General features: G+C 63.6%; 103 protein-coding genes, 2 tRNA genes and 3 rRNA genes (2 of these 108 cut by a window edge). 47 read left to right on the top strand and 61 right to left on the bottom strand.

All coding sequences use genetic code 11. The annotated features are described in order from the left end of the window. On the top strand, positions 1–354 hold the final stretch of the coding sequence (locus HG549_RS20055) for a molybdopterin-dependent oxidoreductase (RefSeq protein WP_170031929.1). It extends 1,755 nt beyond the left edge of the window; 354 of the gene's 2,109 nt are visible here — the last part of the coding sequence; its start codon lies beyond the left edge, outside the window; its stop codon occupies positions 352–354. A gap of 91 nt (positions 355–445) precedes the next feature. Then, entirely contained in the window at positions 446–781 is a 336-nt protein-coding gene (grxD, locus tag HG549_RS20050; protein WP_003254949.1) for a Grx4 family monothiol glutaredoxin, read from the top strand. 57 nt (positions 782–838) lie between these two features. Here grxD and bfr read toward each other — a convergent pair whose 3' ends face one another. Together bfr and HG549_RS20040 are read right to left on the bottom strand one after the other, a co-directional pair. After that, complete coding sequence (bfr, locus tag HG549_RS20045; RefSeq protein ID WP_170031926.1) at positions 839–1,312, bottom strand: bacterioferritin; 474 nt, start codon at positions 1,310–1,312, stop codon at positions 839–841. A 200-nt stretch (positions 1,313–1,512) separates the two neighbouring features. After that, positions 1,513–1,731 (bottom strand): bacterioferritin-associated ferredoxin, encoded by a 219-nt coding sequence (locus tag HG549_RS20040; protein ID WP_003254947.1) that lies wholly within the window; start codon positions 1,729–1,731, stop codon positions 1,513–1,515. Between the two features lie 223 nt (positions 1,732–1,954). On the opposite strand from HG549_RS20040, the gene HG549_RS20035 reads away from it, so the two are divergent. Then, complete coding sequence (locus HG549_RS20035; RefSeq protein ID WP_003254945.1) at positions 1,955–2,557, top strand: peroxiredoxin; 603 nt, start codon at positions 1,955–1,957, stop codon at positions 2,555–2,557. A gap of 226 nt (positions 2,558–2,783) precedes the next feature. On the opposite strand, the gene rnt is transcribed toward HG549_RS20035, so the two are convergent. Together rnt and pyrC are read right to left on the bottom strand one after the other, a co-directional pair. Then, a complete protein-coding gene (rnt, locus tag HG549_RS20030) occupies positions 2,784–3,395 on the bottom strand; it encodes a ribonuclease T (RefSeq protein ID WP_225932836.1) in 612 nt (203 codons plus the stop codon). 59 nt (positions 3,396–3,454) lie between these two features. Continuing rightward, positions 3,455–4,501: a dihydroorotase gene (gene pyrC / locus HG549_RS20025; protein WP_170031920.1), complete on the bottom strand. Its 1,047-nt coding sequence runs from the start codon at positions 4,499–4,501 to the stop codon at positions 3,455–3,457. A 130-nt stretch (positions 4,502–4,631) separates the two neighbouring features. Here pyrC and HG549_RS20020 point away from each other — a divergent pair, with 130 nt between their 5' ends. Both HG549_RS20020 and HG549_RS20015 read left to right on the top strand, forming a co-directional pair. After that, positions 4,632–5,606 carry an OmpA family protein gene (locus HG549_RS20020; protein WP_170031917.1) on the top strand — a complete coding sequence of 325 codons (975 nt, stop codon included), beginning with the start codon at positions 4,632–4,634 and terminating at the stop codon, positions 5,604–5,606. A gap of 136 nt (positions 5,607–5,742) precedes the next feature. Then, positions 5,743–6,960 (top strand): argininosuccinate synthase, encoded by a 1,218-nt coding sequence (locus HG549_RS20015; protein ID WP_013973956.1) that lies wholly within the window; start codon positions 5,743–5,745, stop codon positions 6,958–6,960. Positions 6,961–7,029: 69 nt separating this feature from the next. Here HG549_RS20015 and HG549_RS20010 read toward each other — a convergent pair whose 3' ends face one another. Then, complete coding sequence (locus tag HG549_RS20010; RefSeq protein WP_170031914.1) at positions 7,030–7,512, bottom strand: hypothetical protein; 483 nt, start codon at positions 7,510–7,512, stop codon at positions 7,030–7,032. 361 nt (positions 7,513–7,873) lie between these two features. On the opposite strand from HG549_RS20010, the gene HG549_RS20005 reads away from it, so the two are divergent. Further along, complete coding sequence (locus HG549_RS20005) at positions 7,874–8,497, top strand: response regulator transcription factor (protein ID WP_170031911.1); 624 nt, start codon at positions 7,874–7,876, stop codon at positions 8,495–8,497. Positions 8,498–8,554: 57 nt separating this feature from the next. On the opposite strand, the gene HG549_RS20000 is transcribed toward HG549_RS20005, so the two are convergent. The 7 genes from HG549_RS20000 to metG form a co-directional block, all read right to left on the bottom strand. Beyond that, on the bottom strand, positions 8,555–8,731 hold the full coding sequence (locus tag HG549_RS20000) for a PA3496 family putative envelope integrity protein (RefSeq protein ID WP_170031908.1): 177 nt from the start codon (positions 8,729–8,731) through the stop codon (positions 8,555–8,557). Positions 8,732–8,835: 104 nt separating this feature from the next. Continuing rightward, positions 8,836–9,474, bottom strand: coding sequence for an endonuclease III (nth, locus tag HG549_RS19995; RefSeq protein WP_170031905.1), 639 nt, complete (start codon positions 9,472–9,474; stop codon positions 8,836–8,838). Positions 9,475–9,478: 4 nt separating this feature from the next. Continuing rightward, positions 9,479–10,003 carry an NADH:quinone oxidoreductase gene (locus HG549_RS19990; protein ID WP_170031902.1) on the bottom strand — a complete coding sequence of 175 codons (525 nt, stop codon included), beginning with the start codon at positions 10,001–10,003 and terminating at the stop codon, positions 9,479–9,481. Continuing rightward, positions 9,996–10,598 (bottom strand): RnfABCDGE type electron transport complex subunit G, encoded by a 603-nt coding sequence (locus tag HG549_RS19985; protein ID WP_170031899.1) that lies wholly within the window; start codon positions 10,596–10,598, stop codon positions 9,996–9,998. The genes HG549_RS19990 and HG549_RS19985 overlap by 8 nt, the downstream gene beginning before the upstream one ends. Next, on the bottom strand, positions 10,595–11,569 hold the full coding sequence (locus tag HG549_RS19980; protein ID WP_170031897.1) for an RnfABCDGE type electron transport complex subunit D: 975 nt from the start codon (positions 11,567–11,569) through the stop codon (positions 10,595–10,597). The genes HG549_RS19985 and HG549_RS19980 overlap by 4 nt, the downstream gene beginning before the upstream one ends. Further along, positions 11,566–12,099 (bottom strand): Rnf-Nqr domain containing protein, encoded by a 534-nt coding sequence (locus HG549_RS19975; protein WP_170031894.1) that lies wholly within the window; start codon positions 12,097–12,099, stop codon positions 11,566–11,568. The genes HG549_RS19980 and HG549_RS19975 overlap by 4 nt, the downstream gene beginning before the upstream one ends. Before the next feature lie 164 nt (positions 12,100–12,263). Then, on the bottom strand, positions 12,264–14,303 hold the full coding sequence (gene metG / locus HG549_RS19970; RefSeq protein WP_170031891.1) for a methionine--tRNA ligase: 2,040 nt from the start codon (positions 14,301–14,303) through the stop codon (positions 12,264–12,266). A 158-nt stretch (positions 14,304–14,461) separates the two neighbouring features. Between metG and apbC the strand changes: the two genes are divergently transcribed. After that, positions 14,462–15,556, top strand: coding sequence for an iron-sulfur cluster carrier protein ApbC (gene apbC / locus HG549_RS19965; RefSeq protein ID WP_170031888.1), 1,095 nt, complete (start codon positions 14,462–14,464; stop codon positions 15,554–15,556). Between the two features lie 147 nt (positions 15,557–15,703). On the opposite strand, the gene HG549_RS19960 is transcribed toward apbC, so the two are convergent. Continuing rightward, a complete protein-coding gene (locus tag HG549_RS19960) occupies positions 15,704–15,913 on the bottom strand; it encodes a cold-shock protein (RefSeq protein ID WP_003254922.1) in 210 nt (69 codons plus the stop codon). Between the two features lie 328 nt (positions 15,914–16,241). Here HG549_RS19960 and dcd point away from each other — a divergent pair, with 328 nt between their 5' ends. Together dcd and HG549_RS19950 are read left to right on the top strand one after the other, a co-directional pair. Then, positions 16,242–16,808: a dCTP deaminase gene (dcd, locus tag HG549_RS19955; RefSeq protein ID WP_003254920.1), complete on the top strand. Its 567-nt coding sequence runs from the start codon at positions 16,242–16,244 to the stop codon at positions 16,806–16,808. 93 nt (positions 16,809–16,901) lie between these two features. After that, positions 16,902–17,129, top strand: coding sequence for a hypothetical protein (locus HG549_RS19950; RefSeq protein WP_170031885.1), 228 nt, complete (start codon positions 16,902–16,904; stop codon positions 17,127–17,129). A gap of 4 nt (positions 17,130–17,133) precedes the next feature. Here HG549_RS19950 and pdeM read toward each other — a convergent pair whose 3' ends face one another. From pdeM to HG549_RS19910, 8 genes are all read right to left on the bottom strand, one after another. Next, positions 17,134–17,787 (bottom strand): ligase-associated DNA damage response endonuclease PdeM, encoded by a 654-nt coding sequence (pdeM, locus tag HG549_RS19945; protein ID WP_170031882.1) that lies wholly within the window; start codon positions 17,785–17,787, stop codon positions 17,134–17,136. After that, positions 17,784–20,237: a ligase-associated DNA damage response DEXH box helicase gene (locus HG549_RS19940; RefSeq protein ID WP_170031879.1), complete on the bottom strand. Its 2,454-nt coding sequence runs from the start codon at positions 20,235–20,237 to the stop codon at positions 17,784–17,786. Before HG549_RS19940 ends, pdeM begins: the two co-directional genes overlap by 4 nt. 67 nt (positions 20,238–20,304) lie before the next feature. Further along, entirely contained in the window at positions 20,305–21,420 is a 1,116-nt protein-coding gene (locus tag HG549_RS19935) for a succinylglutamate desuccinylase/aspartoacylase family protein (protein ID WP_170031876.1), read from the bottom strand. Between the two features lie 133 nt (positions 21,421–21,553). After that, positions 21,554–23,212, bottom strand: a complete 1,659-nt coding sequence (locus HG549_RS19930; protein WP_170031873.1) for an ATP-dependent DNA ligase — start codon at positions 23,210–23,212, stop codon at positions 21,554–21,556. Next, on the bottom strand, positions 23,209–24,225 hold the full coding sequence (locus tag HG549_RS19925) for a ligase-associated DNA damage response exonuclease (protein WP_170031870.1): 1,017 nt from the start codon (positions 24,223–24,225) through the stop codon (positions 23,209–23,211). Before HG549_RS19925 ends, HG549_RS19930 begins: the two co-directional genes overlap by 4 nt. Positions 24,226–24,324: 99 nt before the next feature. Then, complete coding sequence (locus tag HG549_RS19920; RefSeq protein ID WP_170031867.1) at positions 24,325–24,666, bottom strand: hypothetical protein; 342 nt, start codon at positions 24,664–24,666, stop codon at positions 24,325–24,327. Positions 24,667–24,770: 104 nt separating this feature from the next. Then, positions 24,771–27,212, bottom strand: a complete 2,442-nt coding sequence (locus tag HG549_RS19915) for a penicillin acylase family protein (protein WP_170031865.1) — start codon at positions 27,210–27,212, stop codon at positions 24,771–24,773. Between the two features lie 85 nt (positions 27,213–27,297). Next, entirely contained in the window at positions 27,298–28,671 is a 1,374-nt protein-coding gene (locus HG549_RS19910) for a PLP-dependent aminotransferase family protein (protein ID WP_170031863.1), read from the bottom strand. Positions 28,672–28,826: 155 nt separating this feature from the next. Here HG549_RS19910 and HG549_RS19905 point away from each other — a divergent pair, with 155 nt between their 5' ends. Then, positions 28,827–30,047, top strand: coding sequence for an MFS transporter (locus HG549_RS19905; protein ID WP_256665970.1), 1,221 nt, complete (start codon positions 28,827–28,829; stop codon positions 30,045–30,047). Here HG549_RS19905 and HG549_RS19900 read toward each other — a convergent pair. From HG549_RS19900 to HG549_RS19885, 4 genes are read right to left on the bottom strand one after another with little or no spacing between them, the layout of a single operon-like run. Then, on the bottom strand, positions 30,025–30,222 hold the full coding sequence (locus tag HG549_RS19900) for an SEC-C metal-binding domain-containing protein (RefSeq protein WP_003258907.1): 198 nt from the start codon (positions 30,220–30,222) through the stop codon (positions 30,025–30,027). The genes HG549_RS19905 and HG549_RS19900 overlap by 23 nt on opposite strands. Positions 30,223–30,229: 7 nt before the next feature. Next, positions 30,230–30,712, bottom strand: a complete 483-nt coding sequence (locus HG549_RS19895) for an LEA type 2 family protein (RefSeq protein ID WP_170031861.1) — start codon at positions 30,710–30,712, stop codon at positions 30,230–30,232. A gap of 1 nt (position 30,713) precedes the next feature. Further along, positions 30,714–31,190, bottom strand: coding sequence for a YchJ family protein (locus tag HG549_RS19890; protein WP_170031859.1), 477 nt, complete (start codon positions 31,188–31,190; stop codon positions 30,714–30,716). Positions 31,191–31,192: 2 nt separating this feature from the next. After that, a complete protein-coding gene (locus tag HG549_RS19885; RefSeq protein ID WP_170031857.1) occupies positions 31,193–31,687 on the bottom strand; it encodes a DUF6231 family protein in 495 nt (164 codons plus the stop codon). A 158-nt stretch (positions 31,688–31,845) separates the two neighbouring features. Between HG549_RS19885 and HG549_RS19880 the strand changes: the two genes are divergently transcribed. From HG549_RS19880 to HG549_RS19870, 3 genes are all read left to right on the top strand, one after another. Then, positions 31,846–32,538 carry an OmpA family protein gene (locus tag HG549_RS19880; protein WP_170031855.1) on the top strand — a complete coding sequence of 231 codons (693 nt, stop codon included), beginning with the start codon at positions 31,846–31,848 and terminating at the stop codon, positions 32,536–32,538. Positions 32,539–32,756: 218 nt separating this feature from the next. Next, complete coding sequence (locus HG549_RS19875; protein ID WP_170031852.1) at positions 32,757–33,032, top strand: DUF1145 domain-containing protein; 276 nt, start codon at positions 32,757–32,759, stop codon at positions 33,030–33,032. After that, positions 33,025–33,783, top strand: a complete 759-nt coding sequence (locus HG549_RS19870; protein WP_170031849.1) for a collagen-like protein — start codon at positions 33,025–33,027, stop codon at positions 33,781–33,783. The genes HG549_RS19875 and HG549_RS19870 overlap by 8 nt, the downstream gene beginning before the upstream one ends. Before the next feature lie 147 nt (positions 33,784–33,930). Here HG549_RS19870 and HG549_RS19865 read toward each other — a convergent pair whose 3' ends face one another. Then, complete coding sequence (locus tag HG549_RS19865; RefSeq protein ID WP_170031846.1) at positions 33,931–34,395, bottom strand: CopD family protein; 465 nt, start codon at positions 34,393–34,395, stop codon at positions 33,931–33,933. Between the two features lie 98 nt (positions 34,396–34,493). Here HG549_RS19865 and dinG point away from each other — a divergent pair, with 98 nt between their 5' ends. From dinG to pdxH, 5 genes are all read left to right on the top strand, one after another. Continuing rightward, a complete protein-coding gene (gene dinG / locus HG549_RS19860; RefSeq protein ID WP_170031843.1) occupies positions 34,494–36,638 on the top strand; it encodes an ATP-dependent DNA helicase DinG in 2,145 nt (714 codons plus the stop codon). 79 nt (positions 36,639–36,717) lie between these two features. Further along, positions 36,718–38,952, top strand: coding sequence for a beta-galactosidase (locus HG549_RS19855; RefSeq protein ID WP_170034263.1), 2,235 nt, complete (start codon positions 36,718–36,720; stop codon positions 38,950–38,952). Between the two features lie 256 nt (positions 38,953–39,208). Next, a complete protein-coding gene (locus tag HG549_RS19850) occupies positions 39,209–40,354 on the top strand; it encodes a serine hydrolase domain-containing protein (RefSeq protein ID WP_186690485.1) in 1,146 nt (381 codons plus the stop codon). Between the two features lie 99 nt (positions 40,355–40,453). Then, positions 40,454–41,431, top strand: coding sequence for an OmpA family protein (locus HG549_RS19845; RefSeq protein ID WP_170031837.1), 978 nt, complete (start codon positions 40,454–40,456; stop codon positions 41,429–41,431). Between the two features lie 18 nt (positions 41,432–41,449). Then, a complete protein-coding gene (gene pdxH / locus HG549_RS19840; RefSeq protein WP_170031834.1) occupies positions 41,450–42,097 on the top strand; it encodes a pyridoxamine 5'-phosphate oxidase in 648 nt (215 codons plus the stop codon). Positions 42,098–42,214: 117 nt separating this feature from the next. Here pdxH and HG549_RS19835 read toward each other — a convergent pair whose 3' ends face one another. Beyond that, on the bottom strand, positions 42,215–42,448 hold the full coding sequence (locus HG549_RS19835; RefSeq protein ID WP_170031831.1) for a hypothetical protein: 234 nt from the start codon (positions 42,446–42,448) through the stop codon (positions 42,215–42,217). Between the two features lie 146 nt (positions 42,449–42,594). Here HG549_RS19835 and HG549_RS19830 point away from each other — a divergent pair, with 146 nt between their 5' ends. Next, on the top strand, positions 42,595–43,059 hold the full coding sequence (locus HG549_RS19830; protein WP_009684613.1) for a glycine zipper 2TM domain-containing protein: 465 nt from the start codon (positions 42,595–42,597) through the stop codon (positions 43,057–43,059). A 70-nt stretch (positions 43,060–43,129) separates the two neighbouring features. Here the strand turns inward: HG549_RS19830 and nhaA are convergent, their stop codons facing one another. The 8 genes from nhaA to HG549_RS19790 all read right to left on the bottom strand — a co-directional run bounded on the left by nhaA (position 43,130) and on the right by HG549_RS19790 (position 52,040). Further along, on the bottom strand, positions 43,130–44,305 hold the full coding sequence (gene nhaA / locus HG549_RS19825; protein WP_170031828.1) for a Na+/H+ antiporter NhaA: 1,176 nt from the start codon (positions 44,303–44,305) through the stop codon (positions 43,130–43,132). Between the two features lie 250 nt (positions 44,306–44,555). Then, the gene (locus tag HG549_RS19820) at positions 44,556–46,163 is read right to left on the bottom strand and encodes an NAD(P)/FAD-dependent oxidoreductase (protein WP_170031825.1); all 1,608 of its coding nucleotides are present in this window, start codon (positions 46,161–46,163) and stop codon (positions 44,556–44,558) included. 103 nt (positions 46,164–46,266) lie between these two features. Then, positions 46,267–46,941: a COG3650 family protein gene (locus tag HG549_RS19815; protein ID WP_170031822.1), complete on the bottom strand. Its 675-nt coding sequence runs from the start codon at positions 46,939–46,941 to the stop codon at positions 46,267–46,269. Between the two features lie 155 nt (positions 46,942–47,096). Beyond that, positions 47,097–47,798, bottom strand: coding sequence for an ABC transporter ATP-binding protein (locus HG549_RS19810; protein WP_013973921.1), 702 nt, complete (start codon positions 47,796–47,798; stop codon positions 47,097–47,099). Then, positions 47,799–48,566 carry a high-affinity branched-chain amino acid ABC transporter ATP-binding protein LivG gene (gene livG, locus HG549_RS19805; protein WP_170031819.1) on the bottom strand — a complete coding sequence of 256 codons (768 nt, stop codon included), beginning with the start codon at positions 48,564–48,566 and terminating at the stop codon, positions 47,799–47,801. Then, positions 48,563–49,819: a high-affinity branched-chain amino acid ABC transporter permease LivM gene (locus tag HG549_RS19800; protein WP_170031816.1), complete on the bottom strand. Its 1,257-nt coding sequence runs from the start codon at positions 49,817–49,819 to the stop codon at positions 48,563–48,565. The genes livG and HG549_RS19800 overlap by 4 nt, the downstream gene beginning before the upstream one ends. Further along, a complete protein-coding gene (gene livH, locus HG549_RS19795; RefSeq protein ID WP_023379080.1) occupies positions 49,816–50,739 on the bottom strand; it encodes a high-affinity branched-chain amino acid ABC transporter permease LivH in 924 nt (307 codons plus the stop codon). Before livH ends, HG549_RS19800 begins: the two co-directional genes overlap by 4 nt. 185 nt (positions 50,740–50,924) lie before the next feature. Further along, positions 50,925–52,040: a branched-chain amino acid ABC transporter substrate-binding protein gene (locus HG549_RS19790; protein ID WP_114169629.1), complete on the bottom strand. Its 1,116-nt coding sequence runs from the start codon at positions 52,038–52,040 to the stop codon at positions 50,925–50,927. A gap of 359 nt (positions 52,041–52,399) precedes the next feature. Between HG549_RS19790 and HG549_RS19785 the strand changes: the two genes are divergently transcribed. Further along, positions 52,400–52,711 carry a DUF2288 domain-containing protein gene (locus tag HG549_RS19785; RefSeq protein WP_170031813.1) on the top strand — a complete coding sequence of 104 codons (312 nt, stop codon included), beginning with the start codon at positions 52,400–52,402 and terminating at the stop codon, positions 52,709–52,711. Between the two features lie 179 nt (positions 52,712–52,890). Next, positions 52,891–53,778, top strand: a complete 888-nt coding sequence (locus HG549_RS19780; protein WP_170031810.1) for an NAD(P)-dependent oxidoreductase — start codon at positions 52,891–52,893, stop codon at positions 53,776–53,778. Between the two features lie 70 nt (positions 53,779–53,848). Here HG549_RS19780 and rapA read toward each other — a convergent pair whose 3' ends face one another. Further along, positions 53,849–56,695, bottom strand: coding sequence for an RNA polymerase-associated protein RapA (gene rapA, locus HG549_RS19775; RefSeq protein WP_170031807.1), 2,847 nt, complete (start codon positions 56,693–56,695; stop codon positions 53,849–53,851). Positions 56,696–56,871: 176 nt separating this feature from the next. Between rapA and HG549_RS19770 the strand changes: the two genes are divergently transcribed. The 7 genes from HG549_RS19770 (at position 56,872) to HG549_RS19745 (ending at position 61,731) form a co-directional block, all read left to right on the top strand. After that, positions 56,872–57,567: a M949_RS01915 family surface polysaccharide biosynthesis protein gene (locus tag HG549_RS19770; protein ID WP_170031804.1), complete on the top strand. Its 696-nt coding sequence runs from the start codon at positions 56,872–56,874 to the stop codon at positions 57,565–57,567. 62 nt (positions 57,568–57,629) lie between these two features. After that, positions 57,630–57,956 (top strand): aspartate-semialdehyde dehydrogenase, encoded by a 327-nt coding sequence (locus HG549_RS19765; RefSeq protein ID WP_170031801.1) that lies wholly within the window; start codon positions 57,630–57,632, stop codon positions 57,954–57,956. Positions 57,957–58,023: 67 nt separating this feature from the next. After that, positions 58,024–58,185: a hypothetical protein gene (locus HG549_RS19760; protein ID WP_170031798.1), complete on the top strand. Its 162-nt coding sequence runs from the start codon at positions 58,024–58,026 to the stop codon at positions 58,183–58,185. A gap of 135 nt (positions 58,186–58,320) precedes the next feature. Continuing rightward, positions 58,321–58,437 (top strand): cytochrome c oxidase subunit CcoM, encoded by a 117-nt coding sequence (gene ccoM / locus HG549_RS26150; RefSeq protein WP_027918924.1) that lies wholly within the window; start codon positions 58,321–58,323, stop codon positions 58,435–58,437. 236 nt (positions 58,438–58,673) lie between these two features. Then, positions 58,674–60,662 (top strand): FUSC family protein, encoded by a 1,989-nt coding sequence (locus tag HG549_RS19755; RefSeq protein WP_170031795.1) that lies wholly within the window; start codon positions 58,674–58,676, stop codon positions 60,660–60,662. Next, positions 60,649–60,855: a DUF1656 domain-containing protein gene (locus HG549_RS19750; RefSeq protein ID WP_170031792.1), complete on the top strand. Its 207-nt coding sequence runs from the start codon at positions 60,649–60,651 to the stop codon at positions 60,853–60,855. Before HG549_RS19755 ends, HG549_RS19750 begins: the two co-directional genes overlap by 14 nt. 12 nt (positions 60,856–60,867) lie before the next feature. Further along, a complete protein-coding gene (locus tag HG549_RS19745; RefSeq protein ID WP_170031789.1) occupies positions 60,868–61,731 on the top strand; it encodes an HlyD family secretion protein in 864 nt (287 codons plus the stop codon). A gap of 86 nt (positions 61,732–61,817) precedes the next feature. On the opposite strand, the gene HG549_RS19740 is transcribed toward HG549_RS19745, so the two are convergent. Beyond that, entirely contained in the window at positions 61,818–62,576 is a 759-nt protein-coding gene (locus tag HG549_RS19740; protein WP_170031786.1) for an SDR family NAD(P)-dependent oxidoreductase, read from the bottom strand. Between the two features lie 112 nt (positions 62,577–62,688). On the opposite strand from HG549_RS19740, the gene HG549_RS19735 reads away from it, so the two are divergent. Next, the gene (locus tag HG549_RS19735) at positions 62,689–63,597 is read left to right on the top strand and encodes a LysR family transcriptional regulator (protein ID WP_170031783.1); all 909 of its coding nucleotides are present in this window, start codon (positions 62,689–62,691) and stop codon (positions 63,595–63,597) included. A 119-nt stretch (positions 63,598–63,716) separates the two neighbouring features. After that, positions 63,717–64,046, top strand: coding sequence for a DUF2025 family protein (locus HG549_RS19730; RefSeq protein WP_170031780.1), 330 nt, complete (start codon positions 63,717–63,719; stop codon positions 64,044–64,046). Positions 64,047–64,048: 2 nt separating this feature from the next. Here HG549_RS19730 and HG549_RS19725 read toward each other — a convergent pair whose 3' ends face one another. Together HG549_RS19725 and HG549_RS19720 are read right to left on the bottom strand one after the other, a co-directional pair. Continuing rightward, a complete protein-coding gene (locus tag HG549_RS19725) occupies positions 64,049–66,634 on the bottom strand; it encodes an EAL domain-containing protein (RefSeq protein ID WP_170031778.1) in 2,586 nt (861 codons plus the stop codon). A gap of 135 nt (positions 66,635–66,769) precedes the next feature. Continuing rightward, positions 66,770–67,666, bottom strand: coding sequence for a formate/nitrite transporter family protein (locus HG549_RS19720; protein WP_170031776.1), 897 nt, complete (start codon positions 67,664–67,666; stop codon positions 66,770–66,772). A 457-nt stretch (positions 67,667–68,123) separates the two neighbouring features. Here HG549_RS19720 and HG549_RS19715 point away from each other — a divergent pair. From HG549_RS19715 to HG549_RS19650, 14 genes are all read left to right on the top strand, one after another. Next, positions 68,124–69,660 (top strand): 16S ribosomal RNA (locus tag HG549_RS19715). Between the two features lie 85 nt (positions 69,661–69,745). Next, a tRNA-Ile gene (locus HG549_RS19710) sits at positions 69,746–69,822 on the top strand. Between the two features lie 26 nt (positions 69,823–69,848). Further along, positions 69,849–69,924: transfer RNA gene (locus tag HG549_RS19705), tRNA-Ala, on the top strand. Between the two features lie 245 nt (positions 69,925–70,169). Further along, positions 70,170–73,061, top strand: a 23S ribosomal RNA gene (locus tag HG549_RS19700). A gap of 134 nt (positions 73,062–73,195) precedes the next feature. Next, positions 73,196–73,311: ribosomal RNA gene (gene rrf, locus HG549_RS19695) — 5S ribosomal RNA — on the top strand. Together the 16S, 23S and 5S rRNA genes with 2 tRNA genes alongside form the textbook arrangement of a ribosomal RNA operon. A gap of 344 nt (positions 73,312–73,655) precedes the next feature. Beyond that, positions 73,656–75,299 carry an acetolactate synthase large subunit gene (locus tag HG549_RS19690; protein ID WP_170031773.1) on the top strand — a complete coding sequence of 548 codons (1,644 nt, stop codon included), beginning with the start codon at positions 73,656–73,658 and terminating at the stop codon, positions 75,297–75,299. A 144-nt stretch (positions 75,300–75,443) separates the two neighbouring features. Beyond that, positions 75,444–77,390, top strand: a complete 1,947-nt coding sequence (locus HG549_RS19685; RefSeq protein WP_170031770.1) for an FAD-dependent oxidoreductase — start codon at positions 75,444–75,446, stop codon at positions 77,388–77,390. Between the two features lie 137 nt (positions 77,391–77,527). After that, a complete protein-coding gene (locus HG549_RS19680; RefSeq protein WP_170031767.1) occupies positions 77,528–78,424 on the top strand; it encodes a nitrilase family protein in 897 nt (298 codons plus the stop codon). Positions 78,425–78,435: 11 nt separating this feature from the next. Beyond that, complete coding sequence (locus HG549_RS19675; protein ID WP_170031764.1) at positions 78,436–79,590, top strand: hypothetical protein; 1,155 nt, start codon at positions 78,436–78,438, stop codon at positions 79,588–79,590. Continuing rightward, positions 79,587–80,576 carry an asparaginase gene (locus HG549_RS19670; protein ID WP_170031761.1) on the top strand — a complete coding sequence of 330 codons (990 nt, stop codon included), beginning with the start codon at positions 79,587–79,589 and terminating at the stop codon, positions 80,574–80,576. The genes HG549_RS19675 and HG549_RS19670 overlap by 4 nt, the downstream gene beginning before the upstream one ends. Before the next feature lie 90 nt (positions 80,577–80,666). Further along, positions 80,667–81,215, top strand: a complete 549-nt coding sequence (locus tag HG549_RS19665; RefSeq protein ID WP_170031757.1) for a UPF0149 family protein — start codon at positions 80,667–80,669, stop codon at positions 81,213–81,215. Positions 81,216–81,389: 174 nt separating this feature from the next. Beyond that, the gene (locus tag HG549_RS19660) at positions 81,390–82,019 is read left to right on the top strand and encodes a glutathione S-transferase family protein (protein ID WP_170031754.1); all 630 of its coding nucleotides are present in this window, start codon (positions 81,390–81,392) and stop codon (positions 82,017–82,019) included. Positions 82,020–82,046: 27 nt separating this feature from the next. After that, entirely contained in the window at positions 82,047–84,083 is a 2,037-nt protein-coding gene (locus HG549_RS19655; RefSeq protein WP_170031751.1) for a pyridoxamine 5'-phosphate oxidase family protein, read from the top strand. A 111-nt stretch (positions 84,084–84,194) separates the two neighbouring features. After that, positions 84,195–85,091, top strand: a complete 897-nt coding sequence (locus tag HG549_RS19650) for a LysR family transcriptional regulator (RefSeq protein WP_170031748.1) — start codon at positions 84,195–84,197, stop codon at positions 85,089–85,091. 13 nt (positions 85,092–85,104) lie between these two features. On the opposite strand, the gene HG549_RS19645 is transcribed toward HG549_RS19650, so the two are convergent. The 22 genes from HG549_RS19645 to tssA all read right to left on the bottom strand — a co-directional run bounded on the left by HG549_RS19645 (position 85,105) and on the right by tssA (position 111,117). Next, a complete protein-coding gene (locus HG549_RS19645) occupies positions 85,105–85,974 on the bottom strand; it encodes an aldose 1-epimerase (protein WP_170031745.1) in 870 nt (289 codons plus the stop codon). Positions 85,975–85,999: 25 nt separating this feature from the next. Then, a complete protein-coding gene (locus HG549_RS19640; protein WP_170031742.1) occupies positions 86,000–87,280 on the bottom strand; it encodes a TRAP transporter large permease in 1,281 nt (426 codons plus the stop codon). Continuing rightward, positions 87,281–87,808, bottom strand: coding sequence for a TRAP transporter small permease (locus HG549_RS19635; protein WP_170031738.1), 528 nt, complete (start codon positions 87,806–87,808; stop codon positions 87,281–87,283). Positions 87,809–87,872: 64 nt separating this feature from the next. Continuing rightward, a complete protein-coding gene (locus tag HG549_RS19630) occupies positions 87,873–88,844 on the bottom strand; it encodes a TRAP transporter substrate-binding protein (RefSeq protein ID WP_170031735.1) in 972 nt (323 codons plus the stop codon). A 63-nt stretch (positions 88,845–88,907) separates the two neighbouring features. Beyond that, positions 88,908–89,789, bottom strand: a complete 882-nt coding sequence (locus HG549_RS19625; protein ID WP_170031732.1) for an SMP-30/gluconolactonase/LRE family protein — start codon at positions 89,787–89,789, stop codon at positions 88,908–88,910. A gap of 26 nt (positions 89,790–89,815) precedes the next feature. Next, on the bottom strand, positions 89,816–90,622 hold the full coding sequence (locus HG549_RS19620) for an NAD(P)-dependent oxidoreductase (protein ID WP_170031729.1): 807 nt from the start codon (positions 90,620–90,622) through the stop codon (positions 89,816–89,818). A gap of 82 nt (positions 90,623–90,704) precedes the next feature. Beyond that, a complete protein-coding gene (locus HG549_RS19615; protein ID WP_170031726.1) occupies positions 90,705–91,943 on the bottom strand; it encodes an OprD family porin in 1,239 nt (412 codons plus the stop codon). Between the two features lie 283 nt (positions 91,944–92,226). Then, positions 92,227–92,829 carry a hypothetical protein gene (locus HG549_RS19610; protein WP_170031723.1) on the bottom strand — a complete coding sequence of 201 codons (603 nt, stop codon included), beginning with the start codon at positions 92,827–92,829 and terminating at the stop codon, positions 92,227–92,229. Positions 92,830–92,885: 56 nt separating this feature from the next. Beyond that, positions 92,886–93,548 (bottom strand): hypothetical protein, encoded by a 663-nt coding sequence (locus HG549_RS19605; RefSeq protein WP_170031720.1) that lies wholly within the window; start codon positions 93,546–93,548, stop codon positions 92,886–92,888. Between the two features lie 2 nt (positions 93,549–93,550). Beyond that, positions 93,551–97,909: an RHS repeat-associated core domain-containing protein gene (locus HG549_RS19600; RefSeq protein WP_170031717.1), complete on the bottom strand. Its 4,359-nt coding sequence runs from the start codon at positions 97,907–97,909 to the stop codon at positions 93,551–93,553. 9 nt (positions 97,910–97,918) lie between these two features. Continuing rightward, positions 97,919–98,353 carry a DcrB-related protein gene (locus HG549_RS19595; protein ID WP_170031714.1) on the bottom strand — a complete coding sequence of 145 codons (435 nt, stop codon included), beginning with the start codon at positions 98,351–98,353 and terminating at the stop codon, positions 97,919–97,921. Positions 98,354–98,364: 11 nt separating this feature from the next. After that, positions 98,365–100,302, bottom strand: coding sequence for a type VI secretion system tip protein VgrG (locus HG549_RS19590; RefSeq protein WP_170031711.1), 1,938 nt, complete (start codon positions 100,300–100,302; stop codon positions 98,365–98,367). Positions 100,303–100,313: 11 nt separating this feature from the next. Beyond that, on the bottom strand, positions 100,314–102,989 hold the full coding sequence (gene tssH / locus HG549_RS19585; RefSeq protein ID WP_170031708.1) for a type VI secretion system ATPase TssH: 2,676 nt from the start codon (positions 102,987–102,989) through the stop codon (positions 100,314–100,316). Then, a complete protein-coding gene (gene tssG, locus HG549_RS19580; protein ID WP_170031705.1) occupies positions 102,982–103,998 on the bottom strand; it encodes a type VI secretion system baseplate subunit TssG in 1,017 nt (338 codons plus the stop codon). The genes tssH and tssG overlap by 8 nt, the downstream gene beginning before the upstream one ends. Next, positions 103,995–105,857 (bottom strand): type VI secretion system baseplate subunit TssF, encoded by a 1,863-nt coding sequence (gene tssF / locus HG549_RS19575; protein ID WP_170031702.1) that lies wholly within the window; start codon positions 105,855–105,857, stop codon positions 103,995–103,997. Before tssF ends, tssG begins: the two co-directional genes overlap by 4 nt. After that, complete coding sequence (tssE, locus tag HG549_RS19570; protein WP_170031699.1) at positions 105,854–106,369, bottom strand: type VI secretion system baseplate subunit TssE; 516 nt, start codon at positions 106,367–106,369, stop codon at positions 105,854–105,856. Before tssE ends, tssF begins: the two co-directional genes overlap by 4 nt. Beyond that, positions 106,363–106,803 (bottom strand): hypothetical protein, encoded by a 441-nt coding sequence (locus tag HG549_RS19565; RefSeq protein ID WP_170031696.1) that lies wholly within the window; start codon positions 106,801–106,803, stop codon positions 106,363–106,365. Before HG549_RS19565 ends, tssE begins: the two co-directional genes overlap by 7 nt. Next, positions 106,800–107,240, bottom strand: a complete 441-nt coding sequence (locus HG549_RS19560; RefSeq protein WP_170031693.1) for a type VI secretion system amidase effector protein Tae4 — start codon at positions 107,238–107,240, stop codon at positions 106,800–106,802. Before HG549_RS19560 ends, HG549_RS19565 begins: the two co-directional genes overlap by 4 nt. Before the next feature lie 71 nt (positions 107,241–107,311). Then, a complete protein-coding gene (locus HG549_RS19555) occupies positions 107,312–107,800 on the bottom strand; it encodes a type VI secretion system tube protein Hcp (protein ID WP_170031691.1) in 489 nt (162 codons plus the stop codon). A gap of 183 nt (positions 107,801–107,983) precedes the next feature. Beyond that, positions 107,984–109,480: a type VI secretion system contractile sheath large subunit gene (gene tssC / locus HG549_RS19550; RefSeq protein ID WP_170031687.1), complete on the bottom strand. Its 1,497-nt coding sequence runs from the start codon at positions 109,478–109,480 to the stop codon at positions 107,984–107,986. Between the two features lie 11 nt (positions 109,481–109,491). Then, positions 109,492–110,007, bottom strand: coding sequence for a type VI secretion system contractile sheath small subunit (tssB, locus tag HG549_RS19545; RefSeq protein WP_170031684.1), 516 nt, complete (start codon positions 110,005–110,007; stop codon positions 109,492–109,494). A gap of 72 nt (positions 110,008–110,079) precedes the next feature. After that, positions 110,080–111,117 (bottom strand): type VI secretion system protein TssA, encoded by a 1,038-nt coding sequence (tssA, locus tag HG549_RS19540; protein ID WP_170031681.1) that lies wholly within the window; start codon positions 111,115–111,117, stop codon positions 110,080–110,082. Between the two features lie 395 nt (positions 111,118–111,512). Here tssA and tagH point away from each other — a divergent pair, with 395 nt between their 5' ends. The 3 genes in view from tagH to tssK are tightly spaced (at most 39 nt apart) and all read left to right on the top strand, a layout consistent with a single transcriptional unit that may run on beyond the window. Further along, positions 111,513–112,928 (top strand): type VI secretion system-associated FHA domain protein TagH, encoded by a 1,416-nt coding sequence (gene tagH, locus HG549_RS19535; protein WP_170031678.1) that lies wholly within the window; start codon positions 111,513–111,515, stop codon positions 112,926–112,928. Between the two features lie 39 nt (positions 112,929–112,967). Further along, positions 112,968–113,465, top strand: a complete 498-nt coding sequence (gene tssJ / locus HG549_RS19530) for a type VI secretion system lipoprotein TssJ (RefSeq protein WP_170031675.1) — start codon at positions 112,968–112,970, stop codon at positions 113,463–113,465. Between the two features lie 15 nt (positions 113,466–113,480). Beyond that, positions 113,481–113,542: the start of a type VI secretion system baseplate subunit TssK gene (tssK, locus tag HG549_RS19525; RefSeq protein WP_170031672.1), read on the top strand. It continues 1,273 nt past the right edge of the window; 62 of the gene's 1,335 nt are visible here — the first part of the coding sequence; its start codon is at positions 113,481–113,483; the stop codon falls past the right edge of the window.

Genomic DNA, 113,542 nt, shown 5'->3' with positions numbered 1-113,542 from the left:
AGCAACAACTCGTGGATGCACAACTTCCACCGCCTGGTAAAGGGCAAGCCGCGCCATCAGTTGCTGATGCATCCACAAGACCTGCAGCAGCGGCAACTGCAGGACGGCCAGCGCGTGCGCATACGTTCGCGCACCGGCACGCTGGAGGTCGAAGTGCAGGCATGTGACGACATCATGCCGGGTGTAGTCAGCCTGCCCCATGGTTTTGGCCATGCGCGGCATGGGGTACGCCTGCAGGTAGCCCGGGCGCAACCAGGCGTAAGTGCCAACGACCTCACCGACGAGCGCCTGCGTGACCCTGTTTCCGGCAATGCAGTGCTCAATGGCGTACCCGTGCAGATCGAGGCCGTGTAGGGAACGGTAAGGCCGAGCATGCTGCTCGGCTTTCCGTTACAATGCCTCACCGTGCCGACGATCGCGTCGGAAAGTTCAGCCGAGGTGCTACATGGATATCATCGAAACGATCAAAGAGCAGATTGCCAACAACACCATTCTGCTTTACATGAAAGGCTCGCCGAATGCCCCGCAGTGTGGCTTCTCTGCGCGTGCATCGCAGGCCGTGATGGGTTGTGGCGAGAAGTTCGCCTACGTCGACATCCTGCAGAACCCGGAAATTCGCGCCAACCTGCCAAAATATGCCAACTGGCCGACTTTCCCGCAGCTGTGGGTAGCCGGTGAGCTGGTTGGCGGTAGCGACATCATGCTGGAAATGTTCGAGAAGGGTGAGCTGCAGACCCTGATCAAGGAAGCGGCTGCCAAGGCCAAGGCTTCCGAAGCCTGATTTTTCGGCAAGCATGAAAAAACCCGCTGAGTGCGGGTTTTTTCATGCGCCGGATATTTACTCTTCGCCCATCTGCGACTGCAGGTAGTTTTCGATACCGACCTTGTCGATGAGCCCCAGCTGGGTTTCCAGCCAGTCGATGTGTTCTTCCTCGGCTTCGAGGATGTCTTCGAGGATGTCGCGCGAGCCGAAGTCGCCAGCGGTCTCGCAGTGGGCGATGGCTGCCTTGAGGTCGACCAGGCCTTTCTGTTCGATCTTCAGGTCGCATTCGAGCATTTCTTTGGTGTGCTCGCCGATCAGCAGCTTGCCCAGGTCCTGGACGTTGGGGATGCCTTCGAGGAACAGAATACGCTTGATCAGTTTGTCAGCGTGCTTCATCTCATCGATGGATTCCTTGTACTCGTGCTTGCCGAGCTTGTTCAGGCCCCAATCTTCGTACATGCGCGCGTGCAGGAAGTACTGGTTGATTGCGACCAGCTCGTTTCCGAGGATCTTGTTGAGATGCTGGATGACGCTTACGTCGCCTTTCATGTCGGGTTCCTGCCCTGTAGAAGTGTGCCAATACCCCGAAGTTTGAGCCCGATACCTAGGTGTGTCAAACCTAAGTTATTGAATAATAAATGAAAATTAATAGGAATAAGAATGTTTGTGAACCGCGTTGGAACGCTAACTTATTGAATTCTGGGCATAAAAAAACCGGACGCAAGGTCCGGTTCTTGGAATTCTGGCTTTCAGGCGGCGGTAAATTCTACCGGGTAGGGCAGGGCTGCCTGGCTGACCTGAAGCTCGGTCAGGGTCTCGCGGACCACCTGCTTGGCCACGCAGGCGCATTTGCCACACTGGCTGGCGACGTTGGTCGCGGCGCGCACTTCCTTGTAACTGCAGCATCCTTCATAGATCGCATCGCGGATCTGTCCGTCGGTAACGCCGACACAAAGACACACATACATAGAGGCTGACCATCGTTGCTAGGCTCGATGGGGTGGAGCTTAATGTTAATGAGAATGCTTGTCAAAGGACTTTCTGGAAGGGCCGTGCTTGAGCGACCGGCGGTTGCTTCGTCGTTGGAGTCGGCCTGTCACCAGAAGCCGTGTATGATGGTTGGCCTTTGTTGGATGTCGGGCAGCCTGTCTGGCCCGGCAAACGGTTCTTCACCCTCATCAGGAGATTACAATGAGCGTACTCGTTGGTAAGAAAGCCCCCGATTTCACCGTTCCAGCCGTGCTGGGCAATGGCGAGATCGTCGACAGCTTCAACCTGGCTTCGGCCATCAAGGGCAAGTACGGCCTGGTGTTCTTCTACCCGCTGGACTTCACCTTCGTCTGCCCGTCCGAGCTGATCGCCCTGGACAACCGCATCCCTGACTTCCAGGCCCGCAACGTTGAAGTGATCGGTGTGTCGATCGACTCGCACTTCACCCACAACGCCTGGCGTAACACCCCGGTCAACAACGGCGGTATCGGCCAGGTCAAGTACACCCTGGCTGCCGACATGACCCACGAAATCTGCAAGGCCTACGACGTCGAGTCCGAAGGCGGCGTGGCTTTCCGTGGTGCCTTCCTGATCGACACCAACGGTGTGGTTCGTTCGCAGATCGTCAACGACCTGCCACTGGGCCGTAACATGGACGAGCTGCTGCGCCTGGTCGACGCCCTGCAGTTCCACGAAGAGCACGGCGAAGTCTGCCCTGCCAACTGGAAGAAAGGCGACAAAGGCATGAACGCTTCGCCAGAAGGCGTTGCTGCCTACCTGAGCGAAAACGCTGGCAAGCTGTAATTGCCGCGCGCATGAAAAAACCGGCCCTTTCGGCCGGTTTTTTTGTGTCTGGCTTCTGCGAGCGCTTTACGCGCCTATCGCGACACAAGGCCGCTCCTGCAGGTTTTATGCGAACCGAGCTGCGCCCAAGGTGGTGGGCAGGTATCCAGCATCTGGAGCGCAGCTCAAACTCCTGTAGGGGCGGCCTTGTGTCGCGATGGGCCGCAAAGCGGCCCCGGATTTCAGATCAGTCGTTGAAATCGCGCCAGCCGCCCATCTCTTTCCAACGGTTGACGATGCCGCAGAACAGCTCGGCAGTCTTCTCGGTGTCGTAACGGGCCGAGTGCGCTTCCCGCCCGTCAAAGTCGATGTCGGCGCTCTGGCAGGCCCGCGCCAGTACGGTCTGGCCATAGGCCAGGCCCGCCAGGGTAGCGGTGTCGAAGCTGGAGAACGGGTGGAACGGGTTGCGCTTGAGGTCGTTGCGCATCACCGCTGCATTGAGGAAGCCAAGGTCGAAGCTGCTGTTGTGGCCTACCAGAATCGCCCGCTTGCAACCATTGGCCTTGAGCGCCTTGCGTACGCCACGGAAGATGTCGGTCAGCGCGCTTTCCTCACTCACCGCCATGCGCAGCGGGTGATCCAGCTTGATGCCGGTAAACTCCAGTGCGGCCGGCTCGATGTTGGCGCCTTCGAAGGGCTCAACCCGGTGGAAGTAGGTGTGCTCGGGGAACAGGAAACCCTTTTCGTCCATGCCGATGGTGACTGCGGCAATTTCCAGCAGGGCGTCGGTGGCGCTGTTGAAGCCACCGGTTTCAACGTCCACCACGACTGGCAGGTAGCCACGGAAGCGTTCGGCCATCGGGTGACGCGAACCGCTGCTGCCCTGGGTGTCGAGGTCGTCTTCGTAGAGGTCTTCGCTCACGCGTTTTCCTCCAGCAGGCGCCAGCGCAGTTTTTCGCCGGCGCGCAGCGGGACTACGGTCTGCTCGCCAAACGGCAGGCTGTCCGGGGCGGTCCATTCTTCGCGAACCAGGGTAATGGTGTCGGTGTTCGCCGGCAGGCCATAGAAGGCCGGGCCGTGCAGGCTGGCGAAGCCTTCCAGCTTGTCCAGCGCGTTACGCTGCTCGAACGCTTCGGCGTACATCTCGATGGCTGCGTAGGCGGTGTAGCACCCGGCGCAGCCGCAGGCAGCTTCCTTGGCGTGGCGGGCGTGCGGGGCCGAGTCGGTGCCCAGGAAGAACTTCGGGTTGCCGCTGGTAGCGGCGTCCAGCAGTGCCACCTGGTGGGTGTTGCGCTTGAGGATCGGCAGGCAGTAGAAGTGCGGGCGAATGCCGCCCACCAGCATGTGGTTGCGGTTGTACAGCAAATGCTGGGCGGTAATGGTCGCGCCGACGTTGGCCGGGGCCTCGCTGACGAACTGGGCGGCATCGCTGGTGGTGATGTGCTCGAACACCACTTTCAGCGTCGGGAAGCGCTCGACCACACGGCGCAGGTGCTCATCGATGAAACGCTTCTCGCGGTCGAACACGTCGATCTCGCTGCGCGTCACTTCGCCGTGCACCAACAGTGGCATGCCGACTTCTGCCAGCGCCTCGATGGCCGGGAAGATATTGTCGATGCTGGTCACGCCCGAGTCGGAGTTGGTGGTGGCTCCGGCCGGGTACAGCTTGGCGGCATGCACGAAGCCGCTGGCCTTGGCCGCGCGGATGTCCTCGGGGCTGGTGCGGTCGGTGAGGTACAGCACCATCAGCGGCTCGAAGCGGCTGCCGGCCGGCCGGGCGGCGAGGATGCGCTCACGGTAGGCGCCGGCCTCGGCGGCATTGCGAACCGGTGGAACCAGGTTGGGCATGATGATGGCACGGGCGAAGGTACGCGCCACGTCGCCAACGGTGTGGGGCAGGACGGCACCATCGCGCAGATGGATGTGCCAGTCGTCGGGACGCAGGAGGGTCAGGCGATCGGACATTGGGGATTCCAGGCGGGTCGAACTCAAGCCCCAATGCTACCGGAAAACCCTGGGGCGAGCACGGCTATCAAGTTTTCCGCCTGGCGTCCGATAGCCTGCAGGTAAGCCGTCAGAATTTGTGGAGCCGCCCGTGCGCCAGCGTTACCTAGCCCTATTGACCCTGTTCGCCAGTCTGCCGGCCGGCGCCCTGACCTTCCAGACGCGCATGGAGAACATTGCCTGGAAGGTCGAGGGTGACCAGTTCGAATGCCGGCTGGTGCAGCCGATCGACGGCTTTGGCAGTGGTGAGTTCGTGCGCCGTGCGGGCGAACAGCCGGTGTTCCAGCTGCGTTCGGACAGCAACGCGCTGGGTGCCGGCACCGCGACCTTGCTGGCCGCCGCTGCGCCGTGGCAACCCGGGCGCAGCGACATCAACCTGGGCAGCGTACGCATGGCCCGCACTGGCGTGTTGTTCAGCTCGTCGCAGGGCCAGGCCAGCCGGCTGATCAATGGCCTGCTCGACGGCCGCAGCACCGTGGTGCGCAATTATGCCGGCGAGGCGGGAAGGCCGATGGAAGTGCGTGTGCTGCCGGTCAGCTTTGCCAAGGCCTACAGCGACTACCAGGCCTGTGCCGGCAAGCTGCTGCCGATGAACTATGACCAGGTGCGCCAGACCCAGGTAGGCTTCCCTGGCGGCGGTTTCGAACTGGATCAGTCGGCCAAGGCGCGGCTGGATGTCATCCTCGACTACATGAAGGCCGACCCGACAGTGAACCATGTCGAACTCAACGGCCACTCGGACAACAGCGGCAACCGCCTGACCAACCGCGATATGTCGCGCCGTCGCGCACTGGCCGTGGCTGACTACCTGAAGGCTCATGGCGTGCCGGAAGAGCAGATCGAGGTGCGTTTCCATGGCGAGCGCTACCCGCTGGCGAAGAACAACAGCGCAGCAAACCGGGCGCGCAATCGGCGGGTGAATATCGAGCTGGACCGGGTGGCGGTGGTTGAGAAGGCGGTCGAGAAACCGGTGGAAAAGCCGGCTGAACCGGCACCGCCATCCGTGACTCCGGGCACGGCACCAGCCAGCCCGGCCGCGGCGGCGGCCGGTACCAAGGCACCCTGACATTTCCTGTCGCATATTCCGTCGCCCTTCCGACAGTTCCTGTCGCTTTGTCGTCAGAAGCTGTCGCCCCACTGTAAATTTATTTGCAACGCCGTTAGAATCGACGCCTTTCCGTACAACCCCGTGGAGTGATGGCATGGCGGACGTAAAAAAGGTCGTACTGGCGTATTCCGGCGGCCTTGATACTTCGGTGATTCTCAAGTGGCTGCAGGATACCTACAACTGCGAAGTGGTGACCTTCACCGCTGACCTGGGGCAGGGCGAAGAGGTCGAGCCGGCCCGCGCCAAGGCCCAGGCAATGGGCGTTAAAGAGATCTACATCGACGACCTGCGCGAAGAGTTCGTGCGTGATTTCGTGTTCCCGATGTTCCGCGCCAACACCGTCTACGAAGGCGAGTACCTGCTGGGTACCTCCATCGCCCGTCCGCTGATCGCCAAGCGCCTGATCGAAATCGCCAACGAAACCGGCGCTGACGCCATTTCCCACGGCGCCACCGGCAAGGGTAACGACCAGGTGCGTTTCGAACTGGGTGCCTATGCCCTGAAACCAGGCGTCAAGGTCATCGCTCCATGGCGTGAGTGGGACCTGCTGTCCCGCGAAAAGCTGATGGACTATGCCGAGAAGCATGGTATTCCGATCGAGCGTCACGGCAAGAAGAAGTCGCCATACTCGATGGACGCCAACCTGCTGCACATCTCCTACGAAGGCGGTGTCCTGGAAGATACCTGGACCGAGCACGAAGAAGACATGTGGCGCTGGAGCGTCTCGCCCGAGAACGCCCCGGACCAGGCTACCTACATCGAGCTGACCTACCGCAACGGTGACATCGTTGCCATCGACGGCGTCGAGAAGACCCCGGCCACCGTGCTGGCCGACCTGAACCGTATCGGTGGTGCCAATGGCATCGGCCGTCTCGATATCGTCGAGAACCGTTACGTCGGCATGAAGTCGCGTGGTTGCTACGAAACCCCTGGCGGCACCATCATGCTCAAGGCTCACCGTGCCATCGAGTCGATCACACTGGACCGCGAAGTCGCTCACCTCAAGGATGAGCTGATGCCGAAGTACGCCAGCCTGATCTACACCGGCTACTGGTGGAGCCCGGAGCGTCTGATGCTGCAACAGATGATCGACGCTTCGCAGGTCAACGTGAACGGCGTGGTGCGCCTGAAGCTGTACAAGGGCAATGTCACCGTGGTCGGCCGCAAGTCGGACGATTCGCTGTTCGACGCCAACATCGCCACCTTCGAGGAAGATGGCGGCGCCTACAACCAGGCGGACGCTGCCGGCTTCATCAAGCTCAACGCACTGCGTATGCGCATTGCCGCCAACAAGGGCCGTTCGCTGCTCTGATTGCTGGCGCATGCCATGGAAACCCCGGCCCGGCCGGGGTTTTTTTTGCCTGCTGCAAACCTGCAGCGCTCATCCGCCTCGGGATGCGGCATCTTCCTCCAGCGGGCTGACCGACAATTGTGCACATTGGCGTTTATCCAGGTTGCAAAACCGCCATGTTCTGGGCGTTTGCAGCGGTTGGGCCATTGCCAGCAGGAGTTGCTGTTCCATCAACTGACAAGCATCGGGCCCGGAAAACATGATCGTGACAGGTTCGCCATGTACGGCCTCGCTGAGCTTGCGGGGCGCGCTTGGCGTGCTCCTGGTGCCTGGGGGCGGGAGAGGGTCGCTTGCCGTGTTATCCGATGACGGGTTGTAGAACGACTTGTAGTTGAAGTTGAGTGTCAGAAAAAACAATGCTGTCAGAAAGAACGGAAACCCCACCAGGAACCAGGTATAGAGATTCTGGCTGGCTTCGCTGAGAAACGGCAAGGTAGCAAGTGCGGAGGATTCGATGATGCCCGCGAAGATGGCAATGATCGTCAGCGGGGCGACAGGTTGTCTTTCGGGCATGAGGGCTGTCTCCGGCGTTTTCACCCATTGTTGCCTTACTGTGCCGCTCAACTGAAGACTGGACTGTTTCCCCGGCGACGAATCCTCGCTGTCCGGCGCGGTGGCGAGGATTTTTCAATGGCCCGGGTTGAAACTTCTCAACAGGAAAAGTGGCCTTGAATGGGGGCGTTGAAAGACGGGTAATAGTTTTACTTCCTTATTCAGGAAGTTTGTTGTTACAGGCGTAGTAGTTATGTGTAGGAAATTTCTGTAAGTCTTGTAGGTTTCATCTGTTCATCTATTTCTTCGGCAAATCGTCGCGCCATCCCGCGTTCTGTCGGTTATCGTGGCGTGCCAAAGCAGAACAATGAATGGATATCGCATGAATAAAGTGCTCATCGTGGATGATCATCCGGTCATACGCCTGGCCGTGCGCATGCTGATGGAGCGGCATGGTTATGACGTCGTGGCGGAGACCGACAATGGCGTGGCTGCGCTGCAGCTGACACGCCAGCACCTGCCGGATATCGTGGTGCTGGATATCGGCATCCCGAAGCTGGACGGCCTGGAGGTCATCGCCCGCATGACCACCTTCAGCCCCGGCAGCAAAGTATTGGTATTGACGTCGCAGGCGCCTGGCAATTTCTCGATGCGTTGCATGCAGGCAGGGGCGGCAGGGTATGTGTGCAAGCAGCAGGAGCTTACCGAACTGCTGAGCGCCATCAAGGCCGTGTTGTCGGGCTACAGCTACTTCCCCAACCAGGCCCTGCATGCGTCACGTGGCAAGGGAGGAGGAAGCGAGACGGACATGGTCAACCGCCTCTCGGCACGCGAGATGACCGTGTTGCAGCAGCTGGCGAGAGGGCGTTCGAACAAGGAGATTGCCGACAGCATGTTCCTCAGCAACAAGACGGTCAGCACCTACAAGTCACGCTTGTTGCTCAAGCTCAATGCGCGGTCACTGGTCGACCTGATCGAGCTGGCGCAACGTCAGGGGCTGAACTGAGCGCCAGGCCGTAAAGCCTCCAGCCCGGAGGCTTTGCCAGCGCTGCAGGCCTTGCGCCTACAGGTCGTAGTCGAAATCGGCCAGCTGTTTCTGCAGGCGCCTTTCTTCCAGCATGTTGTCAATGGTGCGGCGTTTGCTGAGGTTGGTCTTTGCGATTTCCACCGGGGGCTCCGCTTCATCCTCTGCGGCAACAAAATCATCTTCGATCGACAGGTCGTCTTTATCGCTACTCATGAGTCGCTCCAAGCCAAGGGGCCATTGGCCGTCCTTATAACCAGAAAGCAGGCGCTGGTAAAAAAGATTTTTTCAATCGCTGCAGGTGGTTTTTGCCTATTGACTCAATCGTTTGAAGTCTTGTGCTTGTACTCGCACAGGTCTTCGATCCGGCAGCTACCGCAGCGTGGCTTACGGGCCTGGCACACATAGCGCCCATGCAGGATCAGCCAATGGTGGGCGTCGAGCAGGTAGTCCTTGGGGACGAACTTGATCAGTTTTTTTTCCACTTCCAGCACGGTCTTGCCCGGCGCGATGCCGGTGCGGTTGCTGACCCGGAAGATATGGGTGTCGACTGCCATGGTCGGTTGCCGGAAGGCGGTGTTCAGCACCACGTTGGCGGTCTTGCGGCCCACGCCGGGCAGTGCCTCCAGCGCCTCGCGGGTCTGCGGCACCTGGCCGCCATGGCGCTCGATCAACAATCGGCAGGCCTCGATGACGTTTTTCGCCTTGCTGTTATACAGGCCGATGGTCTTGATGTACTCGCTCAGGCCTTCGACGCCCAGTGCATGGATGGCTTCGGGGGTATTGGCGACCGGGAACAGGCGGGCGGTGGCCTTGTTGACGCCCACGTCGGTGGCTTGCGCGGACAGGGTCACGGCGACCAGCAGTTCGAACGGGGTGGTGTAGGCCAGTTCGGTCTTCGGCTCGGGGTTGTCTTCGTGCAGCCTGCGAAAGATCTCCAGGCGTTTGGCGGCATTCATGAAATCAGGGCGTTCCTTGACGACGTGGGTGGGCAGGGCCCGTACGCAGGCGATTGTACAAGGCCCACAGCAGTCCGAGCAGTATCAGCGCGCCGGGGGCCAGGCTGGCCAGGTGCAGGCCGGCGATCTCGGCCAGCCATTGCCGGCTGGCGCCGAGCAACAGGCAGCTGGCAAGCAGTGCGGCCAGGTAGCCGACAAGCAGGCGCCAACGCCCTTCGATGGGTAGCAGGTGGTCAGTGGCCAGGCATTGCAGGCATAGCAGCGCGGGATAGTGGCCAAGGGCGAGTGCCATGGGCAGCAGCCAGGCACGCAGCGCCAGTTGCATGCAACTGGCCAGCGCTGCCAGCAGCAGCAGGCTGGCCAGCGTCAACGCCCAGCTGGCGAGCCTGGGGCGCAGTGGCACCAGCAACAATTGGTGCAGGCCGCCCATCAGCACCGCGCATACGCCGATGGCAGCGCCTTCGCTGAGTGTTCGGGTAGCACCCAGCAGCGGCACCAGGCTTGCGCCAAGCAGATGGAACCTATTCATGCAGGGGGCCCTCCAGCAGCACGTTGCGCTGCTCGTCGAAATACTCGAGCGCTTCTTGCAGTGCGCTGATCACCGCTCGCGAGGTCACGGTGGCGCCGGCCAGTTGGTCGAAGTCGCCCTGGTCACGTTTCAGCGCCCAGTGGTCGCCGAGCTGTCGATCGGCAAATTGTCCCAACCAGTTCACCTGTGGATCACCCAGGCGTGCCCCCAGCCCAGGGCTTTCCTGTTGTTCGATGACCTGACTGCCGATCAGCCGACCGTCTGTGGCAATGGCCACGCTCAGCACGATCGGGCCGGCATAGCCTTGGGCCTGGGTGACCAGAATGATCGCGGCCGGTTTTCCCGCCCGCGTCGCCTGGTAAGCGGCCACGATACGACTGTTCGGCCGCTGTGCGGCGGGCCTGGGCAGCGGATGCTCCAGTGGCTGGTTGTCGTAGCTGCCGGCAGGCAGCACCGCCAGCCGCTGACGGCTTTGCAGCTGTTTCGCGGCGTCGGCGACGGCCGGGCGGGTCCAGTGCCGCCAGGCCAGCGTAGTCGACACGGCCAGTGCTGCAACCACCAGCAACAGCGCTGTATCGCGAACCAGGCGATTCATCGGGCAACCTGCTGGCGCTGCACCGCCAGGCGCTCCAGGCTCGGCGCCAGAAGGTTCATCAGCAGGATGGCGAACGCCGTGCCATCCGGATAGCTGCCCCAGGTGCGGATCAGGTAGATCAGCAAGCCCGCACCCACGCCGAACAGCAGCCTGGCCCACTCATGCCGGGGGCCGGACACCGGTTCGGTGGCAATGAAGAAGGCGGCCATCATGGTCGAGCCGGAAAACAGGTGCAGCAAGGGCGAGCCGTTGGAGTCCGAGCCCGATCCGTTCCAGCCCAGCAGGCTGAACAGCAGCAGGCCTGCCAGCAGGCCAGCCGGCGCATGCCAGCTGATTACCTTGCGTTGTAGCAGGAACAGGCCGCCGAACAGGAACGCTAGGTTCACCCATTCGCTGCCACGCCCACCGATGCTGCCAAAGCCGGGGTGGCTGGCGAACAGCTCATCGATGGTCAGGCTGCGATTGTGGCGCAGGCCATCGAGCAGTGTCGGCTTGGCCCAGGCATCGATCTGGTCGCCGCCGGCGAAGACTTGTTGCAGGGTGTCAAGCAGACCGGGTGTTGGCCCGGGCCAATGGTTCATCTGCAAGGGGAAGCTCAGCAGCACGAAGGCATAACCGACCATGGCCGGGTTGAACAGGTTGCGCCCGACCCCGCCGAAGGCCTGCTTGCCGATACCGATGGCAATGCTGGCGGCGGTCACCGCTAGCCACCACGGCGCCAGGGTGGGCAGGGCGGCGGCCAGTAGTACACCGGTCACCAGCGCGCTGCCGTCATTCAACGCGGTGCTCGGCGGTTGCCCGCGCAACAGCAGCAAGAGTGCTTCGCACAGCAGGGCGGCACTGCTGCACAGCAACAGGTTCAGCAGCAGCCCCCAGCCGTGCAGCCAGAACAACACCAGCAAGCCGGGTATGCAGGCCAGCAGCACCAGGCCCATGCTGGTGCGCAGTCGCGGGTCGGGCTTGGCGCTCATTGGCTGAACAACCCGTTGAAGCCGGAAAATGCCATGGCCATCACCCCGGCACCGAGCAATTCGATCGGCAGGCCGCGCAGAACGCCAGGGATGTCGGCGTGGCTGCAGCGCTGGCGCAGGTCGGCGAACAAGACCAGCGCCAGCCAGAAGCCGGCGCCGGCCAGCAGCCCTTGCAGCAAGGTGGCGAACCCGGTGTCTTCGTCGCTTGCCTGTTGCAGGGCCAACCCGAGCACCGCCGCGTTGCTCAGTAGCAGCGCGGGCAGTTGCGCCACTGGCCAGGCGGGTTGCCAGCGTGCCAGCAGCCACGGCACACCCCAGGCGAGCAGTGCCAGCCAGGGCAACAGCAGGAACAGCTCAAGGTCTTCGGCCAGCAGGGGCATCGCGAGCCTTGCGCCGACCACTCCCAGTGCGATGCATAGCGCGCAGGCAAGGCCGTGCACATGCAGTTGCAGCCTTGGGCCCGGCGGTGGTGACAGGCACAGGTGATTGACCAGCGCGGCACTGATCAGAACCAGAAGGTAATCGCTCATGACATGACGATAGCCGGTAATCGCGGCGATTGTCCGGGTTTGGAGGAGAGTGTGGGGCCGCCTTGCGGCCCATCGCGACACAAGGCCGCTCCTGCAGGGACTGATCTCCTGGAGGGGCGGCCCTGGGTCGCGATGGGCTGCGCAGCAGCCCCCGGCAGGCCCGGTTACTTGATGCGCTGGCCTGGCTTGGCGCCGCTGTCCGGGCTCAGCAGGTAGATCTCTTCACCGCCAGGGCCTGCCGCCATGACCATGCCCTCGGAGACGCCGAAGCGCATCTTCCGCGGCTTGAGGTTGGCCACCATCATGGTCAGGCGACCTTCCAGCTTGGACGGGTCAGGGTAGGCCGACTTGATGCCCGAGAACACGTTGCGGCGCTCGTCGCCGATGTCCAGGGTCAGTTGCAGCAGCTTGTCGGCACCCGGTACGGCTTCGGCCTTGACGATAAGGGCTACGCGCAGGTCGACGGCTGCGAAGGTATCGAATTCGATTTCCGCCGACAGTGGGTCCTTGGCCAGCTCGCCGTTGCCGACCGGGGCCTTGGCTTCGGCGGCCAACAGGTCTTCCTTGCTGGCGGCGACCATGGCTTCGACCTTGGCTGGCTCGATGCGGCTCATCAGCGCTTTGAACGGGTTCAGCTGGTGGTTTTCCAGGCGCGACTGGTGGTCGTTCCAGGTCAACGGGGCCACGTTGAGGAAGGCTTCGGCGTCGGCAGCCAGCACTGGCAGCACCGGCTTGAGGAAGATCACCAGTTGGCGGAACAGGTTGATGCCCTGGGCGCAGATGGCCTGCACTTCATCCTGCTTGCCTTCCTGTTTGGCCAGCGACCACGGCGCCTTGTCGGCGATCCAGGCGTTGGCGCGGTCAGCCAGTGCCATGATCTCGCGCATGGCACGGCCGAAGTCGCGGCCTTCATAGGCCTCGGCGATCGACGGGGCGGCCGCCAGGAAGGCTTCGCTCAGCTCGGGTGCGGCATCGCCAGCGACCATCACGCCTGCATTGCCCTTGTGAATGAAACCGGCGCAGCGGCTGGCGATGTTGACCACCTTGCCGACCAGGTCGGAGTTGACCTTCTGCACGAAGTCTTCCAGGTTCAGGTCCAGGTCATCGACGCCACGGCCCAGTTTGGCTGCATAGTAATAACGCAGGTATTCGGGCTGCAGGTGGTCGAGGTAGGTGCGGGCCTTGATGAAGGTGCCACGCGACTTGGACATCTTGGCGCCGTTCACGGTCAGGTAGCCGTGGACATTGACCGCAGTCGGCTTGCGGAAGCCGGCGCCTTCGAGCATGGCCGGCCAGAACAGGGCGTGGAAGTTGACGATGTCCTTGCCGATGAAGTGGTACAGCTCGGCCTTGGAGCCCTCGTTCCAGAAGGCATCGAAGTCCAGCTCCGGGCGGCGTGCGCAGAGGTTCTTGAAGCTGGCCATGTAGCCGATCGGTGCATCCAGCCATACGTAGAAGTATTTGCCTGGCTCGCCCGGAATCTCGAAGCCGAAATACGGCGCATCGCGCGAGATGTCCCACTCCTGCAGGCCCGAGTCCAGCCATTCGGCCAGCTTGTTGGCCACGGCGTCCTGCAGCGTGCCGCTGCGGGTCCACTGCTGCAGCATGGCCTGGAAGTCCGGCAGCTTGAAGAAGAAGTGCTGGGAATCACGCAGTACCGGAGTGGCACCGGAGATGGCCGACTTGGGGTTCTTCAGTTCGGTGGGCGCATAGGTGGCGCCGCATTTTTCGCAGTTGTCGCCGTACTGGTCTTCGGCGGCGCACTTGGGGCAGGTGCCCTTGATGAACCGGTCGGCGAGGAACATGCCCTTTTCCGGGTCGAAGTACTGGGTCACCGAACGGGTGGCGATGTGCCCGGCTTCACGCAGGCGCGTGTAGATCAGGCTCGACAGCTCGCGGTTCTCTTCGCTGTGGGTGGAGTGGAAGTTGTCGAAGTCCACCAGGAAGTCGGCAAAGTCGCTGCTGTGCTCGGCCTGGACGTTGGCGATCAGCTGCTCCGGGGTGATGCCTTCCTTCTCGGCGCGCAGCATGATGGCCGAACCGTGGGCGTCGTCGGCGCAGACATAGATGCACTGGTTGCCGCGCAGCTTCTGGAAGCGTACCCACATGTCTGTCTGGATGTACTCGAGCATATGGCCAAGGTGGATCGATCCGTTGGCATAGGGCAAGGCGCTGGTGACGAGAATCTGACGTGGCTCGGACATGGTGGCTCGGCTACTTATCTGGCGACGGGGTAAAAATGAGGTTGATCGGCCACTATAAAGGGCTGGCGAAGATATTTCACCCCGCATGCACATCTGCTGACGATTGACGGGTTAGGATAGGCGCCTGTTTTACATTCAGTTTGCCAATGGGAGTCTCCATGAGTGCCGTCACCCGTGCCGCCGTCGAAGGCGTGCTTCGCCAGTACACCGACCCCTATCTGAACCAGGACCCGGTCAGCGCCGGCTGCGTGCGCGCCATCGATATCCAGGGCGGGCAGGTCAGCGTGCAGTTGCAGCTGGGTTATGCCGCAGGGCTGTTCAAGAACGGCTGGGCCCAGGTGCTGCAGACCGCCATCGGCAACCTCGCGGGCGTCAGCAGTGCCCAGGTGTCGATCGATTGCGTGGTCGCCGCGCACAAGGCCCAGGCCCAGGTGCCGGCCATGGCCAACGTCAAGAACATCATCGCCGTGGCCTCGGGCAAGGGCGGGGTGGGCAAGTCGACCACCGCGGCCAACCTGGCCCTGGCCCTGGCCCGCGAAGGTGCCCAGGTGGGTATTCTCGATGCCGACATCTACGGCCCCAGCCAGGGCGTGATGTTCGGTATCGCCGAAGGGACCCGCCCGCAAATCCGTGATCAGAAGTGGTTCGTGCCGATCAAGGCGCATGGCGTGGAAGTGATGTCCATGGCGTTTCTCACCGACGACAACACGCCGATGGTCTGGCGCGGGCCGATGGTTTCCGGTGCGCTGCTGCAACTGGTGACCCAGACTGCCTGGGACGACCTGGACTACCTGGTGATCGACATGCCGCCGGGCACTGGTGACATCCAGCTGACCCTGGCGCAGAAGGTGCCGGTGGCAGGCTCGGTCATCGTCACTACGCCGCAGGACCTGGCCTTGCTGGATGCCAGGAAGGGCGTGGAGATGTTCCGCAAGGTCAACATCCCGGTACTGGGTGTAGTGGAAAACATGGCCGTGCACATCTGCTCGAACTGCGGCCATGCCGAGCACCTGTTCGGTGAAGGCGGTGGCGAAAAGCTGGCGAGCCAGTATGGTGTCGAGCTGCTGGCCTCGTTGCCGCTGTCGATGCTCATCCGCGAGCAGGCCGACAATGGCAAGCCGACCGCCATCGCCGAACCGGAAAGCCAGATCGCCATGGTCTATCAAGAGCTGGCGCGCCAGGTCGGGGCGCGGATCGTGCTGCAGGAAGCGGCTGCACCGGCAATGCCGAGCATTACCATCAGCGAGGATTGATGTTGGCTTGAGCCTTGTGGCGCTTGAGAAATCAAGCGCCGTCTGCGCGGCGCTCAAGCTTCCAGGCGCCACAAGTGCTCAACCCATCAGGCATAAAAAAACCCGCCGGAAGGCGGGTTTTTTTGAAAGCTAAAAAGCTCGATCGACTTAGGCGATCTGAACTTCTTCAGCCTGCATCCCTTTCTGGCCGCGGGTAGCGACGAAAGTAACAGCCTGGCCTTCTTTCAGGGTTTTGAAGCCGTCAGCTTGGATGGCTTTGAAGTGCACGAACAGGTCATCGCCCGACTGAGGGGTGATGAAGCCGTAGCCTTTCTCATCGTTGAACCACTTAACAACACCGGATTGACGGTTGGACATTTTTCTGTCTCCTTGGACAATTTGATAACGGTCAGGAAAAACCCTGCCCGGGACTGAGCGCAAAGAGAGCAGAAAATTCAGCGATGGGCCGATCAGGATCGTGCATCAAACTAGAGATTCTCGGTGTCACGTGCAGCACAGTGGCGTCACCTTACCCCACTTTCCGCAACCTGCCAATGGTCAGAAGGCGCTTTAGGCGAATTCGGATCGACGGCGGCGCAAACCCCCGCCCGGCGCGGGATGAGGCATGGAACTTTAACCTGGGCGCGGGGACCGGTAAGATGCGCGTCTGGTTTTTCCCCTCGCAACTCTTCTAGGACATCCCGCCATGAGCATCAAATCGGACAAGTGGATTCGCCGCATGGCGCAGGAACACGGCATGATCGAACCGTTCGTCGAGCGCCAGGTGCGCGGCGAGCAGGACAACCGGGTAATTTCCTTCGGCGTCTCCAGCTACGGCTACGACGTGCGCTGCGCCGACGAATTCAAGGTGTTCACCAACATCAACTCGGCCACCGTCGACCCGAAGAACTTCGATGCCGGTAGTTTCGTCGACATCAAGAGCGACGTCTGCATCATCCCGCCGAACTCCTTCGCCCTGGCGCGCACCGTCGAGTACTTCCGCATTCCGCGTGACGTGCTGACCATCTGCCTGGGCAAGAGCACCTATGCCCGTTGCGGCATCATCGTCAACGTCACCCCGCTCGAACCCGAGTGGGAAGGCCACGTGACGCTGGAGTTCTCCAACACCACCACGCTGCCGGCCAAGATCTACGCCAACGAAGGCGTGGCGCAGATGCTGTTCCTGCAGTCCGACGAAGAATGTGAAGTGTCGTACAAGGACCGTGGCGGCAAGTACCAGGGCCAGCGCGGCGTCACCCTGCCGCGTACCTGAGCCGACAAGCGCGGGGAATTACCCGCGCCTTTGGCACTCCAACGGGATAATGCCGGTGCGCATGATGCGCAACGGCCTTGTCAGGAGCAGCCAATGAAACTCCATCCCGCAATCAGTGCCAAGCTGGCAGTCCTGCAGCCCAACCATGTGGGGTTGTTGTCCTGGTCACTGCTGGCGCACCCGCTGCCGATGCAGGCAGGGGGCGTGCCCCACCAGCCTGATCCCGATACGCCACAGCCGCCGGAGCCTGGTGAAACACAACCCATGGAACCGGGCGAGCCGACCCTGCCTGACGAAGCGCCTCCGGCGCCAGTCGCCTGAGCCGCTAAAGCGCCCACACGCGCCCTGCACCGGCCAGGTAGACTCGGCTGGTAGCCGCCGGCGCGATTTCCCAGCCCCCGGTGAACTCGCCGAACGCCGGCAGCAGGCTGACTTGGCCATCGACCAGGAAGCACGGCAGGCGCAGGCGCTGCCGCGCCTTGCCGCGCAGGACGAAGACCGGGTGGACATGGCCCGCCAGCACCGGGTGGGTCGGATGAGGTCGCGGTTCGTGCTGTAGCGCGAAGGGTTCCAGGAGCCACGGTTCCTCCATCACCTCGATGCCGAGCGAAGCGGGTGGGTCGCCGGCGTTGCGATCATGATTGCCGCGTATCAGCACGATCTTCACCGCCTTGTGCTGTTCGCGCCAGGCCAGCAACCCGGCCAGCGTCGCTGGCGCTCGTGCTGCGCGCGCATGCAGGAAATCACCGAGGACGATCAGTTGCTCGCAGTCATGCGCGGCCAACAACGCATCCAGGCGGGCCAGCGTTGCGGCGGTGGTGCCGCGCGGTACCGGCTGGTGCAGGGCGCGATAGCTTGCTGCCTTGCCGATGTGCACGTCGGCCACCAGCAGGGCACGGCGTGCCGGCCAGTAGATGGCCTTGTCGGGAAGCAGCCAGAGCTGCTGGCCACAGTGCTCAATGGGCAGCAGGCCGGTCATGCACTGGCACCCGCTGCACGTTCCAGTTCGGCGACCATCCGTGCAATCCGGTCCGCCAGTTTCTCGGTGCTCAGGGTTTCGCGCATGCCCTCCACCAGCAAGGCAAACGCCAACGGCCCCGGCCGCTTCAACAACTGCAGGTCGAGCCGCAACTGCCCCATTTTCAGCAATTGCCGATGCAGGCGCTCGATCTCCAGTTCTTCATTCAACACTTCGTCTCGCGCCTGGCCCAGCAGCAAGTTGCCGGCGTCATGCTTGCGGAAAACCTCGTAGAACAGGCCACTGGAGGCCTGGATCTGGCGCAGGCTTTTCTGTGCCGCCGGATAGCCGCCAAACACCAGCCCGGCAATCTGGGCGATCTCGCGAAAACGCCGCAGTGCCATTTCCCCTGCGTTGAGGCTGGCCAGCACATCGTCCAGCAGGTGCTCGGTACCCAGTGCCTGCGGCAGGTGGGTCGCCCAATCCACGTCGCCGGGGCTGAGCAGTTCGAACCCATAGTCGTTGACAGCGATCGAGACCGACAGCGGCTGCACGCGGCTCACCCGCCAGGCAATCAGGTTGGCCAGGCCAAGGTTGGCCATGCGCCCGGCGAACGGGTACAGGAACAGATGCCAGCCCTGGCGGGATTTGAAGGTTTCGGCCAGCAACGTGGCGGTGGACGGCAGCGCCGACCATTGCGCCTGCAAGGCCAGCAGCGGGCGCGCCACGCGCATTTCCGGGCCCTCGAAACGCCCTTGTGCTGCTGCATCCAGCTGGCCGACCAGGGCATCGGCCAGTTCGCTGGAGAGCGGCATGCGGCCGCCGTTCCAGCGGGCAACCGCGGCCTTGCGGGCGCTGCTGCGGCGCACGTAGGCGGTCATGTTTTCCACGCGTACCAGTTCCAGCACGCGCCCGGCGAACAGCAAGGTATCGCCAGGCCGCAAGCGGGCGATGAAGGCTTCCTCGACGCTGCCCAGCGCTTTGCCCCCACCGCCCTTGCTCCAATACTTGAGTTGCAGGCTGGCGTCGCTGACGATGGTGCCGATGCTCATGCGGTGGCGACGTGCCAAGCGTTCGCTGGCGACCCGGTAAATGCCGTCGGCCTGGCGCTCGACCCGCTGGTAGTCGGGGTAGGCGCTGAGCGAGCTGCCGCCATGGCAGACGAAGTCCAGCGCCCATTGCCACTGGCTGTCGCGCAATTCGCGGAAGGCCCAGGTGCTGCGCACTTCCTCGAGCAACAGTTCGGCGTGAAAACCACTGCCCAGGGCCATGCTGACCAGGTGCTGCACCAGCACGTCCATGCACAGGCGTGGCGAATACCGCGCCTCGATGTGCCCGGCGGCCAGGGCCTGCCTGGCGGCAGCTGCCTCGACCAGTTCCAGGCTGTGGGTGGGCACCAACGTAACCCGCGAGCGCCGCCCTGGCGCGTGACCGGAGCGCCCAGCCCGCTGCATCAGCCGGGCAATACCCTTGGCCGAGCCGATCTGCAGCACGCGCTCCACTGGCAGAAAGTCCACGCCCAGGTCCAGGCTGGAGGTGCAGACCACCGCTTTCAGGCCGCCCTGCTTGAGGCTGCGCTCCACCCAGTCACGGGTCTCGCGGGCCAGTGAAGCGTGGTGCAGGGCGATCAACCCGGCCCAGTCGGGGCGTGCGTCGAGCAGCGCCTGGTACCACAGTTCGGCCTGTGCCCGGGTGTTGGTGAACACCAGGCAGCTGCTACTGGCGTCGATCTCCTGGCAGACCTGCTCAAGCATCTTCAGGCCCATGTGCCCGGCCCAGGGGAAGCGCTCGATGGCTGCCGGCAGCAGGGTATCGACCAGCAGCGGCTTGTCTTGCCTGCCTTGCACCAGCAGGCCACCCTGCGGCAGCAACACTTCCAGTGCGTGCTGAAGGTTGCCGAGGGTGGCGGACAGGCCCCAGGTCGGCAGGCCAGGGTGCCAGCGGCGCAGGCGGGCCAGGGCCAGTTGCAGTTGTACGCCGCGCTTGTTGCCCAGCAGTTCGTGCCATTCGTCCACCACCACCAGGCGCAGCGTGGCGAAATCGTCGCGGGCCTGTGCGCGGGTCAGCAGCAGGGTCAGGCTTTCGGGGGTGGTGACCAGCACACTGGGCAGGCGTCGCGCTTGGCGGGCACGTTCGGCACTGCCGGTATCGCCGCTGCGCACGCCCACGCTCCAGGGCAGGCCGAGCTCGTCCAGCGGCGCCTGCAAGGCGCGGGCGGTGTCAGCGGCCAGGGCACGCATCGGCGTAACCCACAGCACCTGCAACGGCGCAGCCTGTCGCCCCTGGGCTTCGGCCTTGAAGGCGCGCAGCGCGGCGAGCCATACCGCGTAGGTTTTGCCGGCCCCGGTACTGGCATGCAGCAGGCCAGATTCGCCGCGTGCCACGGCGGCCCAGACACGGCGCTGGAAAGCGAACGGCTTCCAGCCACGCTTGGCGAACCAGGCACTGGCGAGGTCGGTGGCGGCGGGCATCGGGCATGGCGTCCTTGGCGGGCTGTGTTTCTACAGACAACCCGCCAGATGCAATGGTTTTACCTGATCAGTTGGCCAGCAGGTAGCCGCTGCGGCATACCTGCTCACCGGCCACATGGGCGATGACCATGCCGGCGGTGGCCATGCGCCGTACGCTGCGCGCATACAGCAGGCCGGGCTGATCGTTGCGCACGGCAGTCACGCGGTCGCTGAGCGGGTCGATGACTTCGGCGATCAGCTGGCCAGCCTCGAGGGTTTGCCCAGGCTTGGCGTGGTACACCAGCAGCCCGCCCAACGGGGCGACCACGGGCTCGACGGCGGCCAGTGGGGTAGCGGGGCTGCGCAATGCGGGCAGGGCGGCGTGGGCGCCTTCGATGACCCCGCTGTAGGTCAGGAAGTCGAGGATCGCCTGGCAGTCCTTGCTGGCCAGGTCATGGCTGACATCGGCCTGGCCGCGCAACTCGACAGTCACCGAGCAGCAGCCCAACGGAATCGGGAAGCGCTTGCCGAAGCGCTGCTGCAACTGCCACCAGACCAGGCTGAAGCACTCATCGAACGACTGCCCGCCCGAGTCGGTGGCCAGCAGGCTGGCCTGCGCGCCCAGATAGCGGGCCAGGGGTTCGATCTGCACCCAGGCGTCCGGGGTGGTGTACAGGTGCTCCACAGCTTCGAAATCGCAATGCAGGTCCAGCACCATGTCGGCATCGCAGGCCAGCCGCTGCAGGATCAGGCGCTGGGCTTGCAGCGGTGTGCGCGCAGGGTGCGCATCCAGGCCACGGCGCAGGTACTCGCGGATCAAGGCGAGATTATGCGCCGGGTCCTGGGTCAGGTGTTCTTCGATCTGGTCGCCGATGCTGTCCGACAGGTCGACGAAGTTGCGGTTGAAGTTCTCACCGCTTTGCAGTTCGAAACGCCCCAGCGGTGCGTCCAGCAGTACCTGTTCCAGGCCGACCGGGTTGGCCACGGGTACCAGGATGATCTCGCGCTGCAGGCGGCCTTGCTGTTCCAGTTCAGCCAGGCGGCGCTTGAGATGCCAGGCCACCAGCATGCCCGGCAACTCGTCGGCATGCAGCGAGGCCTGGATATACACCTTGCCGCCACCGCGGGGGCCGAAGTGGAAGCTGTGCAGCTGGCGGGTGATGCCCGGAACGGGGGACAGCAGGTCGTGGGTTGAATGGTGCATGGTCGTCCTGATGGCGTGGCGAAAACGGTCTGCGACACGGGTCGGCACACAGATAGAAGCATAGATTGCGTGACTGCGCCTCATCCGCTATCTGTTGGATCAGCGCGCGGGCTGGTTCGCGGTGCGAATTGTCTCAAGCCAGCAGGGCCTGCAGGGTCGCCAGGTCGTCCGCCTCTTCAACCGGCTTGTCCAGCCGCCAGCGCAGCATCCGCGGAAAGCGCACGGCAATGCCGCTCTTGTGCCTCCGGGACAGGGCGATGCCCTCGAAACCCAACTCGAATACCAGCGTCGGTGCCACGCTGCGTACCGGGCCGAAGGTTTCGACCGTGGTCTTGCGGATGATGGCGTCGACCTTGCGCATCTCTTCGTCGCTGAGCCCTGAATAGGCCTTGGCAAAAGGTACCAGCGCCCGCCCCGGGGTGCCGGCCGGCGCGTCCCACACGGCGAAGGTGTAGTCGCTGTACAGGCTGGCCCGCCGGCCATGGCCGCGCTGGGCATAGATCAGCACGGCATCGACGCTGAACGGGTCGATCTTCCACTTCCACCAGGTGCCCATGTCCTTGGTCCGCCCTACGCCATACAAGGCCTCGCGCTGCTTCAGCATCAAGCCTTCCACGCCCAGGCTGCGTGACTGTTCGCGCTGGCGGGCAAGGTCGGCCCAGTCCGGGCCTTCGAGCAGCGGCGAGAGCAGCACCGGGGCCAATGGCTGTGCCTCGAGCACCCGTTCCAGCTGCCGGCGGCGCGCGTGCTGCGGCCGGCTGCGCCAGTCCTCGCCCTGCCATTCCAGCAGGTCGTAGGCCTGCAGGACCACCGGCGCATCGCTCAGCAGCTTCTTGCCCAAGGTCTTGCGGCCCAGGCGCTGCTGCAACAGGGCAAATGGCTGTACCGCCAGCTGTTCCGCCGAGCTGCCCGGTTTCCACACCAGGATCTCGCCATCGAGCACGACCCCGTCGGGCAGGGTCTGCGCCAGGCTGTGCAGCTCGGGAAAGCGCTCGGTGACCAGTTCCTCGCCGCGCGACCAGACCCACAGCTGGCCGTCGCGTTTGACCACCTGGGCGCGGATACCGTCCCACTTCCATTCGATCTGCCAGTCGCTTGGCGAGCCGAGCACTGCATCGAACTGTTCGCTAGGCACTTGCAGAGGGTGGGCCAGAAAGAACGGGTAGGGCTGGCCGCCACGCTGGCCATGCTCATCGTCTGATGCCGGGGCGACCAGGCTCTGGTAGCTGGCGGCGGTGGGGCGGTGGCTGATGTCGGTGTAGCCGACCAGGCGCTGGGCCACGCGTTTGGCATCCAGCCCGGCCAGTTGCGCCAGGGCACGGGTGACCAGCAGCTTCGATACGCCAACGCGAAAGCTGCCAGTGATGAGCTTCAGGCACAGCATCAGGCTGGGGCGGTCCAGCTGGGCCCACAATGGCGCCAGGCGTTGCTGCAGCTGATCGACGGGCAGGCCGCGCAATGGCAGCAGATGGTGTTCGACCCAGTGGGCCAAGCCATCGTCGCTCGCGTGATGGCTTTCCGGCACCAGCAGGGAAATGGTCTCGGCCAGGTCGCCAACGGCCTGGTAGCTTTCCTCGAACAGCCAGTCCGGCAGCCCGGCCAACGCAGTGGCCATTTCGCGCAGCACCCGCGTCGGCACCAGTTGGCGCGGCCGGCCACCGGCCAGGAAGTACACGGCCCAGGCGGCATCCGCAGCTGGGGCGGTGCTGAAGTAGTCACGCAAGGCCTGCAGCTTGGCAACGCTGGAGGTGGTCGCATCCAGCCTCAGGTACAGGTCGGCGAACGCTTTCATGCGTTTGGCTCCGTGGTGACAGCGTCGTCTTCCTCGCCGTATTCGGTCGCGAAGGCGCGGGCATCGAGGCCTTGTTCGTTCAGGTAGCGCACCAGCACATTGACTGACCCGTGGGTGACCATCACCCGTTCCGCGCCGGTCTGGCCGATGGCCCAGAGCAACCCCGGCCAATCGGCATGGTCCGAGAGCACGAAGCCACGGTCCACCCCGCGCCGTCGGCGGGTGCCACGCAACAGCATCCAGCCACTGGCGAAGGCATCGCTGTAGTCGCCGAAACGGCGCATCCAGCTGCTGCCAGCGGCCGAGGGTGGGGCCAGGACCAACGCCTGGCGCAGCAGCGGGTCGTTGCGCGGGATATCACCGGCGTAGCGGGTCTCTGGCAAGTACACGCCAGCCTCCCGATATACCCGGTTGAGCGGTTCGACGGCGCCATGCACAAGGATCGGGCCAATGCTGGCGTCCAGCCCGTGGAGGATCCGCTGGGCCTTGCCGAAGGCGTAGCAGAACAGCACGCTGGCCTTGCCCTGTGCGCAGTTGGCGCGCCACCAGGCATTGATCCCGGAGAAAATTTCGCCTTGGCTGGGCCAGCGGTAGATGGGCAGGCCGAAGGTCGATTCGGTGATGAAGGTGTGGCAGGGCACTGGTTCGAACGGTGCGCAGGTGGCGTCCGGCTCCACCTTGTAGTCACCGGAGGCGACCCAGACCTCGCCCTGGTACTCCAGGCGCACCTGCGCCGAGCCCAGGACATGCCCGGCCGGGTGCAGGCTCAGGGTAACGCCATGGTGCAGCAGGCGTTCGCCGTAGGCCAGGGTCTGCAAATTGATGTCCTGGCCGAGGCGGCTGCGCAGGATGCCGGCGCCAGGGCTGGCGGCCAGGTAATGGCCATTGCCGATGCGGGCGTGGTCGCCGTGGCCATGGGTGATCACAGCTCGGTCCACGGGCCGCCACGGGTCGATATAGAAATCACCGGGCGGGCAGTACAGGCCTTCGGGGCGGGCGATGACGAGGTCCATGGCTCAACGTCTGGGATAGGGCTTGCTAGCTCAGAGTGTCGAGGGCCGCGGCAAGTTCGATGTGTGAGGGCAGCCCTCTCGAGGGCTGCCCGGACCGCGTCAGGAAATAGCGATCTTCCAGCCCGACTTTCTGGCGTCTTCGATACTGATCTTGGCCACGCGGGAGATGTTCAGGCGTTTGCCGTCATGCATCAGGTAGGGAGCGGTACGGAAGTGATCCCATACGGTGTCGGCGCTGCCTGGCCGCAGGTCCTCGGTGTCATAAGTGATTTCCAGCTTGGCTGGCGAAGTGACAGCAGGGGCGCTGGCATCTCCGTCGCTGATCATGCGGTAGTCGGCGATGGCGGTACCTACCCAAAGTTGTGCATTGACGGTAGCGCCAGCTGGAATTTTGAGCGTATCCGGCCAGGAAATTTCAATTTTCAGGGTTTCTGTAGCCATGTTCATCATCCTCTTGATGGAAGTGTGCCGCAGCTGTCGGGGAACAGTGCGGCACCGAGGATGCTAGGTAGCTGGCCGGCTGCGGGTCAGCAGGAAACGGTCCACTAGCGGCCAGGCACCAACGTCAAACGCTGATTGCCATACGCGCGCCCGAAGTTCTGCTGCTGCAGCGGCAGGCTCATGAAGCGCCCCTTGAACCAGGCATCCAGCCCGTCGCTGTAGTGTGCGCTGGCCGGGTTGCCGGACTGTCCACTGCTGGTCAGCACCTGCAACGGCTCGGCCTGGCCGAAGTCGACGATCATCCGTGCCGAGGCTGGCAGGCGGGTATCGAAGTCGCTGCCCCAGGCGTAGGGCGTCAAAGCCAGGGTGGTGAAATCACCACCGGCAGCCTGCGGCGAGCGGCTGATGGCATCGCCCAGGCCGTGGTAGGCCGGTGCCGGCCAGCGGTACTGGTGCAGCTTGCCCCACTGCCAGGCGCGGCGGTCGGCGCCCAGTTGCGTGGTGCCCGCGTCAATGGCGCCAGCCAGGCTGCGCGCCAGGATGGCCGGCTTGTCTTCTTTCTGCGGGGTGTTGCGGTCATCCCAGAACGGGCTGTCGTCGCGCCCCAGCAGGTGGTCAGCCTGGGCCGAGAACGACAACCGCGCATTGCTGACGAAAGCCTGCCAGGCCGGGCTGGATTCCGGCCCGAGGTCGTCGAGGAAGGTCTGTCGCGCGACTTCCTGGAGGAACAGTTGGTACAGGGCGGCATCGGCCGACACCGGGCTCAGGCGGCCATCGAAGGCCTTGAGCCGGGCCAGCGCGTCGCGGGCCTTGTCACGCTGGGCGGCGGGCAGGGCGTCGATTGCCTGCTGCAGCGGCTGGGCCATGCCAGGGGCGTCGAACACCTGCTTGAGCTTGTCGGCCAGCAGGGTGACCTGGTCGTTCTGCAGGGCCATCAGGCTGCGGCTGTCGTGACGGCCATTGGCGGCCAGCTGCGCCAGGCGTTCGGCCCGCTCGGGGTAGTACCAGGTGCTGGACAGTTGCATGCCATAGCCGCGTGGCAGGCTGCGCTGGTTGGCGTGGCCGATCCAGCCGGCAGGCGGGTCCTGGTCGTAAGGGTGCAGCATCGGGTCGGCAAAGCCGTCCCAGTCGTAGCGGCCGTCCCAGCCCGGCGATGGCAGCAGGCCCTGGCCGTCGCGGCGGTTGGGGTAGCGGCCACTGACTTGCCAGCCGATGTGCTCGGGCTCGGCGAAGACGAAGTTGAGGGCGGCGGCAGTCACTTCACGGGTACTGTCGAAGGCGCGCTCCACGCTCTGCGCCCGGGTCAGGTCGAACAGCGCATCCAGGCTGCGGTCACCCTTGACCTGCGGCAGGTTCAGCGCCAGGCCCAGGCTGGCATTGCCTGGCTGGGCCAGCAGGGTACCGTGGCGGGTGTCATACATCACTTCGCGCAACGGGCGCTGGCCACGGACGAAGAAGGTTTCGCTACGGGCGCGAGCCGGCAGCCATTTGCCGTCGGCCAGGTAGCTCACCTGGCTGCCCTGATGTCGCAGTTGTTCCAAATACAGGTCCTGGTTGTCGGCCATGACCGCGCTGCTGCTCCAGGCCAGCTTGCCGTTGTAACCGGCCAGCACGATGGGCAGGCCGGGCAACGACAGCCCGGCGACCTGGTACTTGCCGGTGTGGATCTGCACCGGGCTCAAGGCCCAGGCGGCGCGGCTGTCGCTGGCCAGCAGGCTCTTGCCGCTGCGGCTGCGTTGCGGCGCCAGGGCCAGGTTGGCCGAACCGGGGCTGCCCAGCAGGTCGAGGTCGGCGAGCTTCTGGCTGGCGGCGGCCAGGGCTGGCAGGCCAGGCAACTGGCTGGCCAGGTTCAGGCCCTTGAGCTTGTCTACTTCTGCTTCAGCCAATGGCTCGTCCGGGGCGCCGGGCAACAGCCAGGCCAGCTTGTCGCTACCGGCTTTCTGCGCCAGGACCAGGGCACTCAGTTCTTCCTGCAGGTTCACTGACTGGCTGAAGGCGTACAGGCTGAAGATCAGCGCCGAATCCTCGGGCTTCCAGTATTCGGGACGATAGCCACTGCTGGCCAGGCCGGCCGGCAGCCTGTCGCGATAGCGGAACAGGTAAGCGTTGACCCCGCGGGCATAGACCTCGAAAAAGCGCTTGAGCCGTGGCGATGCTTCGGCGTACTGCTGGGCGGCGCTCTGCTTGAGGTTGGCGGCGCGCATCAGCCGGTCGATGTCCAGCGCGTCGCTGCCGGCCAGTTCGGCCAGGCGGCCCTGCGCCAGCAGGCGCATGGCCACCATCTGTTCGATACGGTCGCCGGCATGCACGTAGCCCAGGCTGAACAGGGCGTCATGGAAGCTGCTGCTTTCGATCAGTGGCGCACCCATCGCATTGCGCCGTACCGAGACGTTCTGCGCCAGGCCCTTGAGCGGCTGCACGCCACTGGCCGGTGGCACGCTGCCCTGGTAGCCGCCCGTCTGGCAGCCGGCCAGCCCGAGCATGCCGAGCAGCGTGGCGGCGGTTACGAACCGCGGGCGGAAGGGGGGGGAGGCGGGGGCGGCCATGACAAGGGCTCCTGCAAGGCGTGGCGGTTTTGGAAAGGCGCTAAGGTAGTAAGCGCGCAGGCGCCATGCAAGGTCCTTGGGCGCTTTATTTGCCAGCGCCGGTACAAACCTTGAAGTGCATGGCCAAGGCATCGGAAAAATGCGTGCAATTGATGCGTGCATGGCCTTGATAGTCCCGGCTCACGGCGAAGGCCGAGCCCGGCATCAGGAGCACCTTGTGCTGCTCCAGGCGCTGCATGAACGGCTGCAGGTCGGCCAGCTCAGGGTGATACACCCACAGGAACATACCGCCTTGCGGCGTTACGTCGAACTGCCAGCCACGCGCCCGCAACAATTGCTGGGTTTGCGCCTGCTGGCGGATCATGCGCTGCTGCAGGTCTTTCATGTGCCGGGCATAGGTGCCATCGGACAAGATGGTGTTGACGAAACGTTCGCAAAACGCTGGCACGGCAACGCAGGTCAGCAGTTTCAGGCGCGTCAGCGGTTCGATCAGCGCCGCCGAACAAGCGATGTAGCCCACGCGCAGGGACGCGGAGAGGCACTTGGAGAAACTGCCGATGTAGATGACCCGCTCGAGGTTGTCCAGTTCGGCGAGGGTCTGGCGCATGCCCGGGCTGAAGTCGCCATACACGTCGTCCTCGACCACGAAGAAGTCGTGCTCCGTCGCCAGGCGCAGGATGCCGAAGGCAATGTGCGGGCTGATGTTGCCGCCGGTCGGGTTATGGAAGTTGCTGTTGCAGAAGAACGCCTTGACCTTGTGCCTGGCCAGCTGGGCTTTGATGTCCTCCACGTCCGGCCCGTCCTGGGTACGCCGCACGCCAAGTACCTGGCCACCGGCCAGCTGGATCAGCTTGATCAGGTTGCCATTGCCGGGCTCGTCGACCAACACGTGATCGCCGGGCTTGATCAGCAACCGCGCAACCAGGTCCAGTGCCTGCGTGGCGCCCAGGGTGGTCAGCAACTGGCTGGGGCGGGCTTCGATCCGGGTCAGGCGCTGCAGGTGCATGGACAGTTGCCTGCGCATGGGCAGGTAGCCCTGGATGTCGCCATATTCCGCCAGCGAACTCTGCTCCAGCCGCGCAGTGCGGCGTATCGCCTTGGCCAGCAGCTCGGTGTCACGCCAGGCCGGGGGCAGCCAGCCACTACCGAGCTTGGTGAAGTGCCGGCCACTTTGCAACAGCGTGAACAATGGGTCGTCGGCCATGCCTGCCGGGGGCTCGGCAGGGCCGGTACCTGATGTACCTGGCTGCCGGCTGCTACAGGCGACAAAGTAGCCGCGGCCTGGGATGGCGGTCAGCACACCTTCGCTGACCAGCCGGGCATAGCTGGAGACGACATCGTGATAACTGCAGTCAGCCGCCGCGGTTAGCTTGCGGATAGACGGCATGCGCTGGCCAGGCAGCCACTCGCCGGCTTCGAGGCGCTGTTTCAATTGGTCATGCAGGCTGTTCGGGCGCATGGCGGGTCCGCCGACTGTTAGAAAAAACAGCCTAACAGTTAACCGGAAAGTGCGTCGACTGTTTGCGTTTCAGGGCGCGGCAGCTGCCACCATGCCCCCGTCGGTGCCGTTGCAGGTGCCGGATACGCGACCGTCCACCCACCTGAGCACATGCCATGTCGAGCACACTTCCGCGGCGCACCTACCTGTATTTCACGGCGCAATCGATCAACCTGACGACAGCGGTCATGTCGGTGACCATGGCTGCCACTGTCGGGGCGGCGCTGGCGCCTGCCAGCACCTGGTCCACTGTGCCTTACGGCTTTCAGTTCCTGTGCATGATGCTGGCCACTTACCCGGTCTCCAGGCTGATGGGCCGTATTGGCCGCAAGCGGGCATTCATGCTGGGCTCGATACCTTTGGCCGTGTCCGGCATCAGCGGCTACCTGGCGTTGCAGCAACAGCACTTCGCGACCCTGGTGATCAGCCACTCGGCGTTGGGTATCTACATTGCGTTCGCCAACTTCAACCGCTTTGCCGCTACCGACAACCTGGCACAGAGCCTGAAGCCCAAAGCGCTTTCCCTGGTTGTGGCCGGCGGTGTGATGGCTGCCGTGGTTGGGCCGGCACTCACCGAGTGGCTCCGCGACGTTGGCGGCTACCCGCTGTTTTCGCTGTGTTACGCCGCTTTTGTTGGCCTGGCGGCGATGTCCTTGCTGATTGCCGCCTGCCTGCCCGGCGAGGCCACAGGGGCGCTCCGGGTGCCAGCGAGAAACGCGTCTGCTGCAACCAGCGAACCGCTCAGCCCGGTGCTGGTCGTGGCCATGGCCGTGGCCGCGCTGGGTTACGGGGTCATGAACTTGCTGATGATCCAGGCTTCCATGCACATGAAACACCTGCATGAGGATTTCTCCGACGTGCGCCTGGCGATTCAATGGCATGTGATTGCCATGTTCGCCCCGTCGTTCTTCACCGGCGCCATCATCCACAAGCTCGGGATCAGGGCCACCCTCTGCGCCGGCCTGGGCCTGTTGATCGGTTGCACGGCCATGAACCTGTGGTCACACAGTTACGCGATGATGACCTTGTCGTTGATAGCCCTTGGCCTTGGCTGGAACCTGACCTACGTGGGCGGCGGGGCGTTGCTGGCGCAAACGCTGCAGCACAGCCCGTCGGCCATGCACATGCAAGGGAAGAACGACCTGGCCATCGCCCTGTTCGCGACCGTTGGCGCATTCAGCCCGTCGCTGTTGCTGGGCTCGGTCGGCTGGAAGGGTACCAATGCCATCTGCATGGCACTGTGCATCGTGCTGCTTCTGGCCTGTGGCCATGCACTGCGCGGCCCGCTGGCGGGGCGCGCACATGCTGTTCAGGTCAGGCGCCGTGGCACTTCTTGAACTTTTTCTGGCTACCGCACGGGCATGGGTCGTTACGGCCAACGTCCTTCAGGGCGTTGCGTACCGGCTCCTGGTGGCCGTGGTTGCAGTGCGGGCCGTGAACGTGGCCATGATCGTGGTGGTGATCATGGTCGTGGTTGCAGTCAGGGCCATGAACGTGGGGTTGCTGGGACATTGCAGGGTTACTCCGGGTGGTAATCGCCGGGGATTATCTCACCACTGCGCGACAAGTGCAGGTCCCGATGCATGATCAAGCCGGTCGCCAGTTCGCCCTGCAGGCTGTAGTGCAGCGGCTGACCGCTCTTGAGCAGCTTGGCCAGTGGTTTCAGGTGCTGCCACAGGTTGGTTCGCGCGGTGATCTTGAAGGTACGCCGGGCATGCCCGCCGACACTGCGCCACAGGCTGGTTTCGTCCTGCACCAGCAGCAGGTCGTTGAGGCGTATGGCATAGGACAGGTTGCGGATGAACAGGCGGCTGTCATTCGGGTTGACGACCTGCAGGTGCAGCACGAACTCCTGTTCCAGCAACCTGGCCTTGACCGTCTCGACCTCGACCAGGTGCACCTCGGGTTCGCGCCAGTCATCGCCGCCCCAGCTGCTGCAGCCCGCCAGCAGGGCCAGGCAGGCGAGCAACGGAGCGAGCAGCAGGCGGGCGGGGGCGATCATCTCAGCTACCTACGTAGCTGGCGCAGCATTTCTTGAACTTCTGGCCGCTGGCGCAGGGGCAGGGATCGTTGCGCCCGGCCTTGAGCCCGACCGTCGGGTCGATGAAATACCAATGCCCGGCATGCTGGACGAAGGCCGAGCGTTCGCGGTGCTGGTGATCGCCATCCTGGTCGTGCCAGCGTGCGGTGAAGGTCACAAAGGCATGTTCAGGCTGGCCGCCCAGCACTTCTGCCGCTTCCACCTCCAGGCCCAGCCAGGTGCTCTGGGCACTCCAGGCGGCCATGGCGGCACGGTCCAGGCCGGCTTGCTGGGCCGGCAGGGTGGTGGCCACCAGGTAGTCGACCAGGCCCAGCACATAGGCACTGTAGCGTGAGCGCATCAGCGCCTGGGCATCGGGCGCCGGGGTGCCGGCATGGTAGTGCCCGCAGCAGGCGTCGAGCAGGTTGCCACTGCCGCAAGGGCAGACCGAGACACTCATCATCACCACCAGTACTTGCCAAAGTTTTCAGGGTTGGCCCAGAACTTGGCATTGAGCCAGTCCGGTACCTGCTTGTAGTCATGTAGATCATAGGTGAACAGGCTCAGGACCTGCTCGTCCCGGCAGAATTTCTCGCTGGCCGAGAGGGCCAGGGCAAAAAAGTCGGTGTCCTGCCAGCCGCAGGCGGCCAGGTCGGCCAGCACTGCAACCCGGCTGGCATTGAGGTTGCGCACCCCGCCGAGCAGTTCCAGGCCGGTGCGCTTGGGCAGATGCTCCAGGCAGTCCACCAGTAGCGCCAGGTCAAAGCGCTGCGCCGCCAGTTCGGCCGGCAGCGGGCCGGGGGCTGCGGTGGCGATGGTCACTTGCGGGTGGGCCTGGGCGAAGGCGTCCAGTGCCGGAAAGCGCGTGCCCACCAGCAGCAGGCGTTGCGGGGTGAAGCGCTCGAGCAGGGCGGCCAGGGCCTGCTGCGGGGTGCGCTGGGAAAAGCGGTCGTTCATTGCAAGTCCTCTTCAAGTCGTCCAAGACTAGCGGGCCACAGCGTATGGGCAAAGAGGCATGTGACCGCGTCGTGGCTTATTGCTGGCAGGGATGGCATGCGCGGTCTTTACTCCGAGAGATCGGCCTTATGCCGATTCCCCCTAGGAGAAGCAAAGCAATGAGCATAGTACGCACAGCGATACCCCTGGTCCTGCTCACCAGTGTGTTGACTGGTTGTGCAGGTTTGCAAAAGACCGACTGGCCGAAATGTGCTGCCGTCGGGGGTGTAGGCGGCGCTGCCTTGGGCGCCATCGAGAGCTCCAGCTGGGCTGGCTGGGGTGCCTTGCTGGGCGGTAGCCTGGCGGCAGGCTACTGCTGGGCCCATGGCGATGGCGACGAGGACGGCGACGGCGTGCCGGACAGCCGTGACAAGTGCCCCGGCACCCCGCGCGGCGTGCAGGTGGATGCCAACGGTTGCCCGCCTGAGCCGGCACCGGTGGTCGAGGAAGTGGTGGTGCAGAAGGAAGAAGTCATCGTCATCCGCGATGTGCACTTCGAATTCGATTCTGCGCGCCTGACCGCCAGCGACAAGGAGCGCCTCAACACCGTTGCCACCCGGCTCAAGCAGGAAGCACCGTCCGCCCGTCTGAGCGTCAGCGGTCACACCGACAGCGTCGGCTCCGACCAATACAACCAGAAGCTGTCCGAGCGGCGGGCCCACGCGGTGACCGATTATCTGGTCGAGAGCGGTGTGCCGCGCAGCAGCTTCGTGTCGGTGGTCGGTGCCGGTGAAACCCAGCCGGTGGCAGACAACGCCACGGCCGAGGGGCGTGCCATGAACCGCCGTACCGAAATCAAGATCCAGCGTTAGAGCGCCTGCGCCCGTGCCTTGAGCAGTGGCACGGGCGCGTCCCGCGGCGACAGCCGCTCGTGGCCAGCGGCACCGTCAGGGGCACGCCTGCAAGCGACCGATGGCGCGGCCTCTCCACCAAGCGGCGCTGGCGCCTGCCTTGGCATTGCAGTTAATGTGGTTCGCACGGCCCGCTCGAACGGGCGTCTCGACATAACAACAATCCATGGGGGCGGGATATGAAATTCATCCTGGGCCTGGGCAAGGTCCTGACGGTCGCATTCTGGGGCGTGGTGTTTTTCAATCAATTGATGCCGCAACCCTTGCCGTTCAATTTGCTGATCAATGCTGCGGGTATCGCCTTGCTGGGCCTGCACGTGCTCGAAGTGCTGTTCTTCAATGGCAGCCTGCGCGGGCGCAGCCATCGCTGGTTCGATCGGTTGCAGATCCTGCTGACGGGTATCTTCCATGTCATGTCCATCCCCCGTGCGCAGGAGGCGCCGCGAAATGCGTAATCTGATGTTGCTGGCCATGCTGGCCGTTCCCCTGGCCCAGGCCGAGAGCCTGGAGGTGGCAGCCAACTCCATGCTGCGCCTGCCAAACAAGTCGGCCACTGTGCACCTTGCGCAGTTGCGCGTGGCCGATGCCGCCACCCTGTTGTTGCCGGCCACGCTGGCGGAATTGAAGGTCGACCAGCTGCAGTTGGGGCGGGACGCGCGTATCGCCATTGCGCCGTCCGACAGCCCGTTGCTGATCGAGGCGCGCAGTGCACGGCTGGCCGAGGGCAGCGAATTCAGTGCGCCAGGCGCGGCGGGCACGTACCAGCGGGCCGCGCGTTCGGGGCGTAGCCTGGACCTCAAGCTGGCCGAACTGGATGCCGAGCGGCTGGCGATCGATGCCCGTGGTGGCACGGGTGCTCCCGGGTATGTGGGGCTCGATGGCGCCAACGGCCAGGCCGGCGGCTGTACCTGGGGCCAGGCCAGCCGTGGTGCCAATGGCGACGACGGCGGCAACGGCCATGATGGTGCACCGGGTGGGCGCATTCGCCTGAGCGTGCCGCAGGGCTTCCCGCAGGAGCGCATCGTGGTGCGCCTGGACGGCGGCGCAGCGGGCAAGGCCGGGGCGCCAGGCAAGGCAGGTAAGGGCGGGGCCAGCAAGGGCTGCCTGGTGTACAGCACCGAGGCCGGGGCCAATGGCCGCCCGGGGCAGCCAGGTCAGCCAGGGGCGGCGGGGGCAACCGGTGAGTTGATCCTGCAACGCCTGTAGAAGCCTTGCTACATCCCCCTGTAGGAGCGGCCTTGTGTTGCGATGGGCTGCGCAGCAGCCCCCGATTTCAGCGTTTTTGCATTGATTTATGGGGCTGCTGCGCAGCCCATCGCGACACAAGGCCGCTCCTAACAGGGGGGCAACCCGTCAGGCCATCAGGCGCGAACTGGCCACGGCAACCACCGCCAGGCCCAGCAGCAGGTTGATCCCTACCATCCGCCGAATCCGCCCGAGTACCGCTGCACCCGTCGGCCAGTCCTCGGCCTGCACGGCTGCTTTCAGTTCCGGCAGCAGCAGCGCCTGGACGCGCATGAACAGGGCGAACATGGCGATGCCGCCACCCATCATCACCTGCACGTACTTGGGTGCGGTCTCGAAGCCGCTGAAGCGCATGTGCAACATGCCGATACCACTTATCGCCAAAATCGCCACGGCCAGCCAGACCCAGCCGAAGAAGCGTCGGAACACTTCCACCCACAAACGCAAGCGCGCAGGCCCTTCCAGGGCTGCAACCGTTGCCGGGCGCAGTACCAGCCAGGCGAAGAACATGCCGCCAACCCACACCAGGGCGGCCAATACATGCAATGTGTAGGGCAGGGCAAAGGCAAGCATCCGGATCTCCATGCGGCAGAAAGGGCAAGAGCGGGGTATGATAGCCGCCCCATGCGAAACACTGAAAATATATCCAGCCCGGCGGGCGCCTGCAGACCATGATCAGCAACGAACTCAAAGCCACCATCCAGGGCGCCTATACGCGTTTTCTCGAAGCCAAGAGCCTCAAGCCGCGCTATGGCCAGCGTCTGATGATCGCCGAAGTGGCCAAGGTGCTCGGCGACATCGCCTGCGACGACGAAGGCCGTCGTGCTGGCGAACCGGCCGTGGTGGCGGTGGAGGCAGGCACCGGTACCGGCAAGACGGTGGCCTACAGCCTGGCCGCCATTCCGGCTGCCAAGGCCGCTGGCAAGCGCCTGGTGATCGCTACGGCGACCGTGGCGTTGCAGGAGCAGATCGTGTTCAAGGACCTGCCCGACCTGATGCGCAGCAGCGGGCTCAACTTCAGCTTCGCCCTGGCCAAGGGCCGCGGCCGCTACCTGTGCCTGTCCAAGCTCGACATCCTGCTGCAGGAAGGGCACGCCCAGTCGGCCACCGCCCAGCTGTTCGAGGAAGAAGGCTTCCGCATCGAAGTCGACGAGCGCAGCCAGAAGCTGTTCAACAGCATGATCGAGAAGCTTGCCGGCAACCGCTGGGACGGCGACCGCGACAGCTGGCCAGAAGCCCTGGAAGACCAGGACTGGGCACGCCTGACCACCGACCATAGCCAGTGCACCGGCCGCCATTGCCCGAACTTCCAGCAGTGCGTGTTCTACAAGGCGCGCGAAGGCATGGGCAAGGTCGATGTGATCGTCACCAACCATGACATGGTCCTGGCCGACCTGGCCCTGGGCGGCGGCGCGGTATTGCCCGACCCGCGCGATACCATGTACGTGTTCGACGAAGGCCACCACCTGCCAGACAAGGCCATTGGCCATTTCGCCCATTACTCGCGCCTGCGTTCCACCGCCGACTGGCTGGAGCAGACTGCCAAGAACCTGACCAAGCTGTTGGCCCAGCACCCGTTGCCCGGCGACCTGGGCAAGTACATCGAGCAGGTGCCCGAACTGGCGCGGGAGGTACGCACCCAGCAGCAGTTCATGTTCACCCTGTGCGAGCAGGTTGCCGATTTCCGTCCCGGCGAGGACAACGAAGGCCGTGAGCGCCCGCGCTACCGTTTCGAAGGCGGCGTGGTGCCCGAGCAGATTCGCGAAGTGGGCATCGAGCTGAAAAAGGGCTTCGCCCGCCTCAACGACCTGTTCACCCGGCTGGCCGACCTGCTCAAGGAGGGCATGGACGGCGAGGTCAACATCGGTATCGCCAGCCATCAGGCCGAGGAGTGGTACCCGCTGTTCGGCAGCCTGGTCACCCGAGCCCAGGGCAACTGGGAACTGTGGACGGCGTTTACCGCCGAAGACCCCGAAGACAGCCCGCCCATGGCCCGCTGGCTGACCCTGGCCGAAAGTGGCGCGCTGTTCGACATCGAGGTCAACGCCAGCCCCATCCTGGCCGCCGATATGCTTCGCCGCAGCCTGTGGAATGTCGCCCACGGCGCGCTGGTGACATCCGCGACGCTGACCGCACTGGGCAAGTTCGACCGCTTCCGCATGCGCTCGGGCCTGCCGCATGATGCGGTCACCTGCGTGGTACCGAGCCCGTTCGTGCATGGCGATGCCGGCTTGCTGCGGGTCCCCGACCTCAAGGCCGACCCGCGCGATGCCTCGGCGCACACCGCCGCGATCATCCGCGAGTTGCCGAGCATCGTCGAGGATGCCCGTGGTGCGCTGGTGCTGTTCTCCTCACGCAAGCAGATGCAGGATGTGTTCGATGGCCTCGACCGGGACTGGCGCAAACTGGTGCTGATCCAGGGCAACCTGTCCAAGCAGGAAACCCTGAACAAGCACAAGGCGCGGGTCGACGATGGCCAGCACAGTGTGCTGTTCGGCCTCGCCAGCTTTGCCGAGGGGGTCGATCTGCCGGGGGCCTACTGCGAACACGTGGTGATTGCCAAGATCCCCTTCGCCGTACCCGACGACCCGGTCGAAGCGGCATTGGCGGAGTGGATCGAGGCGCGTGGTGGCAACCCGTTCATGGAAATTGCGGTGCCCGATGCCTCGCTGCGGTTGATCCAGGCCTGTGGTCGCCTGCTGCGAACCGAACAGGATCGCGGCGTTATCACCTTGCTTGATCGGCGGCTGGTCACCCAGCGCTATGGCAAGGCTATTCTCAATGCGCTGCCGCCGTTCCGGCGGGAGATTGCCTGACTGCCGGAGCACTTGCTCCGGCGCGTTGTCCATCACTCAGTCGTGGGCCATGAAGGCCCTGAAGGAGAGCTTCAGCCTTATGGTCCGCCGCACCTTGCCCGCCGTTCTCGCCTTGTTGTTCAGCTCGCCCTTGCTGGCGGGGCAGCAGACGCTCTTCAGCTTCGTGCGCCCAGCCTCGGTGGTCAATGTGCTGACCGAGGATGCCGGCATGCCCCAGTACAATGCGGAGCAGACGGCTGAAGGCGAAGTGTTGCGACGGGTGGTGTTCAACCCGGCCCAGCGGCCAACCCTGCGCCTGAGCCCGCAAAGTGGGGTGTGGGACTGGTCGGCGGGGCAGTTCCTGACCTTGCGTCTGCAAAGCGCAATGGACTGGGCGCTGACCGTGGATGTCACGGTGCAGGGCAGCGATGGCAGCGCGCTGACCAGCCGCATCGACTTGCCAGCCGGCCCTGCCCAGACCGTGATGGTACCGCTGACGGCCCGCTCGCCGCTCAGCCAGGGCATGCGCGCCGGCCCACCGATGCCCTGGAGCCATGATGGCCAGCGCTTGTTGCTGGCCAGCAGCGCCGGTGCGGTAGACCTCAAGCAGGTGGCCTCGGTCAGCCTGAGCATCCCCAGCCCCAAGGTGGCGCAGAGCTTGTTGATCGAGCGGGTTGGCATCCAGGATGACGACCAGGCTTACCAGGCGGCCTATCGTGAGCTGATCGATGCCTATGGCCAGTCCACGCGGGGCCATTGGCCAGAGAAAGTGGCTAACGACGAACAGCTCAAGGCAGCCGATACGCGTGAGCAGCAACAGCTCAAGGGCTGGCTGGCTGAACGTGGCAAACAGCAACTGGATGCCTACGGTGGCTTGCTGGCCGGGCCGGCGTTCGAGGCCAAAGGCTTCTTCCGTACGGAAAAGCGCAATGGCCGCTGGTACCTGGTGACACCGGAAGGGCACCCGTTCTACTCGTTGGGGGTGAATGCCGTGGCTGCGGATGGCGGGCGCACCTACGTCACCGGCCGCGAGGGCATGTTCAAGGCCTTGCCGGGCGAAGGTGATGCGCTGGCCGCCTTCTATGGCGAAGGCAACAACGACGACGGCAACGCCTCGTCACAAGGGCGCCACTTCAAGCAGGGGCGCTGGTTCGACTTCTATGCCGCCAACCTGCAACGCACCTATGGCAAACCTTGCCCGCCGGCAGCAGACGGGCAGCCGGCCAACTGCCCACCGCCAGCGCTGGATGCCGCCCGCTGGCAGGCGCATGCGCTCGACCGCCTGCAGGCCTGGGGGTTCAACACGCTCGGCAACTGGAGCGAGCCGGCCCTGGGCCAGGCCCGTCGCATGCCGTACACCTTGCCGCTGTCGATCGTGGGCGATTACGCCAGCATCAGCACCGGCATGGACTGGTGGGGCAGCATGCCCGACCCGTTCGACCCACGTTTTGCCATGGCCACCGAGCGCGCCGTGGCCATTGCCGCCCGCGATCACCGTGACGACCCCTGGCTGATCGGCTATTTCGCCGACAATGAACTGGCCTGGGCCGCCCCCGGCAGTGACCCCAGGGCACGCTACGGCCTGGCCTACGGCACGTTGCGCCTGACCACCGATGTGCCGGCCAAGCGCGCCTTCCTCAAGCAGTTGCGCGACAAGTACCGCAACCAGGAGGGGCTGTCCAAGGCTTGGGGCATCGAACTGAGCGCCTGGGAACTGATGGAGGATCCGGGCTTCGAAGCGCCGCTGCCCAACCCGGAGCACCCGGAAATCGAGCGTGACTACCAGTATTTCCAGCAGGTGTTTGCCGAAACCTACTTCAAGACGATTGCCGACTCGTTGAAGTGGCATGCGCCGAATCACCTGTTGCTGGGGGGCCGGTATGCGGTCAGCACGCCCGAGGCGGTCAAGGCCTGTGCCGAATTCTGCGATGTGCTCAGCTTCAACTTCTATACGCTCAAGCCGCAGGATGGCTATGACTTCGCCAGCTTGGCCGAGCTGGACAAGCCGGTGCTGGTGTCCGAGTTCCAGTTCGGCTCGCGTGACCGTGGGCCGTTCTGGCCGGGGCCGCTGGAGCTGGCGCGGGAAGAAGACCGTGGCCCGGCCTACGGCAATTTCCTCAAGGCGGCGCTGGCACAGCCGATGATCGTCGGCGCGCACTGGTTCCAGTATCTCGATCAGCCGGCCAGCGGGCGCTTGCTCGATGGCGAGAACGGCCATCTCGGGCTGGTAGCGATCACCGACATGCCTTATCCGGGGTTTGTCGAGGCCGTGCGCAAGAGCAACCTGCAGGCCATGGGCCAGCTGCGCGCCGAGCTGGAAAAGCCTGCCCCATAACTCAGACAGGCCTGTGTAGGAGCGGCCTGGTGTCGCGAAAGGGCCGCAAGGCGGCCCCGGCAATCTCGGCACCAACGCGACACCCATGGCTGCTACGCAGCCCATCGCGACACCAGGCCGCTGCTCCTGGAGGGGACGTGGTGCGTCTGGGTGGCACCATTCGTCGCGACCACCCAGCCCAAGCCAGTTTGCAAAACGCCAAACTACTGAAACAATGCACACCATTTTTCGGAAATGGTCGTACGGAGAACAGCGGGTGCAGATCCAGGGTCACTATGAGCTGAAGTTCGAAGCCGTGCGCGAGGCATTCGCCGCGCTGTTCGATGATCCCCAGGAGCGTGGCGCCGCGCTGTGCATCCAGGTCGGTGGCGAAACCGTCGTCGACCTGTGGGCCGGCAGTGCCGACAAGGATGGCCAGCAGGCCTGGCACAGCGACACCATCGCCAACCTGTTCTCCTGTACCAAGACCTTCACTGCGGTGACCGCCCTGCAACTGGTCGGCGAGGGCAAGCTGGCCCTGGACGCGCCGGTGGCCAACTACTGGCCCGAGTTCGCCCAGGCCGGCAAACAGGCTATCACCCTGCGCCAGCTGCTCAGCCATCGTGCCGGCCTGCCGGCCATCCGCGAGTTGCTGCCGGCCGAAGCCCTGTATGACTGGCAGGCCATGGTCGCTGCCCTGGCCGCCGAGACACCCTGGTGGGCACCTGGCACCGAGCACGGCTATGCCGCCATCACCTACGGCTGGCTGATCGGCGAGCTGATCCGCCGCGCCGATGGTCGTGGCCCTGGCGACTCGATCGTGGCCCGTACTGCGCGCCCATTGGGGCTGGATTTCCATGTCGGCCTGGCCGACGAAGAATTTTACCGCGTGGCGCATATCGCCCGTGGCAAGGGCAACCCCGGGGATGCCGCGGCGCAGCGCCTGCTGCAGGTGACCATGCGCGAGCCCGAGGCGCTTTCGACCCGTGCCTTTACCAATCCGCCAGCCATCCTGACCAGCACCAACAAGCCGGAGTGGCGGCGCATGCAGCAGCCGGCGGCCAACGGCCATGGCAACGCGCGTAGCCTGGCGGGCTTTTACGCCGGGCTGTTGGACGGCAGCCTGCTCGAATCCGAACTGCTCGATGAACTGACCCGTGAGCACAGCCTCGGCCAGGACCGCACCTTGCTCACCCAGACCCGTTTCGGCCTGGGTTGCATGCTCGACCAGCCCGAGGTGGCCAATGCCACCTTCGGCCTCGGCGCGCGCGCCTTCGGCCACCCCGGTGCCGGCGGTTCGGTCGGTTTCGCCGACCCGGAGTACGATGTCGCCTTCGGCTTCGTGGTCAATACCCTTGGCCCATACGTGCTCATGGACCCACGGGCCCAGAAGCTGGTGCGCGTGCTCGCAGGCTGCCTTTGATCGGGTAATGCGGGTATTGCCGCATCCCTTTGACTATCCTCAATGCCAATGCCTGAAGTGTGTGGGCAAAATTTCTTTCTATTTCATGGTGTATCGCTGATGTCTTCACATAAAACCTTAGCACTCGCCCTGTGCCTGACCGCCGTTACCGGCTGCGCCAGTCACCCCCAGGACGCCTCGAAGGACAGCGGCTCGAGCTGGTGGCCCTTCGGTTCGGACAAGGTTGCCGAGCAGGAAGTGAAGCAAGCCGTTACTGAAAACGTGGCCAAGGCCGACGCCAAGTCCGAGAGCGCCAGCCGTTGGTGGTGGCCATTCGGTGGTGAGCAGAAGCAGGCCAAGGGGCCGGTGCTGCCCAAGATCGACGAGAAGGCCACCCAGGCCTGGCTGGACGAATACGAGCCCAAGCTGCGTGAAGCCATCAAGGGCAGCAAGCTGGAGCTTGAGCGCCGCGACAACGTGCTGGCCGTGACCCTCCCAGTGGACAGCTCGTACAACCCTGACCGCCCGAGCATGCTGTTGCCGATGTCCCTGGGCCCGATTACCCGCGTGGCCAAGACCGTCGAAGGCGATGCCAAGACTGCCGTGCTGGTGCTCGGCCATGCCGACAGCAGCGGTGCCGCTGCGGCGAACCAGAAGCTCAGCCTGGAGCGCGCCGCTTCGGTGTCGGCCATCTTCCGCCTCAGCGGCCTGCAGCGTGACCGCCTGAACCTCAAGGGCATGGGCTCGGTCATGCCGCGCGCGGCCAATGACAGTGCCGAGGGCCGCGCCTTGAACCGTCGCGTTGAAATGCTGCTGACTCCGCAGAACACCATGGTTGCGCTGTTGGCCAAGTACCAGCAAGCCGCCCCGGCCCCGGCGCCAGCCTCGATGGTGGCGGTGCAGGACACCAAGGCCCCAGCCGCCAAGGCTGCCGACAGCAAGCCGGCGGCCAAGGCTGCGGCGAAGAAGCCTGCAGCCAAGGCCAAGGCGCCAGCCAAGACTGCGGCCAAGAAAAAAGCCGCCCCGGCCAAGCCCGTGGCCAAGAAAGCTACCGCTGACAAGAAAGTAGCTGCCAACAGCCCTGCGAAGACCAACTGATCGTCAAGGAACGCAGCAATGACCCAATCCCTGGCTGATATGCGCCGCGACTACACCCGAGATGGCCTGGCCGAAGCCCAGGCCCCGGGGGAGCCGTTCGCCCTGTTCCACCAGTGGTTCGCCGATGCGGTGAAAACCGAGCAGGTACCGGTAGAAGCCAATGCCATGACCCTGGCCACCGTCGATGCCGACGGCCGCCCCCATTGCCGCGTTTTGCTGCTCAAGGGGCTCGATAAGCGTGGTTTCACCTTTTTCACCAACTACGACAGCGCCAAGGGCCAGCAACTGCTGGCCAACCCCTACGCCGCCATGACCTTCTTCTGGCCGGCGCTGGAGCGTCAGGTGCGCATCGAAGGGCGGGTGGAAAAGGTCACGGCCGAGGAATCGGATGCCTACTACCAGGTGCGTCCATTGGGCAGCCGCCTGGGCGCCTGGGCCTCGCCGCAGAGCCGGGTGATTGCCGGCCGTGAGGAACTGGAAAGCCTGGTCAAGGCCACCGAGGCGCGCTTCTCCGATACCCAGCCGCATTGCCCGGAGCATTGGGGCGGGTACCGGTTGCTGCCGGAGCGGGTCGAGTTCTGGCAGGGCCGGGCCAGCCGCTTGCATGACCGGCTGAACTACCGCCTGGTCGATGGGCAATGGCTGCGGGAGCGCCTGGCGCCCTGACATTGCGGGGCCGCCTTGCGGCCCTTGCCCGCCACAGGCCGGGGTGGCAGCTCAGTTCCCTGTAGGAGCGGCCTTGTGTCGCGATGGGCTGCGCAGCAGCCCCGACAATCGATCAGATTACCCCGGATACCCCGCCGCCTCGCGCTCCAGCCACCCCGCCAACTGTTTGCGCCGCACCTTCTCCAGCCGCGCCTGTTCCAGCTTTTGCAGCATGTACGCCCGCTTGCCAGGGTCCGCCCCGGCCAGCGACAGCGCCAGGTCACGGTCCATCCAGCGGCGCATGCGCACATACAACCACCCGTGGAAATACAGCCCCGCAACGGTGGCAACCACGACGATGAAGTAATCCATGGCTATCCTTGGTCTCACTTGAAATGGCCTGATACAGCCAGGCAGGCTGTACCTCGGCTGAATGAAAACAATTTTATTGCGTTTGTACCGTGACAGTCGTCAACGTGCAGCGTCTAATGAGCACCTGACTTATGGAGACTTTACCCATGCGTAAATCCGCTTTGCTGGTGGCGACCTTCACCACCATGTCGTTGTTGCTGGGTGGCTGTGCCTCGAGCCTGACCGGTGACAGCTACTCCCGTGATGAGGCTCGCCGCGTGCAGACCGTGCGCATGGGCACCATCGAATCCCTGCGCCCGGTCAAGATCGAGGGTACCAAGACCCCGATCGGCGGCGGCGCCGGTGCCATCGTCGGTGGCGTGGCCGGCAGCGCCGTGGGTGGCGGCCGTGGCAGCATCGTGGCTGCCGTGATTGGCGCCGTTGCCGGCGGTCTGGCCGGCTCCGCGGCCGAAGAAGGCCTGACCCGCACCCAGGGCGTGGAAATCACCGTGCGCGAGGACGATGGCAGCATGCGCGCCTATGTGCAGGCGGTGCAGGAGAACGAGATCTTCCGCGTTGGCGACCGCGTACGCATCATGACCGTCGACGGTACCAGCCGCGTCTCGCACTGATCGTAGCGCAACAACAAAAAACCCCGACATGGCTGCACGCCAGTCGGGGTTTTTTCATGCCGTGGTCAGCTCAACCAGCGCTGGGCTTGCGGCTGGCCATGGCGGTTACGGCGTAGCCGAGCACGGCGGCAAGGAACGAGCCGGTGAGAATACCCATGCGGTCCATTCCGGCGAACTCGCTGCTGCCTGGCACGAAGGCGAGTGAGCCAACGAACAGGCTCATGGTGAAGCCGATGCCACAGAGGATCGCCACGCCCAGCAATTGGCCCCAGCTGGCACCCGCAGGCAAAGCGGCCAGGCGCAGTTTGACCGCGACCCAGGTCAAGCCGAAGACACCCACGGTCTTGCCCAGCAGCAGCCCGACGGCAATGCCCAGTGGCACTGGGTGGGTGAAACTGTCCACACTCATGCCTGCCAGCGATACACCGGCATTGGCGAAGGCGAACAACGGCAGGATGGCGTAGGCGACCCACGGGTGCAGGGCATGTTCCAGGGCGAGCGATGGCGAGCGCTCAGCCTGCCGGGTACGCAGCGGGATGCACAGCGCCAGGGCAACGCCAGCCAGGGTGGCATGCACACCGCTCTTGAGCACGCAGACCCACAGGACCAGGCCAACGATCATGTAGGGCCCCAGCTTGACCACGCCAAGCCGGTTCATCGCCACCAGCACCACCAGGCAGGCGGCCGCCAGCAGCAGCGACAGGCTAGACAGGGTGCCCGAATAGAACAGGGCAATGACGATGATCGCACCCAGGTCGTCGATGATCGCCAGGGTCATCAGGAACAGTTTCAGCGACACCGGCACGCGCTTGCCCAGCAGGGCCAGCACACCGAGGGCGAAGGCGATATCGGTGGCGGTGGGGATGGCCCAGCCGGCCACGGCGGCGGGGTTGTCGCGGTTGATGAACCAGTAGATCAATGCCGGTACCAGCATGCCGCCCACGGCAGCGGTGGCAGGCAAGATCACCTGCGACGGTCTGGACAGGTGGCCGTCGACCACCTCGCGCTTGACCTCCAGGCCGATCAGCAGGAAGAACAGTGCCATCAGGCCGTCGTTGATCCATAACAGCAACGGCTTGGCAATGTGCAGCGCGCCGACCTGTACGGCGACGGGCACGTCGAGCAGGGCGCTGTACAGGTATGACAGCGGCGAATTGTTGATGACCAGGGCCAGTATGGCGGCTGCGATCAGCAGCAGGCCGCTGGCGGCCTCCAACTGCAGGAAACGGGCTAACAGGCTACGCACGGGCTATAGGCTCTCCATGGGCAGTTACGGATGGAAATGGCGTACACCCTAGCCTGTGAAGATATGCTTTAAAACAAAAACTATATTCTTTTTTGTTATATGTTGTTACTGGGCTGGGCTGGAGGAAGCCTAGATGCAGAATGGGAAATAGGGGGTAAGGGAAGTCTGATGTTTTCTCGGATTTTTCTTGCGCCTACAGGGCGGCTTTCGCGGTTTTGCCCGCGAAAGCGCCCTCACAGGCCATGAACCGTCAGAGGCCGAGCATATCCCGCGCCACCGCCTCGGCAATGCGAATACCATCGACGCCTGCCGACAGAATCCCGCCCGCGTACCCAGCCCCTTCACCCGCCGGGAACAGCCCCTTGAGGTTCAGGCTCTGGAAGTCCTCACCGCGGGTGATGCGCAATGGCGACGAGGTACGTGTCTCGATCCCGGTCAACACCGCATCGTGCAGGTTGTAGCCCTTGATCTGCCGGTCGAACGCCGGCAATGCCTCGCGGATCGCCTCGATGGCGAAGTCTGGCAGGCTCGGCGCCAGGTCGCCCAGGGTCACGCCTGGCTTGTAGGACGGCTCGACACTGCCCAGCGCGGTCGAGGGCCGGCCGGCGACGAAGTCACCCACCAGTTGTGCCGGGGCCTGGTAGTTGCTGCCGCCCATCACATAGGCATGGGCTTCCAGGCGTTCCTGCAGTTCGATGCCGGCCAGCGGGCCGCCGGGGTAGTCGCGTTCGGGGTCGATGCCGACGACGATACCGGAGTTGGCATTGCGCTCGTTGCGCGAGTACTGGCTCATGCCGTTGGTGACCACCCGGCCTGGTTCGCTGGTGGCGGCGACCACGGTGCCGCCTGGGCACATGCAGAAGCTGTACACCGAACGGCCATTGCTGGCGTGGTACACCAGCTTGTAATCGGCAGCACCGAGTTTCGGGTGGCCGGCGTATTTGCCCAGGCGCGCCTTGTCGATCAAGGTTTGCGGGTGCTCGATACGGAAGCCCACCGAGAACGGCTTGGCTTCCATGTATACGCCCTTGGCGTGCAGCATGCGGAAGGTGTCGCGGGCACTGTGGCCGAGGGCCAATACCACGTGGCGGGAGTGCAGTTGCTCGCCGCTCTCCAGCACCACGCCGGTCAGTTGGCCGTCGTCGATCAGCAGGTCGGTGACCTTCTGCTGGAAGCGTACTTCAGCGCCCAGGGCGATCATGTCCTGGCGCATCTGCTCGACCATGCCGGTCAGGCGGAAGGTACCGATGTGCGGCTTGTTGATGTACAGGATTTCGTCCGGCGCACCGGCCTTGACGAACTCTTCCAGCACTTTGCGGCCGTGGTGTTGCGGGTCCTTGATCTGGCTGTACAGCTTGCCATCGGAGAAGGTCCCGGCGCCGCCTTCGCCGAACTGCACGTTGGATTCCGGGTTGAGCACGCTCTTGCGCCACAGGCCCCAGGTGTCCTTGGTGCGCTGGCGCACTTCCTTGCCACGTTCGAGGATGATCGGCTTGAAGCCCATCTGCGCCAGCAGCAGGCCGGCGAAGATGCCGCACGGGCCGAAGCCGACCACGATCGGGCGTTCCTGCAGGTTGGCCGGGGCCTGGCCGACGAACTTGTAGGTCACGTCGGGCGCCGGGCCAATGTTGCGATCGTCGGCGAACTTGCTGAGCAGCTCGGCTTCGTTGCTGGCTTCCAGGTCGATGGTGTAGATGAACAGCAGCTCGCTGTTCTTCTTGCGCGCATCGTAGCTGCGCTTGAACAGGTTGAAGCTGAGCAGTTGCTCGTCGCGAATGCCCAGGCGCTGGACGATGGCTTCACGCAGGGCTTCGTCGGGATGGTCCAGGGGCAGCTTCAGTTCGGTGATTCGTAGCATGGCAGGGTCCAGTATCCCGGCCATGGGCGGCCGGCGGCTTTACACAAACCGCCAAGTATAAGCTGTTCGCCACCCCGACTGGCAGGATAAAAGCACCCGGCGATCAGTTGTCGCGTGCGCCGCCGTAGTAACCGCAGCCCTGCAGGGTCTTGCCGTCGATGCGCAGTTCGGTGCGCAGGTGATAGATGGCGCCGGTGGCGCTGTCCACGCAGCGTTGCGGCGCGGCCCACAGTTCCACGTGCTGGCCGTTGGCTTCGCTGGTCAGGGTCAGGCCGCCACCGGGCACTTGCTCTTCGAGGAACGGCAGGGGCAGGGGGGGCTGACCGATGCGGTTGAGCACCATGCCCTTGCCGCTGGCCTTGATGTCCCAGCCCGGCTCATGGCCGTTGGCACGCAGGGTCAACTGTTTGAAGTTAGGGTCTTCACAGGCGCGGATGGACGGTTCCAGGCGATACAGCTGGCGTACTTCCAGCTGGCCGTCGGTGCTGGCCTGCTTGCTGCCGGTGAGGCGACCGCGGACATCGGCGAACAGTTTGTCGTTGGCGTCCTTGGCCAGGTTGGCGGCTTCTTGCAGGATACCGGTGGCGGCGACGTCGTTGATCACGAAGGTGCGGCTTTCGCTGCACGGCTTGAACAGCAGCTGACCACCAGCGGCGCGCAGTTCGCCCTGCATGCGCGTGGTGCCGATGTTCGGGTCGCTGGGGGCGTCGGCCATGAGCTGACAACCACCAAACAGGGGCAGCAAGGCACTGAGCAGCAGGGTAGGGGTGAGGCGCATGGGGCGGGCTCCGGGTTCTTTGCCGTGAAAGCTGGCCACGTTACGCAGGCTGGCGGCGGATCTCAAGTTAATGGTTGCCGGTACTGGCCCTGTCGCCGGACCAGTCGATACAGTTCCAACAGGCAGAAAAAAGGGCCCGAAGGCCCTTTTTCCGATCAACCCCCCAGGTACGCGTCGCGCACTTTCGGGTCGGTCAGCAGTGCTTCACCGGTGCCTTGCATCACCACCCGGCCGTTTTCCAGCACGTACGCCCGGTCGGCGATCTTCAGCGCCTGGTTGGCGTTCTGCTCCACCAGGAACACGGTCACGCCGTCACGGCGCAGCTGTTCGATGATGTCGAAGATCTGCTGGATGATGATCGGTGCCAGGCCCAGCGAGGGCTCGTCGAGCAGCAGCAGCTTGGGCTTGCTCATCAGCGCGCGGCCAATGGCGAGCATCTGCTGCTCGCCACCGGACATGGTGCCGCCACGCTGGATATAACGCTCCTTCAGGCGCGGGAACAGCTGCAGCACCTTGTCCAGCTGTTCCTGGTAATCGCCCTTGTCGGTGAAGAAGCCGCCCATCGCCAGGTTTTCCTCGACGGTCAGGCGGGAGAACACGCGGCGGCCTTCCGGCACTACCGCGATGCTCTTGCGCATGATGTGCGAGGACGGCTGGCCGACCAGTTCTTCACCCAGGTACTTGATGCTGCCGCTGTGCGCCTGCGGCGAGCCGCACAGGGTCATCAGCAGGGTCGACTTGCCGGCACCGTTGGCACCGATCAGGGTGACGATCTCGCCCTGGTTGATTTCCACGTTGACGCTGTGCAGCGCCTGGATCTTGCCGTAGAAGGTGGAAACGTTCTCGAACTTCAGCATTTACGCTTCCCCCAGGTAGGCTTTGATCACATCAGGGTTGTCGCGGATCTCCTCCGGCGTGCCGTGGGCCAGGGGTGTGCCCTGGTTGATCACCACGATATGGTCGGAAATGCTCATCACCAGCTTCATGTCGTGCTCGATCAGCAGCACGGTGACGTTGTGCGACTCGCGCAGGTAGGCGATCAGTGCCTTGAGGTCTTCGGTTTCCTTCGGGTTCAGGCCCGCTGCCGGTTCGTCGAGCATGATGATGCGCGGCTGGGTCATCATGCAGCGGGCGATTTCCAGGCGGCGTTGCTGGCCGTAGGCGAGGGTGCCGGCGGTGCGGTTGGCGAACTCGGTCAGGGCGACCTTTTCCAGCCAGTACTGCGCGCGTTCCATGGCCTCCTTCTCGCTGCGGCGGAAGCTCGGGGTCTTGAACAGGCCGGCGAAGAAGTTGGTGTTCAGGTGACGGTGCTGGGCAATCAGCAGGTTTTCCAGTGCGGTCATTTCCTTGAACAGGCGCACGTTCTGGAAAGTCCGCACCACGCCCTTGCGGGCGATCTGGTGGCCGGCCAGGCCCTGGATCGGCTGGCCGTCGAGCAGGATGGTGCCGCCGCTGGGCTTGTAGAAGCCGGTCAGGCAGTTGAACACCGTGGTCTTGCCGGCGCCGTTCGGGCCGATCAGTGCCACCACCTGTTTTTCCTTGACGGTCAGGCCCACGCCATTGACCGCCAACAAGCCGCCGAAGCGCATGCTCAGGCCGCTGACTTGCAGAATTTCACGGCTCATCGATGCAGCTCCATGTGTGGTCGTTGCATAGGCAGCAAGCCTTGCGGACGCCAGATCATCATCAACACCATCAGCGCACCGAACATCAGCATCCGGTATTCGCTGAACTCACGCATCAGCTCTGGCAGCAGGATCATCACGATGGCCGCGAGAATCACGCCCAGCTGTGAACCCATGCCGCCGAGCACGACGATGGCGAGGATGATCGCCGACTCGATGAAGGTGAACGACTCCGGCGTCACCAGGCCTTGGCGCGCAGCGAAGAAGCTGCCGGCGAAACCGGCGAAGCAGGCACCCAGGGTGAAGGCCGAAAGCTTGATCACGGTCGGGTTCAGGCCCAGGGCACGGCAGGCGATCTCGTCTTCGCGCAGGGCTTCCCAGGCGCGACCGATCGGCATGCGCAGCAGGCGGTTGATCACGAACAGCGCCAGCAGGGCCAGCAGCAGGGCCACCAGGTAGAGGAAGATGACCTTGTTGATCGAGTTGTATTCCAGCCCGAAGAACTCATGGAAGGTCTGCACGCCCTCGGCGGCACGGCGTTCGAAGGTCAGGCCGAAGAACTCCGGCTTGGGGATGTTGCTGATGCCGTTGGGGCCGCCGGTCCAGTCGGTGAGGTTACGCAGGAACAGGCGGATGATCTCGCCGAAGCCGAGGGTCACGATCGCCAGGTAGTCACCGCGCAGGCGCAGCACCGGGAAGCCGAGCAGGAAGCCGAAGGTGGCGGCCATCAGGCCGGCGATCGGCAGGCATACCCAGAAGCTCCAGCCCAGGTAGTGCGAGAGCATCGCGTAGCTGTAGGCACCGACGGCGTAGAAACCGACGTAGCCGAGGTCGAGCAGGCCGGCCAGGCCGACCACGATGTTCAGGCCCAGGCCCAGCAGCACGTAGATCAGGATCAGCGTGGCGATGTCGACCGCACCGCGCGAGCCGAAGAATGGCCATACCAGGGCCGCGACGATCAGGCCCATGATCACGTAGCGCTGGGTTTTCGGCAGGGTCAGGTAGTTGCTGACGGCTGGCGGGATCAGCTTGCGGTCCGAGCGGCGGCCCATCACCGCGCTCCACTGCTTGTCGAACAGCACGCGCAGGAACATCAGCGCCGAACACACGGCGATGATACTGATGGTGAACGACCCTTGGCTGTGCACCGCCAGGCTGATGCCGTCGATGCTCAGTTTCAGGCCCAGCACCGGGAAGGCCACGGCCCATACCAGCAAGGCGCTGAAGAACGCCTGTTTGAGATTTCTGTTCATACTTTTTCAACCTCCGGGCGGCCCAGGATGCCGGTCGGCCGGAATAGCAGGACAAGAACCAACAAGCCGAATGCCACCACGTCCTTGTACTGGTCGCCGAAGATATCGGCACCGAACGCTTCGGCCACGCCCAGCACCAGCCCGCCGAGCATGGCGCCCGGGATGCTGCCGATGCCACCCAGCACCGCCGCGGTGAAGGCCTTCAGGCCCACCAGGAAACCGGCGTTGGGGTTGATCACCCCGTACTGCATGCTCAGCAGCACGGCCGCCACCGCCGCCAGGGCGGCACCGATGACGAAGGTGAGGGCGATGATGTTGTTGGTGTTGATGCCCAGCAGGTTGGCCATCTTGATGTCCTCGGCACAGGCGCGGCAGGCACGGCCCAGGCGGGAACGGGAGATGAACAGGGTGAGGCAGGTCATGGCCACCAGGGTGACCACGAACACCAGGATCTGCATGTAGGAAACCAGAACTTCTTCCGCACCGCCCGGCCCGAACGAGAAGCTTCCGGGGATCAGGTTGGGGATGGACTTGTCCTTGGAGTCTTGCGACAGCAAGACGGTGTTCTGCAGGAAGATCGACATGCCGATGGCGGAAATCAGCGGGATCAGGCGGTTGCTGTTGCGCAGGGGGCGGTAGGCAACCCGTTCGATGCTGTAGCCATAGGCACTGGTAACGAAGATCGTTGCGACGAAGGCAACGGTCATCAGGATCGGCAGCGAATGGATACCCATCATGGCCAGGCCCGCCAGGGCGATGAAGGCCACATAGGAACCGATCATGTACACCTCGCCGTGGGCGAAGTTGATCATGCCAATGATGCCGTACACCATCGTGTAGCCGATGGCGATCAAGGCATAGGTGCTGCCAATGGTCAATCCATTAACCAGTTGTTGGAAGAAATGGTAGATCTCAGGCATTACAGCGCTCCTAAAAACCTGATTTGCATTTCGCTGGCGGGGGTACGGCCAGGAAACCGCGGGTGACGGTTTTAAGATTTTCAGGTGAACCCGCCCCCGGATCGCGGGGATCAGGCCCATGAACCTCGTAAAACAAAGCCCACTGCTCGCACAGTGGGCTCCTAGGTCAGCTATTAGTCACGCAGTTACTGAGGGGAGACTTCGGTCTTCGGCTTGCCGAAGTGCCATTCGTAGACCACGAACTTGAAGTCTTTCAGGTCGCCTTTCTCGTCGTAGGACAGGGTGCCGGTCGGGGTCTTGAAGGAGCCGGCGTGGATGGCCTCGGCCACCTTGTCGGTGTCTTCGGACTTGGCTGCCTTGATACCTTGGGCGATCAGCTCGACAGCCGAGTAGGCCGGGAACACGAACGGGCCGCTTGGGTCCTTGCCGTCAGCCTTGATGGCATCGACGATGGCCTTGTTCTCAGGGTCGGCGTCGAACGACTTCGGCAGGGTCACCAGCAGGCCTTCGGAGGCGTTCTGGGCGATCTGCGAGATGGAGTCGTTACCCACGCCTTCCGGGCCCATGAACTTGGCTTTCAGGCCTTTTTCCTGAGCCTGGCGCAGGATCAGGCCCAGCTCCGGGTGGTAGCCGCCGTAGTAGACGAAATCGACGTTGTTCTGCTTGAGCTTCTGGATGATCGAGGAGAAGTCCTTGTCACCGGCGTTCAGGCCTTCGAACACGGCAACCTTGGTGCCTTTGCCTTCCAGGGTTTGCTTGACCGCGGTGGCGATGCCTTCACCGTACTGCTGCTTGTCGTGGAGTACCGCAACCACTTTCGGCTTGACGTGGTCGGCGATGTAGTTGCCGGCGGCCGGGCCCTGGGCGCTGTCCAGGCCGATGGTGCGGAAGATCAGCTTGTAGCCACGGGCGGTGATTTCCGGCGAGGTGGCGGCCGGGGTGATCATGATCACGCCTTCGTCTTCGTAGATGTCGGACGCTGGTTGGGTGGAGCTGGAGCACAGGTGGCCGATGACGAACTTGACGCCGTCGTTGACCACCTTGTTGGCGACTGCCACGGCCTGTTTAGGGTCGCAGGCGTCGTCGTATTCCTTGGCTTCGAGCATCTTGCCATCGACGCCGCCCTTGGCGTTGATATCCTTGATGGCTTGCTTGGCGCCGATGAACTGCATGTCGCCGTACTGGGTCACAGGGCCGGTCTTGGGGCCTGCGATCCCGATCTTGATGGTATCGGCGGCAAACGAATGGCTGGCTACCCCGGCCAGAACCATTGCGGCGAACAGCTTGGAAATCTTGATCATAGTGCTCCACTCATTCTGTTGTAATTCTTATAGTCCTGGCGGCCAGGGCTACAGACCGGGCGGGATTTGCGGCGTGGCCATGCCAACGCGCAAGCCCACCTTCCCCCGGAACATGTCCCGGAACTGTACCGGTACAGTGTAGAGCGCTGTCCAAGCGCTTGAAAAGCGTTCGAAAAGTGCCTGTTTCCTGGGTTGTCGCTTGGTCGACACAAAGATACAAAAAAGCGCCATCAAACTGCCTGCATCTGCGATCCCGCCCCACAAGTTCGGGATCAATCGACCAAATTACATATTTGAAACCGGGTTTTTCTGCAAAAATGCCGGCCTTTTTAATTGACCGATTTTTGCGGATACCACCCATGACTGATCACACAAGCACCCTCTATGCCAAATTGCTTGGCGAGACGGCAATCATCGAGTGGAAAGCGTTGGAGCGTTTCTGGGCCAAGGGTGACCTGATTTGGGTCGACCCGAGCCTGGACCTGATCACCGTTGCCGAGGCAATGGCCGAGAATCGCAGCGAGATCTTCGCCAAGTGGCGTAGTGATGGCACTGTCGGCCCGGTGACCGCCGAGCAGGCCCAAGAGCTGCAAAGCCGCGATCCAGAGATCTGGGCCGTGGTGGTTTCACCGTTCATCGTGATTCAGGTGAAGCGCCCAGCCGAGGCGTGATCGTTTTTGGTGCGCGAAAATGCGCAACAGCTCCGTTCTGGTGCTTGGTGGCGCTCAGGGCGAGTGGAGGGAAGTAACAATTCGGCGTGGCGGTAACAGTTTACGGGATGCGTAATACCCCACCGTTGCTGCAAGTTCCTGGGCAGCCTGGGTAATGTTCGACCAGTCAGGAGTCATAGATGAGTACTGCACTACCTTCGCTTGGATTCGCCGGCATCGGCCTGATGGGCCTGCCCATGTGCCGACGCCTGCTGGCCGCAGGCTACCCGCTGACCGTTTGGAACCGCAGCCCGGGCAAGTGTGCCGCGCTCCTCGCCGCCGGCGCGCGCCTGGCCAGCAGCCCTGCCGAACTGTGCCGCGACAGCGACATGCTGCTGCTGTGCCTGGCCGACACCGCCGTGGTGCGCGAAGTGGTGTTCGGTGAGCAAGGCATTGCCCAGGGTGGGCGCCGTGGCCAGTTGCTGGTCGATTTCTCCAGCCTGGAACCTACCGCGACGCGGGAAATGGCTGCCGAGCTGGCGGCCCTGTGCGGCATGGCCTGGCTGGATGCCCCGGTGTCAGGCGGCACACCGGGTGCCGAAGCCGGCACCCTGGCGATCATGGTCGGTGGCGCGGCGGCGGACCTGGAGCGCGCGCGCCCGGTGTTGCAGGTACTTGGCCAGCGCGTGACGCACATGGGCGCGGTGGGGGCGGGGCAGGTAACCAAGGCCTGCAACCAGATGATCGTGGCCTGCAATGCCCTGGTAATCGCCGAAGTGGTGGCGCTGGCGGAACAGTCGGGGGTGGATGCGACACTGATCGCCGAAGCACTGGCGGGCGGTTTTGCCGATTCCAGGCCGCTGCAGATCCTCGCGCCGCAAATGGCCGAAAGCCGCTTCGAGCCGATCAAATGGCATGTGCGTACACTGCTCAAGGACCTTGATGGCGCGGTGAAGCTATCCCGCGAGCAAGGCGCGGCGACGCCACTCAGTGGCCTCGCCGCACAACTGATGCGCTTGCATGCCAGCCAGGGCTACCTGGAAAAAGACCCGGCGACCCTGGTCGAACTGTACCGCAGCAAGGGTTGATCACACCGCTGTGGTGTTGCAGCCGCTGCGGCAACTGCAACACCACAGCGGCGCCGGGTGGCCTGGCCGGCTAGCCTGCCACCAGCACGCGGATGGCTTCCAGGCGCAGGGCTGCTTTTTCCAGCATCGCCAGGCCCTCTTCACGCTGCTTGCGCAGCGCCTCGATCTCGCTGTCGCGCACGCTCGGGTTGACCGCTTGCAGTGCAACCAGGCGGGCCAGCTCTTCGTCGGCTTCCGCCGCCAGGCGGCGCTGGGCTTCGGCCACGCGCTCGACGTGGGCCGGCAGGACTTTGGCCTCGCCACTGCTGATGCGCTTGGCCAGCACGTCGCGCTGGGCCTGGACGAACTTGTTGGCGCTGGCGCGCGGTACGCTCTCGAGCTGGTCGTTGAGGGTTTCGAAGGCCACCCGTGATGCCAGGTCGTTGCCGTTGGCATCGAGCAGGCAGCGCAGCGCCGCCGGTGGCAGGTAACGGCCCAGTTGCAGGCTGCGCGGCGCCACCACTTCACTGACGAACAGCAACTCAAGCAGCACGGTGCCGGGCTTGAGCGCCTTGTTCTTGATCAGCGCCACGGCGGTGTTGCCCATCGAACCGGACAGCACCAGGTCCATGCCGCCTTGCACCATCGGGTGTTCCCAGGTGAGGAACTGCATGTCCTCGCGCGACAGGGCCTGGCCGCGGTCGTAGGTGATGGTCACGCCTTCGTCGTCACCCAGCGGGAAACTGGCGTCGAGCATCTTCTCGCTCGGCTTGAGGATCAGGGCGTTTTCCGAATGGTCTTCGCTGTCGATGCCGAATGCGTCGAACAGGGTTTCCATGTAGATCGGCAGGGCGAACTGGTCGTCCTGTTCGAGAATCGCCTCGACCAGCGCCTGGCCTTCACCGCCGCCGCCGGAGTTCAGTTCCAGCAGGCGGTCACGGCCGGTATGCAGTTCGGCTTCCAGGCGTTCGCGCTCGCTGCGGGCGTCGGCCACCAGTGCCTCCCAGGCCTTGCTTTCGCCCCCTTCGAGCAGCGGCAGCAGGCGCGGGCCGAACTGGTGCTGCAGGGCGTTGCCGGTCGGGCAGGTGTTGAGGAAAGCGTTGAGGCCTTCGTGGTACCACTGGAACAGGCGCTCTTGCGGGCTGTCCTGCAGGTATGGGACGTGCAGCTGAATGGTGTGCTTCTGGCCGATCCGGTCGAGGCGGCCGATGCGCTGTTCAAGCAGGTCCGGGTGCGCCGGCAGGTCGAACATCACCAGGTGGTGGGCAAACTGGAAGTTGCGGCCTTCGCTACCGATCTCGGAGCAGATCAGCACCTGCGCGCCGAATTCTTCATCGGCGAAGTAGGCGGCGGCACGGTCGCGTTCGAGGATGCTCATGCCTTCATGGAATACCGAGGCCGGGATGCCGGAGCGCACGCGCAGGGCGTCCTCCAGGTCCATCGCGGTTTCGGCATGGGCGCAGATCACCAGTACCTTGGTGCGCTTGAGCATCTTCAGGGTGTCGATCAGCCAGTCGACGCGCGGGTCGAAACGCCACCAGCGCTCCTCGTCGGCCACTTCGCCCTGGGCCTGGAAGGCGACTTCCGGGTACAGCTCGGCATGCTCGCCGGCTGGCAGCTCGCGGTATTGCTCGGGCGTGGCCAGCGGGTAGGGGTGCAACTGGCGCTCAGGGAAGCCCTGGATGGCCGCGCGGGTGTTGCGGAACAGAACGCGGCCGGTGCCGTGGCGGTCGAGCAGCTCGCGGATCAGCCGTGCGCTGGCCTGGGTATCGCCGTCGCTGACGGCGGCCAGCAGGGCTTCGCCTTCGGCACCGAGGAAGCCCTGGATGGTGGCGTGGGCCTTGGGAGACAGGCGGCCTTCGTCGAGCAGCTCCTGCACGGCTTCGGCCACCGGGCGATAGTGTTCGCTCTCGGCGCGGAAGGCCGCCAGGTCATGGAAACGGTTGGGGTCGAGCAGGCGCAGGCGGGCGAAGTGGCTGTCCTGGCCGAGCTGTTCGGGGGTGGCGGTGAGCAGCAGTACGCCCGGGATCACCTGGGCCAGTTGTTCGACCAGGCCATATTCGGCACTGACCTGGTCTTCGTGCCAGACCAGGTGGTGGGCTTCGTCGACTACCATCAGGTCCCAGCCGGCGGCGAACAGTGCGTCCTGGGCCTTTTCGTCGTCGACCAGCCACTCCAGGGCCACCAGCGCCAGCTGGGCATCCTCGAACGGGTTGCTGGCATCGCTTTCGATGAAGCGTTCTGCGTCGAACAGCGCCACCTGCAGGTTGAAGCGCCGGCGCATTTCCACCAGCCACTGGTGCTGGAGGTTTTCCGGTACCAGGATCAGCACGCGGCTGGCGCGGCCCGACAACAGCTGACGGTGGATCACCAGGCCGGCTTCGATGGTCTTGCCCAGGCCCACTTCGTCGGCCAGCAGGACACGCGGCGCGCTGCGGTCCGCCACTTCGCGGGCAATGTGCAACTGGTGGGCGATGGGTTGGGCGCGGCAGCCGCCCAGGCCCCACAACGCCGATTGCATCTGTTTGCTGGTGTGCTGCAGGGTGTTGTAGCGCAGGCTGAACCACGACAGCGGGTCGATCTGCCCGGCGAACAGGCGGTCGCTGGCCAGGCGGAACTGGATGAAGTTCGACAGCTGGGTTTCTGGCAGGGTGCGTGGCTGGTTCTGCCCGTCCAGGCCGTGATAGACCATCAGCCCGTCGATGTCCTCGACCTCGCGCACAGTCAGCTTCCAGCCTTCGAAGTGGGTGATCTGGTCGCCCGGCGAGAAGCGCACGCGGGTCAGCGGCGCATTGCGCAGGGAATATTGGCGGGTGTCGCCAGTGGCCGGGTAGAGCACGGTCAACAGGCGGCCATCCTGCGCCAGGATGGTACCCAGGCCGAGCTCGGCTTCGCTGTCGCTGATCCAGCGTTGCCCCGGTTGATACTGCTGCGCCATACTGCCTGAACTCCCGCGATGAAAAAGCCGATTATGTTAACGGATCGGCCGGTCGGACCAAAGTGCCGTGCGTACCGAAAGGTGTGCAAAATGCAGCAACAGGCCGACTCACGCCATGCCACAGTCTAGCCGTTTCATCGCTCATACCGTGCTGCTGAAGAGGGCCCCGGATCACCATGTCTGCCAAGCACCGCTGGATCAGCACCTCGATCGCCGTGGGCAGCCTGTTGCTGCTGGCCGCCTGCGAACAGAAGGACTTCGCCACCTTGCCCGCCATCCCGATGGAGCAGCTCGAAGTACTGGGCGTGCAGACGCCGATCAAGAGCGTGCATTTTCGTGACCGCGACGGTGAAGGCCTGTTGGTACTGAGCCGCAGCGATGGTCAGGCCAGCGACCCGGAAAGTGAACAGGAAGTGGACAAGGTGGTGCTCAAGGCCACGTTGTACGGGCGCAGCGCCGAAAACGACGCGTTCAAGGCGCGCTGGCAGATCGAGCAGGAAACCACTTGCCCGGGGCTGGACCTGGATGTGGATTTCTACAACGACGTCAGCGACGTCAGCGACCTGAACAAGGACGGTGTCGCCGAGGTGACGGTTGCCAGCCACGCCTTCTGTGGCGGCGGCATCGATCCGCATGACATTGCCATCGAGATGCGCGAAGGGCAGGCCAGCTACACCATCACCGGCCAGTCGCTGATTACCCCGGCGGGTGAAGAGCCGATCGGCGGTGAGCGCGAGGACAGTGCCTCGCTCAAATCCGCACCGCAGGTGCTGCGCGAGCACATGGACGCGGTCTGGCAGCAGGTTTACAAGCGCCCCTGGAGCGAGGCCAGCCCGCCAGCCGACGACGATACTGACGACGAAGCCGAATAAAGCCTGACCATGCCTTCAGGTAAATCTGCACCTGCCGATACAGAGGGCATAGGAGAACCTTCATGTTGCCACCGCTCATTCCGCTCAGTGCCGCACCGGTGACTTCACAACAGGATCCGGTCAAGCCGACCCCCGATATCAAGCCGGTGGTACCGACGCAGCCGGCATCCAGTGAAACTGCCATCGACCTCAAGCGCCAGCGTGACCCGCAGGAGCAGGCGCTGCTGCTGCGCGATGAGCAACGCCGCCAGCAACGCCGGCGCAAGGACGACGACGAGCGCTACAGCGCGATGCCGGGTGATGAGGTCAACGCCGACAACACCGTCCCGGTGGCACCGCTGATGGGCGAGCACGCACGCCAAGGGTTGCTGGTGGACATCGAAGTCTGAGGTGGGGCTGGTCAGCGCCAGCGCCTGGCTTCATCATGCAAGTCTCAGTTGATCGTCGAGCCCACCCATGAGCCAAGACAACCTCATCGATTTCGATGCCGAACGCGCCAAGCGCGCCCACGACCTCAAGGAAAAGCGCCTGAACGAAATGCGCAACGCATTCGAACAGGCGCTGCCGCTGAATACCGGCAAGAAAAAGAAGCCCAAGGGCAAGCCGAAGAAGCGCTGAAACTTGACGCAGGTCAACCCTGCACCCGCCTCGCGTGCCCGGCCCCGGGCACCATTGACCCCGATCAATTTTCCCGCCCCTGACATTGGTTAACGTGCACCCATCGGACAACGGCAAACGAATGGGGAGGCCAGCATGTTCTTCGACAATGTGGTTATCGCCGGGGTGGTAACGGTCGGGTTGATGTTTGCATTCTTTGCCGGTCTGGGCATTTTCATCTGGAAGGACTCGCACAAGCGCAAGCCGCGCTGACCTTTCGGGTACACGAGCACGCAAGGCATTTGGGGCGACTTCGGTCGCCCATTTTTTTGCCGGCGATTTTATGCCGCGCTGGGCACGGTTCGAGTGGCAGCGGGGCTGCCCGCGAAAACGCCGGAGCAGGAATGCTCGCCGCTATCAAGATGATTAGCTAGCTAATTAATAGGTTTCGCTTTATTCTTCCTGCCATTGTCTATCTTTGAACAAGTCATCCCCGCAAGGTCCGCCTCGTGCCTATCACCCTCCAGGCCCTGTTCGCCCCCAGCAGTCTCGCCGTCAAGTTCGCCATCAAGACCCTGCTCGGTGGCGGCCTGGCCCTGTGGCTGGCGATGCGCTGGGGCCTGGAGCAACCGGCCTGGGCGTTGATGACGGCCTTCATCGTCGCCCAGCCGCTGTCCGGCATGGTGGTGCAGAAGGGCCTGGCGCGGCTGGCCGGGACGCTGGTCGGCACGCTCATGTCGGTGCTGTTCATCGGCCTGTTCGCCCAGGCCCCCGGCCTGTTCCTGCTTACCCTGGCCCTGTGGCTGGCCCTGTGCACTGCCGCTTCCACCCAATTGCGCAGCGCCTGGGCCTATGCCTTCGTGCTGGCCGGCTACACCGCCGCGATCATCGCCTTGCCGGCCATCGACCATCCGCTGCAGGTGTTCGACCAGGCCGTCGCACGCTGCACCGAGATCTGCCTGGGGATCTTCTGTGCCACCGCCAGCAGTGCGCTGCTGTGGCCCATGCGCGTCGAACAGCAACTGGGCGGGCAGGCCCGCCAGGCCTGGCAGAACGGCCTGCAGGCGGCCAGTGCCATGCTGGGTGGCGAGGACGAGGCGCGCAAAGGCCTGCTGGAGAGCCTGGGGCGTATCGTGGCCATCGATAGCCAGCGCGAACACGCCTGGTTCGAAGGCAACCGCGGGCGCCAACGTGCCCGCGCCATTCGTGGCCTGAGCCAGAAGCTGATGGTACTGCTGCGGATTTCCCGCTCGGTGCGCCGCCAATGGCGACAACTTGACCAACACGAGACCGAGCACCTGGCGCCTTGGCTGGAGCAGGTGCGCGCGTTGCTGGGCAAGCCCGACCCGCCCAGCCTGCTGTTGCTGCGCCAGCGCATCTGGGATGCCGCGCACGCGGAGCAGATCAGTTCGGCGGAACATTTCTGCCTGGCGCGCATGGCCTTGCTGCTGGATTACGCCATGGCCGCCGGCCAGGCGCTGGAGGACGTGGAGGCGGGCAGGGCGCCGAAGGATGTGTCGCAAGGCCTGGCGGTGCATCGTGACTGGTCGCTTGCCCTGCTGTTCGGCTCACGCAGTGCGTTGGCCTTTCTGGTGATGAGCGGCTTCTGGTTGGCCACGGCGTGGCCGTCGGCACCGGGTGGGCTGGTGCTGACCTGTGTGGTGTGCAGCCTGTTCGCCAGCCGTGAGAACGGCGCCCAGATCGGTCTGAGCTTCTTGCGGGGGATCTTCCTGGCGGTACCCACCGCATTTCTGGTCGGGCAGATACTGCTGCCGCAATGGAGCAGCTTCGCCATGCTCTGCCTGGGCATGGGCGTGCCGCTGTTTCTGGGGGCACTGGGCATGGCGCACCCACGCACCGGGGCCACGGCCACCTCGTATTGCCTGCACTTCATCGTGCTGGTGTCGCCGCTCAACGCCATGCAGTTCGGCGTGGCCACCCTGCTCAACAGTGCCTTGGCCATGCTGGTGGGGGTGTCGGCAGCGGTGATGGCCTTCCGCTTGCTGGTGTTCCGTCACCCGGCCTGGCTGGGCCGGCGCCTGCGCGCGGCGACCCAGAGTGACCTGGTACGCCTGACCCGGCGTGACCTGCGCGGGGCCGACACCTGGTTCGGCGGGCGTATGGCCGACCGCCTGATGCAGCTGGCACGGCATGCCGGTGAACTGCCCGACAATGAGCGCAAGCGCTGGGATGACGGCCTGCATGGGCTGGATATCGGTGATGAACTGGTACACCTGCGCATGTGCCTGGCAGTGGCCCAGGCACCGCTGGGCCAGGCCGAGCGCGAATACCTGCAGCAGCTGGAGACGGTGCTGGCCAAGGGGCCGGCGCCTGGGCGTGGCCAGTACCTGGATGCCAGCAGCGAAGCGTTCATAGCGGCCTTGCGCAGGCAGCCGTCGAGCGACCCGTTGCGCTTGGCCGAAGGGGCGGTGTTGCAATTACAGAAAAGCTGGGCCAAGTGGTGCCGCTGGCAGGAGGAAGCCCATGGGGTTGCGTGAATGGGAAATGGGCGGTGTGCTGTTCAGCCCGTTCCTGGTCTATGTGTTGCTGGCGCTGGTGCTTACCGGCGTGTTGCGCCTGGTGGTGCAGGCCACGCCGTTGGGGCGCTGGATCTGGCATGAAGCGCTGTTCGACGCGGCACTGTTCGTTTGTGTGTTGTTCCTGGTGGTGCGACTGCTGGGGCCCTTATAAAGGAGTGTTTCGATGCGTGCGGCCGTACGTATTCTGGTGACCTTGTGTGTGGTGGCCCTGGCCGTGTTCGCCGGCTACCAGCTGTGGCAGTACTACATGCTCACCCCCTGGACGCGCGATGCCCGCGTGCGCGCCGACGTAGTGGTGATTGCCCCCGACGTATCGGGCTGGGTGCGAGAGCTGAAGGTCCGGGACAACCAACAGGTCAAGGCGGGCGACCTGTTGATGAGCATCGACCGCGAGCGCTTCCAGGCGGCGTTCGACCAGGCCAGCGCCGTGACCGAAACCCGCGCCCAGCAGCTGCGCCTGCGCGAGCGTGAAGCGGCGCGGCGTACCGCCCTTGGGCCAGAAGCGATCAGTGCCGAGCTGCGTGAAAACGCCCAGATCAATGCGGCCATAGCGCGTGGCCAATTGCACGAGGCCGAGGCGCAGTTGCAGATTGCCAGGATCAACCTGGCACGTAGTGAGGTACGAGCACCTCGCAGCGGGCATATCACCAACCTGCGGCTGGCCGAAGGCAACTATGTCAACGCCGGGGAATCGGTGATGGCGCTGGTGGATGATGCGACCTTCTATATCCAGGCCTATTTCGAGGAAACCAAGCTGCCGCGCATCCGTGTGGGGGACACGGTGAAAGTCTGGCTGATGGGCGCAGGCGAGCCGATGCAAGGGCACGTGGAGAGCATCAGCCGCGGCATCACCGACCGCAACAGCAACCCGGACAGCCAGTTGCTGCCGGAGGTGGAACCGACCTTCAACTGGGTGCGCCTGGCGCAGCGCATCCCGGTACGCATTCGTCTGGACCAGGTGCCGGAGGGGGTGGCCCTGAGTGCGGGGATGACGGCGAGTGTGCAGGTGCATGAGGACTTGAAGTAGCTGCCGAGGCCGTTGCGCAGCGGTTTGTATTGCTGTGAGCGGCCTGGTGTCGCGATGGGCCGCAACGCGGCCCGGAAATTCGCGGTTCAGAGAAACATCCCGCCCGACACCTCCAGCCGCTGCCCGGTGATCCAGCCATTGCCGTCTTCGAGCAACAGCGCAATCGCCGCGCCGATATCATCCGGCAATCCCACCCGCCCCAACGCCGTGTTGCCGGCGATGTATTCATTCACCTGGCGGTTATCCCTTACCACACCGCCGCCGAAATCGGTCTCGATCGCCCCCGGCGCCAGAATGTTCACGCGAATGCCGCGCGCGCCGAGTTCCTTGGCCTGGTAGCGGGTCAGCACTTCCATCGCGCCCTTCATCGCGGCATAGGCGGCATACCCTGGCAGGGCGAAGCGCGCCAGGCCGGTGGAGATATTGACGATGCGGCCATTGTCCACCAACAGCGGCAACAGCCGTTGGGTAAGGAAGAACGGCCCTTTCAACTGGATGTTCAGCAATTGGTCGAACTGCGCCTCGCTGGTCTCGGTATACGGCACGTTCAGCCCGATCCCGGCATTGTTCACCAGAAAGTCGAAACGCTCGCGGCCAAACTGCTGTTGCAGGGTGGTTGCCAGGCGCTCGGCGAAACCGGCGAAACTGCCGCTGTCGCCAACGTCCAGCGGCAACATGGCGGCCTTGACCCCGGCTTGTTCCAGGCGGGCGGCCACCTCCTGGGCTTCGTCCGCCTTGCTGTGGTAGGTGCCGATCACATCGATACCGCGTGCGGCCAGGTGTTCGGCGGCGTTGCGGCCAAGGCCGCGGCTGGCGCCAGTGATGAGGGCAATCTTGCGGGTCATGGTGAATACCTCATGGTGGGTGGATGAGGACAGGTTATTGGTCAGCCAGGCACTGTTAAATCCAGCGAAAATGGAAATACTGTTCGGTAAAACCGGATAGCAGGAGGCCTGAGTGAACAAGCTGGAGTTGTTGCGCACCTTTGTGCGAGTCAGTGAAGTCAGCAGTTTCACCTTGGCGGCAGAAAGCCTGGGGCTGCCACGTTCGACCGTGTCGGAGCAGGTGAGGGCGCTGGAGCGCATGCTCGGTACGCAGCTGTTCAACCGCACCACCCGCCGGGTACGGGCAACCCAGGACGGCGTGTTGCTGTATGAGCGCAGCAAGGACCTGCTGTCGGGCATGGACGAGATCGAAAGCCTGTTCCGGGCCGACGATGCCGAGCTGGCCGGGCGCCTGCGTATCGACCTGCCGACGATGATGGCCCGTCGGCTGATCATCCCGCTGCTGCCGCAGTTCCTGCAGCGCTTTCCACGCCTGGAAGTGGAGCTGAGTTGCACCGATCGCCAGGTCGACCTGTTGCGCGAAGGCTTCGATTGCGTGATGCGCATCGGTGCCCTGCATGACCTGGATGTAGCGGCGCGGCCGGTCGGGCAGCTGAGCATGTGCAATTGTGCCAGCCCAACCTACCTGGCTCGCTACGGTGTGCCTCGCACGTTGCAGGACCTGGCCGGGCACCAGTTGGTGCACTATGTGCGCACCCTGGGCGGGCGCAGCGCCGGGTTCGAATACATGCACGGCAATGAAGTGCGCTACCAGGCCATGGCCGGTGTGGTCACGGTCAACAATGCCGAGGCGTATTCGGCTGCTTGCCTGGCCGGGCTGGGGCTGATCCAGGTGCCGGCGGTGGCCGTGACCGAGCACCTGCAGCGCGGCGAGTTGGTTGCCGTGCTGCCGGACTGGCAGGCGCCGGCCATGCCGGTGTCACTGCTGTATGTCCGGCAACGGCACGTGCCGCGCCGGGTACAGGCATTCATGCAATGGCTGGGCGAGGTCCTGCGCTCACAGGTCGACGGCGGCAACTGAGCGGTGAAAAGCGTGGCATCCGTGCCGCGGCTTGCGTTAGGCTTCGCCCATGAGTTGCCCGCAGAGGCGACCCTCCCGCCTGGCGTGCGTATCTTCCGATTTCTTTGCGAGGTTACGTCATGGCCATCACTTCTCAGGACATCTGCAACGCTGCCGAGCAGCTCAAGGGCTTTGTCGGTTTCAATGGCAAGCGCGGCGTGCACATCGTGCGCTTTTCCGAGGACGCGTTCGGCATGGACGTGGCCGATGCCAGCATCACACCTTGCAGCGAGTTTGTCTGGCGGCCCGAGCAGGGGCAGCGCATGGTGCTGTGCCGCGAACGGTTGGCGTTGTTGCTGGAACAGCACGTCGATGAGCGCTTGAACATCGGTGAGCCGCTGCGTGCCTACATACGTCGTCACGATCTGCCGGAAATCATCGCCGAACGCAGCCTGCAGCAGCCATGCTGACGCTACAGGTACGGGGCCGAGCGTTCGGCGGCTTGTTGCCACAACGCCTCGAGCCCTGCACTGTCCAGTGGCCGGCTGAGATAATAGCCCTGCACCTCATGGCACAGGTCCTTCTCCAGCATCTCGAGCTGCTGCTCGCTCTCTACCCCTTCTGCCGTCACCGTCAGCCCCAGCGCTTTGCCCAGGCTGATGATGGCCTGGACCACGGCGCGGTCGCTGCCGCCACCGCTGCCGAGGCCGCCGATGAAGCGCTTGTCGATCTTGATGCTGTCGAACGGGTAGGTGCGCAGGTAGCCCAGTGACGAATAACCGGTGCCGAAGTCGTCCATGTTCAGGCGCACACCCAGTTCCTTGAGTGCCAGCATGGTGCCCAGCGCGCCTTCGATATCGTTGAGCATCACATTTTCGGTGATTTCCAGCTCCAGGCGCTGGGCAGGAAATGCGGTGTCCAGCAGGATCTCGCGCACGTCCGCCACCACATCGCTGCGCAGGAACTGGGCCGGTGACAGGTTTACCGAAATCAGCACGTCGGCAGGCCAGTCCAGGGCGGTGCGGCAGGCTTCGCGCAGCACCCAGCGGCCCAGCGCGACGATGATGTCGCTGTGTTCGGCCAGCGGGATGAAGGTATCCGGCCCGAGTAGCCCTTCTTGTGGGTGCTGCCAGCGCAGCAAGGCTTCGACGGCGACGATGCGCAGGTCGTTGAGGCGGTAGCGCGGCTGGTAATGCAATACGAACTCCTGGTTGCGCAGGGCCCGGCGCATGTCGTTCTCCAGCTGGCGGCGGTACTGGATCTGCTGGTTCATCTCGGCCGCGAAATAGCGCCAGGTATTCTTGCCATCGGCCTTGGCCTGGTACAGGGCAATGTCGGCGCAGCGGATCAGCTCGCCGGCATCGAAGCCCTGGGTACGGGTCTGGGCTACGCCGATGCTGGCGCCGACGTGCAGGGGCTGGCTGTCGAACACGATGGGCTGCTGCAGCAGGGCGATCAGGCGCGCACAGAAACTGTCGATTTCGCTGCGGTTGTCCATGCCGCTGAGCACCAGGATGAATTCGTCGCCGCCCAGGCGTGCGACCAGGTCGCCATCGCGCGTGCTGTCGCGCAGGCGCGTGGCCACTTCCAGCAGCACGGCGTCGCCGGCGGTATGGCCGAGGGTGTCGTTGATCGGTTTGAAGTCGTCGAGGTCCAGCAGCAGCAAGGTCATCGGCGGCGAGTCACTGCCGCGCAGCAGCGCCTGCTCCAGGTGCCGGGCGAGCTTGTTGCGGTTGGCCAGCCCGGTCAGCGGGTCATGCAGCGACAGGTGCTGGATGCGGGCGTGCGCGTCGACTTCATCGGTGATGTCGCTGGCGGTGCCGCGATAACCGACGGGTTTGCCATCGTACCAGATGGCACGGGCCGAAATCCGGCAATAGCGGTTCTGGCCGTTCTGGTCGCGGTAGGTACAGCGCAGGTTGGCCAGCTGTTGCGGGTCGGCCATGGCCAGGCTGTCCAGCCACGGCGACAGAGGGGTGGTATCGCAGGCCAGCAATTGGTTGAGCGGCTGGCCGAGCCAGTCGCTCACCGGGTAGCCGGTGACCTTGGTGAAGCGTTGCGACAGATAGCTCAGGCGTTGCTGTCGGTCAGTTTCCCAGATCCAGTCGGACGCCGACTCGGCTACTGCGCGAAAGCGCTGTTCGCTGGCCTCCAGGGCCTGGTTGCTCTGCTGCAGGCGGGCGAGCGTGAGGTCGATTGCCCGCGAACTGCGCAAGGCGTGGCGAAACAGGTACAGCATGACCAGGCCGAGAATCAGCAAGGCACCTGCCAGTGGCGGCAATACCGCCTGCAACAGCTGGCGCCCCGGCATCGGGTTGTTCCAGGACAGGTGGAAGCCGGTGTTGCCGAGGTCGATGTGCAGATGCTCGTGCTCCCCGACGTCGTCCTTTTCCACGTGCAGGCTGTTCAGGCCGACAGCGGTGCCCAGCCGTGCCAGCTTGTCCTCGGTGAGCTGGTCGACAAACAGCATCACCGGCGCCTGGCGCACCTCGTTCTCGCTGACCTCCCGGTCCGGGCGCACTGCCGCGGCACTGAGTACCGCCGGCCAACCATTGAACAGGACGAAACGGCTGATCTGTTCACGGGGTATGGCCGCCGCACGGGCCTGGTCGATGATCGGCTGCAGCGCTTCTTCTATATAGGTACTGGCCGCCGCCTGGGTAGGCTGGCCTTTGAACAAACCGTAGGTGGTACGCGTGTCATCCACCACGAATACCCCTTCGTAGCCGCTGGCGCTGTACAACGACTCGCCCACGTTCTTTTCTTCATAGGCCCATTTCCAGTCGGTCTGCCCTGCCAGGTGCTCGTAGGCGGCATCCCATACCGCGTAGGCTGACAGGAACTGGCGCGAGGCGAGAAGGCGTTGTTCCAGCGCCTGGTTCGCCTGCATGGCACTGCGCTGGCGCTCCTGCTGGTCAAGCGTGCCGGCGATATTGAACAGCGCGCCGACGATAACCAGGCAGGCCAAGCCGAAAACAGCGCTGAAGCCGGCGATGAGGCGGCGCACCTGGAAGCGCGGTGTGGGGCTGGCGGGTGCAAGGTTGGCGGTCCTGGCCATGCGCGAGCGGCTCCTTCAGGAAACCTCCCGCCAAGCATTCAGGAAGGAGGTTCAATCAGGATAGGCCAGCTTGAGCGTGGCAGCCTGGCCGCCGGCAAAAATGCAGGGCGGCCGGGCGAGCCGGCGTTCTTGGGCTTACGTTTGGCCGTCGTTGCGGCGACGCCCGCCTGCCGGGTTGCCTTTCAGCAAGCGCGAGGGTGGCTTGCCGCTGTCACTGCGCACCTGCGCATGGCTGATCAAGCCGAAGATGAAGCTGCCGCCGATGATGTTGCCGGCCAGTGTCGGCAGGGCGAACTCCAGCCAGAAACTGCGCCAGGTTTCATCGCCGGCCCACACCAGGTAGGACACTTCGACCGAGCCGACCACGATATGGGTGAAGTCGCCCAGGGCCATCAGGTAGGTGATCATCAGGATGATCCAGATCTTGGCGTGCTCCATCGACGGAATCATCCACACCATGGTGGCGATCATCCAGCCGGACACGATGCCTTTGGCGAACATCTGGCTGATATCGTTGTGCATGACCTTGCGCCCCACCTCGAGGAAGGCTACGTCGGTCTTGGCGTCGAAGATCGGCAGTTCCAGCATGACCCAGGCCACCAGCAGGGTGCCGGCCAGGTTGCCAAGCAGTACCACGCACCACAGCCGCAGCAGGCGCCCGAAATTGGCCAGGGTGGGAGAGGTCATGACCGGCAACACGGCGGTCAGGGTGTTTTCCGTGAACAGCTGCTGACGCGCCAGGATCACGGCAAGAAAGCCGGCACTGTAGCCGATGCTGGCGACCACCTGGGCACTTTCGCCCTGAGGGAGGCGGGCGTAGAACAGGCCCATGGCCATGAGTGAGAGGCCCATGGACAAACCGGCAGCCAGGGCCGACCACCACAGTGCAGCGAGGGTCCGCTCCAGCTCCTGGTCGCCCTGGTAGCGAATGATCTCGTGCAGTACCGCCGCGCGGGGCGGTTGGTTCAAGCTGACTTCCTGTTCCTCATCCGCCGACAGACCCGGGGTTTTCTCGCTTTGCGCATCGCTCATGGCCGCTCCGCTCCGTTGGGGGTGTTCCTTTACAGATCCACGGCGTTTTGATTAGTTGCCGGGTCATCGCCGGCGCTGCAGAAAGTTTTTTCAGATCAAGGTGTTGACTCTGATTTCAAAGCGCGTATTATTCGCCTCCTCGCAGCGATGAACGCTTCGGGGCAAGCGGTAAGTGATTGAAGTTCAAAGGTTTCGAAAGAAGCTGGCGGTAAAAAACTTCAAAATAAACGCTTGACAGCAAATGAGGAAAGCGTAGAATGCGCGCCTCGGTTGAGACGAAACGCTCTTAACCAAACGCTCTTTAACAAATCGAATCAAGCAATTCGTGTGGGTGCTTGTGAGTACGGACTGATAGTCACAAAGATTATCAGCATCACAAGTGGCCATGCGAGAAATCACATAGTCATTTGAGATTGCTGAGCCAAGTTTAGGGTTTCTTAAAAACCCAAGCAGTATTGAACTGAAGAGTTTGATCATGGCTCAGATTGAACGCTGGCGGCAGGCCTAACACATGCAAGTCGAGCGGATGACGGGAGCTTGCTCCTTGATTCAGCGGCGGACGGGTGAGTAATGCCTAGGAATCTGCCTGGTAGTGGGGGACAACGTTTCGAAAGGAACGCTAATACCGCATACGTCCTACGGGAGAAAGTGGGGGATCTTCGGACCTCACGCTATCAGATGAGCCTAGGTCGGATTAGCTAGTTGGTGAGGTAATGGCTCACCAAGGCGACGATCCGTAACTGGTCTGAGAGGATGATCAGTCACACTGGAACTGAGACACGGTCCAGACTCCTACGGGAGGCAGCAGTGGGGAATATTGGACAATGGGCGAAAGCCTGATCCAGCCATGCCGCGTGTGTGAAGAAGGTCTTCGGATTGTAAAGCACTTTAAGTTGGGAGGAAGGGCAGTAAGTTAATACCTTGCTGTTTTGACGTTACCGACAGAATAAGCACCGGCTAACTCTGTGCCAGCAGCCGCGGTAATACAGAGGGTGCAAGCGTTAATCGGAATTACTGGGCGTAAAGCGCGCGTAGGTGGTTCGTTAAGTTGGATGTGAAAGCCCCGGGCTCAACCTGGGAACTGCATCCAAAACTGGCGAGCTAGAGTACGGTAGAGGGTGGTGGAATTTCCTGTGTAGCGGTGAAATGCGTAGATATAGGAAGGAACACCAGTGGCGAAGGCGACCACCTGGACTGATACTGACACTGAGGTGCGAAAGCGTGGGGAGCAAACAGGATTAGATACCCTGGTAGTCCACGCCGTAAACGATGTCAACTAGCCGTTGGAATCCTTGAGATTTTAGTGGCGCAGCTAACGCATTAAGTTGACCGCCTGGGGAGTACGGCCGCAAGGTTAAAACTCAAATGAATTGACGGGGGCCCGCACAAGCGGTGGAGCATGTGGTTTAATTCGAAGCAACGCGAAGAACCTTACCAGGCCTTGACATGCAGAGAACTTTCCAGAGATGGATTGGTGCCTTCGGGAACTCTGACACAGGTGCTGCATGGCTGTCGTCAGCTCGTGTCGTGAGATGTTGGGTTAAGTCCCGTAACGAGCGCAACCCTTGTCCTTAGTTACCAGCACGTTATGGTGGGCACTCTAAGGAGACTGCCGGTGACAAACCGGAGGAAGGTGGGGATGACGTCAAGTCATCATGGCCCTTACGGCCTGGGCTACACACGTGCTACAATGGTCGGTACAGAGGGTTGCCAAGCCGCGAGGTGGAGCTAATCTCACAAAACCGATCGTAGTCCGGATCGCAGTCTGCAACTCGACTGCGTGAAGTCGGAATCGCTAGTAATCGCGAATCAGAATGTCGCGGTGAATACGTTCCCGGGCCTTGTACACACCGCCCGTCACACCATGGGAGTGGGTTGCACCAGAAGTAGCTAGTCTAACCTTCGGGAGGACGGTTACCACGGTGTGATTCATGACTGGGGTGAAGTCGTAACAAGGTAGCCGTAGGGGAACCTGCGGCTGGATCACCTCCTTAATCGACGACATCAGCCTGCTGATGAGCTCCCACACGAATTGCTTGATTCATTGTAAAAGACGATGCTGTAACGCGACCCTGTTATAGGTCTGTAGCTCAGTTGGTTAGAGCGCACCCCTGATAAGGGTGAGGTCGGCAGTTCAAATCTGCCCAGACCTACCAATTACTTGGTGCGGCCTAGAATACACGGGGCCATAGCTCAGCTGGGAGAGCGCCTGCCTTGCACGCAGGAGGTCAGCGGTTCGATCCCGCTTGGCTCCACCACTCTTTCAGGTTTCGCAGCACTGCTCAGAACTTAGAAATGAGCATTCCAGTGTGAATGTTGATTTCTGGCTTTTGTCAGATCGTTCTTTAAAAATTCGGATATGTGGTAGATATAGACTGATGGCCAGTTTCACTGCTGGTTAATCAGGCTAAGGTAAAATTTGTGAGTTCTGCTCGAAAGAGCAACATGCGAATTTTCGGCGAATGTCGTCTTCACAGTATAACCAGATTGCTTGGGGTTATATGGTCAAGTGAAGAAGCGCATACGGTGGATGCCTTGGCAGTCAGAGGCGATGAAAGACGTGGTAGCCTGCGATAAGCTTTGGGGAGTCGGCAAACAGACTGTGATCCAGAGATCTCTGAATGGGGGAACCCACTCAGCACAAGCTGAGTATCTTGCACTGAATACATAGGTGCAAGAGGCGAACCAGGGGAACTGAAACATCTAAGTACCCTGAGGAAAAGAAATCAACCGAGATTCCCTTAGTAGTGGCGAGCGAACGGGGACCAGCCCTTAAGTTGATTTGAGATTAGTGGAACGCTCTGGAAAGTGCGGCCATAGTGGGTGATAGCCCCGTACACGAAAATCTCTTGTCAATGAAATCGAGTAGGACGGAGCACGAGAAACTTTGTCTGAACATGGGGGGACCATCCTCCAAGGCTAAATACTACTGACTGACCGATAGTGAACCAGTACCGTGAGGGAAAGGCGAAAAGAACCCCGGAGAGGGGAGTGAAATAGAACCTGAAACCGTATGCGTACAAGCAGTGGGAGCCTACTTTGTTAGGTGACTGCGTACCTTTTGTATAATGGGTCAGCGACTTATATTCAGTGGCGAGCTTAACCGAATAGGGGAGGCGTAGCGAAAGCGAGTCTTAATAGGGCGTTTAGTCGCTGGGTATAGACCCGAAACCGGGCGATCTATCCATGGGCAGGTTGAAGGTTAGGTAACACTGACTGGAGGACCGAACCGACTACCGTTGAAAAGTTAGCGGATGACCTGTGGATCGGAGTGAAAGGCTAATCAAGCTCGGAGATAGCTGGTTCTCCTCGAAAGCTATTTAGGTAGCGCCTCATGTATCACTCCAGGGGGTAGAGCACTGTTTCGGCTAGGGGGTCATCCCGACTTACCAAACCGATGCAAACTCCGAATACCTGGAAGTGCCGAGCATGGGAGACACACGGCGGGTGCTAACGTCCGTCGTGAAAAGGGAAACAACCCAGACCGTCAGCTAAGGTCCCAAAGTCATGGTTAAGTGGGAAACGATGTGGGAAGGCTTAGACAGCTAGGAGGTTGGCTTAGAAGCAGCCACCCTTTAAAGAAAGCGTAATAGCTCACTAGTCGAGTCGGCCTGCGCGGAAGATGTAACGGGGCTCAAACCATGCACCGAAGCTACGGGTGTCATCTTTGATGACGCGGTAGAGGAGCGTTCTGTAAGCCTGTGAAGGTGAGTTGAGAAGCTTGCTGGAGGTATCAGAAGTGCGAATGCTGACATGAGTAACGACAATGCGAGTGAAAAACTCGCACGCCGAAAGACCAAGGTTTCCTGCGCAACGTTAATCGACGCAGGGTTAGTCGGTCCCTAAGGCGAGGCTGAAAAGCGTAGTCGATGGAAAACAGGTTAATATTCCTGTACTTCCAGTTATTGCGATGGAGGGACGGAGAAGGTTAGGCCAGCCTGGCGTTGGTTGTCCAGGTTTAAGGTGGTAGGCTGGAATCTTAGGCAAATCCGGGATTTCAAGGCCGAGAGCTGATGACGAGTTGCCTCTAGGCGACGAAGTGGTTGATACCATGCTTCCAAGAAAAGCTCCTAAGCTTCAGATAACTGGGAACCGTACCCCAAACCGACACAGGTGGTTAGGTAGAGAATACCAAGGCGCTTGAGAGAACTCGGGTGAAGGAACTAGGCAAAATGGCACCGTAACTTCGGGAGAAGGTGCGCCGGCGAGGGTGAAGGACTTGCTCCGTAAGCCCATGCCGGTCGAAGATACCAGGCCGCTGCGACTGTTTATTAAAAACACAGCACTCTGCAAACACGAAAGTGGACGTATAGGGTGTGACGCCTGCCCGGTGCCGGAAGGTTAATTGATGGGGTTAGCGCAAGCGAAGCTCTTGATCGAAGCCCCGGTAAACGGCGGCCGTAACTATAACGGTCCTAAGGTAGCGAAATTCCTTGTCGGGTAAGTTCCGACCTGCACGAATGGCGTAACGATGGCGGCGCTGTCTCCACCCGAGACTCAGTGAAATTGAAATCGCTGTGAAGATGCAGTGTATCCGCGGCTAGACGGAAAGACCCCGTGAACCTTTACTATAGCTTTGCACTGGACTTTGAATTTGCTTGTGTAGGATAGGTGGGAGGCTTTGAAGTGGGGACGCCAGTTCTCATGGAGCCATCCTTGAAATACCACCCTGGCAACTTTGAGGTTCTAACTCAGGTCCGTTATCCGGATCGAGGACAGTGTATGGTGGGTAGTTTGACTGGGGCGGTCTCCTCCCAAAGAGTAACGGAGGAGTACGAAGGTGCGCTCAGACCGGTCGGAAATCGGTCGTAGAGTATAAAGGCAAAAGCGCGCTTGACTGCGAGACAAACACGTCGAGCAGGTACGAAAGTAGGTCTTAGTGATCCGGTGGTTCTGTATGGAAGGGCCATCGCTCAACGGATAAAAGGTACTCCGGGGATAACAGGCTGATACCGCCCAAGAGTTCATATCGACGGCGGTGTTTGGCACCTCGATGTCGGCTCATCACATCCTGGGGCTGAAGCCGGTCCCAAGGGTATGGCTGTTCGCCATTTAAAGTGGTACGCGAGCTGGGTTTAGAACGTCGTGAGACAGTTCGGTCCCTATCTGCCGTGGACGTTTGAGATTTGAGAGGGGCTGCTCCTAGTACGAGAGGACCGGAGTGGACGAACCTCTGGTGTTCCGGTTGTCACGCCAGTGGCATTGCCGGGTAGCTATGTTCGGAAGAGATAACCGCTGAAAGCATCTAAGCGGGAAACTTGCCTCAAGATGAGATCTCACTGGAACCTTGAGTTCCCTGAAGGGCCGTCGAAGACTACGACGTTGATAGGTTGGGTGTGTAAGCGCTGTGAGGCGTTGAGCTAACCAATACTAATTGCCCGTGAGGCTTGACCATATAACACCCAAGCAATTTGCTGACGCAGATTGCGGTGGTGAAGATGATACGAACCGAAAGTTCGCAACGAACCACACATATCGCATATCCGAATTCGCTGGAGTGTCTACCAAGACCTTCTGGCAACAGAATTTCTTGACGACCATAGAGCATTGGAACCACCTGATCCCATCCCGAACTCAGTAGTGAAACGATGCATCGCCGATGGTAGTGTGGGGCTTCCCCATGTGAGAGTAGGTCATCGTCAAGATTCATTTCGCAAAACCCCTATCTGCATATGCAGGTAGGGGTTTTGTCTTTGCGCCGGCAAAACCAGCGCGACCTTGTAGGAGCGGCCTTGCGTCGCGATCGGCCGCACAGCGGCCGCTACCCTGCACCCCCGATCTACCTGGCAAACCGCGTCGCCGGTTTCGCGGCTAAAGCCGCTCCTACAGCGCTCGGCAATATTCCGCCAAATCAGCGTGACTTTTCCGTACCGACCTTTCGTCAAGACTTTGATTCGGGGCACTTCTGGCCCTGAGCCAAGCGATGCCAGCGTACCGTGCTGCGCATTTCCGGACTTCCACCGTCCCATCACTTGAGGTAGCAAGCAAGATGGCCAAGGCCGCCGATGTCGTTGTGCAATGCCTGGAAAACGAAGGTGTCGAGTATGTATTCGGTATTCCCGGTGAAGAAAACCTCGACCTGCTGGAGTCCCTGCGCAAGTCGAAGATCAAACTGGTACTCACCCGTCACGAGCAGTCCGCAGGGTTCATGGCTGCCACCTACGGTCGCCTGACCGGCAAGACTGGCGTCAGCCTGTCCACCCTCGGCCCCGGTGCGACCAACCTGGTTACCGCCAGCGCCTACGCCTACCTGGGCGGCATGCCGATGATGATGATCACCGGCCAGAAGCCGATCAAGAAGTCCAAGCAGGGCCGTTTCCAGATCATCGACGTGTGCGGCATGATGGACCCCATCACCAAGTACACCCACCAGTTCGCCTCGGCCGACAACATCCCGGCGCGCATGCGCGAAGCCTTCCGCCTGGCTGAAGAAGAAAAGCCGGGTGCGGTCCACCTGGAACTGCCAGAGGACATCGCCGCCGAGCAGACCGACAGCCTGCCGATTCCGCCAAGCCTGCACCGCCGCCCGCTGGCCGAGCACAAGGCCATCGAAGCTGCGGTGGAGAAACTGCAGAACGCGCGCAACCCGATCCTGGTGATCGGTGCCGGCGCCAACCGCAAGATGACCGCCAAGGTCCTCAAGCAACTGATCGACAACACCGGCATCCCGTTCATCACCACGCAGATGGGTAAAGGTGTGGTCGACGAGCGCCACCCGCGCTTCCTCGGCAATGCTGCGCTGTCCTCGGGCGACTTCGTCCACCGCGCGATCGAAGCAGCCGATCTGATCGTCAACATCGGCCACGACGTGATCGAGAAGCCGCCGTTCTTCATGGTCCGTGGCGGCACCGAGGTCATCCACATCAACTTCCGCTCCGCTGAAGTGGATGCCGTGTACTTCCCGCAGGTGGAAGTGATCGGTGACATCGCCAACGCCGTCTGGCAGATCGGCGAAGCGCTGAGCGACACCTCGCACTGGGACTTCACCCGCCTGATGGCCATCCGTGAAGCCAACGAAGCCCAGATCGCCGAAGGCGCCGACGATAGCCGCTTCCCGGTCTACCCGCAGCGCCTGGTCGCCGACATCCGTCGCGTGCTGCCGTCCGAAGGCATCGTGGCCCTGGACAACGGTATCTACAAGATCTGGTTCGCCCGCAACTACAAGGCGCACAAGCCCAACACCGTGCTGCTGGACAACGCCCTGGCGACCATGGGCGCCGGCCTGCCATCGGCGATGGCGGCGCACCTGGTGCACCCGGACCGCCCGGTGATTTCGGTATGCGGCGACGGCGGCTTCATGATGAACAGCCAGGAGCTGGAAACGGCAGTACGCCTGGGCATGCACATCACCGTGGTGATCCTGCGTGACGACGGCTACGGCATGATCCGCTGGAAGCAGGCCAACATGGGCTTCACCGATTTCGGCCTGGACTACGGCAACCCGGACTTCGTCAAGTACGCCGAAGCCTACGGTGCCAACGGCCACCGCGTGGAAAGCGCCGACGGCCTGCTGCCGCTGCTCGAGCACTGCATCAAGACCCCGGGCGTGCATGTGATCGACTGCCCGGTCGATTACAGCGAGAACGACCGCATCCTCAACAGCGAGCTGCGTGAGCGCGCGCTGGCGGTGTAACGCGTAACAGCCCAGTTGCTGCCTATCCGTCAGCCACAGGTTTCTGCCGATCCTGTGGCTGACGGTTGGTGCTAATTAATAACCCCTTCATCTCTTTGGTAATTGTTCACGCTCGGTTCTTCAACCCATGAAGAGCACGAGAACATGACCATCGGTACAACCCACAACCATCCTGCAGACCTCGCCATCGAGCCCTCCCTGCCCATGCAACCGTGGGCCGCGCGTTACCCCAACCCTCCTGATCTGTGCTTTGACTACCGCCGTCTGATCGAACAGGAACAAGGCGTTGCACGAGCCACTCAGCCAGACCACCGGATCTGCATTGTGGGTGCTGGTATTACCGGGCTAACTGCGGCTCGAGAATTGTTGCGGTGCGGCTTTACCCGGATCTCCTTGATCGAGCAGTCGCAGCGTGTGGGGGGGCGTCATCTGACCTGGGTGAATAGCTCCGGGACTCACAAGCAGCCGGCAACCCCTTTCGAGATGGGGGCCATGCGCATGCCGTTTTTCAACAGGACCGGTGAGCCCCCTAAAGACGGGCGCTCGCTCATGGCCTACTACGCCAAGCTGTTCGACCTGAGCATTTCCGATTTTCCGAATCCGGGGACACCGTGGGTCAATGCCACGGGAATATATCTTCGTGATGGCCAGTTGGAGGGTGGTGGCGATCCTGCGCTGCTGGTCTGGCGTAACCCAGAAGGCAAGACACCTCCACCCACCCAGATACTTCAACAGGTCTATTACAAGTGGCAGCATTTTGCGACGCGCTTCGCCGAGCGTATCGCTACGGTTTATGGCACTAATGGTTGGGAGTCGATGTGGTCGGCCATCGTTGAACGCTATCACCGATTATCGTTTAGAGAACTGGTGCATCTACCTACCCTGGCGGCTTGGGATCCTGCAAACCCTGGTGATTTTGGCGGGTTAGGCATGAGCAGCGACGAATCGGCAATCTTCTATGCGATCGGTATTGGCGATGGCAGTTGGGGAGCGTTCTATGACGTCTGCTGCCTGTATCCGCTGCGTACCGCAATCTTTGGCTTCAGTAGCCACTTGCAGTTGGTACATGGGCGGGTTGATCAAGAGGGGGTACCCTATGCGGCACCGCACCTCGAGGCCAGCCTTGTCCCTGACAGCAAAGGGTTGATGTTTCAGGGGCCCGCTTATATAGGCCTCGCGGCGATGGATGAAAGTCTCCTGTTTCTGGACGTCGGCCTGGGCGGCTCCTCGCTGTACGATCACCTGTTGCAACGAGAGGATGGGCTGCTCACTGACACCTCGGTCTGTTCGCTACAGAAACTGGAGAATGGCCAATTGCGGGTCGGTTATCGTTGGCACTGCAGTGATCCGCTTGAAGAGAGCCTCCAATACCAAGACTTCGACAGTGTGATCCTGACTATCCCATCCTGGTTGATCGAAACCAACATCCGTCTTGACGGTTTCAATCGCCAGATACTGCCGCAGACCATCGTGGACGCCTGGAAGCATGCCCATTGGGAGACCAGTTGCAAGGTATATGCTCCGCTGGACAAGCGCTTCCTGGACGGTAAGTCGGCTTTACCCCAAATCCTCGTAACCGACAGTTTTGTCCACGACGTGTATGCCTATCGATACAACGATAGTTATCCAGAGGACTGCATCCTGCTGAGTTATACCTGGGAGGACGATGCAACGAAGCTGGCCGCATTTTCCGACGAGGAGTTGGGGCAGAAATGCATGAACGAGCTTGACCGAATTTTGCTGCGGTGTAGCAACATAGGCGAGGCCATATCACCCTACATTGACACTCGCAACATCCGCATACAACGATGGATGACAGATAAGAACGCCCTCGGATGTGCAAAGTTGTACCGCGCAGGCACTTATTACGATGCGGTAAACCTGATGAAATACAACCGAGATTTCAGCGCCCAGTCAGGCCTGTATCTGGCTGGAGAGTCCTTCTCTGTTGACGCCGGCTGGACCGAGCCGTGTTTACGAACGGCTGTGGATGTGGTGATCAACCTTTGCGATAGAACATCAGCGCAGTTTCACGGTGGTTTCAGCCTGGACCATTACCCGCACTATCAAGTCAGGATCCAAGGCTGTTAGCGTGTTGATTGTAGGGCCATTCCTACAATATCTCTTTTCCTTTCCTTCGAGCTGGTGGGAGTGTCCTGACTGTCACTCCCCAGCCCAACCCCGCTTTACTGGCGCCCTTCCAAAACAACCACAAGAAGGAAGCTGCCATGTCTGCACATTGTCCCGCCGTCAGTCCAGTACGCATCGCCGTCATCCAGTACGACCCGCAGGTCGGGCTCGAGCATTGCGACGGCAACCTGAGCAAAGGCCTGGCATTGGCCCGTCGCGCCGTGCGTGAAGGCGCCAACCTGATCGTGCTACCTGAGCTGGCCAACACCGGCTACACCTTCCGCACCCGCGCCGAGGCCTATGCCCACGCCGAAACCCTGGAAGCAGGCGCCAGCCTGAAAGCCTGGGCGGATTTCGCCAGGGAATATCAGGTCTACCTGGCCGCAGGTTTTGCCGAGCGCGATGGGCTGAAGCTCTACGACAGTGCCGTACTGTTCGGCCCTGAAGGCCTGCTGGGGCATTACCGCAAGGCCCACCTGTGGAATCAGGAGAAGCTCTGGTTCACCCCCGGCAACCTGGGTTTTCCGGTATTCGAGACACCGATCGGGCGTATCGGCCTGCTGATCTGCTGGGACATCTGGTTCCCTGAAGTGCCACGGCTGATGGCAGCACAAGGCGCCGACATCATCTGCAGCCTGAACAACTGGGTGTGGACCCCACCACCGTTGTTCGATGACACGGGGCGCTGCATGGCTTCCTATCTGACCATGACCGCGGCACACGTCAACAACCTCTACATAGCCGCAGCCAACCGCATAGGCCATGAGCGGGGCGGGCGCTTCCTGGGTTGTTCGTTGATTGCCGGCACCAATGGCTGGCCCATCGGCGAGGTGGCCAGTGCCGAAGAGGAGAGCATTGTCTTCGCCGATGTCGACCTCAGCAGTGCCCGCTCGGCACCGATCTGGAACAGCCTCAACGACCTGCCACGGGACCGCCGTACCGATCTCTATGACGCGACCCTGGGTTATCGCCTGCATGCCGCGATGCCGCGTTGAGGAGGTCGCACATGGAAACCTTGCATGCTCTGGATCGGAAGCATTTGCCCCTGGTGCTGTTCGTCAGCCTGCTGGCGGCGCTGGCTGCCAGCCTCGCCCACGGCCACTGGCCGGACTACACGCAACTGGCGGCGACACTCGATCAGCCATTGAGCCGGTTGCGCTGGATCGTCGGGGATATCAGTGAGGTGGCGTTCTACAAGCACGAACTGCCCGCCCTGGGCTTGCTGCTGGGGGCTTGCCTGGCGCACCTGGCCCAGGTGCACGGGTATCGCTGGCAGGGTTTTGCCATCTGCTATGGCAGCGGGCTATGGCCATGGGTATTCACCAGCTCGCTGCTGGGCCTGCTGCTCAGCCACGCGTTCTGGGGCTGGACCTTGGCCAGTGGCACCTGGCAGCCGACCTTCGTCGCCTTCGTATCCTTGCCGGCAGCCATGGTGCTGCTGTATGGCGCGGGTTGGCGGGTCACGCTCAGTGGCGCACTGCTGGGGGCGCTGCTGGTCACCCCGGCCAGTCTGTTGATGGTCAACTACCTGTGTTATCCGCTGCAGTTGCCGGTGGTGGTCGGCAACGTCAGCGGCATGGCGTTGGCAAGCCTGGTGGCGTTCATGCTGTGCCGGCGCTTTCCGTCATGGGTGCGGCCCAGCCACAAACCCGTGGTACGCGAACCCGTTGCTGCGCAACCCGATTACGGCGTTGTCTGGACCTTGCGACGCGTCCTGGCCGATTTCAGCGAAGCGCCGTTCTTCGGCAATGAGCTGGCCAGCCTCGGGCTGCTGCTGGGCGTGGTCCTGGCTTACATGCTGGCCCCAGCAGCGCCGGCCTACGGTTCGCTGCTGCTGTTGCCGATGGTCGCCGGGCAGGCGTTGGCTTCACTGGTCGGGGTGTGGTTCTGGCGTCGTCAATGGCAGGCGCGAGGGTGGTACCCCACCTACATCCCCATCGTCTCGATCGTCCCGGCCGCTGTGCTTGCCCATGGTGGTAGCTGGCAAGTCGTGGTGGGCAGTGCCGTGCTCGGCGCGCTGGTGGCGCCCCCGCTGGCAGTGGCCATTACCCAGCGCTTGCCGGCCTATATGCACGGCTACCTGGGAAATGTGCTGTCGATGGCCGTCAGCACGCTAGGGATCGTGCCGCTGGTTGGCCTGTTGGCAGGAGGTGTTGCATGAGCGCGCAAACACACCTGCCGAAACTGTCGATCGGCAGCCTGGGCGGCACGGTGAGCATGCAGGCAAGCGCCAAAGGATGCGCGGTAGTACCCAGGCTTGGTTGCGACGCCTTGCTGGCAAGCGTGCCGCAACTGCGCGAGATGGCCCAGCTTGAAATGGCCACGCTGGGCCTGCTCCCCAGCGCCTCGCTGGGCTTTGCGACGCTGCTCGAAGTGTTGGCCTGGGCGCGCGCAGAGGTGGAGCGTGGAGCGCAGGCGGTAATCCTCACCCAAGGGACCGACAGCCTTGAAGAAACGGCGTATTTCCTCGATCTGCTGTGGCCGTTCGATGCGCCAATCGTGATGACCGGTGCCATGCGCGCGGCCAGCCAGCCGGGCTGCGACGGCCCGGCCAACCTGCTGGGTGCGGCGCACGTTGCGCTGGCGCCGGGCAGCCGTGGGCGCGGCGTATTGGTGCTGATGAATGATCAGGTCCACAGCGCAGCAAGGGTGCGCAAGAGCGCCAGCCTGGCGATGGCTGCATTCGAGTCGCCCGGTGGTGGCGCGCTGGGCGATGTCGTCGAGGGCGTGGTGGTCTATCGCCAACCGGCTACACGGCGGGAGGTGCTGCCGCTACCGCAACGCAGCGAACATCGCGTTGCACTGCTGGAAGCCTGCCTGGACGCGGATACGGCAATGTTGCAGGCCGTTGCCACGCTCGGTTACCAGGGGCTGGTCATTGGCGGATTTGGCGCGGGGCATGTTTCCGCTTGTTGGGCCCAGGTGCTGGATACGCTGGTGCCCGCCTTGCCGGTAATCGTCGCCACCCGCACAGGCAGCGGCCCTACAGCCCGCGCCACCTATGGGTTTGCCGGAGCCGAGATCGACCTGCAAGGCAAAGGTGTACACATGGCCGGGCAGCTTTGCCCGCGCAAGTGTCGCATTCTGTTGTGGTTGTTGATCGGCAGCGGCAAGCAGCACCTGCTGCAAAGCCTGTTGCCAGGCTGAGCAAACTGCCCGCGGGTCGACAACCGCGGGCAGCCCTTGGGCGGTTCTGTGCTAGGGTGCACACACTTTTGCTTCTCAGGATGTCCACCCATGCTACCCGCCCTCAGCGAAAAAGAACTCGACCGCCTCGAAGACCTGCTGATCACCTACGGCAACGATTACTCGGTGCTCAACCTGGCCGAACTCAATGGTTTTTTCACGGCGCTGGCCAGCTCGCCGGTCACCGTCACCCCGGAGCAATGGCTGCCCGTGGTGGCGGGCGGCAAGGTGCCGAAATTCAAGAAGCCGGCGCATGAAGAAGCCTATACGGCGTTGATGCTGCGCTATGCCAACCAGGTGGCGGAAGAACTGAATGATGACATCGACCAGTTCGAGCCGCTGTTCGAGGAAAGCGAAGGCGAGCAGGGCACGGTGATCGTCATGGAGGAGTGGTGCTTTGGCTACATGCGCGGCACTCAGGTCGCTGGCTGGGAGCCGCTGCCTGCGCAGCAGGATCAATTGCTCAAGGCCATTTCGCTGCATGGGCTGGAGGATAACTTCGAGCTGCTGGACCAGATGAGCGAAGAGGACATCCAGGCTTGCGTACCTCAGGTGGTCGAGGCGGCACGCGGGCTATTCCGCTACTTCAAGCTGCACTGAATCCTGCGGGTGCCCCTGCGGCGGATGCTTGCGGGGGCTCTGGCCGGCGCCTGCGTCAGCATTATTGCGCCAGGCGAAATTATGGTTTCCCCGGCGCACTGATTCTGTTGCCAGGCGAACCCGTGCAGCATGTGCTCCATCAGCCCACCCCGGAGCTGACCAGGAGCCAAGCCCATGTCGAACCCGATCAAGCTTTACAACTTCCCCAAGTCCGGCCACGCCCACCGCATCGAGCTGATGCTTGCGCTGCTGAAGCTGCCCACCGAGCTGGTCTTCGTCGACCTGGCCAAAGGTGCGCACAAGCAACCCGACTTCCTGGCGCTGAACCCGTTCGGCCAGGTGCCGGTGATTGATGACAACGGCACGGTGATTGCCGATTCCAACGCCATCCTCGTCTACCTGGCGAAAAAGTATGACAACGGCACCTGGCTGCCCGAGGAACCTGCCGCTGCCGCCCGCGTGCAACGCTGGCTGTCGGTCGCAGCAGGCCCACTGGCATTCGGCCCTGCCGCCGCGCGCCTGGTGACGGTATTCGGTGCTTCGTTCAATACCGATGAAGTGATTGCCCGTGCCCACACCTTGCTCAAGGTGATCGACGCCGAACTGGCCAAGGCACCCTTCCTGGCGGGTGATACCCCGACCATTGCCGACATCGCCAACTACTCGTACATCGCCCATGCACCAGAAGGCAACGTGTCGCTGGAGCCCTACGCCAACGTACGCAACTGGCTGGCCAGGATCGAGGCGCTGCCGGGCTTCGTGCCGATGCCGCGCACCGTGATCGGCTTGCAGACCAGCGCCTGACACTTCTTCAGCACGAGGAACGCCGCCATGCAACAGAACCCGGACCACCGCCCCTCGCCCTGGCATGCGGGCGAGAAAACCCTGCAGGAAAAGGTCGGTGTCGCGGAGCGCATGGAGGCGTTCGGGCAGAAGGTGATTCGCGACTACATGCCCGAGCAGCACCGTACCTTCTATCATCAGCTGCCGTTCATGATCGCCGCCAGCGTGGATGCCCTGGGCCGCCCTTGGGCGACCGTGCTGGAAGGGCCGGAAGGCTTCGTCAGCTCGCCGGACCCTCGCCAGCTGACGATCGACACCCAGCTGCCGGCAGACGACCCCGCCACCGCCGGGCTGAGCGCCGGGCAGGCGGTCGGCCTGCTGGGTATCGAACTGCACACGCGTCGGCGCAACCGCCTCAACGGGCAGATCCACCAGGGCGTCAACGGCCAACTGCAGGTCACGGTCGAGCAATCGTTCGGCAACTGCCCGCAGTACATCCAGTTGCGCGAATACACGCGCGTCGTCGAACCCGCCCAGGGGCGTGTCGATGCGGTGATGCTGGATGCAACGGCTGTCGACATGATCCGCACAGCCGACACTTTTTTTGTCGCTAGCTATATCGAGCATGGCGCTGGCCAGCGCTCGGTGGATGTCTCCCACCGTGGCGGCCGGCCCGGCTTCATCAAGGTCGAAGGCAACCGCCTGACCATCCCTGACTATGCCGGCAACCTGCACTTCAACACCTTGGGCAACCTGTTGGTGAACCCACGCGCAGGGTTGCTGTTCATCGACTTCGCCACGGGCAATGTGCTGCAGCTCTACGGGCGTAGCGAAATTCTGCTGGATAACCCGGCCAGCCAGGCCTTCGACGGTGCCGAGCGCTTGTGGACGCTGGACGTCGAGCAGGTGGTGTGGCGCCCGGCGGCCGTGTCCCTGCGCTGGGCGTTCAAGGAATATGCGCCCACCAGCCTGGCGACCGGCACCTGGGAAGAAGCCGAAGCGCGCCTGCAGCGACGTCAGCAGCAGCGCCAATGGCAGCCGTGGCGTGTGCTGCGGGTAGAACAGGAAAGCCACGATATCCGCTCGTTCTACCTTGAACCGCCTGCCGGCAGCAAGGTGACCTTTGCCGCGGGGCAGCATGTGCCGGTGCAGGTGCAGCGCGCTGGCGAGGCGGCGCTGATCCGCACCTACAGTTTGTCCAGCGCGCCTTCCGACCGCTACCTGCGCATCAGCATCAAGGCCCAGGGCCCGGCGTCGCGGCACTTGCATGAGCGCATAAGCGCGGGCGATGTGCTGAATGTGCGCGCACCCATGGGGCGCTTCGTGCTGGACCCGCACAGCACCCGGCCGCTGGTGCTGATTGGCGCAGGGGTGGGTATCACGCCGTTGCTGGCCATGCTGCGCGAACAGTTGAATACGCAGCAGGCACGGCCTGTCCACCTGTTCCATGGGGCACGCAGCCTGGCCGACCTGCCGTTTCGTGACGAGCTGGCAGGCTTGCAGCAACGGGCCGGCGGCCTGCTGCAGGTGCACCGTGCCCTGAGCCAGCCGGAAGAGCAGGCGTTGCTGGGGCGTGATTACCAATTCGCTGGTCGGTTGGGGATCGAGCAGGTCAAGGCAACGCTGGCGCTGGGTGACTACGATTTCTACCTGTGCGGCCCGGGCAGTTTTACCCAGCAGTTGTATGAGGGGCTGCGCGGGGTGCATGTACCGGATGCGCGGATCCACGCCGAAGCCTTCGGCCCTTCGACGCTTCGGCGGCACACCGACGCGGGCCAGCCCAGCCTGCAGCAGCCGCCGGCTGCCAGCGAGGCGGTGCCCGTGTACTTTGCCGCTTCGGCCAAGGAGGCGCGCTGGGCGCCCGGTAGCGGCACGTTGCTGGAGCTGGCCGAGGCACGCGGATTGGCCCCGGAATTCAGTTGCCGAGGGGGATCGTGCGGTACCTGCAAGACCCGGCTGGTGAGTGGCCAGGTGCATTACCCGAACCCGCCGGCCGAATTGCCGGAGGCCGGTTCGGTGCTGATCTGTTGTGCCGTGCCGGCCAAGGTGGCAGAAGGCGGGCAGGCGTTGGTACTGGATGCCTGATTCGCCTGCCTCTTCCGCGGGCTGTTGCAGGAGCGGCCCGCGGACGCAACAGCAGCACAAAACGCCCAGATGAAAGATAATCCCGGCACCTCATGCCCACCAGGAGCCCGCATGGACCAGATCCACCTGATGAAGGTGTTCGTCGCCACCGGCGAACTGGAAAGCTTCGCCGCCGCTGCTCGGCGCCTGGACATCTCTCCTGCGGCGGTTACCCGTGCCGTCAGCGCCCTGGAAGAACAGCTCGGGGTCAAGTTGCTGCTGCGCACCACCCGCAGCGTCCGCCTGACCGAAGCCGGTAACCGCTACCTGGAAGATAGCCGGCATATCCTCGCCAGTATCCACGAGGCCAACGAAGCCGCCGCCGGCATCAACTCGACGCCCAAGGGCGACCTGGCCGTCACTGCGCCCATCCTGTTCGGCAAGAAGTTCGTCATGCCGTGTATCGTCCGCTACCTGCAGCAGTACCCTGAAGTTGACGTTTCCGCCTACTTCCTCGACCGCATCGTCAACATGGTCGAAGAGGGCATGGACGTGGCCGTGCGCATCGGGCCCTTGCCCGACTCCGGGCTGAAAGCACTGCGCGTGGGCAGGGTCCGGCGCATGCTGTGTGCCTCTCCCGAATACCTGGCGCGCCATGGCGTGCCGAAGCACCCGTCCGACCTGGCCGGGCATGCGGTGATCGGTACCACCAACCTGTCGCCACGCGCCGGCTGGCGTTTCGGGGTGGCCGAGGAACCGACCCTGGTGCGCGTCAAACCGCGCTTGACGGTCACCAGCAATGACGGGGCAATCGCCGCCGCCAGTGGCGGGTTGGGCATTGCCCGCCTGCTGTCGTACCAGGTCGCGGATGAACTGGCCAGTGGGCAGTTGCAGGTGCTGCTGGCCGAGTACGAGGAGGCGCCCTGGCCGATCCATGTGCTGCACCGGGAGAGCAAGTACGGTTCGGCCAAGGTCCGGGCGTTCATCGACATGCTGGCGCAGGCGCTGAGGGCTCAGCAGCTGGATTGATACACCGGTACCCTTATAGCGCCTGGTACTGCAGCGTGAACGTCAGGCTCAGCGCGTCCCCCTGCTGTAACAAGCGCAACCCCGGGCGCCCCGGCAGGTGGTGCGCATTGACCGGATGGCTGACCGGCTCGAAGCAAAAAAAGCCTTGCCCTTGCGGGCAGAACAACAAGAAGTGCTCCGCGCCGCTGGCACGGCATGCCAGTCGGTAGCCGGCGCTGGGCTGTTCGATCACGCATTCGCCCGGCCAGCCATTGAAGGCGTGGTCAACCAGCGCCTCCGGCAACTCCCCCATCGTATTGAAACACCATGGCTGCGGCACCGGCGCCTGGTACGAAGGCAACCGCCCCATGTCTGCCAGCCACACCTTGTGCGCTGGCGCATACAGCCTGGTGTCGGGGTATCGAGGGAAGTACGGGTGCAGCCCCAATCCATACCAGGTCGCCCGCGCATCGCGGTGGGTAACCTGCAGGCCCAGTACCAGTGCACCTTCATGCAGGTGAATATCCAGCGTTGCCTGGTAGGCGAAGGGGACTTCGCTGACCAGCGTCAGCCGCGCATGCCCTTCGCTGTGCCAGGCGACCTGCCAGGCCTGCTGCCAGGCACTGCCATGGATCGGGTACGGATCATGCGTGGTGTTCGGTAGCAATGCCTGCCAGCCCCCGGGGCGGGCAAAGCCACCCTCGGCAATGCGGTTGGACCAAGGCGCCAGTGGGTAGCAGGCCAGGCGGCGTGGCGAACCGCTGGCCAGCGCGTCGGCGCCGGAATGGCGCAGCAACGCCTGCCCGGTCGCCTTCACCTGCCAGTTGACCAGGCTGGCGCCCAGCTCCGGGGCCAGGCTCAGGCGGGTCAGGCGGTCGTGCAGATGCAGTTCGGTCACGACCATGCCAGGCGCCTCGGCCGCTTCCAGGTCACAGCAGCAGGCCTGGCAGCCACAGCGAAATCGCCGGGATGTAGGTCACGGCCAGCAGTACCAGGAACAGCGCCAGGTAGAACGGCAGCAGCGCCTTCACCGTCGACTCGATGCTCACCTTGCCGATGGCCGAACCAACGAACAGCACCGCCCCTACCGGCGGCGTGATCAAGCCGATGCCCAGGTTGACCAGCATGATCATGCCGAAGTGCACCGGGTCCACACCGATACCGGTGACCACCGGCAGCAGGATCGGCGTAAGGATCAGGATCAGCGGTGCCATGTCCATTACCGTGCCCAGCAGCAACAGCATGAAATTGATGCACATGAGGATCACGTAGCGGTTGTCCGACAGGGTCAGGAATGCCGTGGTGATCTTCGACGGGATCTGCATCAGCGTCATCACGTAGCCGAAGCTGGCGGCGAAGCCGATCAGGATCATCACGATGGAAATGGTCCGCACCGTGCGGTGCATCAGCTTGGGCAGGTCGCGCCACTTGTAGTCGCGGTAGATGAACATGGTCACGAAGAACGACCACACCACCGCCACGGCCGCCGACTCGGTCGCGGTGAACACCCCCGACAGGATACCGCCGAGGATGATCACCATGGCCATCAGCCCCCACAGCGCCTCACCGGCAATCTTCAGTGCCTGGCGCAGCGGTATGACTTCGCCCTTGGGGTAGTTGCGTTTTTTCGCGAACAACAGGCACAGGCCCATCATCACCGCGCTCAGCAGCAGCCCTGGCATCACCCCGGCCATGAACAGCGAGGCGATCGACACCGAGCCGCCGGCGGCCAGCGAGTACAGTACCGAGTTGTGGCTGGGCGGTGTCAGCAGCGCCTGGACCGAGCCGCTGACGGTGACCGCCGTGGAGAATTCGCGCGGGTAGCCCTTGCGCTCCATTTCTGGAATCAGCACCGAGCCCACCGACGCCGTGTCCGCCACCGACGAGCCGGAAATCGCCCCGAAGAAGGTCGAGGCCATGATGTTGACCAATGACAGCCCACCACGCACGAAGCCCACCAGCACTCCGGCGAAGGCTACCAGCCGTCGCGACATGCCGCCCTCGGCCATGATCGCACCGGCCAGCACGAAGAACGGAATGGCCAGCAGCGAGAATTTGTTCACCCCGCTGGCCACCTGGATCATCATCGCCTGCAACGGGATGTCGATCCACCAGGCGCCGATCAGCGCCGACAGGCCCAGGGCGTAGGCCACCGGCATGCCGAGCAGGATGAGCGCTACGAAACTGCCTAACAGAATCAACGCATCCATCTATGCCGCTCCTTCGTTTTCTTCAAGCTGCTCGATACGCACCACCTTGCGCTGGCTCTGATCGCCCAACAGAAGTTTTTCCACCACGAACACCAGGGTCAGCACCCCACCAACCGGGATCGGCGCATAGGCCATGCCCACCCGCACACCTGGCAGGGATGCCAGGTACTGGTTCCAGGTGGTGACGCACAGCTTGGCGCCGTAGACCGTCATGAACACGCAGATCAGCACCATCAACACCTGTACCAGCAAGGCCAGCCACTGGCGCTGTTGTGCAGGCAGGCGGTCGGTGAGCATCGCCACCGCCATGTGCGCCCCGGCGCGATAGCTGGCAGCGGCGCCGATGAAGGTGAATACCACCATCAGCAGGATCGCTACCGGTTCCGGCCAGCTGGAGCCGGCCCCGAGCACATAACGGGCGAAGATGCCCCAGGGGATGATCAGCGACATGGCCAGGATCGACAGGCCGGCGATCCAGATGCAGCCGCGGTACAGCGTGTCGTTCACACGCAGGGCAAGGTCTTTCATGGGCATCACCAAAGCGGCAGGGCGGCGGCCGCACTGCCGAAGTCGTTCGGGGAAAGGGCCGTGGTTACTGGACCGCGTCGATACGTTTCATCAGTTCGGCGTACTGCGCACCGTACTTTTCGCGCACCGAAGCGGTGGCGTCGTAGAACGGCTTCTTGTCCACGCTGATGAACTCGACACCGGCGGCCTTGAGTTTCTCTTCGCTGGCCGCGGTTTTGGCGTCCCACAGCACGCGCTCTTCCATCTGCGCCTCGCGGGCCACCTTCTTCACCAATGCCTGCTGCTCCGGGGTGAGCTTGTTCCAGGTGGTCTTGGACATGACCACTGGCTCGGGCAGGATCAGGTGGCCGGTCAGGGTGTAGTACTTGGCGTTCTGGTAGTGGTTGTGCTCGAGCAGGGTCGGCGGGTTGTTCTCGGCACCGTCGATCACGCCGGTCTGCAGGGCACTGAAGATCTCGCCGGTGTCCATGGCGATGCCGTTGCCGCCCATGGCGTTCATCATGTCGATGAACAACGGGTTGCCCTGTACGCGAATCTTCATGCCCTTGAGGTCTTCCAGGCTGCGCACCGGCTTCTTCGTGTAGAGGCTGCGCGAGCCACCGTCCATCCAGGCCAGGGCTACCAGGTTGAAATCGGAGTTGGTGATCTTGTCGAGGATTTCCTGACCGATCTCGCCGTCGATGACCTTGCGCATGTGCTCATGGTCACGGAACACGAACGGCATGTTGAACACGTTCACGTCCGGCACCACCGGGCCGACGATCCCCAGGCTGACGCGGGTCATCTGCACGGCGCCGATCTGCGCCTGTTCGATGACCTCCTTTTCCGATCCCAGTACACCACCGGGGAACATCTTGAAGGTGATCTCGCCATTGCTGGCCTGCTGCAGCTTGTTGCCCATGTTCTGCTCGGCGACCACGGTCGGGTAGCCGGCCGGGTGGATCTCGGCGAACTTGATGTCCAGGGCCGAGGCGGGCAGGGGCAGGCTGACGGCGAGAGGGAGTACCGCGAGGAGCAGTTTGCGTTTGAACGTCATGATGAAACTCCGTGGTTTTTATTATCCGGTTTCGGGCGTGCAAGTGTGGCTGCGGCGTGGGGCTCAGCCCCGGTAGGCAGGCTCCTCCAGGCCCTTGGTGCCAGGGCTGAGGGCAAACACCCCGCCAGCCAGGGGCTGGTCGCTGAGGTCGATGCCGGTGGGGCGGATCGAGGTGACGTACAGGGTGTCCAGGTTGGCACCGCCAAAGGCGCACATCGACGGCTTTTTCACCGGTACGTCGAGGGAGCGGTCGAGTCGGCCGTCGGGGGTGAAACGGTGGATCTGGCCGCCGTCATTGCCGCAGATCCAATAGCAACCGTCCTGGTCGATCGCGGCACCATCAGGGCGGCCAGGGTAGCCGCGCATGTCGACGAACAGCCGTTTGCCATGTGGCGTGCCGCTGTCGATGTCGTAATCGAACACCCAGATCTTCTGCACGTTGGGGTGCGAGTCGGACAGGTACATGCGCCGGCCGTCAGGGCTGAACGCCAAGCCATTGGGCACGATCATGCCGTCCTGCTGCAGGTGGAGCCGGCCTTCGCCGTCAAGCCGGTACAAGGCGCCGACATGGGCGCCTTGCTGCATGTCGAGCAGCATGGTGCCGGCCCAGAAGCGGCCCTGGCGGTCACAGCGGCCGTCATTGAAGCGCATCCCGGCCTGGGCGTGCTGCACGCCGCCGAGCAAGCGCTTGTCCAGGCTGCCGTCAGCCTTCGCCCGCAGCGCAAAGATGCCGCTTTCCATGCCGGCCACCCAGCCGTCGCCGCTACGGGCGATACAGGCGAGCATCTCATCGCCTTGCCAGACCTGGTGCGCGCCGTCAGCCGCCTGCCAGCGGTGCAGCTGGCGCGCAGGAATATCGACCCAGTACAGGGCTTGTTCGTCAGGGTGCCATACGGGGCTTTCGCCGGTGCCATTGCGGGCGTCGACGATCAGTTCGCAGTTCATGGCCTTGCCTCCAGGCATGCGTAGGGTCAGTCGAACGGGCCTGCCGCGGTGAAGGCACCGCCCTGATAGACCATGCTCGGGTCATCGGCGGCAGGTGCCGGCTGGGCTTCCACGACGCTGCGGAAGGTTTCGGAACTGTCCTTGGGCCGGTAGCCCAGGTGCGCGGCATGGCGGTTGTCCCACCACACGGTGCGGTTGTCGGATGCGCCATAGACGATGGTGTGGCCGACATCGGGCGTGAACAGCCCGCGCTCGATCAGTTGCACCAGGTCGTCATAGCTCAGCCAGGTGCAGAGCATGCGCGGGTTCTGTGGCTGCGGGAACGAGGAGCCGATGCGGATGCTGACTGTCTCGATGCCGTAGCGGTCGTAATAGAAACTGGCCAGGTCTTCGCCGTAGCACTTGGACAGCCCGTAGTAGCTGTCGGGACGGCGCGGCGAATGAGCGTCGATGCGCTGGTCCTGGCGGTAGAAACCGATGGTGTGGTTGGAGCTGGCGAAGATGATGCGCCTGACGCCGTGCTTGCGCGCTGCCTCGTACACGTGGAACACACCGCAGATGTTCGGGCCGAGGATGTCTTCGAACGCATGCTCGGTGGAAACGCCGCCAAAGTGCAGGATGGCATCCACGCCCTCGACCAGGGCATGCACTGCCGCTTTGTCGGCCAGGTCACAGACGATGACCTCTTCATGCGGGCCCGCAGCAGGTGCCATGGGCTTGATATCGGAAAGGCGCAGGACCTCGGCGTAGCCTTGCAGGCGTTCGCGAAGGACCTTGCCCAGGCCGCCTGCCGCTCCGGTGAGCAGCAGGCGATTGAGGGGAGTGGTGGTCATGGCCGGCTCTTTTTGTGATTGTTGTAAGTTGTCGTATGACTGTGCCGATTATTGTGGTTGCTTGTGATGGTTGTCAATCACATCACAGCAACGACAACGGGTAGTTGAAGATCAAGCGGTTCTCATCGAACTCGTTGTTGCTGTAATCCCGGCGAATCGACGAGTTCCGCCATTTCACGCTCAAATCCTTGAACGGCCCGCTCTGGATCACATACGCCAGCTCGGTCTCGCGCACCCACTCCTTGCCGTCGGTCACGCCCCCGCTGTGAACATCGCGCCCGCTGATATAGCGGTTCATCAAGGTCAACCCCGGCACCCCCACGGTGACGAAGTTGAAATCATGGCGTACCTGCCATGAACGCTCATTGGCATTGTCGAAGCTGGAGTTGTAGCTGTCGTTGGCCAGGGTCCCGCCACTGGTGCCGTTTACGCGCATCCAGGCATCGCCGTCGACCTTCTGCAGCCCGACCCAGAAGGTGTTGCCGGCGTACTTGGCCGAGAACATGCCGGACCAGGTCTTGTTGTCCAGTTCGCCCGCGCGTTCGGAACCGTCCTCGTCGCCATGGAAGTAGCCCAGGTTGGCGCCCAGGGTCCAGGCGCCAAGCGGCTGGCTATGGCTCAGTTGCAGGTACTGCTGCTGGTAGACGTCCTTGAGTACCGCGTTCCACAACCCCACCAGGGTACGGTCCTGGTTGAACTTGTACTCGCCGCCGGCAAAGTTGAAGCGGTCCGACACGCCACCGCCGTAGCTCATGTCGTCCATGCTGGCGTCGTTGCGTGGGCTGTTGCCGCGAAATTGCCCGCCGTACAGGGTCAGCCCGGCGATCTCGTTGGAGGTCACCTGCCCGCCACGGAAGGTCTGCGGCAACGAGCGCCCGTCATCCGAGCGCAGTATCGGCAGCACCGGCATCCATTCGCCTACCTTCAGTTCGGTCTTCGAGATCCGCAGCTTGCCCGCCACCGCCAGGCGGCCATAGTCATCCGCCGGCTTGCCATCATCATGGCGCGGCAGCAACGCCGTACCGTAGGTGCCACCGCCACCGTCGAGCTTGACCGACCACAGCCCCAGCACATCCACACCGAACCCGACCGGCCATTCGGTGAACCCCGAGCGGGCATCGAGGATGAAGCTCTGCGTCCATTCTTCGGCTTTGCCCTGTGGGTTGCCAGGGTTGGTGAAGTTGCGGTTGATGTAGAAGTTGCGCAGCCCCAGCGTGGCCTTGGCATCGTCGACAAAACCGGCGGCGAAGCTGGTGCCCGGCAGGCTGGCGATGGCCCCGGCACCCAGCAGGGCGAAGGGCAGGGTTTGGCAGATTTTCATTATTGTTGTGCTCCCTAAGGGTGTGGCAACCCGACCACCGGGCACGCGCAGGCGGCCTGCGGCGGGGCGGGTAGGTGAAGGGCCGGTGAGGGCCTGGGTGGATGTGCGGTAACCGAGCGCTAGCTGCTCAGCGGCGTAAGCCCGCTGGCTGGGGAAAGAGGAGGGTGCAACAGGCGGGGATGCAGCGGGGTGAGTGCCGACATGGGTTCGTCCACGGATTGTTGTTTTTGTTATGTGTTGTCGTACAACTGTGGGCGATTATTAGCAAGCGGCAGCGGGGCTGTCAACGCTCCGCGTAGTGCAGCAGGGTGAATGTAAAGCAACCAGGACATTGCTGTTCCAGCCACGCTTTGGCTCTTTCACTGAGGAAGTACCCGCGATAGACATCCCCTTTGAAGAAATCGGCTTTTTCGTCGGCCTTGAGCACCTGGAGATACTGGCCGAGGTCGGCAGGTTCGTGCCGTGGGTCCTTGAGCAGGTTGAGCTTGCCTACGACGAATGCCTGCCAATACGCCGGCATGCGTGCGGCAAGCGCAGGGTCATGCGGCAGGCAGTCGATGATCGAGGTCGGCCCACCTTCCAGCTCGAGGTAATCGGTGATGGGCTTGCGGGTATCCCAGTGCAGCCAGTCAAGCTGCACGATGTGGGTTTTTTCCAGGTGCTCATACCGACTGATGCCTTTCAGGCCGCTTCGTTCCAGGGCTTCCTTGACCGGCTGGGTGAGCACCAGCGAACCCGAGCGGATATACGCAGGCGGCGTGTACGGCCCGGCGCGCCTGATGCTGTCCACATCGGTATGTTCATCCCAGGCGATCATGCCCTGGAGCAGTACCGCGCCCCAGTCTCCCCAAGGAGACGGCGAGTTGTCGAAATGGTAGATGTTCACGTGAATCTTCTCGGCCCTTGCTGCTTATGGACGGTCGTCTGGAGTCGGCAGCCCATTCAGGTGAACTGAATGAAGAAGAAACCGGCGTCGTCGCCTTCCTTGCCACGGCGCGCCTGCATGTCTACGAACAGATAACCGATGCCTTCGCCGAACAGCCCAGCATGCTGCGGGCTGGCTTCGGCCACGTCGGCGTCCACCAGTTGCATCATGAACATGTAGCGCGGTGGTTCGTAGATCGGGTCCTGTAGCCAGCAGGGGCGGCCGCTGGGTTTGCTCAGGCCGATCCCGCTGTCCTCGTCCTCATGCTCTTCGTCATGCTCCTCGTCAGTCATTTCTTCAAAGTCGATGAACGCTCGTTCCAGCAGCAAGGGGGGATTGCTGGGCTCCAGTGGCTGGCTGGCGAGCTCATGCAGGATGACCCGGGCAAAGCCGGCGTTGATGACGTTCTGCAGTTCCGACTGCTGATTGACTGTATAGCGACGCTGGAGCGGGCGGCTGAAGCCACCGTCCTGCTGTTGCTCGACGGCGAGGAAAACCGTGATAGCCATGCCTGGCGGGACGAACCGGGCCGGTTGGAACTGTTCGGTCAGGGTCAGGATGGGCGTCATCAACCCACCGGTTTGCGGGTTGGCCGGCCACAAGGAAGGGTCCTTGAGCAAAGGCGCACCACCGATCTGGCCGAAGCCGCGGTCTTGTTGGGACAACACGATTTTCTTCATGGCTAGTAACACCCTTTGCTTTTGGCGAACGACTTGGCGTAGCGCCGGGCCGTTCTGAGTTGTTGGATTGTGACATCTCCCTGAGTCACCAGCGATTGGTAGATGGCCTTGGACATCAGGCGGATCTCAAGCTTGCCGCTTTTGAGCATCTGGTTAGGCTTGAGGCCCATTGCCTTGCGCAACCGGTTCTCTGCGGCATGCACCTGGTCATGATGCTTGGGCGTCAGGGCAATCGAAGGGTTGCCGCGCATCCGGCGTCTTTTCGGTGCCAGGCCGGCATCCTGCAAGAACTTGTTACGCAGAATTTCATGGGCTTCAAGGCCATCGCCACGGTGCGCCTTGGCACCATAACCTGCGGTTTCGCCTTCCTTGAGCAGCCCCCATGGGTCAATCCACGTGAATGGGTTCGGTGCATACTCGTAAAGGTTCAAACCACCGGCCAAACCGATTGGGTCTGGCTGGGTAAAGCGGCCTATCTCCGGGTCGTAGAAGCGGAACAGGTTGTAGTGCAGGCCGGTTTCGCGGTCCAGGTACTGGCCCTGGAAGCGCAGGTTCTGATCTTCCGGCAGACGGCTGGCCCGCTGTTCATCCCAGCTTGCACCCCAGCTCAGGTAGCGCGCCGACCACACGACCTCGCCGGTGTCATCGGTCAACTGTTCCGGCAGGCCATTGATGTCATTGTGGTAATGCAGCACCTGCTGATGAGCACCCTGGCCATCCACCCGGGCCAGCGGTTCATGGCCATCGTCTTCGTACAGGTACAACGCCTGCCGGCCATTGTGCTGCTCGCCGAGCAGGCGCAGGCCACTCCAGCTGAAGCGGGTGCGGCCAACCACTTGGCCGTCGAGCGTCGATTCGATCTTCTCGGTGCGCCGGCCCATCGGGTCGTAGCGCATGTCGATGATGCGTTCCCGCCCAGGTTGCAGGTTGCGCACCTGGACCAGCCGGTGCTCGGCGTCGTAGCGAAAATGCTGGGTACCGCGTCGGCGGCTGCGTTTTTCCACCAGGCGGCCGAAGCCATCGTAGCGATAGCGCTTGTCCTCGAAGGTGAGCACGCGGTTGTGTCGGACCAGCCCGGCGCCTGCCGCCAGCGGGTCAAGCAGGTTCCCGGCCGGGTCGTAGCGGAACGCTTCGCGCTGGCCGGCGGGGCTGTCCTGACGGCCCAGGACATGGCCGCAGCCATCATGCTGATAGACCTGCAGATACCCGTTCCCGGGGTGCTGCACCTCGCGTACGGCCAGTTGGTCGGCGGCGTCGAACTGGTACCGCTGCTGGTCTGGCGCCGGCAGCCGGCTGGGCTGCGTTGCCGGGCGACGGAGCAGGGTGCGCAGGCGTCCGCTACGGTCGTACTGGCGTTGAATCGCCAGGTTGCCCTGCAGGCGCAGCGTCTCCCGGTGGACGCGGTCACGCTCGAAATCGCACACCGCCTGGCCATCGAGGTTGATCTGGTGCAGGTGCCCGCTGCCGTAGTACAGGCGGTTGATCCAGCGGCCGTCGGGTACTCGCGTGCGGGTGACATTGCCGAGCGGGTCATACTGGTACTGCACGCTGCCCTGCGCGCTGTGTTCCTCGAGCAACTGGCCCAGCGCATCGAAGGCGAAGCCCAGTTCCTCGACCTGGCCATCCACAGTGGTACGACGGATCGCAACCACGTTGTCCAGTGGGTCGTTGCAGTAGTCGGTGCGTCCCTCATCGGTATGGCGGGTCAGCAGGCGGCCGCCTGCGTCATAGGCCATGCGGTGAATGATGGGTGCCTCGTCGCTGCCCGGCGCAGGCAGGAAGGTGACCTGGACAAGATTGTCCAGCGGGTCGTACTGGTAGCGCCGCAGGCCACCGTCCAGATCACGCTCGGCGATCAGCCGGTCGCCTGCATCCCATTCGAAACCGTAGGCCTCGCCATTTTCGTTGTACAGCGCAAGCAGGCGCCCATAGTCGTCATGGTGGTAGCGGACTTGTCGACCGAGCGCATCGATGCGCAGCTGCAACTGGCCACGGCGGTTACGCCGGTATTGGGTAACGTGACCTGCCGTGTCGATGTGCTGGGCCAATAGGCCGCTGGCATCGAGGGCGAATGTTTCGCTGCGGCCATCGGGCAAGGTCACGCTGCGCAAGCGGCCTTTGTCGTCATGCCGGTAGTCGGTGCGCTCGCCCTGGGCGTCGGTAATCGATTGCAGATGGCCCAAGGGGTCGTAGGCGAGGCGGGTCAGGTAGCCGGAGCAGTCCCGCTGTTCGACCAGCAGGCCCCGTTCGTTCCAGCGCAGGTGGCGGCTGGAACCGTTGGCATCGATGATTTCGACAGGGTTGCCCTGGCTGTCATGGCGATAGCGGGTGTGCTGGCCCAACGGGTCGGTCTGGCGCGTGCAGTTGCCCCGTTGGTCATAGGCGAAGGTCCAGCGCTGCCCTGCCTGGTCCGTCTGGCTGCGCGGCAGCGACCAGTGTTCGAGCCATTCGGTCGACTCGCTACGCCCCAGCGGGTCGACGGTCTCGGCAAGGTTGCCCGACTCATCGTAGAAGAACTGCCAGCGGCCATCCATGGGGTCGCTGGCCGCGAGCAGCTGGCGCTCGTCATTCCATTCGAAGCGCCAGGTGCGCTCAAGGGCATCGGTATAGGCGGTGATCTGGTACTGCTGGTTCCAGTGGCGCACGGCAACGCGGCCAAGGCTGTCGGTCACCCGGGTAATGCCGGCGGCGACATCGTATTCGAAGGCGTAGCTGTCGCCGCCGTTGGTCCAGTGCCGCGCCACCCGCCAGCCGTCCTCATGCTGCGCCCACTCGTAGTAGCAACACAGGCCGCCGCCAGTACGGTGTTCGATCATGCGTCGGGCAGCGTCGTAGGCGAAGCTGCGCAGCGGCTGGCCTGCGCCATCCTGTACGTGAGCGAGGTCACCGTTGGCGTCGTAGCCATAGCTGGCCAGCCGTTGCGATTCGCCGCTCGCCGCGTGGAAGTCGATGTGGCTCACCCGCTGTGGCCATTGCTCGCTGTAGCCGAGGCTGACACGCACCTGGTCGAAGGTGTCGCGCAACTGGCAGAGGCGGCCCTGCTGGTCGTAGTCCAGGTAGATCCGGTTGTCATTGCGATCGCCGATCTGGCTCAGGCGCAGTCGATCGGGCCGCCCCGGGGTTGGCTGGAACAGCCGATACTCGCCTTCGCGGCTTTCAGTCAGCAGTTCGCCGTTGTGCGCCCGGCGTACGCTCAGCCCTTCACCGACGCTGAACACCGCATCGCCCAGGGTAATGATGCCCATATCGACCCGGCGCGCCTGCTCGTCGACCAACACCAGGCGGTCGCCTGTTTCGACCTGCACCGAAACTTCATAGGGCAGGCTCCAACCCGCGCCGAACAGGCCATCGACACGTTCGTCGTGGCTGTTGTAGAAGCGTTGCCAGGCAATCGGCAGGGTGGCTTGCACGGTGAAGTCGAGGTCTTCCTCGCCACACAGGACCTTGCCGCCGGTAGCTGCATGTACCGGGTTGGGCGAACCGGCCATGGCCTGGGTTAGGGCGCTGGTCACCTGGCCGGTAACCACGCTGCTCACGCCACCCACCAACATGCAGCCGAACTTGCTGTAGAACTTGCCGCCACGCCCGCGCAGCAGCATCAATGCGGTCACCGCCAGGCCGATGCCGGGCGTCTTGCCGCTGCGAATCTCGCGCACCACGATCGGCTCGCCGCCGATGCGCACGTTGTTCGACACCAGGCCGCCATCGACGATCACCGCTTCGCAGGTGCTGCGGTCACCGCTGCGGCAGGCTGGGTGGCCGTTGATCAGCACCTTGCTGGAACCCTCGGCCAGGTACTGCGGTGGCATCGGTGGGTGCTTGCTGCACAGGACCTTGTCGTCCGGTACCGGCAAGGTATTGGCGGCGGGCGTGGCCACGGTCGGCCGCCACATCTGCGAGAAGAAGCCCTTGGCCATGTCCAGGAAGCTTTCCTCCTGGGCCTCGGCGCCTTCCGCGCCGGCTTGCTCCAGCGCTGCCGGCGGGCCAGTGACGACGCCGGCAGCGCGCGCCGCGCGCTTGCCGTTGGTGCGGGTGTCCGACGAGCCACTGATGATGGTGGCCTGCACCGACGGCGGGAACAGGAAGTTGCCGATGCCCTCGCATAATCGGCTCAAGCCCGTATCGGCACCGGTCTTGGCCATGACCACGCCGACCACCAGGCCGACCACCGCGCCCAGCACGAAGCAGCCCAGGCCGCCGGTGGCCACAGTCAGGCCGAATGCCGCTGCCACGGCGGCGGTGGCCAGGGCGCCGATGGCCACGGTGGCGGCGATTTCCAGCACCCCCCCGACAATGTCGGCCAATATCGAGGTGTGCATCAGCGCGTCGCCTTCGCGGGCGGCCCACAAAGCGTCGGACATGGCTCAGGCTCAGCCCAGGTTGTCGAAGTCGAGCGACTGCTTGATGGCTGCCCAGTGCGCTGCTTCGGCCGCGCCCAGCGGGCTGGCCTTGACGTAGCTCAGGGCAAACATCTTGCGCGTGCCGGGCAGCACCAGGGCCAGCTGGTACTGGTGGACCTTTTCCTGGCCCTTGCTGAACTGGCTGCTCAGCTCGATGGCGGCGATCGCCTGGTCGGCACCCACCTGCACGGCCTGGGCGGGCTGCATGCGCAGGTCCTTGACCTGTTGCTGCAGGCGCTGCAACTGGCCGTCGAAATTGCTCTGCAGGGTCTCGCCCTCGGCCAGCAGGCTGCGGCTGATGATCAGCGAGGTGGCCAGGGCCTCGAAGCGCAGGATGTTGATGCTGCTGTCCTGCACGGCGGCATCGGGCAGGGCCAGGCGGAATTCGTTGACGCGATAACTCATGACAGGTCTCGTTACTGGTCGGAGCCGGAGAAGATCGCCTTCACCGAGTCGTCGATGGTCTTTTTCACACCCTGGTTGTCGGGTGCGGTCTGCGCACCGCTGCCGACGTTCAGGTCGAGGGTGCCGTCGGTATTGATCTCGCCGTTCTGCTTGGCATGGAAGCTGAACTGCTCGCAGCTGATGTTGATCTGGCCGCTGGCGTTGAGCTCGATCACGCTCTTGCCACAGACCAGCCGCAGGTTTTCCCCGACCTCGATCAGGTAGCTGGTGCTGACGCTGTCGGTCTTGCTGGCGCCGACCAGCAACATGTCGTCGCGGCGCACGGCACGGATGCGGTCCTGGCCGATGGTGATGGTTTCCAGCATGCCCACCGTCTGGGTGCGGTTGATGCCGACCGCCAGCGTCTCGCACTGCTCGACCACGGTGTCCAGGTTGCGCTCGGCATGGATGTACAACTGCTCGGCGCCTTTCTTGTCTTCCATGCGGATTTCATTGAAGTTGGCCGGGCTGCCGCCCTTGCTCGAACGGCTCTTCATGCCGCTTTGCGTGGCATTGGCGGGCAGGTCGTAGGGCACGCTCTGTTCGGCGTTGTACACGCGGCCAGTGATGATCGGCCGGTCGGGGTCGCCTTCGAGGAAGCTGACGATCACCTCCTGGCCAATCCGCGGGATCTGCATCGAGCCCCAGTTCTTGCCCGCCCAGGCCTGCGATACGCGGATCCAGCACGAGCTGTTCTCGTTGGACTGGTCGTGGCGGTCCCAGTGGAAGTGCACCTTCACCCGGCCATACTGGTCGGTCCAGATCTCCTCGCCAGCGGGGCCGACCACCACGGCGGTCTGCGGGCCCTTGACGATCGGCCGCACGGTGCTGCCCTGCGGGCGGAAACTCTGCTGGGCGTCGATGCAGCTGAGGTTGCTCTCGAACTGCGCGGCGCCGCTGCCGGTGCCGCTTTCCAGGCGCTCCTGATGCACGTAGTAGCGTGCGCCGACGATCAGGTATTCGCGGTTCTGGTCCTGGCGGGTGAAACCGCTGAGGCTGAACAGGTGGCCGCTGCCCAGGCCGCGGGCATTGCCGCGCAGCTCGACCCGCTCGTGCAGGCTCTGCAGCGACTCCAGGCGCGTGCGCGCGTAGTGCTCGCCGTCCTGGCTTTGCTGGTAGGCGCCGGGGTAGTCGTACAACGGGTAGTCACCGGCCTGGTGCGGGCGCGGCATGGCCGAGCGCACGTCGATGCGCGCGCTGGGGCGCTGGAAGTCATAGTCGTTGAGCTCCAGCGACCCTGGCTGCACTTCCTGGGCCAGGTGCCAGTCGTTGATGTGGTCACGCTCGCGGTGCTGCCCGTCTGGCGGGTAGTAGGGCACGCTTTCGTAGCCAGGCATCTGCGGGTGCGCGCCGTAGGCATCGGCCAGCACCAGCACGTGGCGCTGCGCTTCATGGCGGAAGAAGTAGTAGATGCCTTCCTCTTCCATCAGCCGGCTGACGAAGTCGAAGCTGGTCTCGCGGTACTGCACGCAGTATTCGCGTTCGCGGTAGCTACGGCTGAGGGCATCCTCGAAGTCGGAAAAGCCCAGGTCGCGGAACACCTGCTTGATGATCTGCGGCGCGCTCAGGTGCTGGAAGATGCGGCAGTCGCTGGTGCGGGTCAGCAGCCACAGCCACGGCCGCAGGGTCACCCGGTAGCTGGCGAACTGGCCCTGGTCCACCGACTGGCTGCAGCGGGCGACGATGCCGTGGAAGTAGCGTGAGGTGCCGAGGCTCAGCTGCACGCTCAGGCTCATCGGCTTGCCCAGCAGGGCATTGAGGTCGATGGCCGGGTCGTCGCTGGTCAGCTGCAGCTCATAGTCGAACAGGCGGCCGAGCTCGTCGCTGCCGCCCATTTCGGCCAGGATCAGCTTGTCCGGCCCCAACGGGCTGTTGATCTGCGCCAGGCGCGTGAACTGCGTGAACAGCATGGTCGGTCCTGTCAGTCGGCTGCGCCGAAGTCATAGTGCAAGTCATTGTCGCGGCGGCTGATGCGCACACTGGCCAGCGGCTTGCCTTCGAGCATGCGGGTGAGGAACTCGCGGCTCATGTCCGGCAGCAGGCCGTTGGTGAGGATGGCGTCGATCATGCGGCCACCGCTTTCGGTTTCGGTACAGCGCGAGACGATCAGCTCCACCACCTCGTCGTCGTAGGCAAAGCCGACCTTGTGCGCGCCTTCCACGCGCTTGCGGATGCGCTCCAGCTGCAGGCGGGTGATGGCCTTGAGCATGGCGTCGCTGAGCGGGTAGTAGGGGATGGTCACCAGGCGCCCGAGCAGCGCCGGCGGGAAGATGTCCAGCAGCGGCTTGCGCAGTTGGCTGGCCACCGCCTCCGGGTCGGGCAGGGCCTGCGGGTCGCTGCAGGTGCGCGCGATCAGCTCGGTGCCGGCGTTGGTGGTGAGCAGGATCAGGGTATTGCGGAAGTCGATCTGACGGCCTTCGCCATCCTCCATCACACCCTTGTCGAACACCTGGAAGAAGATCTCGTGCACGTCCGGGTGGGCCTTTTCCACCTCGTCCAGCAGCACCACGCTGTATGGCCGGCGGCGCACGGCCTCGGTCAGCACGCCGCCTTCGCCGTAACCGACGTAGCCGGGCGGGGCGCCCTTGAGGGTCGAGACGGTGTGCGCCTCCTGGAACTCGCTCATGTTGATGGTGATCAGGTTCTGCTCACCGCCGTACAACGCCTCGGCCAGGGCCAGCGCGGTTTCGGTCTTGCCCACCCCGGAGGTACCGGCGAGCATGAACACGCCAATCGGTTTGTTCGGGTTGTCGAGGCCGGCACGGGAGGTCTGGATGCGCTTGGCGATCATGCTCAGCGCATGGTCCTGGCCGATGATGCGCTTGGCCAGCAGGCTGTCGAGGTTGAGCACGGTCTCGATCTCGTTGCGCGCCATGCGCCCCACCGGAATCCCGGTCCAGTCGGCCACCACCGAGGCGACGGCCTGGTAGTCCACGGTCGGCAGGATCAGCGGGCTCTCGCCTTGCAGGGCGCTCAGGCGTTGCTGCAGGTCGGCCAGCGTTTCGCGCAGCTCAGGGTTACCTGGCAGCGCAGCGTCCTGGTCGACCACCCCGGCTTGCTCGCGCAGTTGGGCGCGGGTGGCCAGCAGTTGGTCGACTAGGGCCTTTTCCTCGGCCCAGCGGCTTTCCAGGGCGGCCAGGCGTTGGCGCTCCTCGGCCAGCAGGCTGTCGGCCTGGGCCTGGCGCTGCCCGGTGGGCACGCCAATGGCGGCTTCACGGGCGATGATCGCCTGCTCGACCTCCAGCGCCTCGATGCGGCGGCGGCTGTCGTCGACCTCGGCCGGCACCGCGTGCAGGCTGATGGCCACGCGTGCGCAGGCGGTATCGAGCAGGCTCACCGACTTGTCCGGCAGCTGGCGCGCCGGGATGTAACGGTGCGACAGCTTGACCGCGGCCTCGAGGGCTTCGTCGAGGATCTGCACCTGATGGTGCTGCTCCATGGTCGAGGCCACCCCACGCATCATCAGCAGGGCCTTGGCTTCGCTCGGCTCGTCCACCTGCACCACCTGGAAGCGGCGGGTCAGGGCCGGGTCTTTCTCGATGTGCTTCTTGTACTCGGCCCAGGTGGTTGCCGCCACCGTGCGCAGGCTGCCACGGGCGAGTGCCGGCTTGAGCAGGTTGGCCGCATCGCCGGTGCCGGCGGCGCCGCCGGCACCGACCAGGGTATGGGCTTCATCGATGAACAGGATGATCGGCTTGGGCGAGGCCTGCACATCCTCGATCACCTGGCGCAGGCGCTGTTCGAACTCGCCTTTCATGCTGGCACCGGCCTGCAGCAGGCCGACGTCCAGGCTGCGCAGCTCGACATCCTTGAGCGCCGGCGGCACGTCGCCAGCAACGATGCGCAAGGCGAAGCCTTCGACCACGGCGGTCTTGCCGACACCGGCCTCACCGGTGAGGATCGGGTTGTTCTGCCGGCGGCGCATGAGGATATCGACCAGTTGGCGGATCTCCTCGTCGCGGCCGACGATCGGGTCGAGCTTGCCGCTGCGGGCCTGTTCGGTCAGGTCGACGGTAAAGCGCTTGAGCGCTTCCTGCTTGCCCATCGCTGCCGGCGCCACGGCGCCGCTGGCTTCGCCAGGCTGTGCAGCACTGAAGCCGTCGGTGGCGCCCAGATGGTTTTCCGGCGAGTCGCCGACGTATTCGCTGAAGCGTTCGCTCAACGCCTCGACCTTGAGCTTTGCGAACTCGCTCGACAGCCCCAGCAAGGCATGGCGCAGGCTCGGAGTCTTGAGGATGCCGACCAGCAGGTAGCCGCTGCGCACCTGGCTTTCACCGAACATCAGGCTGCCGTATACCCAGCCGCGTTCGACCGCCTCTTCAACCTGCGAGGACAGGTCGGTGATCGAGGTCGAACCGCGTGGCAGCCGGTCCAGGGCGTCGGTCAGGTCGCGCGCCAGGCGCGCCGGCTCGACATCGAACTGGCGCACGATACGGTGCAGGTCGCTGTCCTGCAGTTGCAGCAACTGGTGCAACCAGTGCACCAGTTCGACATAGGGGTTGCCCCGCAGCTTGCAGAACACCGTGGCGGCCTCGATGGCCTTGTAGGCAATGCTGTTGAGTTTGCCGAACAGCGCGGCGCGGCTGATTTCACCCATGGTCCTGGTTCCTTGTGTGGTGGGCGGCGGCCGGCTGGTCGGCATAGTAGCGGGCCAGCTTCAGGTCGCGTGCATCGTGCGGAGGGTGGCCGAGCCAGGTATCGAAACCCAGGCGTTGGCCGGCATTGAGTTGCAGCGCAGGTACCTGGTCCTGCGCGAGGATCAGGTTGAGATCCCAGTCCAGTTCCTGGCCCAGGTATTCGGCGACCCATGCCGCCAGCTCGACGAAGGCCTGCCCGCCAGGCAGCAGGGCGTGGTACTGGTCGAGGCTGAGCGGGCCGAGGCACAGCCGGAACTTGTGCTGGCGGTCCCAGACGTAGCGGCCCAGGCACAGGTCCACGCCCAGGCGGTTGGCGCGCACGCCGAGCTGGCTGCGTTCGGGCAGTTCAAGCCACTGGCCGACGTATTCTTCCAGGCGCACCGGCACGCCGAAATAGCCGGCGAGGATGCTGCACAGGCCGTCCGGGTAGCGGGTTTGCGCGCTCAGGTGGCCGGACCAGTGCAGTTTGGCGGTGTCGGCCAGCGCGCCCTGGCCCTGCAGTTCCGGCTGGCCACGGCCACTGAGCGCGGCCAGGCGCGCGGCCCAGTAGTCGTCGCCCGGGCGATCGTGGCTGACCGTCGGGCGCGCTTCGGCCCAGGCGCGGTAGAACAGGCTCAGCAGGCGGTGATGGAAAACATCGAGGAACGCCTTGCTGGTGGCGTCGGCATGGTTGCGCTGGCGCTCGCGCATGTATTCGGTGAGGTGCAGCGGCAACGGCCCGTTGGGGCCACCGAGGCCGAAGAAGAACTGCTCCAGGCGCGCCGGCTGCTCGCCGTCGGCGCTGACCGCGGCCAGGGTCGCCGGGGCGAACCCGCAGTCCAGGCGCTGGCCCAGGCGCACCGGCTCGTCGGCCAGGCGCAGCGAATGGCCGAAGCGTGGCAGCTCGGGGTACTGCGCCTCGAGGCGGCGCAGCGCCTGGAAGAAGTCGTACGCCCAGGGCTCGTCCTGCATGGCCTGCAAGGTATTCATAAGGTCGGCCTGCGCCCCGGTTTGGCCGCCCAGCGCATGATCTCGCCACGTTCACTGGTGCGCAGTACCGTTTCGGTGAAGCTGTTGATCGACACATAGCGGGTCAGGAACCGTTCGAACACCGCGCCGAGCAGGAACACGCCGGTGCCGCGGAAGGCGTTTTCGTCGAAGGTCAGGGTGATCTCCAGGCCCCGCCCGAAAACGATCGGCCCGGGCATCGGCAGGCGTCGCGTGCAGGGTTTGCTGCTGACCTCGCGCAGGCCGTCGATCTGCAGGTTCAGCGCGCTGTCCTGCGGGTCGCCATACAGGCGCAGCAATTCGCGCAGGGCGGCGGCGCCCTGGCCGTGCTCGGCCAGCGACAGGTAGTTCAGCGACAGCTGGCTGATCAGGCGCCAGGCACGGTTGTCATGGGCATGGCTGGCCTTGGGCCGGCTGGGGCCGGCCAGGCAACGCACACCGGCGACCGGTGCGCTGTCGGCCAGGCTGAAGTCGCTGCGCCCGTCGCCAACGTTCATGAACAGGGGCAGGTCGCGGTTGCTGCACAGGGCGCTGATACCCAGCTGGCGCAGGTCGTGGCGGTAGGGCGCCTGCTGGCCGTCGACCAGGCTGATGAACGTCTCGCTGCCCATGTAGCTGGAGCGCGTACCGTTGCGGCGCTGGTCGCTGGACAACACGCGCGGCTCGCGGCGCACGATGTAGTAGGCCTGGTCGCGGCCATAGCGCGACGGGTCGCGCACGGCGTAGAACGGCAGGAATTCCTGGTCCGGGCCGGTGCCGTGGCCGGTAACGCGTTGCAGCGAATGGATCTCGAAATCGGTGGGCCGGGTACGGTCGGCGATCACGTGGTGTTCGTGCACCCGGTCGGTCAGGTGCAGGCGGTCGACCCGCCGCGGGAACAGGTTGATCGCCGGGGTGCAGAACGGCACGAACTGGTCGGCACCGACGCTGCTCTCCAGGCTCTGCTCGAAACGCTCGAACAACACCAGCACTTCCAGGGTCTGCCCGGTGCAGCGCTGGACCGCTCGCTCCAACCCGGCGAAATCGACGAACAGAAAACGCTGCGGCAGGGCGAAGTATTCCTGCAGCAGGCGGTAGCCCTGGAAGGCCTGGGGCACCACCGGCAACGCTGCTTCACGGTCGTCGAAGCCACACGGGCGCAGCGCCTGTTCGACTGGAATGCGTTCTACCCAGTCGGCGCCTGGTTGGCGCACGAACACCGCGCAGGCGCTGCCCAGCAGTTGCTCGTAGAGGCGGAACGGCGTCTCGTCGGCGCCGTTGAGGTACAGCGGCAAATGGCTGAGCGGCAAGCTGCAGAACGGCACCTCGGCGCCACTGCGCAGGGTCAGGCGCAGGCCGGCGCGGGCCTGTGGCACGCTGCCGGCCAGGCGCCCGAGCACCGCGCCGGGGTTGCCGAAGTACTCGGCGCGGGCCACCTGCAAGGGCCACAGGGTAACGTCCTGGGTGCTGCGGAACTCGCACGGGGTTTGCGAGTTGCGTCCCAGGTTGGCGCGCAGCACGCTGTCCCGCGGCAGGCGGAAACCGGCGGCCAGGGAGCCCTCGTCGGGGTCGGTCTGCAGTTGCACCACGGTCATCGACGGGGTCGGCGCCAGGTAGTGCGGGTAGGCGATCTCCAGCAGGTTGTGGGTGAAGGTCGGGTACTCGGCGTCCAGCTTCAACTGCACCCGCGCGGTAAGGTAGGCGAAGCCTTCGAGCAGGCGCTCGACGTAAGGGTCGGCACACTCGATCCCGGACAGCGTCAGGCGCCCGGCGATCTTCGGGTATTCCCTGGCGAACTCCGCGGCACTTTCGCGGATGTGCTGCAATTCCTGGTTGTACAGCTCGAGCAGGCGCGGGTTCATGCACGCCTCCGGCGTTCGGCCGGGGCCACGCGTACGTGGCCGGACTCCAGGTCCACCTCGGTCTGCAGCAGCAACGGCAAGGCCGCCGGCTGGGCCCACAGGTCGCCCTCGATCTCGAAACTCAGGGCGTTGGCATTCATCTCGCCGGGGGCGGCCTGGGCACGCACCTTGAGGGTGTGGGCGAGAATACGTGGCTCGTAGGTGGCGATGGCCTGGTGGATGATGCGCTCCAGGGCGGCCAGGTCGATGTTCGAGGCGCTGTTGCCGGCCAGGGCCGGCAGGCCGTAGTTGATCACCGACGCACCGGCCGGGGTGCCCAGGGTGGCGGCGCTGTCCAGCAGCGAGGTGGTGTTGAGCAACCAGGCAAGGTCGCGCAGTACCGAGGCCTTGAGCTGGTGCAGGCTGAGCACGCGCTTGTCCGGGGCTTCCTGCGGGTTGCCCGGGTCGTCGTCGGTCAGACGGTCCAGCAGCGAGGGCTGCAGACGGTCGCGGGCGGCAATATCGGCTACCACTCGAACAGCCCCACGAAGTTCTTCTGGTCTACAGGGCCGTTCGCACAGCTGCCGCCATGGGCCACGATGGATGGCTCCAGGCGCTCGCCCAGCTGGCGCACGGCCTGGTACTGGCTAGCGCAACGGCCGGGCTGCGACGGGTCTGGCTGCACATGGCTGACAATGATGATCTGCGCACCATTGAACTGCTCCACGCGAGGCTTGCCGCCCGCGCGCTCGGGGCTGAGCTGGCACGGCCAGGGCATGTCCAGCTGCAGCAGCGAAGCATCGGCCTGGCGCAGCGCGCAGCGGCCGTGGTGGTTTACCAGCGCCAGCTGTTTGCCGCCAAGGGTGACTTCAGGCGCCGCGCTCGACGACGGAGCAGGGGCCTGCGCACAGGCATTCAGGGCGAACGCGACCAGCAGGGCCGGCAGGGCTTTGCACACACGGTTCATTTCAGCTCCCAGAACCAGACGGCCTTGGAACGATGCGCCTGGTCGGCGAAATAGCCCGTGACCCGGCCTCTGTCCCACAGGTCGATGTGATCGCCGGTACGGTTGTCGAAGGCCTGCCCGGCACGGGCAAAACAATCCTTGAAGAAGATGATGCCGCGCTTGTCGCTGAGCTTGAGGCGGTCGCTTGCGCTGCCACTCAGTTGCAGCGGGGCACCGAGATGGTGCTTCCACAGCCAGTTGGCCAGCGACTCGGCACCCCGGGCATGGCCATGGGCACAGCGGGGTTCGCTGTAGGTGCCGGCATTCACCTTGATGGTATGTTCACCATTGAGCGCGATGCTCATGCGAATGGCGCACTGGTTGTCCCAGCCGCCGTCGCAAGGCGAGGAGTCGGTTGGGTAGGCATTCCAGAGGTTGATGAAAGAAGGCTTGGCCATGGGTTTCACCGTGAGCGGGTGAGGGTAGGGGAAGGCGCCCGCGCCAGCCAAGGCGGCGCAGGCGCGGTCGGTCAGATCTTGACGTTGGAACGGATGTTCCAGCCGTACTTGATCGGGCCGCCTTCCTTGGTGCCGTCGGCTTTCTGCGGCTGATAGTCGACAGTGACCTTGGCGAAGTTCAGGGTCACGTTCTCGGTCAGGCGGTCGTCGTTGCCCGAGCCACCGGTGCTCAGCGAGCTGATGATGACCTCTTCGAGGTTGATGATCAGGTACTCGACCTGGCTCTCGCCGCCGGCCTTGCGCACGGTCAGCTTGACCTTGTCGATGTGCTTGCCGCTGGAGCAGTGGGCCATCAGGTTGGGGGTCGACTTGTCGATGTACTTGGTGATCGACAGGTCCTGGATGTTGACCTTGCCCGAACCGCCGCCGCTACCCATGTGCATGTTGCCGGACTGGGACATGCCCCAGCTCCAGTTGAGCACGTCGATTTCGTCCTTGTGGCCCTTGTCGTGGGACTCGCCCTTGATGTCGCCGATCTTGATGAAAATGTCTACAGCCATGATGTCCTCGGTATTACGCGTCAGGTTGGCGGTTTGCTGCAGTTGGGGCTGCTGCGCAGCCCTGTCGCGACGCCATGCCGCTCCTGCAGAAGCTGCGTCGGTCTCTCACTCAACACACGACATCGGCCCACTGTGCAGGAGCAGCCGCGTCGCGAAAGGGCCGCAGAGCGGTCCCAAAGTCTGTCAGGCACCCTTGGCCGAAGGCAGCTTCGATACCAGGCGCAGCGACACGGTCAGCCCTTCGAGCTGGTAGTGCGGGCGCAGGTAGAAGCGCGAGTTGTAGTAACCCGGGTTGCCTTCGACGTCCTCGACCACGACCTCGGCCGCGGCCAGCGGGTGCTGGGCCTTGGTGGTCTCGGTGGAGTGCGCCGGGTCGCCGTCGACGTAGTTGAGGATCCAGTCCTGCAGCCAACGCTGCATCTCGTCCTTTTCCTTGAACGAGCCGATCTTGTCGCGAACGATGCACTTCAGGTAGTGCGCGAAGCGGCAGGTGGCGAACAGGTACGGCAGGCGCGCGGCCAGGTTAGCGTTGGCGGTGGCGTCCGGGTCGTCGTACTCGGCCGGCTTCTGCAGCGACTGGGCGCCGATGAAGGCGGCGAAGTCGGTATTCTTCTTGTGCAGCAGCGGCATGAAGCCATTCTTGGCCAGCTCCGCTTCGCGGCGGTCGGAAATGGCGATTTCGGTCGGGCACTTCATGTCCACACCACCGTCGTCGGTGGGGAAGGTGTGCGCCGGCAGGCCCTGCACCTCGCCACCCGACTCCACGCCACGAATGCGCGAGCACCAGCCGTAGTACTTGAACGAGCGGTTGATGTTCACCGCCATGGCATAGGCGGCGTTGGCCCAGGTGTACTTGCTGCTGTCGGCGCCATCGGTGTCTTCTTCGAAGGCGAACGCCTCGACCGGGTCGGTCTTGGCGCCGTACGGCAGGCGTGCCAGGAAGCGCGGCATGGTCAGGCCGATGTAGCGCGAGTCTTCGGACTCACGCAGCGAGCGCCAGCCAGCGTATTCCGGGGTGGTGAAGATCTTGGTCAGGTCGCGCGGGTTGCTCAGTTCCTGCCACGAGCCCATGCCCATCACGGTCGGCGAGGCGGCGGCAATGAACGGCGCGTGCATCGAGGCGCAGATCTTCGACATCTCGCCCAGCAACTCGACGTCGGGTGGCGACTGGTCGAAGTAGTAGTCGCCGACCAGGCAGCCGTAGGGTTCGCCGCCGAACTGGCCGTATTCTTCCTCGTACAGCTTCTTGAAGATCGGGCTCTGGTCCCAGGCGGTACCCTTGAATTTCTTCAAGGTCTTGTGCAGGTCGGTCTTCGAGACGTTGAGCACACGGATCTTCAGCTGCTCGTCGCTCTCGGTGTTGTTGACCAGGTAGTGCAGGCCGCGCCAGGCGCTTTCCAGCTGCTGGAAGTCGTTGTGATGGATGATCTGGTTGACCTGGGCAGTCAGCTTGGCGTCGATGGCGGCAATGATCTGCTCGATCGAGCCAATGGCATCGTTGGACACCAGGTTGGTCTGCGCCAGGGCCTGCTCGGCCAGGGTACGCACGGCGCTTTCGACCGCTTCCTTGGCACGTTCGGTCTTGGGTTTGAATTCCTGCAGCAGCAGGTTGGCGAACTCGCTCGGGTCCTGGGTGGCTGCGGCCGGCTGGGCCTGGGCGTCGCGCAGTGGATCGTTCATGGGCTGTCTCCTCAGGCCTTGGGCTCGTTGTCGACGGGTTTCGGCGCGCTGGCCAGGGCCTGCAGCAGGGTCGGGTCCTTGATCGCCTTGAGGATGATGTCCTCGGCACCGGTCTTGCCGTCCATGTAGGTCAGCAGGTTGGCCAACTGGGTGCGGGCCTCCAGCAGCTGGTTCAGGGCATCGACCTTGCGTGCCACGGCGGCCGGGCTGAAGTCGTCCATGCTCTCGAAGGTGATGTCCAGGCTCAGGTTGCCTTCGCCGGTCAGTTCGTTGGGCACGTTGAAGGCCACGCGGGGCTTCATCGCCTTCAGGCGCGAGTCGAAGTTGTCGACGTCGATTTCCAGGAACTTGCGCTCGGCCACTGCTGGCAGCGGCTCGGCCGGCTTGCCGGCCAGGTCCGAAAGCACGCCCATGACGAACGGCAACTGGACTTTCTTCTCGGCGCCGTAGAGTTCGACGTCATATTCGATCTGCACCCGTGGCGCACGGTTGCGCGCGATGAATTTCTGGGAGCTGTCTTTCGCCACGTTGTTCCTCCTGGTCGCCGGTGCGGCGGCGCTGTTCGTTGCGGGCGTCGGTGTTGATGCGGGCCGAGGACGTCAGTTGTCCTCGGGGCCGCGCAGGTTCTCGAATTGCGACCAGCCATCGGGGATCAGGTCGCGAACAATGGTTGCGAAATCGGCATTGACCAGTTTCTTCGCCCGGTGCAGCAGCACCGGCAGCGGGCTCGATGGCTCGTGGCGGGCGTAGTACTGCAGCAGGCGGTCAAGGCTCTGCTGCACGTCTTCGCGGCTGTTGACTTCGCCTGGGCGGGCAGCGGGCCGTGCGGTAGGGGTGGCACTGGCGATCAGCGGCTGCGGGTCATCGTGCTCGGCGGGCGGCGCGTCAACGGCTTGCGGGGCCGGGCCGGCACCGTCGGGGCAGTAGTCAGCCAGCACCTGCTGCACCTGACGCAGCGGCTGGCGCAGGGCCGACAGGTCGATGCCACGCTCCGACCCGACCTGGTCGTTGACCCGGCTTTCAATGGCGTCCACCGCCTCGCGGGCCAGCCGCAGCGCCTCCTGGCACTGTTGCAACTGGTCGGCGTCGGCGTCACGCAGGGCGGCGGCCAGTTCCTCGGCGCTGAGCTGTTCGCTGGCGAAATGCTGTACGCCTGCGGCGTGCAGGGCCGCGCGCAGGGTGACCGGGCCGAAGGCGCGCGAACGCACCAGCACGGCATCGCGCAGCAGCGCGATGTTGGTGTCGCAGGTGAGGCCGGCCAGGGCATTGACCCGTACCGTGGGGTCGTTGTCGTCAGCGGCGTCCAGTTGCGGGTGCAGGTGCAGCCAATACTCGCCGAGCAGGTCGCGGATCAGCTCCAGGCTGGCGGCCAGCCCCGGGAGGCCATGCAGGGCCAGGTTGGCCTGCAGCAGGAAATGGGTGATGCGCAGGTCCTTGCTGCGTTGCAGCAAGGTCGTGCTGGCTTGCTCGATATCGCGCCACTGCGGCGGTTCGGCAGGCTGGATGGCATCGCCCATGACGCGCTCGGGGCGGCCCTGGGCGTCACGCTCCAGTTGCAGAAACTCGGCGTCATATTCGAGGTCATCGCCGCAGGGGAAGTCAGCGGAAACAGCGGCGAGCAACGGCGATGCGTTCACCAGAATTCGATCTCCCTATCGGCCCTTGGTGAGGGCGTGTTGTTGTGCGAAGTTGCAAGTGTGAACTGGCGCACAAACTTTCCAAAGAGTGCCGGCGTGATATCACAATGATATTGTTTTGGCACTTCGAAGTTGCGCATTTATGGTTTATTTATTCGCGAGTGTCAAGGTAAGCTACGCGCCCCCGAGTGTCACTTGTGACTTCGTTGGCAGTAACCGAGCACCACTCGTCCGGTTCCCTTCGTCTGGCCTCGGCAGTGGCGTTGCATACCCGTCGTATAGTCGGTGCTTTGCGCGAAACCCCCGGTAATCAAGGGGTGCAGCAATATTTGAGTGGCTGCGGTAAATAACTCGAATGGATGGATCGACGTTTAAAACGGATGCAAGGAGGCATGATGGCACTTTGCCTAACTATCACCAGTTACCACAAGATTACCCCGGGGCAATGCCCGGAGATGCGGCTGGAAACCGGTGCCATCACGCTTGGCCGTTCGGCGGACAACGACTGGGTACTTCCCGACCCGGAGCGGTTGGTATCGGCCAGGCATTGCATGATCCAGTTCAAGGATGGGCGGTATTATTTAACCGATGACAGTACGAACGGTGTGGAATTAGTTCGCGCCGGTATTCGCCTGCGTCGCGGTAACAGTGAGCCGCTGATGGATGGCGAAGTTATCCGCATCGGTGAATACGAGATCCAGGCGCGCATCGACGCGAGCTTGCCCGGCAGCCTCGATGGCCAGCCCCAGGCGCACAGTTTCGAAGCGCTGATGGCCAACCAGGTAGCGGCTCCGGCCGTCCCCGCCCCGGCGATATCCGGTGCGCCGGCAGCATTCCTGCAAGGCGCGTCGAACCACGACACGCTGCCTGACCTGTTCGACTTCCTCGGCCCCGCGAGCGTGCCGCCAGTCAGCCAGCCCGACCATGTACCGGCCCAGCAGCACGACTTTCGACCGCCAACCCCGGTGATCCCGCCAACCCCGGTGATCCCGGCTGCGCCGGCCGCCGCCGCAGCGCCGGGGATGATCCCGGAAGACTGGGACCTGCTTGGCTCGACCCCGGCACAGGCGCCAGCCGTGGCGCCTGTACCAGCGCCAGCCGCGACCTTGCCACCGCTACCGACAGCGCCGCCGGTGCCAGCGGCACCGGCAGTTCCTGCACAGCCGGCGGCGAGCGCAGCGGTCGCGCCAGCGCCTGTTGCACCTGTAGCGGCCGCGACCAGCGACGCATTGCTGCAGGCATTCCTGCGTGGCGCTGGTATCGAGCACCTGCGTATCGACGCCGCCGATGCCGCCGCCCAAATGGAGGCCATCGGCCGCAGCTACCGCTTGATGGTCGAAGGCCTGATCGACGTACTGCGTGCGCGCAGCAGCCTGAAGGGCGAGTTTCGCATGCAGCAGACGACCATCGCCCCGGTGCAGAACAACCCGTTGAAATTCGCCCCCAATGCCGACGAGGCCTTGCTGCTGTTGCTGCGTCACGGCAACCAGGCGTTCCTGGCGCCGGACCAGGCCGTGCGCGAGAGTTTCGATGACCTGCGCGCCCACCAGCTGGCGGTGATGGCGGGCGTGCAGGCGGCGATCAAGCACCTGCTCGGCTGTTTCCAGCCGGCGCGCCTGGAGCAGCGCCTGGCACCTGCGGCCGGGCTGGCCAAGCTGTTCGGCGGCTCGCGCCAGGCGCACTGCTGGCAGCAGTTCACCGAGCTTTACGGGCAAATCTCCCGCGAAGCCGAAGATGATTTCCAGGAGCTGTTCGGCCGCGAATTCGCCCGCGCCTACGAGGCCCACAGCAGCCGTTCGCAACGTAGCTGAGCACGCCCGGGAAGACCACGGTACGTCATGAGGACAAGGATGAAAGCAATACGACTGGTCGCGGCCCTGAGCCTGGTGCTGCTCGGTGCCTGCAGCAAGGACGAGGCCGTTGCCCCCGTCGCCGACAAGGCCCCGGCCAGCCCGGCCGTGACCCTGTATTTCAGTGCTGCTGCCGGGCTCAACCCGGGCCCTGGCGGCGCGCCTGCGCCGGTACGGGTGCGCCTGTACGAGCTGAAGAACAGCGCGGCCTTCGCCCGTGCCGATTACTTCGCATTGGCCGAGCGCGCCCAGGCCACCCTCGGCGCCGACCTGATCGACCAGGACGAAGTGCTGTTGCAGCCGGGCGGGCAACTGCGCCTTGAACGCCCGCTCGATCCCGCCACTCGCCAGGTCGGCCTGGTGGTCGGCTATCGCGAGATCGACCAGGCCCAGTGGCGCAGCGTGCTGCCAGTGCCGCCGCGCGACTATCAGATCAGCCTCGATGTGCGCGCCGTGCGCAGCGCCGTGGCCACCCCCCAACCTGAACCTGCCCGCTAGGCAATCGGAGTCCCCATGTCCTGGAACAATCGCGTGGTCTGGTCGGAAGGCATGTTCATCACGACCCAGCACTTCCA

Origin of the sequence: Pseudomonas sp. SK, from assembly GCF_012975065.1 — a bacterium.
Lineage (GTDB): Bacteria > Pseudomonadota > Gammaproteobacteria > Pseudomonadales > Pseudomonadaceae > Aquipseudomonas > Aquipseudomonas anuradhapurensis.
Note: the sequence above shows the minus strand (reverse complement) of the source record. Positions and strands in the feature narration are given on the sequence as shown.

Excerpts from the sequence above, each read along its gene's own strand:
- grxD (WP_003254949.1), top strand. The coding sequence starts at position 446 with ATGGATATCATCGAAACGATCAAAGAGCAGATTGCCAACAACACCATT.
- bfr (WP_170031926.1), bottom strand. The coding sequence starts at position 1,312 with ATGAAAGGCGACGTAAGCGTCATCCAGCATCTCAACAAGATCCTCGGA.
- HG549_RS20040 (WP_003254947.1), bottom strand. The coding sequence starts at position 1,731 with ATGTATGTGTGTCTTTGTGTCGGCGTTACCGACGGACAGATCCGCGAT.
- HG549_RS20035 (WP_003254945.1), top strand. The coding sequence starts at position 1,955 with ATGAGCGTACTCGTTGGTAAGAAAGCCCCCGATTTCACCGTTCCAGCC.
- rnt (WP_225932836.1), bottom strand. The coding sequence starts at position 3,395 with ATGGCCGAACGCTTCCGTGGCTACCTGCCAGTCGTGGTGGACGTTGAA.
- pyrC (WP_170031920.1), bottom strand. The coding sequence starts at position 4,501 with ATGTCCGATCGCCTGACCCTCCTGCGTCCCGACGACTGGCACATCCAT.
- HG549_RS20015 (WP_013973956.1), top strand. The coding sequence starts at position 5,743 with ATGGCGGACGTAAAAAAGGTCGTACTGGCGTATTCCGGCGGCCTTGAT.
- HG549_RS20010 (WP_170031914.1), bottom strand. The coding sequence starts at position 7,512 with ATGCCCGAAAGACAACCTGTCGCCCCGCTGACGATCATTGCCATCTTC.
- HG549_RS20005 (WP_170031911.1), top strand. The coding sequence starts at position 7,874 with ATGAATAAAGTGCTCATCGTGGATGATCATCCGGTCATACGCCTGGCC.
- HG549_RS20000 (WP_170031908.1), bottom strand. The coding sequence starts at position 8,731 with ATGAGTAGCGATAAAGACGACCTGTCGATCGAAGATGATTTTGTTGCC.
- nth (WP_170031905.1), bottom strand. The coding sequence starts at position 9,474 with ATGAATGCCGCCAAACGCCTGGAGATCTTTCGCAGGCTGCACGAAGAC.
- HG549_RS19990 (WP_170031902.1), bottom strand. The coding sequence starts at position 10,003 with ATGAATAGGTTCCATCTGCTTGGCGCAAGCCTGGTGCCGCTGCTGGGT.
- HG549_RS19985 (WP_170031899.1), bottom strand. The coding sequence starts at position 10,598 with ATGAATCGCCTGGTTCGCGATACAGCGCTGTTGCTGGTGGTTGCAGCA.
- HG549_RS19980 (WP_170031897.1), bottom strand. The coding sequence starts at position 11,569 with ATGAGCGCCAAGCCCGACCCGCGACTGCGCACCAGCATGGGCCTGGTG.
- HG549_RS19975 (WP_170031894.1), bottom strand. The coding sequence starts at position 12,099 with ATGAGCGATTACCTTCTGGTTCTGATCAGTGCCGCGCTGGTCAATCAC.
- metG (WP_170031891.1), bottom strand. The coding sequence starts at position 14,303 with ATGTCCGAGCCACGTCAGATTCTCGTCACCAGCGCCTTGCCCTATGCC.
- apbC (WP_170031888.1), top strand. The coding sequence starts at position 14,462 with ATGAGTGCCGTCACCCGTGCCGCCGTCGAAGGCGTGCTTCGCCAGTAC.
- HG549_RS19960 (WP_003254922.1), bottom strand. The coding sequence starts at position 15,913 with ATGTCCAACCGTCAATCCGGTGTTGTTAAGTGGTTCAACGATGAGAAA.
- dcd (WP_003254920.1), top strand. The coding sequence starts at position 16,242 with ATGAGCATCAAATCGGACAAGTGGATTCGCCGCATGGCGCAGGAACAC.
- HG549_RS19950 (WP_170031885.1), top strand. The coding sequence starts at position 16,902 with ATGAAACTCCATCCCGCAATCAGTGCCAAGCTGGCAGTCCTGCAGCCC.
- pdeM (WP_170031882.1), bottom strand. The coding sequence starts at position 17,787 with ATGACCGGCCTGCTGCCCATTGAGCACTGTGGCCAGCAGCTCTGGCTG.
- HG549_RS19940 (WP_170031879.1), bottom strand. The coding sequence starts at position 20,237 with ATGCCCGCCGCCACCGACCTCGCCAGTGCCTGGTTCGCCAAGCGTGGC.
- HG549_RS19935 (WP_170031876.1), bottom strand. The coding sequence starts at position 21,420 with ATGCACCATTCAACCCACGACCTGCTGTCCCCCGTTCCGGGCATCACC.
- HG549_RS19930 (WP_170031873.1), bottom strand. The coding sequence starts at position 23,212 with ATGAAAGCGTTCGCCGACCTGTACCTGAGGCTGGATGCGACCACCTCC.
- HG549_RS19925 (WP_170031870.1), bottom strand. The coding sequence starts at position 24,225 with ATGGACCTCGTCATCGCCCGCCCCGAAGGCCTGTACTGCCCGCCCGGT.
- HG549_RS19920 (WP_170031867.1), bottom strand. The coding sequence starts at position 24,666 with ATGGCTACAGAAACCCTGAAAATTGAAATTTCCTGGCCGGATACGCTC.
- HG549_RS19915 (WP_170031865.1), bottom strand. The coding sequence starts at position 27,212 with ATGGCCGCCCCCGCCTCCCCCCCCTTCCGCCCGCGGTTCGTAACCGCC.
- HG549_RS19910 (WP_170031863.1), bottom strand. The coding sequence starts at position 28,671 with ATGCGCCCGAACAGCCTGCATGACCAATTGAAACAGCGCCTCGAAGCC.
- HG549_RS19905 (WP_256665970.1), top strand. The coding sequence starts at position 28,827 with ATGTCGAGCACACTTCCGCGGCGCACCTACCTGTATTTCACGGCGCAA.
- HG549_RS19900 (WP_003258907.1), bottom strand. The coding sequence starts at position 30,222 with ATGTCCCAGCAACCCCACGTTCATGGCCCTGACTGCAACCACGACCAT.
- HG549_RS19895 (WP_170031861.1), bottom strand. The coding sequence starts at position 30,712 with ATGATCGCCCCCGCCCGCCTGCTGCTCGCTCCGTTGCTCGCCTGCCTG.
- HG549_RS19890 (WP_170031859.1), bottom strand. The coding sequence starts at position 31,190 with ATGAGTGTCTCGGTCTGCCCTTGCGGCAGTGGCAACCTGCTCGACGCC.
- HG549_RS19885 (WP_170031857.1), bottom strand. The coding sequence starts at position 31,687 with ATGAACGACCGCTTTTCCCAGCGCACCCCGCAGCAGGCCCTGGCCGCC.
- HG549_RS19880 (WP_170031855.1), top strand. The coding sequence starts at position 31,846 with ATGAGCATAGTACGCACAGCGATACCCCTGGTCCTGCTCACCAGTGTG.
- HG549_RS19875 (WP_170031852.1), top strand. The coding sequence starts at position 32,757 with ATGAAATTCATCCTGGGCCTGGGCAAGGTCCTGACGGTCGCATTCTGG.
- HG549_RS19870 (WP_170031849.1), top strand. The coding sequence starts at position 33,025 with ATGCGTAATCTGATGTTGCTGGCCATGCTGGCCGTTCCCCTGGCCCAG.
- HG549_RS19865 (WP_170031846.1), bottom strand. The coding sequence starts at position 34,395 with ATGCTTGCCTTTGCCCTGCCCTACACATTGCATGTATTGGCCGCCCTG.
- dinG (WP_170031843.1), top strand. The coding sequence starts at position 34,494 with ATGATCAGCAACGAACTCAAAGCCACCATCCAGGGCGCCTATACGCGT.
- HG549_RS19855 (WP_170034263.1), top strand. The coding sequence starts at position 36,718 with ATGGTCCGCCGCACCTTGCCCGCCGTTCTCGCCTTGTTGTTCAGCTCG.
- HG549_RS19845 (WP_170031837.1), top strand. The coding sequence starts at position 40,454 with ATGTCTTCACATAAAACCTTAGCACTCGCCCTGTGCCTGACCGCCGTT.
- pdxH (WP_170031834.1), top strand. The coding sequence starts at position 41,450 with ATGACCCAATCCCTGGCTGATATGCGCCGCGACTACACCCGAGATGGC.
- HG549_RS19835 (WP_170031831.1), bottom strand. The coding sequence starts at position 42,448 with ATGGATTACTTCATCGTCGTGGTTGCCACCGTTGCGGGGCTGTATTTC.
- HG549_RS19830 (WP_009684613.1), top strand. The coding sequence starts at position 42,595 with ATGCGTAAATCCGCTTTGCTGGTGGCGACCTTCACCACCATGTCGTTG.
- HG549_RS19820 (WP_170031825.1), bottom strand. The coding sequence starts at position 46,163 with ATGCTACGAATCACCGAACTGAAGCTGCCCCTGGACCATCCCGACGAA.
- HG549_RS19815 (WP_170031822.1), bottom strand. The coding sequence starts at position 46,941 with ATGCGCCTCACCCCTACCCTGCTGCTCAGTGCCTTGCTGCCCCTGTTT.
- HG549_RS19810 (WP_013973921.1), bottom strand. The coding sequence starts at position 47,798 with ATGCTGAAGTTCGAGAACGTTTCCACCTTCTACGGCAAGATCCAGGCG.
- livG (WP_170031819.1), bottom strand. The coding sequence starts at position 48,566 with ATGAGCCGTGAAATTCTGCAAGTCAGCGGCCTGAGCATGCGCTTCGGC.
- HG549_RS19800 (WP_170031816.1), bottom strand. The coding sequence starts at position 49,819 with ATGAACAGAAATCTCAAACAGGCGTTCTTCAGCGCCTTGCTGGTATGG.
- livH (WP_023379080.1), bottom strand. The coding sequence starts at position 50,739 with ATGCCTGAGATCTACCATTTCTTCCAACAACTGGTTAATGGATTGACC.
- HG549_RS19790 (WP_114169629.1), bottom strand. The coding sequence starts at position 52,040 with ATGATCAAGATTTCCAAGCTGTTCGCCGCAATGGTTCTGGCCGGGGTA.
- HG549_RS19785 (WP_170031813.1), top strand. The coding sequence starts at position 52,400 with ATGACTGATCACACAAGCACCCTCTATGCCAAATTGCTTGGCGAGACG.
- HG549_RS19780 (WP_170031810.1), top strand. The coding sequence starts at position 52,891 with ATGAGTACTGCACTACCTTCGCTTGGATTCGCCGGCATCGGCCTGATG.
- rapA (WP_170031807.1), bottom strand. The coding sequence starts at position 56,695 with ATGGCGCAGCAGTATCAACCGGGGCAACGCTGGATCAGCGACAGCGAA.
- HG549_RS19770 (WP_170031804.1), top strand. The coding sequence starts at position 56,872 with ATGTCTGCCAAGCACCGCTGGATCAGCACCTCGATCGCCGTGGGCAGC.
- HG549_RS19765 (WP_170031801.1), top strand. The coding sequence starts at position 57,630 with ATGTTGCCACCGCTCATTCCGCTCAGTGCCGCACCGGTGACTTCACAA.
- HG549_RS19760 (WP_170031798.1), top strand. The coding sequence starts at position 58,024 with ATGAGCCAAGACAACCTCATCGATTTCGATGCCGAACGCGCCAAGCGC.
- ccoM (WP_027918924.1), top strand. The coding sequence starts at position 58,321 with ATGTTCTTCGACAATGTGGTTATCGCCGGGGTGGTAACGGTCGGGTTG.
- HG549_RS19750 (WP_170031792.1), top strand. The coding sequence starts at position 60,649 with ATGGGGTTGCGTGAATGGGAAATGGGCGGTGTGCTGTTCAGCCCGTTC.
- HG549_RS19745 (WP_170031789.1), top strand. The coding sequence starts at position 60,868 with ATGCGTGCGGCCGTACGTATTCTGGTGACCTTGTGTGTGGTGGCCCTG.
- HG549_RS19740 (WP_170031786.1), bottom strand. The coding sequence starts at position 62,576 with ATGACCCGCAAGATTGCCCTCATCACTGGCGCCAGCCGCGGCCTTGGC.
- HG549_RS19730 (WP_170031780.1), top strand. The coding sequence starts at position 63,717 with ATGGCCATCACTTCTCAGGACATCTGCAACGCTGCCGAGCAGCTCAAG.
- HG549_RS19725 (WP_170031778.1), bottom strand. The coding sequence starts at position 66,634 with ATGGCCAGGACCGCCAACCTTGCACCCGCCAGCCCCACACCGCGCTTC.
- HG549_RS19720 (WP_170031776.1), bottom strand. The coding sequence starts at position 67,666 with ATGAGCGATGCGCAAAGCGAGAAAACCCCGGGTCTGTCGGCGGATGAG.
- HG549_RS19690 (WP_170031773.1), top strand. The coding sequence starts at position 73,656 with ATGGCCAAGGCCGCCGATGTCGTTGTGCAATGCCTGGAAAACGAAGGT.
- HG549_RS19685 (WP_170031770.1), top strand. The coding sequence starts at position 75,444 with ATGACCATCGGTACAACCCACAACCATCCTGCAGACCTCGCCATCGAG.
- HG549_RS19680 (WP_170031767.1), top strand. The coding sequence starts at position 77,528 with ATGTCTGCACATTGTCCCGCCGTCAGTCCAGTACGCATCGCCGTCATC.
- HG549_RS19675 (WP_170031764.1), top strand. The coding sequence starts at position 78,436 with ATGGAAACCTTGCATGCTCTGGATCGGAAGCATTTGCCCCTGGTGCTG.
- HG549_RS19670 (WP_170031761.1), top strand. The coding sequence starts at position 79,587 with ATGAGCGCGCAAACACACCTGCCGAAACTGTCGATCGGCAGCCTGGGC.
- HG549_RS19665 (WP_170031757.1), top strand. The coding sequence starts at position 80,667 with ATGCTACCCGCCCTCAGCGAAAAAGAACTCGACCGCCTCGAAGACCTG.
- HG549_RS19660 (WP_170031754.1), top strand. The coding sequence starts at position 81,390 with ATGTCGAACCCGATCAAGCTTTACAACTTCCCCAAGTCCGGCCACGCC.
- HG549_RS19655 (WP_170031751.1), top strand. The coding sequence starts at position 82,047 with ATGCAACAGAACCCGGACCACCGCCCCTCGCCCTGGCATGCGGGCGAG.
- HG549_RS19650 (WP_170031748.1), top strand. The coding sequence starts at position 84,195 with ATGGACCAGATCCACCTGATGAAGGTGTTCGTCGCCACCGGCGAACTG.
- HG549_RS19645 (WP_170031745.1), bottom strand. The coding sequence starts at position 85,974 with ATGGTCGTGACCGAACTGCATCTGCACGACCGCCTGACCCGCCTGAGC.
- HG549_RS19640 (WP_170031742.1), bottom strand. The coding sequence starts at position 87,280 with ATGGATGCGTTGATTCTGTTAGGCAGTTTCGTAGCGCTCATCCTGCTC.
- HG549_RS19635 (WP_170031738.1), bottom strand. The coding sequence starts at position 87,808 with ATGAAAGACCTTGCCCTGCGTGTGAACGACACGCTGTACCGCGGCTGC.
- HG549_RS19630 (WP_170031735.1), bottom strand. The coding sequence starts at position 88,844 with ATGACGTTCAAACGCAAACTGCTCCTCGCGGTACTCCCTCTCGCCGTC.
- HG549_RS19625 (WP_170031732.1), bottom strand. The coding sequence starts at position 89,789 with ATGAACTGCGAACTGATCGTCGACGCCCGCAATGGCACCGGCGAAAGC.
- HG549_RS19620 (WP_170031729.1), bottom strand. The coding sequence starts at position 90,622 with ATGACCACCACTCCCCTCAATCGCCTGCTGCTCACCGGAGCGGCAGGC.
- HG549_RS19615 (WP_170031726.1), bottom strand. The coding sequence starts at position 91,943 with ATGAAAATCTGCCAAACCCTGCCCTTCGCCCTGCTGGGTGCCGGGGCC.
- HG549_RS19605 (WP_170031720.1), bottom strand. The coding sequence starts at position 93,548 with ATGAAGAAAATCGTGTTGTCCCAACAAGACCGCGGCTTCGGCCAGATC.
- HG549_RS19600 (WP_170031717.1), bottom strand. The coding sequence starts at position 97,909 with ATGTCCGACGCTTTGTGGGCCGCCCGCGAAGGCGACGCGCTGATGCAC.
- HG549_RS19595 (WP_170031714.1), bottom strand. The coding sequence starts at position 98,353 with ATGAGTTATCGCGTCAACGAATTCCGCCTGGCCCTGCCCGATGCCGCC.
- HG549_RS19590 (WP_170031711.1), bottom strand. The coding sequence starts at position 100,302 with ATGCTGTTCACGCAGTTCACGCGCCTGGCGCAGATCAACAGCCCGTTG.
- tssH (WP_170031708.1), bottom strand. The coding sequence starts at position 102,989 with ATGGGTGAAATCAGCCGCGCCGCGCTGTTCGGCAAACTCAACAGCATT.
- tssG (WP_170031705.1), bottom strand. The coding sequence starts at position 103,998 with ATGAATACCTTGCAGGCCATGCAGGACGAGCCCTGGGCGTACGACTTC.
- tssF (WP_170031702.1), bottom strand. The coding sequence starts at position 105,857 with ATGAACCCGCGCCTGCTCGAGCTGTACAACCAGGAATTGCAGCACATC.
- HG549_RS19565 (WP_170031696.1), bottom strand. The coding sequence starts at position 106,803 with ATGAACCGTGTGTGCAAAGCCCTGCCGGCCCTGCTGGTCGCGTTCGCC.
- HG549_RS19560 (WP_170031693.1), bottom strand. The coding sequence starts at position 107,240 with ATGGCCAAGCCTTCTTTCATCAACCTCTGGAATGCCTACCCAACCGAC.
- HG549_RS19555 (WP_170031691.1), bottom strand. The coding sequence starts at position 107,800 with ATGGCTGTAGACATTTTCATCAAGATCGGCGACATCAAGGGCGAGTCC.
- tssC (WP_170031687.1), bottom strand. The coding sequence starts at position 109,480 with ATGAACGATCCACTGCGCGACGCCCAGGCCCAGCCGGCCGCAGCCACC.
- tagH (WP_170031678.1), top strand. The coding sequence starts at position 111,513 with ATGGCACTTTGCCTAACTATCACCAGTTACCACAAGATTACCCCGGGG.
- tssJ (WP_170031675.1), top strand. The coding sequence starts at position 112,968 with ATGAAAGCAATACGACTGGTCGCGGCCCTGAGCCTGGTGCTGCTCGGT.